Source organism: Pseudofrankia coriaricola, assembly GCF_032027725.1.
Classification (GTDB): domain Bacteria; phylum Actinomycetota; class Actinomycetes; order Frankiales; family Frankiaceae; genus Pseudofrankia.
In genome coordinates, this window is the sequence record NZ_JASNFO010000039.1 from 1 (window position 1) to 115,343 (window position 115,343).

At 73.9% G+C, this 115,343-nt stretch carries 88 protein-coding genes (1 of these 88 running past the window's edge); 52 read left to right on the forward strand and 36 right to left on the reverse strand.

Annotation, left to right across the window (positions count from 1 at the left end):
- The first annotated feature begins 224 nt into the window (after positions 1 to 224).
- Together QOZ89_RS20815 and QOZ89_RS20820 are read left to right on the forward strand one after the other, a co-directional pair.
- Complete coding sequence (locus QOZ89_RS20815; protein WP_071046909.1) at positions 225 to 1,169, forward strand: alpha-E domain-containing protein; 945 nt, start codon at positions 225 to 227, stop codon at positions 1,167 to 1,169.
- Positions 1,170 to 1,385: 216 nt separating this feature from the next.
- The gene (locus QOZ89_RS20820) at positions 1,386 to 2,231 is read left to right on the forward strand and encodes a transglutaminase family protein (RefSeq protein WP_071046908.1); all 846 of its coding nucleotides are present in this window, start codon (positions 1,386 to 1,388) and stop codon (positions 2,229 to 2,231) included.
- Here QOZ89_RS20820 and QOZ89_RS20825 read toward each other — a convergent pair.
- Positions 2,228 to 2,467 carry a hypothetical protein gene (locus tag QOZ89_RS20825; protein ID WP_071046907.1) on the reverse strand — a complete coding sequence of 80 codons (240 nt, stop codon included), beginning with the start codon at positions 2,465 to 2,467 and terminating at the stop codon, positions 2,228 to 2,230. The two genes, QOZ89_RS20820 and QOZ89_RS20825, sit on opposite strands and share 4 nt — an antisense overlap.
- A gap of 349 nt (positions 2,468 to 2,816) precedes the next feature.
- Here QOZ89_RS20825 and QOZ89_RS20830 point away from each other — a divergent pair, with 349 nt between their 5' ends.
- Both QOZ89_RS20830 and QOZ89_RS20835 read left to right on the forward strand, forming a co-directional pair.
- Positions 2,817 to 4,430 (forward strand): ABC-F family ATP-binding cassette domain-containing protein, encoded by a 1,614-nt coding sequence (locus QOZ89_RS20830; protein WP_071046906.1) that lies wholly within the window; start codon positions 2,817 to 2,819, stop codon positions 4,428 to 4,430.
- Between the two features lie 159 nt (positions 4,431 to 4,589).
- Positions 4,590 to 5,522: a cation diffusion facilitator family transporter gene (locus QOZ89_RS20835; RefSeq protein WP_071046905.1), complete on the forward strand. Its 933-nt coding sequence runs from the start codon at positions 4,590 to 4,592 to the stop codon at positions 5,520 to 5,522.
- A 54-nt stretch (positions 5,523 to 5,576) separates the two neighbouring features.
- Here QOZ89_RS20835 and QOZ89_RS20840 read toward each other — a convergent pair whose 3' ends face one another.
- Positions 5,577 to 7,055, reverse strand: a complete 1,479-nt coding sequence (locus QOZ89_RS20840; RefSeq protein ID WP_312624685.1) for a hypothetical protein — start codon at positions 7,053 to 7,055, stop codon at positions 5,577 to 5,579.
- Between the two features lie 481 nt (positions 7,056 to 7,536).
- On the opposite strand from QOZ89_RS20840, the gene QOZ89_RS20845 reads away from it, so the two are divergent.
- From QOZ89_RS20845 to QOZ89_RS20870, 6 genes are all read left to right on the forward strand, one after another.
- The gene (locus tag QOZ89_RS20845) at positions 7,537 to 7,797 is read left to right on the forward strand and encodes a helix-turn-helix domain-containing protein (RefSeq protein WP_491723666.1); all 261 of its coding nucleotides are present in this window, start codon (positions 7,537 to 7,539) and stop codon (positions 7,795 to 7,797) included.
- A gap of 8 nt (positions 7,798 to 7,805) precedes the next feature.
- Positions 7,806 to 8,645, forward strand: a complete 840-nt coding sequence (locus tag QOZ89_RS20850) for an enoyl-CoA hydratase/isomerase family protein (RefSeq protein WP_312624815.1) — start codon at positions 7,806 to 7,808, stop codon at positions 8,643 to 8,645.
- 356 nt (positions 8,646 to 9,001) lie between these two features.
- A complete protein-coding gene (locus QOZ89_RS20855) occupies positions 9,002 to 10,975 on the forward strand; it encodes an ABC transporter ATP-binding protein (RefSeq protein WP_083418156.1) in 1,974 nt (657 codons plus the stop codon).
- An 833-nt stretch (positions 10,976 to 11,808) separates the two neighbouring features.
- Entirely contained in the window at positions 11,809 to 13,224 is a 1,416-nt protein-coding gene (pyk, locus tag QOZ89_RS20860) for a pyruvate kinase (protein WP_071046902.1), read from the forward strand.
- 1,500 nt (positions 13,225 to 14,724) lie between these two features.
- Positions 14,725 to 16,236, forward strand: coding sequence for a hypothetical protein (locus QOZ89_RS20865; protein ID WP_312624689.1), 1,512 nt, complete (start codon positions 14,725 to 14,727; stop codon positions 16,234 to 16,236).
- A gap of 247 nt (positions 16,237 to 16,483) precedes the next feature.
- On the forward strand, positions 16,484 to 17,560 hold the full coding sequence (locus QOZ89_RS20870; RefSeq protein ID WP_071046893.1) for a hypothetical protein: 1,077 nt from the start codon (positions 16,484 to 16,486) through the stop codon (positions 17,558 to 17,560).
- Positions 17,561 to 17,945: 385 nt separating this feature from the next.
- Here the strand turns inward: QOZ89_RS20870 and QOZ89_RS20875 are convergent, their stop codons facing one another.
- Positions 17,946 to 18,614, reverse strand: a complete 669-nt coding sequence (locus QOZ89_RS20875; RefSeq protein ID WP_116271416.1) for a response regulator transcription factor — start codon at positions 18,612 to 18,614, stop codon at positions 17,946 to 17,948.
- Between the two features lie 206 nt (positions 18,615 to 18,820).
- Complete coding sequence (locus tag QOZ89_RS20880; protein ID WP_312624693.1) at positions 18,821 to 20,206, reverse strand: DUF5685 family protein; 1,386 nt, start codon at positions 20,204 to 20,206, stop codon at positions 18,821 to 18,823.
- 240 nt (positions 20,207 to 20,446) lie between these two features.
- Between QOZ89_RS20880 and QOZ89_RS20885 the strand changes: the two genes are divergently transcribed.
- Positions 20,447 to 21,160, forward strand: coding sequence for an MBL fold metallo-hydrolase (locus tag QOZ89_RS20885; RefSeq protein WP_071046891.1), 714 nt, complete (start codon positions 20,447 to 20,449; stop codon positions 21,158 to 21,160).
- A 111-nt stretch (positions 21,161 to 21,271) separates the two neighbouring features.
- On the opposite strand, the gene QOZ89_RS20890 is transcribed toward QOZ89_RS20885, so the two are convergent.
- Positions 21,272 to 22,843: a M28 family peptidase gene (locus QOZ89_RS20890; RefSeq protein ID WP_083418155.1), complete on the reverse strand. Its 1,572-nt coding sequence runs from the start codon at positions 22,841 to 22,843 to the stop codon at positions 21,272 to 21,274.
- A gap of 301 nt (positions 22,844 to 23,144) precedes the next feature.
- Positions 23,145 to 24,428: an aminotransferase class V-fold PLP-dependent enzyme gene (locus QOZ89_RS20895; RefSeq protein ID WP_241841497.1), complete on the reverse strand. Its 1,284-nt coding sequence runs from the start codon at positions 24,426 to 24,428 to the stop codon at positions 23,145 to 23,147.
- A gap of 249 nt (positions 24,429 to 24,677) precedes the next feature.
- Between QOZ89_RS20895 and QOZ89_RS20900 the strand changes: the two genes are divergently transcribed.
- Together QOZ89_RS20900 and QOZ89_RS20905 are read left to right on the forward strand one after the other, a co-directional pair.
- The gene (locus QOZ89_RS20900) at positions 24,678 to 25,637 is read left to right on the forward strand and encodes a quinone oxidoreductase family protein (RefSeq protein ID WP_071046890.1); all 960 of its coding nucleotides are present in this window, start codon (positions 24,678 to 24,680) and stop codon (positions 25,635 to 25,637) included.
- Between the two features lie 314 nt (positions 25,638 to 25,951).
- On the forward strand, positions 25,952 to 26,977 hold the full coding sequence (locus QOZ89_RS20905) for a 2-dehydropantoate 2-reductase (RefSeq protein ID WP_198543072.1): 1,026 nt from the start codon (positions 25,952 to 25,954) through the stop codon (positions 26,975 to 26,977).
- Between the two features lie 126 nt (positions 26,978 to 27,103).
- Here QOZ89_RS20905 and QOZ89_RS20910 read toward each other — a convergent pair whose 3' ends face one another.
- Positions 27,104 to 28,414: an L-2-hydroxyglutarate oxidase gene (locus tag QOZ89_RS20910; protein ID WP_071046897.1), complete on the reverse strand. Its 1,311-nt coding sequence runs from the start codon at positions 28,412 to 28,414 to the stop codon at positions 27,104 to 27,106.
- A 195-nt stretch (positions 28,415 to 28,609) separates the two neighbouring features.
- Here QOZ89_RS20910 and QOZ89_RS20915 point away from each other — a divergent pair, with 195 nt between their 5' ends.
- On the forward strand, positions 28,610 to 29,839 hold the full coding sequence (locus QOZ89_RS20915) for a GNAT family N-acetyltransferase (protein WP_198543071.1): 1,230 nt from the start codon (positions 28,610 to 28,612) through the stop codon (positions 29,837 to 29,839).
- Positions 29,840 to 29,864: 25 nt separating this feature from the next.
- Here QOZ89_RS20915 and fabI read toward each other — a convergent pair whose 3' ends face one another.
- From fabI to QOZ89_RS20930, 3 genes are all read right to left on the reverse strand, one after another.
- Positions 29,865 to 30,638, reverse strand: a complete 774-nt coding sequence (gene fabI / locus QOZ89_RS20920; RefSeq protein ID WP_071046889.1) for an enoyl-ACP reductase FabI — start codon at positions 30,636 to 30,638, stop codon at positions 29,865 to 29,867.
- A gap of 671 nt (positions 30,639 to 31,309) precedes the next feature.
- Entirely contained in the window at positions 31,310 to 32,521 is a 1,212-nt protein-coding gene (locus QOZ89_RS20925) for a cation:proton antiporter (protein WP_071046888.1), read from the reverse strand.
- A 15-nt stretch (positions 32,522 to 32,536) separates the two neighbouring features.
- Entirely contained in the window at positions 32,537 to 33,019 is a 483-nt protein-coding gene (locus QOZ89_RS20930) for a cation:proton antiporter regulatory subunit (protein WP_071046887.1), read from the reverse strand.
- Between the two features lie 501 nt (positions 33,020 to 33,520).
- Here QOZ89_RS20930 and QOZ89_RS20935 point away from each other — a divergent pair.
- Positions 33,521 to 34,015, forward strand: a complete 495-nt coding sequence (locus QOZ89_RS20935) for a PGPGW domain-containing protein (RefSeq protein ID WP_071046886.1) — start codon at positions 33,521 to 33,523, stop codon at positions 34,013 to 34,015.
- A 160-nt stretch (positions 34,016 to 34,175) separates the two neighbouring features.
- Here the strand turns inward: QOZ89_RS20935 and QOZ89_RS20940 are convergent, their stop codons facing one another.
- Positions 34,176 to 34,547 carry a hypothetical protein gene (locus QOZ89_RS20940; RefSeq protein ID WP_071046895.1) on the reverse strand — a complete coding sequence of 124 codons (372 nt, stop codon included), beginning with the start codon at positions 34,545 to 34,547 and terminating at the stop codon, positions 34,176 to 34,178.
- 521 nt (positions 34,548 to 35,068) lie between these two features.
- Between QOZ89_RS20940 and QOZ89_RS20945 the strand changes: the two genes are divergently transcribed.
- From QOZ89_RS20945 to QOZ89_RS20955, 3 genes are all read left to right on the forward strand, one after another.
- Positions 35,069 to 36,901: a glycoside hydrolase family 15 protein gene (locus QOZ89_RS20945; protein WP_071046885.1), complete on the forward strand. Its 1,833-nt coding sequence runs from the start codon at positions 35,069 to 35,071 to the stop codon at positions 36,899 to 36,901.
- A 551-nt stretch (positions 36,902 to 37,452) separates the two neighbouring features.
- Positions 37,453 to 38,619, forward strand: coding sequence for a hypothetical protein (locus tag QOZ89_RS20950; protein WP_071046884.1), 1,167 nt, complete (start codon positions 37,453 to 37,455; stop codon positions 38,617 to 38,619).
- Positions 38,620 to 39,363: 744 nt separating this feature from the next.
- Positions 39,364 to 39,681, forward strand: coding sequence for a type 2 periplasmic-binding domain-containing protein (locus QOZ89_RS20955; RefSeq protein ID WP_131803768.1), 318 nt, complete (start codon positions 39,364 to 39,366; stop codon positions 39,679 to 39,681).
- Between the two features lie 55 nt (positions 39,682 to 39,736).
- Here the strand turns inward: QOZ89_RS20955 and QOZ89_RS20960 are convergent, their stop codons facing one another.
- Together QOZ89_RS20960 and QOZ89_RS20965 are read right to left on the reverse strand one after the other, a co-directional pair.
- Entirely contained in the window at positions 39,737 to 42,553 is a 2,817-nt protein-coding gene (locus QOZ89_RS20960) for a pyruvate dehydrogenase (RefSeq protein WP_312624705.1), read from the reverse strand.
- A 938-nt stretch (positions 42,554 to 43,491) separates the two neighbouring features.
- Complete coding sequence (locus QOZ89_RS20965; RefSeq protein ID WP_071052085.1) at positions 43,492 to 43,785, reverse strand: DUF167 domain-containing protein; 294 nt, start codon at positions 43,783 to 43,785, stop codon at positions 43,492 to 43,494.
- 449 nt (positions 43,786 to 44,234) lie between these two features.
- Between QOZ89_RS20965 and fabG the strand changes: the two genes are divergently transcribed.
- The 3 genes from fabG to QOZ89_RS20980 all read left to right on the forward strand — a co-directional run bounded on the left by fabG (position 44,235) and on the right by QOZ89_RS20980 (position 47,294).
- Positions 44,235 to 44,957 (forward strand): 3-oxoacyl-ACP reductase FabG, encoded by a 723-nt coding sequence (fabG, locus tag QOZ89_RS20970; RefSeq protein WP_071052084.1) that lies wholly within the window; start codon positions 44,235 to 44,237, stop codon positions 44,955 to 44,957.
- Between the two features lie 252 nt (positions 44,958 to 45,209).
- Positions 45,210 to 46,664: a ferrochelatase gene (locus tag QOZ89_RS20975; RefSeq protein WP_241842155.1), complete on the forward strand. Its 1,455-nt coding sequence runs from the start codon at positions 45,210 to 45,212 to the stop codon at positions 46,662 to 46,664.
- A gap of 114 nt (positions 46,665 to 46,778) precedes the next feature.
- Entirely contained in the window at positions 46,779 to 47,294 is a 516-nt protein-coding gene (locus QOZ89_RS20980; protein WP_071052082.1) for a DUF3090 family protein, read from the forward strand.
- Between the two features lie 220 nt (positions 47,295 to 47,514).
- Here the strand turns inward: QOZ89_RS20980 and QOZ89_RS20985 are convergent, their stop codons facing one another.
- Positions 47,515 to 47,946 carry a hypothetical protein gene (locus tag QOZ89_RS20985; protein ID WP_071052081.1) on the reverse strand — a complete coding sequence of 144 codons (432 nt, stop codon included), beginning with the start codon at positions 47,944 to 47,946 and terminating at the stop codon, positions 47,515 to 47,517.
- Here QOZ89_RS20985 and QOZ89_RS20990 point away from each other — a divergent pair.
- On the forward strand, positions 47,936 to 48,772 hold the full coding sequence (locus QOZ89_RS20990) for a hypothetical protein (RefSeq protein ID WP_071052080.1): 837 nt from the start codon (positions 47,936 to 47,938) through the stop codon (positions 48,770 to 48,772). The two genes, QOZ89_RS20985 and QOZ89_RS20990, sit on opposite strands and share 11 nt — an antisense overlap.
- Before the next feature lie 581 nt (positions 48,773 to 49,353).
- Here the strand turns inward: QOZ89_RS20990 and QOZ89_RS20995 are convergent.
- From QOZ89_RS20995 to QOZ89_RS21010, 4 genes are all read right to left on the reverse strand, one after another.
- Positions 49,354 to 50,142, reverse strand: coding sequence for an Rv1486c family protein (locus tag QOZ89_RS20995; protein WP_198543477.1), 789 nt, complete (start codon positions 50,140 to 50,142; stop codon positions 49,354 to 49,356).
- A 505-nt stretch (positions 50,143 to 50,647) separates the two neighbouring features.
- Positions 50,648 to 51,859: a glycosyltransferase gene (locus QOZ89_RS21000; RefSeq protein ID WP_071052079.1), complete on the reverse strand. Its 1,212-nt coding sequence runs from the start codon at positions 51,857 to 51,859 to the stop codon at positions 50,648 to 50,650.
- A 351-nt stretch (positions 51,860 to 52,210) separates the two neighbouring features.
- Positions 52,211 to 53,362, reverse strand: a complete 1,152-nt coding sequence (locus QOZ89_RS21005; protein WP_198543476.1) for a glycosyltransferase family 4 protein — start codon at positions 53,360 to 53,362, stop codon at positions 52,211 to 52,213.
- A gap of 155 nt (positions 53,363 to 53,517) precedes the next feature.
- Positions 53,518 to 54,129, reverse strand: a complete 612-nt coding sequence (locus QOZ89_RS21010; RefSeq protein ID WP_071052114.1) for a DUF3099 domain-containing protein — start codon at positions 54,127 to 54,129, stop codon at positions 53,518 to 53,520.
- A gap of 360 nt (positions 54,130 to 54,489) precedes the next feature.
- Between QOZ89_RS21010 and QOZ89_RS21015 the strand changes: the two genes are divergently transcribed.
- Together QOZ89_RS21015 and QOZ89_RS21020 are read left to right on the forward strand one after the other, a co-directional pair.
- Positions 54,490 to 55,671 (forward strand): CaiB/BaiF CoA transferase family protein, encoded by a 1,182-nt coding sequence (locus QOZ89_RS21015; RefSeq protein WP_198543475.1) that lies wholly within the window; start codon positions 54,490 to 54,492, stop codon positions 55,669 to 55,671.
- A gap of 508 nt (positions 55,672 to 56,179) precedes the next feature.
- The gene (locus tag QOZ89_RS21020; RefSeq protein WP_071052112.1) at positions 56,180 to 57,037 is read left to right on the forward strand and encodes an SAM hydrolase/SAM-dependent halogenase family protein; all 858 of its coding nucleotides are present in this window, start codon (positions 56,180 to 56,182) and stop codon (positions 57,035 to 57,037) included.
- 154 nt (positions 57,038 to 57,191) lie between these two features.
- Here the strand turns inward: QOZ89_RS21020 and pucL are convergent, their stop codons facing one another.
- Complete coding sequence (gene pucL, locus QOZ89_RS21025) at positions 57,192 to 58,082, reverse strand: factor-independent urate hydroxylase (protein WP_071052077.1); 891 nt, start codon at positions 58,080 to 58,082, stop codon at positions 57,192 to 57,194.
- A 1,206-nt stretch (positions 58,083 to 59,288) separates the two neighbouring features.
- Here pucL and QOZ89_RS21030 point away from each other — a divergent pair.
- The 8 genes from QOZ89_RS21030 (at position 59,289) to QOZ89_RS21065 (ending at position 70,390) form a co-directional block, all read left to right on the forward strand.
- On the forward strand, positions 59,289 to 60,617 hold the full coding sequence (locus tag QOZ89_RS21030) for a L,D-transpeptidase (RefSeq protein ID WP_071052076.1): 1,329 nt from the start codon (positions 59,289 to 59,291) through the stop codon (positions 60,615 to 60,617).
- A 190-nt stretch (positions 60,618 to 60,807) separates the two neighbouring features.
- A complete protein-coding gene (locus tag QOZ89_RS21035; protein WP_312624719.1) occupies positions 60,808 to 62,013 on the forward strand; it encodes a phosphatase PAP2 family protein in 1,206 nt (401 codons plus the stop codon).
- 453 nt (positions 62,014 to 62,466) lie between these two features.
- Positions 62,467 to 63,222 carry an OmpA family protein gene (locus QOZ89_RS21040; RefSeq protein WP_071052074.1) on the forward strand — a complete coding sequence of 252 codons (756 nt, stop codon included), beginning with the start codon at positions 62,467 to 62,469 and terminating at the stop codon, positions 63,220 to 63,222.
- Positions 63,223 to 63,354: 132 nt separating this feature from the next.
- Entirely contained in the window at positions 63,355 to 63,765 is a 411-nt protein-coding gene (locus QOZ89_RS21045) for an encapsulin-associated ferritin-like protein (protein ID WP_071052073.1), read from the forward strand.
- Positions 63,762 to 64,568 (forward strand): family 1 encapsulin nanocompartment shell protein, encoded by an 807-nt coding sequence (locus tag QOZ89_RS21050; protein WP_071052072.1) that lies wholly within the window; start codon positions 63,762 to 63,764, stop codon positions 64,566 to 64,568. The genes QOZ89_RS21045 and QOZ89_RS21050 overlap by 4 nt, the downstream gene beginning before the upstream one ends.
- 439 nt (positions 64,569 to 65,007) lie before the next feature.
- Positions 65,008 to 65,205: a (2Fe-2S)-binding protein gene (locus tag QOZ89_RS21055; RefSeq protein WP_071052071.1), complete on the forward strand. Its 198-nt coding sequence runs from the start codon at positions 65,008 to 65,010 to the stop codon at positions 65,203 to 65,205.
- 94 nt (positions 65,206 to 65,299) lie between these two features.
- On the forward strand, positions 65,300 to 65,785 hold the full coding sequence (gene bfr, locus QOZ89_RS21060; protein ID WP_071052070.1) for a bacterioferritin: 486 nt from the start codon (positions 65,300 to 65,302) through the stop codon (positions 65,783 to 65,785).
- A 324-nt stretch (positions 65,786 to 66,109) separates the two neighbouring features.
- Entirely contained in the window at positions 66,110 to 70,390 is a 4,281-nt protein-coding gene (locus QOZ89_RS21065) for a putative bifunctional diguanylate cyclase/phosphodiesterase (protein WP_312624731.1), read from the forward strand.
- Between the two features lie 147 nt (positions 70,391 to 70,537).
- Here QOZ89_RS21065 and QOZ89_RS21070 read toward each other — a convergent pair whose 3' ends face one another.
- On the reverse strand, positions 70,538 to 71,593 hold the full coding sequence (locus tag QOZ89_RS21070; RefSeq protein WP_071046595.1) for an IS630 family transposase: 1,056 nt from the start codon (positions 71,591 to 71,593) through the stop codon (positions 70,538 to 70,540).
- Positions 71,594 to 71,661: 68 nt separating this feature from the next.
- Here QOZ89_RS21070 and QOZ89_RS21075 point away from each other — a divergent pair, with 68 nt between their 5' ends.
- The 7 genes from QOZ89_RS21075 to QOZ89_RS21105 all read left to right on the forward strand — a co-directional run bounded on the left by QOZ89_RS21075 (position 71,662) and on the right by QOZ89_RS21105 (position 79,337).
- Positions 71,662 to 72,009: a hypothetical protein gene (locus tag QOZ89_RS21075; protein ID WP_071046596.1), complete on the forward strand. Its 348-nt coding sequence runs from the start codon at positions 71,662 to 71,664 to the stop codon at positions 72,007 to 72,009.
- Positions 72,010 to 72,606: 597 nt separating this feature from the next.
- Positions 72,607 to 73,836 carry an urea ABC transporter substrate-binding protein gene (urtA, locus tag QOZ89_RS21080; RefSeq protein WP_071052068.1) on the forward strand — a complete coding sequence of 410 codons (1,230 nt, stop codon included), beginning with the start codon at positions 72,607 to 72,609 and terminating at the stop codon, positions 73,834 to 73,836.
- A 97-nt stretch (positions 73,837 to 73,933) separates the two neighbouring features.
- A complete protein-coding gene (gene urtB, locus QOZ89_RS21085) occupies positions 73,934 to 74,812 on the forward strand; it encodes an urea ABC transporter permease subunit UrtB (RefSeq protein WP_071052067.1) in 879 nt (292 codons plus the stop codon).
- A 104-nt stretch (positions 74,813 to 74,916) separates the two neighbouring features.
- Positions 74,917 to 76,170 (forward strand): urea ABC transporter permease subunit UrtC, encoded by a 1,254-nt coding sequence (gene urtC, locus QOZ89_RS21090; RefSeq protein ID WP_312624735.1) that lies wholly within the window; start codon positions 74,917 to 74,919, stop codon positions 76,168 to 76,170.
- Entirely contained in the window at positions 76,170 to 77,027 is an 858-nt protein-coding gene (gene urtD / locus QOZ89_RS21095) for an urea ABC transporter ATP-binding protein UrtD (protein WP_312624737.1), read from the forward strand. The genes urtC and urtD overlap by 1 nt, the downstream gene beginning before the upstream one ends.
- Before the next feature lie 128 nt (positions 77,028 to 77,155).
- Positions 77,156 to 77,863: an urea ABC transporter ATP-binding subunit UrtE gene (gene urtE / locus QOZ89_RS21100; RefSeq protein WP_071052066.1), complete on the forward strand. Its 708-nt coding sequence runs from the start codon at positions 77,156 to 77,158 to the stop codon at positions 77,861 to 77,863.
- A 253-nt stretch (positions 77,864 to 78,116) separates the two neighbouring features.
- The gene (locus QOZ89_RS21105) at positions 78,117 to 79,337 is read left to right on the forward strand and encodes an alpha/beta hydrolase family protein (RefSeq protein WP_312624739.1); all 1,221 of its coding nucleotides are present in this window, start codon (positions 78,117 to 78,119) and stop codon (positions 79,335 to 79,337) included.
- 24 nt (positions 79,338 to 79,361) lie between these two features.
- Here the strand turns inward: QOZ89_RS21105 and QOZ89_RS21110 are convergent, their stop codons facing one another.
- The 6 genes from QOZ89_RS21110 to QOZ89_RS21135 form a co-directional block, all read right to left on the reverse strand.
- Complete coding sequence (locus QOZ89_RS21110) at positions 79,362 to 79,904, reverse strand: hypothetical protein (protein WP_312624741.1); 543 nt, start codon at positions 79,902 to 79,904, stop codon at positions 79,362 to 79,364.
- 298 nt (positions 79,905 to 80,202) lie between these two features.
- Positions 80,203 to 80,844, reverse strand: a complete 642-nt coding sequence (locus QOZ89_RS21115; protein ID WP_071052064.1) for a hypothetical protein — start codon at positions 80,842 to 80,844, stop codon at positions 80,203 to 80,205.
- Between the two features lie 327 nt (positions 80,845 to 81,171).
- Complete coding sequence (locus QOZ89_RS21120) at positions 81,172 to 82,158, reverse strand: FadR/GntR family transcriptional regulator (RefSeq protein WP_071052063.1); 987 nt, start codon at positions 82,156 to 82,158, stop codon at positions 81,172 to 81,174.
- Positions 82,159 to 82,406: 248 nt separating this feature from the next.
- On the reverse strand, positions 82,407 to 83,957 hold the full coding sequence (locus QOZ89_RS21125; RefSeq protein ID WP_071052062.1) for a hotdog domain-containing protein: 1,551 nt from the start codon (positions 83,955 to 83,957) through the stop codon (positions 82,407 to 82,409).
- Positions 83,958 to 84,239: 282 nt separating this feature from the next.
- Complete coding sequence (gene ahpD / locus QOZ89_RS21130) at positions 84,240 to 84,779, reverse strand: alkylhydroperoxidase, AhpD family (RefSeq protein WP_071052061.1); 540 nt, start codon at positions 84,777 to 84,779, stop codon at positions 84,240 to 84,242.
- Positions 84,779 to 85,357: a peroxiredoxin gene (locus QOZ89_RS21135; protein WP_071052060.1), complete on the reverse strand. Its 579-nt coding sequence runs from the start codon at positions 85,355 to 85,357 to the stop codon at positions 84,779 to 84,781. Before QOZ89_RS21135 ends, ahpD begins: the two co-directional genes overlap by 1 nt.
- Before the next feature lie 391 nt (positions 85,358 to 85,748).
- On the opposite strand from QOZ89_RS21135, the gene QOZ89_RS21140 reads away from it, so the two are divergent.
- Entirely contained in the window at positions 85,749 to 86,690 is a 942-nt protein-coding gene (locus tag QOZ89_RS21140; protein WP_071052059.1) for a hydrogen peroxide-inducible genes activator, read from the forward strand.
- Here the strand turns inward: QOZ89_RS21140 and QOZ89_RS21145 are convergent.
- Positions 86,649 to 88,040, reverse strand: a complete 1,392-nt coding sequence (locus QOZ89_RS21145; RefSeq protein ID WP_083419491.1) for a cation diffusion facilitator family transporter — start codon at positions 88,038 to 88,040, stop codon at positions 86,649 to 86,651. The genes QOZ89_RS21140 and QOZ89_RS21145 overlap by 42 nt on opposite strands.
- Positions 88,041 to 88,457: 417 nt before the next feature.
- Between QOZ89_RS21145 and QOZ89_RS21150 the strand changes: the two genes are divergently transcribed.
- The 6 genes from QOZ89_RS21150 (at position 88,458) to QOZ89_RS21175 (ending at position 98,298) form a co-directional block, all read left to right on the forward strand.
- Positions 88,458 to 91,238, forward strand: coding sequence for a carboxylate--amine ligase/circularly permuted type 2 ATP-grasp protein (locus QOZ89_RS21150; RefSeq protein WP_071052058.1), 2,781 nt, complete (start codon positions 88,458 to 88,460; stop codon positions 91,236 to 91,238).
- A 154-nt stretch (positions 91,239 to 91,392) separates the two neighbouring features.
- A complete protein-coding gene (locus QOZ89_RS21155; RefSeq protein ID WP_312624748.1) occupies positions 91,393 to 93,174 on the forward strand; it encodes an N-acetylglutaminylglutamine amidotransferase in 1,782 nt (593 codons plus the stop codon).
- A gap of 324 nt (positions 93,175 to 93,498) precedes the next feature.
- Positions 93,499 to 93,924 carry a GNAT family N-acetyltransferase gene (locus tag QOZ89_RS21160; protein ID WP_071052056.1) on the forward strand — a complete coding sequence of 142 codons (426 nt, stop codon included), beginning with the start codon at positions 93,499 to 93,501 and terminating at the stop codon, positions 93,922 to 93,924.
- A 257-nt stretch (positions 93,925 to 94,181) separates the two neighbouring features.
- Positions 94,182 to 95,636, forward strand: a complete 1,455-nt coding sequence (locus QOZ89_RS21165; RefSeq protein WP_071052109.1) for a hypothetical protein — start codon at positions 94,182 to 94,184, stop codon at positions 95,634 to 95,636.
- A gap of 104 nt (positions 95,637 to 95,740) precedes the next feature.
- On the forward strand, positions 95,741 to 97,048 hold the full coding sequence (locus tag QOZ89_RS21170; protein WP_241842152.1) for an AAA family ATPase: 1,308 nt from the start codon (positions 95,741 to 95,743) through the stop codon (positions 97,046 to 97,048).
- An 8-nt stretch (positions 97,049 to 97,056) separates the two neighbouring features.
- A complete protein-coding gene (locus tag QOZ89_RS21175; protein ID WP_241842151.1) occupies positions 97,057 to 98,298 on the forward strand; it encodes a vWA domain-containing protein in 1,242 nt (413 codons plus the stop codon).
- 54 nt (positions 98,299 to 98,352) lie between these two features.
- Here QOZ89_RS21175 and QOZ89_RS21180 read toward each other — a convergent pair whose 3' ends face one another.
- The 3 genes from QOZ89_RS21180 to QOZ89_RS21190 form a co-directional block, all read right to left on the reverse strand.
- Positions 98,353 to 99,537: an amidohydrolase family protein gene (locus QOZ89_RS21180; protein ID WP_071052053.1), complete on the reverse strand. Its 1,185-nt coding sequence runs from the start codon at positions 99,535 to 99,537 to the stop codon at positions 98,353 to 98,355.
- Positions 99,538 to 99,653: 116 nt separating this feature from the next.
- On the reverse strand, positions 99,654 to 100,166 hold the full coding sequence (locus tag QOZ89_RS21185) for a hypothetical protein (RefSeq protein ID WP_071052052.1): 513 nt from the start codon (positions 100,164 to 100,166) through the stop codon (positions 99,654 to 99,656).
- A 168-nt stretch (positions 100,167 to 100,334) separates the two neighbouring features.
- Positions 100,335 to 101,174, reverse strand: coding sequence for a crotonase/enoyl-CoA hydratase family protein (locus QOZ89_RS21190; protein WP_071052051.1), 840 nt, complete (start codon positions 101,172 to 101,174; stop codon positions 100,335 to 100,337).
- 260 nt (positions 101,175 to 101,434) lie between these two features.
- Between QOZ89_RS21190 and QOZ89_RS21195 the strand changes: the two genes are divergently transcribed.
- Positions 101,435 to 102,445, forward strand: coding sequence for an aldo/keto reductase (locus QOZ89_RS21195; protein ID WP_071052050.1), 1,011 nt, complete (start codon positions 101,435 to 101,437; stop codon positions 102,443 to 102,445).
- A 26-nt stretch (positions 102,446 to 102,471) separates the two neighbouring features.
- On the opposite strand, the gene QOZ89_RS21200 is transcribed toward QOZ89_RS21195, so the two are convergent.
- Positions 102,472 to 103,026, reverse strand: a complete 555-nt coding sequence (locus tag QOZ89_RS21200) for an Ntn hydrolase family protein (protein WP_071052049.1) — start codon at positions 103,024 to 103,026, stop codon at positions 102,472 to 102,474.
- Between the two features lie 11 nt (positions 103,027 to 103,037).
- Positions 103,038 to 104,009, reverse strand: a complete 972-nt coding sequence (fdhD, locus tag QOZ89_RS21205) for a formate dehydrogenase accessory sulfurtransferase FdhD (protein WP_071052048.1) — start codon at positions 104,007 to 104,009, stop codon at positions 103,038 to 103,040.
- Between the two features lie 273 nt (positions 104,010 to 104,282).
- Between fdhD and QOZ89_RS21210 the strand changes: the two genes are divergently transcribed.
- The gene (locus QOZ89_RS21210) at positions 104,283 to 105,938 is read left to right on the forward strand and encodes a hypothetical protein (RefSeq protein ID WP_241842150.1); all 1,656 of its coding nucleotides are present in this window, start codon (positions 104,283 to 104,285) and stop codon (positions 105,936 to 105,938) included.
- Between the two features lie 356 nt (positions 105,939 to 106,294).
- Entirely contained in the window at positions 106,295 to 107,074 is a 780-nt protein-coding gene (locus QOZ89_RS21215) for a sporulation protein (RefSeq protein ID WP_071052046.1), read from the forward strand.
- Positions 107,075 to 107,183: 109 nt separating this feature from the next.
- Here the strand turns inward: QOZ89_RS21215 and QOZ89_RS21220 are convergent, their stop codons facing one another.
- From QOZ89_RS21220 to QOZ89_RS21230, 3 genes are all read right to left on the reverse strand, one after another.
- Positions 107,184 to 107,900, reverse strand: coding sequence for a hypothetical protein (locus tag QOZ89_RS21220; RefSeq protein WP_241842149.1), 717 nt, complete (start codon positions 107,898 to 107,900; stop codon positions 107,184 to 107,186).
- A 447-nt stretch (positions 107,901 to 108,347) separates the two neighbouring features.
- A complete protein-coding gene (locus QOZ89_RS21225) occupies positions 108,348 to 109,421 on the reverse strand; it encodes a DUF4097 family beta strand repeat-containing protein (protein ID WP_312624754.1) in 1,074 nt (357 codons plus the stop codon).
- Positions 109,409 to 110,749, reverse strand: coding sequence for a sensor histidine kinase (locus tag QOZ89_RS21230; RefSeq protein ID WP_071052107.1), 1,341 nt, complete (start codon positions 110,747 to 110,749; stop codon positions 109,409 to 109,411). Before QOZ89_RS21230 ends, QOZ89_RS21225 begins: the two co-directional genes overlap by 13 nt.
- Before the next feature lie 413 nt (positions 110,750 to 111,162).
- On the opposite strand from QOZ89_RS21230, the gene QOZ89_RS21235 reads away from it, so the two are divergent.
- Together QOZ89_RS21235 and QOZ89_RS21240 are read left to right on the forward strand one after the other, a co-directional pair.
- Positions 111,163 to 111,660: a protein-tyrosine phosphatase family protein gene (locus QOZ89_RS21235; RefSeq protein WP_071052044.1), complete on the forward strand. Its 498-nt coding sequence runs from the start codon at positions 111,163 to 111,165 to the stop codon at positions 111,658 to 111,660.
- A gap of 194 nt (positions 111,661 to 111,854) precedes the next feature.
- The gene (locus tag QOZ89_RS21240; RefSeq protein ID WP_071052043.1) at positions 111,855 to 114,416 is read left to right on the forward strand and encodes a CoA transferase; all 2,562 of its coding nucleotides are present in this window, start codon (positions 111,855 to 111,857) and stop codon (positions 114,414 to 114,416) included.
- A 205-nt stretch (positions 114,417 to 114,621) separates the two neighbouring features.
- Here QOZ89_RS21240 and QOZ89_RS21245 read toward each other — a convergent pair whose 3' ends face one another.
- Positions 114,622 to 115,038 (reverse strand): VOC family protein, encoded by a 417-nt coding sequence (locus QOZ89_RS21245; RefSeq protein WP_071052042.1) that lies wholly within the window; start codon positions 115,036 to 115,038, stop codon positions 114,622 to 114,624.
- Positions 115,039 to 115,223: 185 nt separating this feature from the next.
- On the opposite strand from QOZ89_RS21245, the gene QOZ89_RS21250 reads away from it, so the two are divergent.
- On the forward strand, positions 115,224 to 115,343 hold the 5' end (the start) of the coding sequence (locus QOZ89_RS21250; protein WP_071052041.1) for an isopenicillin N synthase family dioxygenase. Its footprint extends 924 nt past the window's final position; only the first 120 of its 1,044 coding nucleotides appear in the window; the start codon lies at positions 115,224 to 115,226; its stop codon lies beyond the right edge, outside the window.

Below are 115,343 nucleotides of genomic sequence, written 5' to 3' on the forward strand. Positions count from 1 at the left end.
CGCTGGCGGATTGGTGACGTTCAGCGGTAGGTGACCGTGCGGCGCGGAGGCGCGCCTCCGCGGAGGCCCGGCCACGAGCGAAGCGAAGTGGTTGGGCCGCAGCGGAGGTCGCCGCAGCGCACGTGAGCGGAGGAGGACGCGGCGCGGAGGTCCCTTGGGAGCGAAGCGAGTAAGGGGCCGGAGCGCCGCGCCCGGACGGAGCGAACCAGAGACAAGGAGACACCTTGCTGAGCCGGATCGCGGAGTCGCTGTTCTGGATCGGCCGCTACGCCGAGCGGGCGGAGAGTACATCGCGGATCCTCGACGTGCACGTCCACCGCGTCCTGGAGGACCCGTGGCTGGACGAGTCGTCCGCCGGACGCGAGCTGCTCGCCGTGATGGGGACCCCGCCCGTCGCCGGATCCGTCAACTCGTCCCTGGTCGTCGAGCTGCTCGGCTACGACCGGAACAACTCGTCGAGCATCGTCGGCGCGATCTCCGCGGCGCGGGAGAACGCGCGCAGTGCCCGGGTGGTCGTGTCCAGCGAGGCATGGGAATGCCTGAACGTGACCTGGAACGAGCTCGACCACACCGAGCAGCTCGCCCGTCGCCTCGGCCCCCACATCTTCTTCCGCTACATCCGCGAGCGCACCGCGATGCTCGCCGGCCTGGTGGACGCCACCCTGGCCCGAGACGACGGCTGGCGGTTCCTGGCGCTCGGCCGCAGCCTGGAGCGGGTCGACATGACAGCCCGGCTGCTGTCGTCGAGCATCGGCGACGACCCGAACTCGCAGAGCTGGGTGAGCCTGCTGCGTTCCTGCGGTGCGCACGAGTCCTACCTGCGCACGTACCGGCGCGCGGTCGACGCCTCCCGGGTCGCCGAGTTCCTCCTGCTGGACCGGCTGTTCCCGCGCTCGGTCTACTGGTCGCTAGCGCTCGCCGAGCAGATCCTCGCCGAGCTCGACAGCGGCCGCCGCGGCGGGCGGACCACGGTGCACGACGCGGCCCGCCGGGGGGTCGGCCTGGCCCGCACGGAGCTGGAGTTCCGCGGCGTCGACGACCTGGTCGAGGACATGCCCGAGCTGCTGCGCGGCATGGAGCGGACCTGCTCGGAGGTCAGCGCCGCCATCACGGCTCGCTACTTCGCCCGGGAGGCGCCGCGTGCCTGGGCCACCGAGGTACCGGCGTAGCCCTGCCCCGAGAGGACCGACATGAGCTGGCAGATCCGGGTTGAGCGTTGCTACCCCGCGCTCCAAGTACAGGCAGAAAGCCTGTGGTCAGGCTGGTGAGCACATGAGCTGGCAGATACGCGTCGAGCGTAGCTACCCCACAGATCGCTGGCGCGATCCGCGGGGACCCCGCGCCTCGGGTACGGGCAGAAAGCCCGTGGTCAGGCTGGTCACCATATGAGCTGGCAGATACGTGTCGAGCACTCGACGGGCTACCGGTACTCCAGCCCGGTTCTGTCCTCCTACAACGAGGCGCGGATCGTTCCGCAGACCGGCAGCGGGCAGCTGACGCTGGAGGCGACCGTGCGCACCGAGCCGGCGGTCACCACCTACCGGTACTGGGACTATTGGGGCACCCAGGTGACCGCGTTCGACATCCACGCCCCGCACACGGAGCTGGTGGTCACCGGGCGCTCGCTGGTGCGTACCGCGCCCGAGCAGCGGCTGCCCGCCGACGTCGCGAGCTGGGCGACGCTGCGCTCCGACGAGAGCGCCGACCGGCACGTCGAGTTCCTCCGCCCCGCCCGTTACACCCCCGACCACCCCGAGCTCGTCGAGGCGGGCCGGGAGCTGGCCGCGGCGCACGACCCGGCCGACTTCATGCTCGCCGTCGGCGACTGGGTGCGCGACCGGCTGACCTACCGCCCGGGTACCACCGGCGTGCACACGTCCGCCGTCGAGGCCTGGCGGCAGTGCGAGGGCGTCTGCCAGGACTTCGCGCACCTCGCACTGGTGCTGATGCGCGCGGCCGGCATGCCGGGCCGTTACGTGTCCGGCTACCTGCACCCGCTCGTGGACGCCGAGCCGGGGGAGACGGTCGAGGGCCAGAGCCACGCCTGGGTGGAGGGCTGGTTCGGCGACTGGTGGGGCTTCGACCCGACGAACGCCGTGCGCGCGGGCGAGCGGCACGTCGTCGTCGCCCGCGGCCGCGACTACGACGACGTCCCGCCCATGCGCGGCGTCTACTCGGGCGGCACATCCTCGTCGCTCGGTGTCACGGTGAACGTCACCCGCCTGGGCTAGCCCCCGCCGACCCGCACCCAGAACAGGACGAAGCCGACCAGCCCGAGGATCAGCCCCCAGTTGGCCGCGCGGTTGCGCCGCACGCTGCGGCGGGACCGCAGCGACAGGCAGACCGCGAGCGGGCCGAGAACGATGCCCAGGTAGAGCACGGTCAGGATGAGCGGGCGCGGATGGCGACGCAGGCGCTCGGACGCGTCAAACGGGCGAGAGGCCGCCCCGTGACGCCGGTTTAACACCGTCGGCGAGGATCTCGCCGCCTCGGCGCACGTACGCTGGATGCGTTGCCTCCGCCGTGACGCGGGACAGTGCGCCCATCGGCCGCACGGAGGCGGCAGGGCCCGCCCGTCGTTCCCCGCGGGCAGGCCTCGTCGATGTTTGTGCCCGTTGCCCCGGGGCCGAGTCCCGGACCGATCGGAAGCGGCCTCAGGAACCGATGGAGCGTCTCGTCCAGCTGGAGTGAGTGAGCGAGCCGGCTCAGCCCACGGGCTGAGCGCCGGCCGCCTTTCCCTGCCTGCCCTGACGAGCGGCCGCCGCGCGCGGCCGTGGCTGTACTCCCACGTTCACGTCCGAGAGGCCACATACTTCATGATCATCGCGACCGACCTGGAGCTGCGGGCCGGAGCCAGGATCCTCGTCGAGCCGGTGTCGTTCCGGGTGCAGCCGGCGGACCGGATCGGTCTCGTCGGACGCAACGGCGCGGGCAAGACGACCCTCCTCAAGACGCTGGCGCGGGAGACCCTGCCGTTCGCCGGCAAGATCGACGTGCGCGGCGACGTCGGCTACCTGCCGCAGGACCCGCGCAGCGGCGACCTGACCGAGTCCGCCCGCGACCGGGTGCTGTCCGCCCGTGGCCTCGACGAGCTCCTGCGCGAGATGGACAAGCTGCAGGTCGAGATGGCCGAGCTCGCCGACGACACCGCCCGCGACCGGGCCATACGCCGCTACGGCCGGCTCGAGGAGCGATTCGGCGTGCTGGGCGGCTACGCGGCCGAGGCGGAGGCCGCACGGATCTGCTCGTCGCTCGGCCTGCCCGACCGCGTGCTCGCCCAGGCGATCGGCACCCTGTCCGGCGGCCAGCGCCGCCGGGTGGAACTCGCCCGGATCCTGTTCGCCGGCGCGGGCAACGCCGACGCGACGCTGCTGCTCGACGAGCCGACCAACCACCTCGACGCCGACTCGATCGTCTGGTTGCGGGACTTCCTGCGGGCCCACACCGGCGGCCTGATCGTCATCAGCCACGACGTCGACCTGCTCGACAAGTCCGTCAACAAGGTCTTTCACCTGGACGCGAACCGCACCGCGCTCGACGTCTACAACGTCGGCTGGAAGACCTACCTGACCCAGCGCGAGCAGGACGAGAAGCGGCGCAAGCGCGAGCGCGCGAACGCCGAGAAGAAGATCGACTCGTTGAAGGCCCAGGCCGACAAGATGCGCGCCAAGGCGACCAAGGCGCGCGCCGCGCACCAGATGGACCGCCGCGCCGATCGGCTGGCCGCCGGCCTCGCCGAGACCCGGGTCGCGGACAAGGTCGCGAAGCTGCGCTTCCCGACCCCGGCGCCGTGCGGGCGCACCCCACTGACCGCCGAGGGGCTGTCGAAGTCCTACGGGTCGCTGGAGGTCTTCACCGACGTCGACCTGGCGATCGACCGGGGAACCAGGGTCGTCGTCCTCGGCCTCAACGGCGCTGGCAAGACGACGCTGCTGCGGATCCTCGCCGGGGTCGAGTCGGCGGACACCGGACAGGTCAACCCGGGCCACGGGCTGCGGATGGGCTACTACGCGCAGGAGCACGAGACGCTCGACCACGACCGCTCGCTGCTGGACAACATGCGCTCCGCCGCCCCGGACACCTCCGAGGTGGAGCTGCGCCGCATCCTCGGCGCGTTCCTGTTCAGCGGCGAGACGGTCGACCAGCTCGCGGGGACGCTGTCCGGCGGCGAGAAGACGCGCCTCGCGCTGGCCGGGCTGGTCTGCTCGGCGGCGAACGTGCTGCTGCTCGACGAGCCGACGAACAACCTCGACCCGGCGTCGCGCACGGAGATCCTCTCGGCACTGGCGACCTACCAGGGCTCCGTCGTGCTCGTCACCCACGACCCAGGCGCCGTGGAGGCGCTCAACCCCGACAAGGTGCTCATGCTGCCCGACGGCGTCGAGGACAACTGGTCCCCGGACCTTCTCGAACTCATCGCCCTGGCGTGAGCCGGGCGAGGAACGTGGCCGGCGGAGGATCCGTGCCGGACCGACCTGCTACCTGCGTGTAGAAGCACCCGAAGGCGCGTCCGTCTAGGCGGGTTGGCAGACTTGCCGGCAGGTCGCGGGCCGGAAGGCCCGGGTTTCTGGTGAGGGAGACGGTTTCGGGTGAGCGCGGGCGGCGGTACGAAGGCGGTTCTGGCGGCATTGGCCGCCAACCTGGGGATCGCGGTGGCGAAGTTCGTCGCGTTCCTGTTCACCGGGTCGTCCTCGATGCTCGCCGAGTCGATCCACTCGGTCGCCGACTCCGGCAACCAGGGCCTGTTGCTGCTCGGCCAGCGCCAGTCGGTCCGGCCGGCCGACGAGGACCATCCATTTGGGTTCGGCCGCTCCCGCTACATCGCCGGCTTCCTGGTCGGCATCGTGCTGTTCAGCGTCGGCGGCCTGTTCTCCGTCTACGAAGGCGTCGAGAAGCTCCGGCACCCGCACCACCTGGAGTCCGGCCTCGTCGCCGTCGTGGTCCTGCTGGTCGCGATCGTGCTGGAAGGGTTCTCGTTCCGGACCGCGATCCGCGAGTCGCGCCACCACAAGGGCGACGCTTCCTGGTGGCGCTTCATCCGGGACTCGCGGGCGCCCGAGCTGCCGGTGGTGCTGCTCGAGGACTTCGCGGCCCTCATCGGCCTCGTCTTCGCGCTCGCCGGCGTCGGGCTCACGCTGCTGACCGACGACCCGATCTGGGACGCCGCCGGCACGCTCGCCATCGGCATCCTGCTGCTGGTCGTCGCCATCGTGGTGGCCGTCGAGAGCTACGGCATGCTCGTCGGCGAGGCCGCGACGCCCGCTGTGGTCGCCGCGATCCGGGCGGCGCTGGTGTCCGCGCCGGCGGTCACGGCCGTGATCCACATGCGGACCCTGCACCTCGGGCCGGACGAGCTGCTCGTCGCCGCGAAGATCGGCCTGGACGAGGGGCTGACCGTCGCCGAGGTCGCCGCGGCGATCGACGAGGCCGAGCGCCGCCTGCGCGCCGCGACTCCCACGGCCTGCCGCGTCTACCTCGAACCCGACATCCCCCGCGCCCCCGCCGAGCTGAGCGCCAGCTGACCTCTCGCCGGCCGCGGCCAGCGGCCGGCCCTGGCCACACGGCCGGGGACCGCTTCAGCCTGGGGGGAGGAGGGCGGCCAGAGCGGTGGCGAGCGCGGCGCCGGCGCAGACCAGCCCGTACGGCAGCCTGCCGGCGCTGCTGGTGTCCCCGGGGAGCGCCGGGCGTGGGCGGGGGGCGAGGGCGGGCACCACCAGCCACGGGAACAGCGGCAGCCAGCTCGCCTCCACGCCGCCGGCCGCCAGTCCCATCAGCAGGGCGAACAGCGCCGCCGCGGCGGCGCCGACGAGGAACGGCCAGCCCGGCGTCATCGAGACCCGCCGCGCGGCCCGCGCCAGCGCCGGGCCGCAGCACAGCGACACGGCCAGCAGGTCGGGCACCAGCCAGGTCAGCGCGGCGTGGTCGAACAGGTCGGCGCCAGCCCGCGCCAAGCCCTCCGGCCAGGAGTACCCGGCCAGCCGCAGGGCGAACAACGGGGCGAGCGCCCCGGCGCCGGTGATCACGTTGAGCATGGGGCGGCGACGCACGAAGTACGCCGCGGCCACCGCCACCCCCAGCCAGATCGCCGGGTAGGCGAACAGCCCGGACACGCCGAGCAGCAGCCCGGCCCCGAGCGCCCACCAGGCGCTCCGACCCCGCTCGGAGCCGACGACGCCGACGGCGACCGCCGCCGCCGCGACCGCCGCGGTGACCGCGTCCGGCCCGGCGACGGCGAACGGCGCCCAGGGCGCGAACACGAGCACCGGCAACAGCCGGCGGGCCGCCGGCGTGTGGCACAACGAGCGCACGGCGAGCCCCACCAGCGGCACGACCAGCGCCCCGATCAGGGTGAACGCTACCCCGACCGCGGTCGCGCCGCGAATCCCCAGCTGGCCGAGCCCCCAGACCAGCAGCTCCGGCCCCGGTGGCCGGCCGCTCGCCGCGTCCAGCAGGTCGGACGGGTGCCTGTCGGCGGCGGCCAGGAGGCTCGCCGGAGCTCCGAGCCCCCGCCGGGAGGCCACTCCCAGCGCGAGCCACCAGCCGGCGCTCGCCACATATGACAGGCCCAGCAGCGGGCCGAACGGGGGCGCCGGCAGGCCCTTCCTGCGCCGGGCGGTCAACGCGACCGCGCCCAGCGCCACGGCGGCCGCCACCGGCGGGAGCAGCGTCGAGGGCCCCAGCCGCGGCGGCCAGCCGAGCGGCAACGTGCCCCAGGCGATCCCCCTGCCCGCGGCCAGCCCGCTGGCCGAGTACGCGACGCCGGACGCGGCCAGCAGCGCCGTGACACCGGCCAGCACCGCCGTGACCAGGACCCACGACGCGGCCTCTCCGGCCTGACCGCCCAGCCAGGCGCGTGGGACGGCCCCGGGCCGGCCCGAGGGCTCCCCAGCCGGCCCGGCCCGGGCGGCCGCCGACGAGGGTGAACCCGCGTCCGCGTCCGCGTCGCCGGCCTCGCCGGCCGAGGTGCCGGTGGCCGAAGTGTCGGTACCAGGCGTATCGGCGCGCGGGGGGTCGGCGCCCGACTCGGGCCTGGACGCGGTATCGGCGGCGTTCATGCCCTGAGGTCCGGTACCGCGATCACACCATGACGGTAACCATCGGCGGCGCGATCTGCCCGGCCGGCTCCCCGGCACCACCCGTTCCCGGCGATTGGCCGTAGCACCGGGAGTGTTCGCTGGACAGCGCGGGGAAGGCACCCGGCCAACTCGGGCTCCGCGGGCGATCGCCGACGGCGGCGGCCGGCGGCGGCAGGCGGCCTGTGCGGGCTCGTGTGGGCTCGTGTGGGCTCGTGTCACCCGCGACGCGCCGCGTTCCCTGTTAGGAACGGCGGCGGTGATTGGGGAGACTGACGCCGTGGCGTTGATCCGATCCCGGCGCGCGGGTCACGGCTTGTCGCCGGAACCGCTCGGGCGTCGGGACTTGCGCCCGCGTGCGGGCCGAGCAGGAGCAACGTCGGGTTCCACGGGCGCGGCAGGGGGCCACTGATCGCGTGTGATGGATCACATGTGCTTCGAGTGGCGCGTTTCCCGAAGCTGAGTGAAGATCGGTTCGCAGATCATCTACACGGAGGGGGCCACATTGGCCGAGCTTAGGAAAGGGACCCGGATCACCGGCGCCGAGCGTGACAAGCTGGCCGCCGAACTTCGCAAGAAGTACGAGTCCGGGCAGAGCATCCGACTCCTCGCCGAGTCGTCGGGCCGGTCGTACGGCTTCGTGCACCGGATCCTGTCCGAATCCGGAACGACCCTGCGGGGCCGTGGTGGGGCGACTCGGGGCAGCAAGAAGAAGACCGCCTGATCGTGCCCATGCCGGCCGCCGCCACGATGGCGGCGGCCGGTCTTGGACTGGCCGTCGCGGGTTCGTGCGCGACGGTCACGTTCAGCCCACCGGCCGGGAGGCGACCGGCCGGTGACCAGCCGGCCGGCGGCCTGCCGGCCACGCACGACCTGATCACGGACAGTCCGATCACGGACGACCCGGACGCGGCGGTCCAGCTGCCCTCGGTGGCGGCGGCGCTCGCGGCCGTTGGCCGGGCCCTGCCCGGCGACATCCGGGTGGTCGTCCTGCGCGGCGACATCTGGTCCGCGTTGCGCACCCCCGACCGCGCCGCCCTGAACGGCGCGGACCTGGCGCCGGACGCCGTGGAGCGCCGCGTCGCCGAGTGGCAGGCCGGGTTCACCTGGCTGTCCGCCAGGGCTGACCTGGTCAGCGTCGCGGTGGCCGCCGGCCCGGTGAGCGGCGCTGGCCTACAGCTGGCGCTGTCCTGCGACCTGCGCGTCCTGACCGAGGACGCGGTCCTCTCGCTGCCCGAGGCCTCGCTGGGGCTGGTGCCCGGCCTCGGCGTCACCGCCATGCTCGTCACACTCGTCGGCTACCCGACCGCGCTCGACCTGTGCCTGACCGGGCGCCGGCTCACCGCGGCCGAGGCACGGGCCGCCGGCCTCGCACAGCGGGTCGTGCCCAGGGCCGGCCTCGACGCCGCCGTCGACGACCTCGTCGCGGCCCTGCTCGCCGCCCCGCGCGAGGCTGCCGCCGAGGCGAAGGCGCTGCTACGCGCCGCCGCCACCGGGCGCGGCCGCGATGGCGCGCTCGCCGCGGAGCGCGCCGCCCTCGCCCGCTGCCTCGCGGGCTATCCCGCCGGCTGACCATCGGCGCCGCCCACCGGCCCGGCGCCGTGCGCCTCCCCGAGTGGTCCCTGTCGGTCCTTGTCGGTCCGCGCGCCGATCCGGCGCTGGGACGGGGGACCCACCGCGCGGCCGGCGGCGCGCCGCCTCCTTGACCTCAACCTCGGTTGAGGTTTTAGCGTGATTGGTCGGAGCTGGAACATCACCGCATGGTGGCCGCGCCATGGCCAGGGCGCGGCGGGAATGGCGGCTGTAGTGCTGGTTCTTGCATCTGGGTAACAGTGCCGGTTCGCGCGGTCGCGCGGCGGCATCAGCCAGCCCGGCGACGGGCCGGGCGATATGGCGAGAACATGACCGGAAAGGTGACGAGACGGCGGATGGCGGGACCGGCAGGGGGACAGACGGGCGCGTGGACGACCATGCGCGGCTTCCAGCGCGACAGGTCGGTCGCCCGGCAGAGGCTGCGGCCGGGGACGGCCCGGCGGATCGTCGCCTTCGCCCGGCCCTACCGGCGGCTGCTGATCGGGTTCCTGCTGGTCGTGGTCCTCGACGCGGGCCTGGGCACCGTCCTGCCCCTGATCTTCAAGGCGATCATCGATGACGGGATTATTCCCGGCCGGGTCGGCGTCGTCGAGGCGCTCGCGGGCGTGGTGGCCGCGATCGCCCTCGTCGACGCGGGGATGTCGCTGCTGCAGCGCTGGCTGTCGGTGCGCGTCGGCGAGGGCCTGATCTTCGACATGCGCGCCCAGGTGTTCGACCACGTGCAGCGCCAGCCGCTGGCGTTCTTCAGCCGCACCCAGACCGGTGCGCTGATCACCCGGCTCAACAACGACGTGCTCGGCGCCCAGTCGGCGTTCACGAACACCCTGTCCGCGGTTTTCTCCAACGTGCTGACCGTCAGCTTCACGCTGGCCGCGATGTTCACCCTGTCCTGGCAGGTCACGCTGATCGCGCTGGTCCTGCTGCCGGTGTTCGTCCTCCCGGCGCGGGCGCTCGCGCCCCGGCTCGCCGCGCTCACCCGGGAGAGCTACGGCCTGAACGCCGAGATGAACACGACGATGACCGAGCGGTTCAACGTCGCCGGCGCGCTGCTGGCCAAGCTCTACGGCGACCCGGCGCGCGAGGTCGGCGTCTTTCGCCGCCAGGCCGGGCGGGTCCGCGACATCGGGATCACCCAGGCGATGTACGGGCGCATATTCTTCGCGTCGCTGACGTTGGTCGCCTCGCTCGCGACGGCCGTCGTCTACGGCCTCGGCGGGCGCTACGCCGCGCAGGGCCACATCGCGGTCGGCACGATCGTCGCTCTGACCGCCTACCTCGGCCGGCTGTACATGCCGCTCACCCAGCTGTCGAACGTGCAGGTCGACGTGATGACCGCGCTGGTGTCCTTCGAGCGGGTCTTCGAGGTTCTCGACCTCGAGCCGGCCATCGCCGACCGGCCGGGAGCGACGCGGCTGACGGTGCGTGCCGGCGGCGCCAGCATCGAGTTCGACGACGTGTCGTTCCGCTACCCGGCGGCGAGCGAGGTGTCGCTGGCCTCGCTGGAGTCGGTCGCCGTGCTCGACCCGCGCGTCCCCGCGCCGGTGCTGCACGGCGTGACGTTCCGGGCCCAGCCGGGTGAGCTGGTCGCGCTGGTCGGCCCGTCGGGTGCCGGTAAGACGACGATCAGCCAGCTGGTGCCGAGGATCTACGACGCGGTCGAGGGCAGTGTCCGGGTCGGCGGCGTCGACGTCCGGGACGTCACGCTCGCCTCGCTGCGCGCCGCCGTCGGCGTCGTCACCCAGGACGCCCACATGTTCCACGACTCGATCCGGGCCAACCTGGCCTACGCGCGCCCAGAGGTCACCGACGACCAGATGTGGGCGGCGCTGGACGCCGCGCAGATCGGCGCGTTGGTGCGGTCGCTGCCCGACGGGCTGGACACCGTCGTGGGGGACCGCGGCTACCGGCTCTCCGGCGGCGAGAAGCAGCGGCTCGCGATCGCTCGGCTGCTGGTGAAGGAGCCGAGCGTGGTCGTGCTGGACGAGGCCACCGCGCACCTGGACAGCGAGTCCGAGGCAGCGGTGCAGCGGGCGCTGGGGGCGGCGCTCACCGGGCGGACCGCACTGGTGATCGCGCACCGGCTGTCGACCATCCGGGACGCGGACCGCATCCTGGTGATCTCCGAGGGCCGGGTGGCCGAGGAGGGCCGGCATGCCGACCTGCTGGCACGCGACGGCCTGTACGCCGAGCTCTACCGCACCCAGTTCGCCACCGACATCCCGGCCCCAGGCCGCGAGGAGGGGACGTCGGGCCCCTCCCGGGCCGGCGATCTGGACGGCCCGGCGGTCGGGCGCCTCACGCCCGCCTGAGGCGGACGCCGGGCGCCCGCGGGCCAGGCACAGGGCCGCTGATACCTCCCGCCGGCAGGTTGCCCGGTTGGGGGCTCAGCGTCTTACACCGAGATACCCGCCGTATACGGCCATACCCGGCCGCGGCGACATTTCAGGACGGGGGCGTCTCGTTATTCCTCTGTCGTTGGTGACACCGTAAATCCACCGTCACTCGAGATGTTGTTGGAACCGCGAGCCGGCACATCCCGGGACGGCTCCGGCTCGTCGAGGGGAAGGGCGATGTCCACATCGCCCGACGGCCTGCGGTGAATGGCCGGATTGACACTCATGCCCACGCTCCGGAAGTCCTTGAGCCGCTGTACCATCGCTACCTCCGCACACGTCCGTGAGCGCATCAGGAGAGGTGGTCGGCCTCCCGACATTTCGGGCGTCCGGAGGTCATCCCCCGGGTGGGCCGGCGAGCGTCGGGCCCGACGTCCCAGCGGCCGCACCAGCGTCACTACCTCTTTGCCCTCTTTCCCGCGGCCATGCCTGTCACGGCCACAGCACATCCGGGCGCGGGCGCGCAGACGCTGTCGCCGATCCGAGGGCGGCGGTGCGGGTGTACCCCGGTCGGAGGTCGCGCGGCGATGCGTTACCTTGAACGGCCGTGGGCGCCGAGATGCACAGTGAAGCGCCGGCAGATGCCGGTGACTTGACGGTACGCCGTCGCGCGCCACGCTGCACTGGTTACGGCATGTACGGTTACTGCGGGACTGTCCGCCGAAGGTGGCGGGTGAAGCACGACGCGCCGGCACAACATGGTGGGCCGGCGTCCACATCAATGACGATCATTTTCTAGGCTGGAACCCGTGTCACGAAGAGCCAAGATTGTCTGTACGTTGGGACCGGCCACCAACTCCCCAGAGCGGGTGCGCGCCCTCGTCGATGCCGGAATGGACATCGCCAGGCTTAACTTCTCCCACGGCAGCCACGAGCAACATGCGGCTGTCTACCGGCGGGTCCGTGAGGCCAGCGACGAGGCCGGGCGTGCCGTCGGCATCCTCGCCGACCTGCAGGGCCCGAAGATCCGGCTGGGGAAGTTCGCCACCGGCGGCGTCACCCTCGTCCCCGGCGAGCAGTTCACGATCACCGTCCGCGACGTCGAGGGTGACCAGCACCAGGTCGGCACGACGTACTCGGGCCTGCCCGGCGACGTCAAGGCGGGCGACCGCATCCTGGTCGACGACGGCCGACTGGCGCTGGCGATCGACGGCGTCACGGACACCGACGTCCACACCACCGTCGTCATCGGCGGTCCGGTCAGCAACAACAAGGGGATGAACATCCCGAGCGCGGCGCTCACCGTCCCCGCGCTGACCGAGAAGGACGAGGAAGACCTGCGCTTCGCACTCGAGCTGGGTGTCGACATGATCGCGCTGTCGTTCGTCCGCTCGGCGGCGGATGCCAGCAAGGTTCGCGCGATCATGGACGAGGCCGGGATCCGGATCCCGGTCATCGCGAAGATCGAGAAGCCGCAGGCCGTCGCCGAGCTGGACGGCATCATCGAGGCGTTCGACGCCCTGATGGTCGCCCGCGGCGACCTGGGCGTCGAGCTGCCGCTCGAGGACGTGCCGCTGGTCCAGAAACGAGCGGTCAGCGCCGCCCGCGAGCGGGCCAAGCCGGTGATCGTGGCGACCCAGGTGCTCGAGTCGATGATCAGCGCGCCCAGGCCGACCAGGGCGGAGGCCAGCGACTGCGCGAACGCCGTGCTGGACGGCGCCGACGCGATCATGCTCTCCGCGGAGACGAGCGTGGGCGCGTACCCGATCGAGTCCGTCGCGACGATGGCCCGCATCATCGAGACCGCCGAGAACGACCTGTCCCGGATCCCAGCGCTGCGGACCGCGCCGCGCACGCTCGGAGGCGCGATCGCTCAGGCGGCCGCCGAGGTCGGGGCCGCGGTCGGGGCGCGCTACCTGGTCGCGCACACGCTGTCCGGGGACACCGCCCGCCGTCTCGCCCGCTACCGGTCGCACGTCCCGGTGCTCGGCTTCACGCCGATCCCGGCGGTGCGCAGCCAGATGGCGCTGCTGTGGGGGGTGGAGACGTTCGTCGTCCCGTTCGCCAACAGCACCGACGAGATGGTCCGCCAGGTCGACGAGGCGCTGCTCAAGATCGGCCGGTGCAGCCCCGGGGAGCTTGTCGTCGTCGTCGCGGGCACGCCGCCGGGCGTCGCCGGCATGACCAACACGATGCGCGTCCACCGGATCGGCGAGGCGATCTGAGCCACCCGGACGTTCCGGGCCTCCCGAACCGCGGCGGTGGAGGAAGGGCCGGCCGCGGGGCCGCGGCGGCGGCACGCATAGGCGTCGCGGCGATCGCTCGGTAAGGTCCCCGCCTGTCGGCGTTTTCGTGGCCCTGGGGTGGGCCACCGCGGGCGTGAGCTGTCAGGTCGTCGCGGTCGCGGCGGTCGAGCGAAGGCTCCGGACGGCGTGGAACCAGGCGGCGGGAGCGGGTGGATGGTCGAGAAAGGCAACGAGGAGGGGCCGGACGGAACCGGGCCTCCAGGCTCCGGATCCGCCGCGCCGCCGGGTAACCGGCCCGGCGCCGTGCCCGGCCAGAGCCGCGCCCCCGGCACGCCCGGCAAATCCAGCACACCCGGCAAATCCAGCACACCCGGCGGAGCGGGGGCGCCCGGCGGCCCGGGTGCGCCGGCCAAACCTGGCCGGCCCGAGACCGGGGGAGCTCCTCGGGCCTCGGCCGGTGCCCCCGTGAGCCGGCCGGCCGCGCCTCCCAGTGCGTCCCGGCCGGCCGCCACGCCCGGGTCCTCTCGTCCGGCGGGCTTCCCGCCTGCCAGCTCGTCCTCCGGGAACGCGCCGAAGCCGGCCACCGGTGCCTCACCCGCCGGTTCCTCGCCGGTGGCCGGCGGCGGGGGCGCCGGGCGCTCCCAGCCCGCGGCGCCCGGCCAGCAACGACACCCGGCCGCGCCGCCCGCGCCCGGGCGAGGCCCCACGTCGCTCACCCGCGCGGGCGGGCCGACGCCGTCGGCTTCGACGTCCTCGGCGCCGCAGACCCGGTCGGGAGCAGTCGGGCCATCCTCGCCGGCGCCGGGGCAGGGAGGGGCATCCTCGCCCAGCCAGCCGTCCTCGGCCTCCCGGCCGTCGCCGGCAGGGCCCTCCGCGTCTTCCGCATCCCCCGCTGCCTCGCCGGCACCGTCCTCCAGCCGGCCGCCGGCTGGCGGTGCGGCGGCCAGGCGCTCCCCACAGGCGCCGTCGCCGGCCACGCGCCCGGCCTCGTCGCCTTCCGGTCCGCCCGCGCGCCCGGGTGCGCCGACGCCCACCGCGGCCCCGTCGGGCTCATCTACCCGCCTGGGACCGTCGCCGTCGGCGGCGCCGCCGAGAGCACCGGGCGCGGGCGCGGGTTCCAGCGTCGGCGGTTCCACCGCGGCCGGGTCCACGGCGGGTGGTTCCGCGTCGGCGCGGCGGCCGCCGGTGGCCAGGCAGGAGCCGACCGCGCGCTCGTCGACCTCCTCGAACCCTCCGTCGCGTCCCGCCGCCGGAACCAGTCCCGCCGGTACCGGCGGGACTGGCGGTCCGAGTGGCCCGGGCGCGCAGGGCGGGACTGGCGGGCCCGGCGGCGGGGCTGGCCCGGCGGGCACGGGCCGCGCGCCGGCGGGCCGTTCCGGGCCCGAGCCGGCGTCGGGGCCGGGGACAGCCGGCGCGCCGAAGACGTCGAGCGCCCCATCGGCACCCGCGGGTCGTGGGCCCGCGGGTGCCGGGCCCGCGATGTCCCCGGCCGATGCCAGCGGGAGCTGGTTCGGGCGGACTGGCAAGGACGGCGAGGCCGCTCCCGGCGCGCCGGGCCGGCCCGCCTCGCCGGCCGCACGGGCCTTGCCGGGAACCGCGCCCGCGGCGCCCACAGCGGCCGCGGCGCCGACTCCGCCCGCGCCAGCGAAACCCTCGTCCGCGCCACGTGACTCCGCGGCGGCGCCGCTGGCTCGCGCCGACGGCCAGGAGCCGGCCGCCAAGCCCAGGGCCGCCGCCGGGCCGCGGACGCCACCGGCCGAGGCGTCGACGATGTGGGTGTCGCTGCGGCGAACCTCACCCCGGCCATCGCGGCGGTCTGGCGCCACCGAGGTGGCAAGGGCCCAGTCCCCCAGGGCCGAGCCGGAGACGCCCAGGACGGTACCGAGACGGGCGCAGACCGCGCCGTCCGAGCCTGCTCGACCGGAGCTGGCGGGGCGGGTCGGCGAGGCGGCCCGGCCACCTGACGCCCGCCGCTCCGGGAGCCAGCACCAGGCCGACCCGGCGGGCCTGAACCCGGAGAACACCGCGGCCCTGCCTCGCGTCGGGTCCCGAGCCGGGGTGCGGCCGGCGGATGCCAGGACCGCCGAGGCCGGACCGGCATTCCAGGCCTCCCCGCCGGCCTCCAGGCAGGCGCCGACCCATCTCGGCCACGCCGATCAGGGAGGCTCGCCGGCGGGAAGCCCGGCGCGCCGCCCCGAGACCCGGCGGGACGTGGCGCCGGCCGGGCGCGGAGCCGCGTCAGGCGACGATGCGGACGAGATACCGGCCGAGGGTGCTCACGGTTTTGACGAAGACGAATACGAGGACGAATACGAGGGCGGCGCCGAGGCCGACGGCGACTGGGGCGCGCCGGGCGCGGATCATGCCGCCGGAGGCCCGGAACGTGGGTGGTCGTCGGATCCGGCTGGCGCGCCGCCGGCCCGGCCGGCCCGCGGGCGGATGGCCTCCCTGATGCTGGTCGTCGCCGGGCTGGCGGCGGCGGGCGCGGCGCTCGCGCCCTGGAGCACGCTCGCGACCAGCGACGAGGAGCGCACGTTCACCGGGCTCACCGTGGGGGACGGGCGGTTCACGGTGGTTCTGGGGCTCGCGCTGGCCGTGCTCGGCGGGGCGGGGCTCGCCCGGCGACGGCTGTCGGGTGACGGGGCTCTCGGCCCGCTGCTCGCGAGCCTGCTCATCGTCATAGCCGGCAGCGACCTGCTGATCGGCCCGCCCACACTGGCGAGTTTCCGTGGGATCTCCGCCGACCAGATCGTGGTGGAGCCGGAAGCCGGGCTCTACGCCTCGCTCGCGGCCGGCGTGCTCGCCCTGATGGCGGCGCTGGTGCCCCGCCGCGGTGCCCAGGTGGACGGTGCCCGGGTGGACGGTGCCCGGGTGGACGGATCCGCGGACCTTCCGGCGCCACCGTCGCCCCGCCGGGCCGACGCGCGCCACCGCCCGGAGACACCGGCGTTCAGGCAGTCCGGCGACCACCGCGCGAACCGCGCGCGTTAGCCAGAACCCGCGCACGAGGCCGTCGGACGGCGACCTGACGACATCTGCGACGGACCGGGGCCCCTGGCCCTGGGCCCGCCGGCGTTGGTCTCGCCGCCTTGTGACCCGGACGGGCGACGCGGAGCCTGGCTGATCGTCGGTCACGGTTCGGGTGCGGCGGCCGGTACCGGGGGCGGTTTGGGCGTCGGTGTCGGTTGCTCACGGTGGTCGATGGGCGTCGCATGGTTACGCGTGGTACCACCGACGCGTGGCCGAGCAACTGGTTCCGTCGCGCGCGGACGTGCCTGACTTCCAGGCCGATCCCGACACGCACACCGTTCCTGGCACGCCTGACGTCGCCGGGTCGCGGGGCGTCGCCGGTCCGCGGCGGACGGAGCCCCGGCGGACGGAGCCCCGCTGGACGGGGCCCGCGCGCGGCCGGACGGGTCCGGGAACGCCGCGCGGCGGCGACGCCGAAGGCGGTGGGCCGGGAGGGGATCCTGACCGCCGCGTTCAGGCGGCCAGGGCGGCATGGCGCGCCGCGGCGGCCGCCACCGCCGACCCCCGGTGGGCCCGGCCGGGCACGGCCGCCGCCTGGCCGGGCTGGGATGCCGTCTACCCGGAGCCGGGGGCGTATGGCCAGGCCGCGGCGAGCGGCCCGGCGGGCGCCGACGCCCGGCCGCGTCACCGCGGCGCGCCGCCCGGCGAGCCAGCCGGCGCGCCTGGCGGCCGAGGGGCCACCGCGGTACCTAGGGCGGCCGGGGCGGCGACGGGCTGGTTGGCCGCCACCGCGCCGATGCGGTCAGGCTGGTGGCCGCGGGGCCGGGTGGCGCTGGTCCTGCCGGCCGCGCTCGCGGCGGCTGGGGCACTGCTCACGGTGATCTCGTCGACGATGACCTGGGCGACGGTGCGTGCGTTCGGGCTGGTGGAGTACTCGGTCGCCGGGCTGGACGCGGACCAGCACGGCCGGCTCACCCTGGGCCTGGGGATCATCACGGGCCTCGCCGCGGCGGGCCTCGCCGTCCGGCCGCGCGGGCACACCGGCCGGCTGGTCGCGGGCCTCTCGGGCGTCATGGGCCTCACGACGACGCTCGTCGCACTGATCGACATCGGCTATCTGCGCGGTGGCGGACTGCTGGCCGGGCCGGGCGTCCAGGCCACCACCGTGATCGGGCCTGGGCTGTGGCTGGTGCTCGTCGGCGGCCTGCTGGCCATCGCCGCCGCGCTGCTCGCGCTGCCAGGACCCGGGTGGGCGGGCATCCAGCGGGGGGACGGCGGGAACGACAGCCGCGCCGACGGCCGCCGCCGCTCGTCGCGGCGGTGGCCGCCGGGCCGATCCGGGTGACCCCCTGATAGGGGACGAAAGAGCAGGACTATTGGGGTCGTGACCGAACTGTCCGGCTCCGGCAGACTCGGTATCGCACCAGCCGGGTTCGGGGGGATCGGGACCGCCTTGGGGGAGGATGTCCACGGTCACCGGCTGGCTGGCGCCGGGCCGTACGCGGGGTACGGTCAGGCGCCGCCATGGCGGGTGCCGGCAGCCCGCGAGCCTGCCGGCACCCGTGCCGGCGGCCCCTCAGGGGACCGCCGCACGGGCCGCCAACTCCGGCTTCGCCGGAGTTGGCGACGCCGCGGCGACGCGGTGGGGTGACCCCCGGACGTTGACTAGGAGCAGCGTCCACCTGGTGGTCTCCCACCCCGGCCTGGCGGGCGTGGCTCGCCCGAGGGTGTCAGGCCGGCGGGCCCAGACCGGTGGGGCCGGGCGGGTCGAGGTAGCCGTCCTCCACGGCGCGGTGCAGAAGATCGATCTTGGTGGTGGCCTCGCGGCCGGTCTCGCGGTACTTCCTGCGGACCCGGTCGATGTACTGCTTAGCCGTCTCCACCGCGATGCCCATCCGGCTCGCGACCTTCTTCATCGACATGCCGGCCGCATAGAGCTGCAGCGCCTGTCTTTCCTGCGCGGACAGCCGGGGCCGGTCGGGGGCGTCGTCGGTGAGCAGCAGGAACGCCAGCGGCGGCGAGATCCAGCCGGAACCATCCGCGGTGGCGTGGACCGCCTTGGCGAGGTCCTCCAGCTGGTCGGTCTTGGCCACGAACGCGGCGGCGCCCGCGCGGATCGCCAGGCGCACCGTCGCGGGGTCGGCGGTGGCGCTGTAGACGGCGACACCCATACCGCGTTCGATCAGCTGGCGGATGGTGTCCGGCGGGTTCGACCCGTCGCCGAGGCTGAGGTCCAGCAGCACGACGTCGGCATGACGGCCGTCGCCGGACATCAGCTCCTCGGTCGACCTGGCCGTGGCGATCAGCTCGATGCCGGGCAGCTGGCGCAACGCCATGCTCAGGCCCTGCAGCACTATTGGATGATCATCCACCGCCGCGACGGTTACGGGTGACCACATGCCATCGTCAGGCCGGTGCAGACCGGCATCGCCGGGGCCGTCTTCATCATCATCGTCGCGGGCGGGGAACGGGATTTCTGACGGATCGTCCGGGGGGCGGGCGTCGGGGGGGAGCGGGGGGGCAGGGGGAGGCACGGCACCATTTCAGCAGACGGTGACGAGACCTAACGTCTCGGCATAGGAGCGCAGGAAACGAATCTCGGTCGTCAGCAGTTGCAGTCGCAGCCGTCACAGCCATCGCAGCAGCTGCAGCACCCGTCAGCGCAGTCGCAGCAGTCGCAGCAGTCACCGCAGTTGCCCGAGCAGATGCCCTGCTTCTGCTGGCCGTCGAAGGGCGACGTGTAGTTGCCGCAGCACATCTGGCAGGTGCAGAACATCCCGGTCGCGGCGAGGCAGGTGGGGAAGGTGAGGCCGGGGCCCGGCCGCCCAGGGCCAGGTCCGCCAGGCCCACCCGGCCCGCCGGGGCCGGGATGGGGCGGCATGCCGGGCCCGGGACGGCCGGGCCCCGGCTGGGCGCCGCGGAACGCGTTGTCGACCGCCAGCTCCAGCTCGTGGACGAGCAGCAGGTGCGCCAGGCGGGCATGCCGGTTGCGTGGCCGCGGCCGCGGCCCGCCGCCGGACGACCGGGCGGACGCCCCATGCCTGGTCGAGCAGGCGGCGCCGTGCCCGGCCGCCTGGCCGTGGCGCGGGCAGCTCTCGTGCCCGCGATCCCCGGCGGCCCGCAGGGAACGGCTGGAACGGCTGGAGAGGCGAGAGAGGCGGGTGGCGGTGCGCGCGGAGCCGTCCGGGGCGGAGCCGTCGGCCGCGGGAGCGAACTTGACGTCGCGCAGGGCGAGCTCGATCCCGAGCAGCGCGTCGTCGCACAGCGCCCGTGCCTGGGCTTGGGTCGTTCCGGTGGCGGTCAGCGGGTTCCAGGCGCCTCTGGCGTCGTCGGCGGCCTGGTCGGCGACCGTGTCCAGCAGGTGCGCGAGCCGGCCGAACAGCCGGCCGGCCTCGGCGAGCGGCTCGGCGTTGCCCGGCCGGCCCGCGAGCACCGCCGTGTGCGCGAACGCCGCCTCGGCGGCCTCCTCGGCCGGCGCGGTCACCACGGTGAGCGCCGTGCCCGGTCCGGCCGCGGCCTCCACCGCCTGCTGCCGGCTGGCCGCGCGCTCCAGCACGTTCACGTCGAAGCCCAGCTCGGCGCCGAGGCTCGCGCCGCCGCGGGCCGCCGCGCCGGCGAACCGGCCGGCGAGCGCGGCGACCGGCCGGCGGGCGAACGGCCCGTCGCCGTCGGCGACGTGGTCGTCGACGTTCGTCGCGGCGGCGGTCAGCGAGACCGCGGCGGCGAGCATCGCGCCCCGGTCGTCCCGCGTCGCCACCTCGGCGGTGCGCAGCCCGCGCAGGGCACACGGCCCGGCTGTCCTCGTCGCCGCCTCACCGGTCTGTGCGGCTACCAGCACCGACAGCACCAGTCCGTCGACGTTCGTCGCTGCCCGCGCCCAGTGGCCCTGGCGGTCGCGCAGCGTCAGGCACATCCCGCAGAGGTGGGACATCCAGGTCGCCGTCAGCTCATCGCCCATTCGGTGCCGACACGGACGAAGGATGCCAAACATGGTCGTATGATTTCAGACTGCAGCAGCCGGGATGCGCATTTCGGGCTGATCCAAGCGTGTCGGCGCAGGTCAGCCTTGTCCCCACCGCCTGTGGGGTGGTCCGCCCATGATGCTTCCGTCGACGTGGTCGGGTTGGTGGTCCCCGCTTCTCGCGGGGTGGTCGACGCCCCTGGCTGCTGCCTCTGAAGCCAGTGCGTCAGGCGGGTCCCGGACACGCCCCACTTGGCTAGCCTGGCGAGTATGACCGATCGTCTGTATTTCCGTCAGCTGCTGTCGGGGCGGGACTTTGCCGTCGACGACCCCATCGCGCAGCAGATGGTCAACTTCTGCTACGTCATCGGGGACCGGGAGACCGGCGAGGCCGTCATCGTCGATCCGGCCTATGCGGCGGACGACCTGCTCGGCATCCTCGAGGCCGACGGGATGCGGCTGGTCGGCATGTTGGCCACCCACCATCACCCGGACCACGTCGGTGGCACGATGATGAACTTCTCGCTCGCCGGAATCGTGGACGTGCTGGCCAGGGCGCCGGCGCCGGTGCACGTCCACAAGAACGAGGCCGAGTTCGTCCGCCGGGTCACCGGCGTCTCCGAGACCGACCTCGTCTCCCACGACCACGACGACACGGTTGAGGTCGGCGCGATCCCGATCCGGCTGCTGCACACCCCCGGCCACACCCCGGGCAGCCAGTGCTTCCTCGTCGCGGACCGGCTGGTCGCCGGCGACACGCTGTTCCTCGACGGCTGCGGCCGCACCGATTTCCCCGGTGGCAGCCCGGCCGAGATGTACGAGAGCCTGCAGCGGCTCGCCGCCCTCCCGGACAACCCGGTGGTCTACCCCGGCCACTTCTACTCGCCGCCGCGCGGCAGCGCCCCGATGGCCGACGTCACCGCTACCAACATCGTCTACCGCCTCCGCGACCAGGCCCAGTGGCTGCGCGCCTTCGGCGGCTGACCCGGGCGTACGCGGCGCGGAGACCTGCGCGGTGCTGCCACCCTAGAGGGCCAAAGGGCGTGCGAAAATGATCTTCCTTCGCACGCCCGGCGGCCGTTGTCCCAAGGATCACTAACGGGTGACGAGCCCGGCGCGTAGTTTCGCCGCCGTGGTGCCCCGCGTCGACTGGATGACGCGGATCACGGCGCGGGCGATGGGCAGCAGGCTGTCACGGTCGACCTTGTCGAGGGTGTCGGCCTCGTCGAACAGGTACCAGGGCGCGGAGAGGAACTGGACGATCGGGACACCGGCCGTGTGGTAGAAGGCACCGTCGGACAGCGGGGCCGGGCCGAACGCGTCCGGCGCCAGCAGCATCGAGCGGCCCAGCCGCTCGGCGACGAGCGCGTCGTAGACCGTCTTCTCCAGCGAGGGAATCCCGCTGGTGAAGAACCAGCGGGGCACGCACCGGCCGGTGGGCCCGAGGCGGCCGTCGTGCTCGGCGAAGTCGCGGGCGGCGTGCTCCAGATGCACCTCGAGGACGACCTTCTCCAGCTCGGCGCCGTGCTTCGCCACGTAGTCGACCAGCCCGGCGCCGCCGTAGAAGTGCCCGCCGTGCAGCAGGAAGCGCATCCGATGGGGCCGGTCGGCCGCGGGAACACGGGCCCAGTAGGCGGCCTGGGCGAGCACCATCGCGATCCCGGTGCCGTCCTCGACCGCCGACGCCCACGGTCCGTCGTGGTGCGAGCCGACCAGCACCAGCTCGTCATCGCCCGCGGGCCCCGGGAGGTCGCCGACGATGTTGTCGCTACGGGCCGGCGCGGTGCTGGCCGCGACGTCGAGGCGGATCCGCACCTTCCCGCGGGCGAGCTGGTCACGCAGCCACCGGCCGTCACTCCCGTTGATCCACACTCCGGGGATCGCGGTCGTCTTGCCGTTGTACGGGAAGTAGTAGCGACAGTCGTCGCCGGGGTAGTCGAGCAGCGTCCCGACGAACGCGACGGCGCCCGCCTCGACCACCTGCTGGGCGATGCCGTCGGAGCCCGCGGGGAGCGGCAGGACCTGCGTCTCGCCCGCGAACGTGGCCTCCGGGTCGTACACCCGCTGGGCGGAGTCCTTCGGGACGCTCCCGAAGGTGGCTGGCAGCGCAGGCGGCAGCGCGGCGACCTTGGCGTCGACCAGCGCCGCCCGTCCGGCCGCGGCGCCCGGGGCCGCCTCGTCGAAATGCGCGAGCTCGACGTCGAGCCCCTCGGCCGGGGCGGCGAGCGGTACCGGGAAGCACCGCAGCTCGCGCGGCGCCGCGCCCGCCGGGGTCGCCATCAGCGAGTAGTGCGTCGGCTCCCACCTGGTGACCGCGACCGGTTCTGTGTGTACGTCGACCAGGCCGATCTCGCGGAACTTCGCGGCGACGAACCCCTCGACCCAGCTGTCCGCCGGGTAGCCGGGCCGGCGTACGCCCCGCGCCACGATCTGCTCGATCCAGCCCACCATCTCCTCGACCCCGGGCGGGGCCGCCGGCCCCGTCGTGGCTGTCGCCGTCGCCGGGCCGGCGCTCCCCGACTGGCACCCGGCCACACCCGTGACCGTCACCGCCGCGGCGGCGAGCGTCCCGCCGAGGAACTCGCGCCGCCCGAGCGGCACGGCGGCCCATCTGTCGGCGCCCGGGCGCGCCGCGCCCTCCTCGGCGGCCTTCCGCGACCTGGCCATCGCCTGCCTCCCGCCTGAGATCGCCCAGGAGCCTCGTCCGGATCGGCGGACGGACGGGACGACGGTGCCCGGTGTCCTGCCCACGAGGACGCCGTCGACCATGCCCCGTGCCCGCCGCCGTCCGGCTCGGCCCTCGACCGCCGGGCGGACATCCAGGTTGGCGCTCCGTGCCCAACCTTATCCACTTCGTGCATACGCTTCTAGATCGGCATCGTCGCCCGCGTCCCGGCGAGGCTGAGGATCGCCAGCTGAGGGAGAGGGTCCGCGGTCGCATGCGGTCGGAGCGGATCCAGGCGAGCCGTCAGGGCGCGGGCCGCGTGGTGACGCGTTCGAGGGCCTCTGCGAGGTGGTCGAGGTCGGCGGGGGTGCTGTGAACGTGGGGGCTGACGCGCAGCGCCGGGACCGCGTCGCGGGCTCTGGTCTCGTCGATCGCGGTCGTGAGGATGCGCTCCTCGCGCTGGAGGCGGGCGCGTATCGCCGCCGGGTCGATGCCGCGGGGAGGGCGGAGGGTGACGATCCCGGACGGGGAGGCGGCGTCCTCGCCGAGACGCCAGCCCGCGACCCCGCCGAGCCGCCTCCGCGCCGCCGTGCCCAGGGCCTGGATGCGGGCACGCACCCGCTCCGGCCCCGCCTCGACGTGCTCGGCCAGCGCCGCCGCCAGCCCCACCCGCGCCGCGACCGGAGCCTCCCCGATGTCGAACCTGCCGACGCCCCCGAACGCGACGAGCCGCCCACCGCCTGGCGCCACCGGGTCGGGCTCCCAGCGGGCCGTGTACCCCGTCGGGGCGGGTACGCCGAGCCGGTCGACAAAGTCGGGCCGCACGGCGAGGAATCCGACGCCGCGCGGTCCGCACAGCCATTTGCGTGACGTTCCGACGTAGGCCGCGACGCCGCCGGTCGCGCCGGCGGCCGTCGCGTCGACGTGGCCGAGCGACTGGGCGACGTCGAGCAGCACGGGTACCCCGGCGTCCCGGCACAGCGCGGCCACCGCCACGGTCGGCTGGACGATGCCCCGTTGGCTCGGCACCTCGGGGAACGTCACCAGGTCCAGGCGGTCCAGCACCGCGGGGCCGTCACCCCGGCGGAGGCGGTCGACGTCGATCCGGCCGTCGGGGAGCACCGGCAGGTCGACGAGCTCCAGGCCGTCGCGCAGCGCGCGGGCCCGCAGGGCGAGCAGGTTCGAGGAGAAGTCGCTCGGCACGATGCCGACCCGCCCGCCGCGCGGCAGCGGCCAGGCGTCGAGCAGCGCGGTGAACGCCGAGGTCGCGCAGTGGTGGAAGGCCACGTCGGCCTCGGCCAGCGCCGGGTCGAGCAGCCCGGCGAGGGCGGCCCGCGCCGCGTCGAGGCGTTCGGCCGCCCGCTCCTGGGCACCGTACGAGCCGAGCGTCGCCTCCGCGGCCAGGTGCGACGTCTGCGCGTCGACGACGGCCTGGCTGGCCGGGCCCGCCGCGGCCGCGTCCAGGTGGACCACCGCCAGCCCCTCGCGCGCCGCCAGCCACCGCCGGCCCAGATCCGGGAAGGGCACCGCCTCCTCGCCACCCGCGCTCGCCTCGCCGCTGGTTCCCGCCTCGCCGGCGGCTGCCACCCTGTCGCCACGCACTCCCGTCACGGTGCCAGGCCGAGGAGAGCGCGACAATGGCGAAGCCTCGCGCGCCGGAAGCCTCACGCGCCGGAGCACCGGTCCAGCTGCCAGAGTGGCATCCGACGGCCGGTCCCAGCAGGAAACGACCAGGGGTTCTCGTCGCCCGGAACCGCGATGTGCCCCTCGTCTCACAGGTGCGGCCGGGTGGGGGCGCGATGGCGGCCCGCCCGGCCGGGAGAGAGGCGCGCGGCGATGAGCGACGGGGTGACGACGAGGGCGGTCCGGCTGGTGGCGGTCGGGGAGCCGCTACAGGTGGTGGAGAACGCCCGGCTGCTGGCACCGGGGGCGGGCGAGGTGCTCGTCCGCGTCGACTACGCGGGCGTCAACCCGATCGACACGTACGCCGCTGTCGGGATCGTCGGCGACACCGCCCGGCTGCCGCGGACCATCGGCGTCGAGGGCACCGGGATCGTCGACGGCGCCCGCGTCGTCGTCACCGGCTCCGGCCTCGGGCTCTTCCGTGACGGCACCTGGGCGGGCGCGCTCGTCGCGCCGCGCGACGCCGTCGTCGAGGTGCCCAGGGAACTGGACCCGACCCAGGCGGGCGCGATCGGCACGGTGGCGGTGACCGCGTACGAGGCGCTGCACGTGCTCGGCCGGGTCACCGCGGACGACCGGGTGCTGGTGCTCGGCGCCGGCGGCGGGGTCGGGGTCGTCGCGGTTCAGCTGGCGAAGATCGTCGGGGCGAGCGTCGTCGGGCAGGTCGGGTCGGCGGCCAAGGCGGACGCGGTCGCGGCGCTCGGCGCGGACCGGGTGGTGGTGACGGGCGCGAGCGGCCTGGTCGCCGAGGTCGGTGACTTCCGCCCGACGCTGGTCATCGACCCGCTCGGCGGCGGCTTCACCCCGGGCGCGGTGGAGCTCGCGGCGATCAGTGGGAGGATCGTGATTCTCGGCGTCTCCGCCGGCCAGGACATCCCGTTCCCCGGCCGCACCTTCTACCGCAAGGGGCTGAGCCTGCTCGGCTACGCCGGCCTGGTCTCGACCCCCGAACGGCGCGTCGCCGCCGTGCGTGCCATCGCCGCCGACATCGTCGCCGGCAGGCTGCGGATCCCCATCGACGAGGTGGTCCCCCTTGACCGCTTCGACGACGCCATCGCCCGCCTGCGCGACCGCTCCGTGCTCGGCAAGGTCGTCCTCGCCACCCAGCGGTAACCCGCGCACCGTGAAGACCCCGCCTGCCGGGCACCGCGAGTTGCCGGGCATCGCGAAGACCTCGCGCACCGCGGACGCACAGCCGGAGTGCGTTCGCTGTGCGGGTAGGCCGGCGAAGGGTACGGCCTGAATGGGCCGGAGCGGGCAGGACGGCGCGGAAGGGGCTGAACTGGGCGTATGCCGGCGCAGTGGGGCAGAACACCGCGGGCGGTGAGCCGGTCCGGTGGCCGGTGCGGGCCGGGTTCCGGCAGTCTCGTGGTATGGCCGAATCCGGGGCGGCCTCGGCGCTGCCCGCCCATCACGGGGTTCCGGGCATGGCCGAGCCGGGCGAGCGGCCCTCGCGTGCCAGGGTGGGGACCGCGGCACCGCCGGGGCCGGAGATGGACTTCGTCACCGGCCGGCTCGCGCGGCCGGCGCCGCCGCGCGCTGGCATGCCCTCCGCGAGGGTCGCCGTCATCGGGGCCGGCGCGGTCGGTGGTTACTTCGCGGCCCGCGCCGCCGCGGGCGGGGCTGAGGTGTGGCTGTGCGTCCGCCGCCCGTTCGACCAGTTGGTCGTCGTCTCGACCGGGGCGGACGGCGGCGACGTCGAGGCCGAGGTGCCCGCCGAGGTGGTCACCGACCCGGCGAAGCTGCCCCCGTACGGGTTCGACTGGGTGCTGCTCGCCACCAAGGCCCATCAGATCCCGGCCGTGGCGCCGTGGCTCACCGCGACCGTCGGGCCGGGAACCAGCGTCGCCGTGCTGCAGAACGGCGTGCGCCACGCCGAGCGGGTCGCCGCGTTCGCCCACCCCGACCAGGTGCTGCCCGCCGTCGTCTACATCAACGCCGAGGCCGAGCGGCCCGGCGTGGTCCGCCACCGCGCCGGCGGCGTGCTGCAGGTGCCTGACGTCCTGCTGGCCGAGCGGCTGGCCGAACGGGTCCTCACGGCCGGCGAGGTCCGCCTCACCGAGGACTTCGCCACCGCCGCCTGGACGAAGCTGTGCGTCAACAGCGCCGCGAACACCCTGACGACCCTGACCGGGCGCCGCCTGGAGGTGCTCCGTCGCGACGACGTCGCCCAGCTCGCGCTCGCGATCATGGCGGAGGCGGTCGCGGTCGCCCGCGCCGACGGCGCCGAGGTGCCCGAAGGGCTGCCGGAGTTCACCGTGCGCCGGCTGCGCGGCCAGCCGCCGGGCGCGGGCACGTCGATGCTCTACGACCGGCTAGCCGGCCGCCGCCTCGAGCACGAGGCGCTGATCGGCGCCGTCGTCCGCATCGGCGCCGAGTACGGCGTGCCCACCCCGACCTGCGTGACCGTGCTCCCCCTGCTCGCCGCCATCAGCGACGGCGCCGAGACCTGACCTGCGTTCATATCGCCGATTCAGGGACGTTGATCGGGCGAGCTGTCTCTCATGCCGGGTTGCCCGCGGGGTCCCCGCCGATTGGCCGAAAGCGGCCCGCAAGCCGGGCCGCCACAGTGATGGCGGTCAATCGGTGGGGCGGGTGGAGTCGGTCTGGGGCTCGGGGACGAGCTTGGCGACGATGTACTCGGCGATCGCCAGGGACGCCGTCGCGCCGGGGGATGGGGCGTTGCGGACGTGTAGGACGCGGCCGTGCTGGGCGAGCACGAAGTCGTCAACGAGGCCGCCGTCACGGTCCACGGCCTGGGCGCGCACACCCGCGGGGCCGCGCATGACGTCCGCGGCGGACAGTTCCGGCACGTAGCGGCGGGCCTCGGCGACGAACGCCCGCTTGCTGGCGGTGCGCAGCATCTCCTTGGCGCCGGTCTTCCAGTGCGTCCTGGCCAGCTTGCGCATGCCGGGCCAGGCGAGCGTCTCCCGCAGGTCGGCGCCCTTGACGGTGCCGACGGTGTAGCCCTCGCGGGCGGTGGCGAGCACCGCGTTCGGGCCGACGAGCACCTCGCCGTCGACCCGCTTGGTCAGGTGGATCCCGAGGAACGGGTACCGCGGGTCTGGCACCGGGTAGATCAGGCCGCGTACCAGATCGCGCCGCTCGGGCCGCAGCAGCCAGTAGTCGCCGCGGAACGGGATGATCCGGGGCGACGGGTCCTCGCCGGTGAGCCGCGCGACCTGGTCGGACTGCAGCCCGGCGCAGGAGACCAGCAGGTCGAACGGGCCGATCTGCTCCGTCACCTCGCGCAGCTCGGCCTTCGCGGCGGCGCTGTCACCGTCCGGGTGGTGCCCGTTCGGCGCCACCGGCGCGGTCCCGCGCACGCGCACCCGCAGCCACACGCCGTCGGTCTTCTCCTCGATCCCGACGACCTCGGCGCCGGTGCGCACCGTGCCGCCGGCGTCGAGAACGTCCGCGCGCAGCGCCCGGCAGACCGCCGGGTAGTCGACGATCGCCGTCGTGGGGGAGTGCAGCGCGGCGACGCCGCGCGCGTGCGGCTCGATCCCGCGCAGCCCGTCGCCGTCGAGCCATTCGCAGCGCGGCACACCGTTCGCCTCGGCTCGGCGGGCGATCTCCTTGAGCCGGTCGATCTCGGTGTCGTCGACCGCCACGACGACCTTGCCGCACTCGTCGTAGCGGATGTTGTGCTTGGCGACGTACTCACGCAGCAGGCCGACGCCGCGCCGGCACAGCGTCGCCTTCAGCGAGCCGGGCGTGTAGTACAGGCCGGCGTGCACCACCCCGCTGTTGCGACCGGTCTGGTGGCGGGCGATGTCCTGTTCCTTCTCGAAGACGGTCACCGCGGCCGACGGGTCGACCTGCCCGAGACGCCTGGCCACCGCCAGTCCCAGGATCCCGCCGCCGACCACCGCGATACGTCCCGCCACCTTGCCGCCGCCTCCCGTTTCGCGAGCCTCACCCAACCCCCGCCGTCGTCCAGTATCCAAGCCCGGCCGTCCGGCCCGTCCGCAGGTCCCGCGCTTGCCCGGCTGTTCCCGGAATCTCCCGTGACGGGTGGCGCCGGACAGGCGAGGATGCCTGGGCCGGGCGGGGCCGGCTGGCGGCGTGTGGAGGGAGAGTCAGTGGGCGGGCACGAGGTGCGGGTCGTCAGTCCGGCGGAGCGGCCCGCGGGGATGCGGGTGTTCCGCACGGCGCTGGTCGCGTTCCCCGATCCCGGCTTGTTCACCGCCGAGGACCCACACGGCGACGCGTACTTCGAGAAGGACCGGATGTTCGGCGCCTTCGTCGACGGCGAGATGGTCGGCACCACCGACTCGCTCGCGAGCTGGCTCGCCGTCCCGGGCGGGCGGCGGCTGCCGCACACCGCCGTCACCGGGGTGGGTGTGCTGCCGACGCACACCCGCCGCGGCCTGCTCACCGCGCTCATGCGCGCGCAGCTGGACGACGCCGTCGCCCGCGGCGACGTCGTCGCCACGCTGCGGGCCAGCGAGGCGGTGATCTACGAGCGGTTCGGGTACGGCATGGCGACGCAGACCGGGCAGGCCGTGGTGACGACGTCCAAGGCTCGTTTTCGGCCGACCGCGCCGCGCGGCGGACCGGTGCGCCTCGTGGACTCGGCCGACTGCCAGGACCTGCTTGCCGCCGTCCACGAGAACCTGTCGGCGCACCAGCCGGGCGCCATGGGACGTTCCGCGCCGTGGTGGCGGCTGCGGACGCGGCCGAAGCCGGGAAGAATCGCCTACGTCGCGGTGCACGGCGAGCCCGGCGCCGAGGACGGGTTCGCGCGCTACCACCCGGCTGAGGCCGTCGACTGGCACATGGACGGCGAACGGACGATCGTCGTCGACGACCTGGTCGCCGGCACGCCCGCGGCCAGGGCGGCCCTGCTGCGCTTCCTGCTGGGCCTCGACCTCGTCGACAGGATCGTGATCGACGACCTGCCGCTCGACGACCCGCTGCCCGCGGCGCTGACCGACCACCGCGCCGTGCGGTTCCGCGAGATCGAGGACGAGACGTGGCTGCGGCTGCTGGACGTGCCGGTGGCACTGGCGGCCAGGGCCTACCAGGGCGCCGGGAGCGTCGTCATCGATGTCGTCGACGACCTGCTGCCTGCGAACTCGGGCGTCTACGAGATCAGCCAGGCCGGCGCCACCCGGCTGGCGCTGTCCGCACAGGCGCCGGCCGGCCTGAGGGCCGGCGTGGCCGCCCTCGGCGCGGTCTACCTGGGCGGAACACGCTGGTGGCAGCTCGCCGCCGCCGGCCGGGTCGACGTACTCGACCCGGCCGCCCTCACCACCGCCGACACACTGTTCGCCACCAACGCTCAGCCCTACAGCGGCACCCGCTTCTGACCGGCCGAGTCTCGATCGCCCTTCTCTAAGCGCCGATGGCGTGGAAGCCGCCGTCGACGTGGATGATCTCGCCGGTGGTGGCGGGGAACCACTCGGACATGAGGGCGACGCAGGCGCGGGCGGCGGGCTCGGTGTCCTGAACCTCCCAGCCGAGCGGCGCCTTGTCATCCCAGACCGCCTCGAACTTCTGGAAGCCGGGGATGCTCTTGGCGGCCATGGTGCGCAGCGGACCGGCGGAGACCAGGTTCACCCGTACGCCGCGGGGGCCGAGGTCACGGGCGAGGTAGCGGGCGGCGGAGGCGAGGCCGGCCTTGGCGACCCCCATCCAGTCGTAGCTCGGCCAGGCGACCGAGGCGTCGAAGTCCAGGCCGACGACGCTCGCGTGCTCGCCGAACAGCGGCAGCGTCGCCCGGGTGAGCGCGGCCAGCGACCAGGTCGACACCTGCAGCGCGGTGCCCACCTCCGGCCAGGCGGCGTCGACGAACGGCTTGCCGCCGAGCACCGACTCGGGCGCGAAGCCGATCGCGTGCAGCACCCCGTCCAGGCCGTCGACGTGTTCGAGCACCTTGTCGGCGAGCCCGCCGAGGTGCTCCTCGTCGGTGACGTCCAGCTCGATGACCGGGGCCTCCGTCGGCAGGCGGCGCGAGATCCGGCGGGTGAGCGACAGCCCGCGGCCGAAGCCGGTGAGCACGACGTTGGCGCCCTGCTCCTGGGCGATCCGGGCGACCGCGAACGCGATCGACGCGTCGGTCAGCACGCCGGTGACGAGAACCCGCTTGCCTTCGAGAAGTCCGCTCATGGTTGGCATCCTGCCAAAGCCGCCACCTAGGGCGACACATCCGGTGGGTGTGTCTGTGTCTCTGGTTCGCTCCGTGCGGACACGGCCCTCCGGCAGCCCGCTCGCCTGGCGGCTCGCGGGCTACCTCCGGGCCGTGTCCTCCTGCGCTCACGTGCGCTGCGGCGACCTCCGCTGCGGCCCGACCACGTCGCTTCGCTCGTAGCCGGGCCTCCGCGGAGGTGCGCCTCCGCGCCAGCTCGGTTGCGTGCCGCTTGAGCGGCACGAATCGGGGTCCTGGTCTGAGCCGGATCTTGATCGTTTTGTGGGAGCCGCCGGTCAGGCAGGAAGGCGACCCCACGAGCGAAGCGACGTGGCCCCCGGGCGGGTGTGTTGTGGTGTCGTGACGTTCAAGCGGGTGGTGACCGTGCGGCGCGGAGGCGCACCTCCGCGGAGGCACGCCTACGAGCGCAGCGAAGTAGGCGAGCCGCAGCGGAGGTCGCCGTAGCGCACGTTCGCGGAGGAGGACGGCGCGCGGAGGTCCCTTGGGAGCGAAGCGAGTAAGGGGCCGTAGCGTGCCGCCCGGACGGAGCGAACCATCAACAACCTTTAGCCCCGACCCGGTTCGACCCTGGCGGCCGGGAGCGAAGCGAGTAAGGGGCCGGAGCGCGCCGCCCGCACGGAGCGAACCAATGTCACAGCGGCCCGCTGGAAGCGGCCGTGGCGGGCTTCCGGTTCATGCGGCGCAGGCCTGCCCTGGTGACCGGCTCGACGAACCGGGCGGCGAGCGGGCCTAGCACCGCCATCAGCAGCACATAGCTGGCGGCGAGTGGCCCGAGCCGCGGGCTGACCCCGGCCGAGACCGCGAGCCCGGCGATGACGATCGAGAACTCGCCTCGCGCGACCAGCGCCGTGCCGGCGCGGAACCGGCCGAGCGTCCCGATCCCGGCCCTTCTCGCCGCCCACCAGCCCGTCGCCACCTTCGTCGCCACCCCGGCGACGGCGAGCACCGACGCCACGGCCAGCACCGGCGGGATCTCCGCCGGGTCGGTGTGCAGGCCGAAGAACACGAAGAACACGGCGGCGAACAGGTCACGCAGCGGGGTCAGCACCTCGCGCGCCCCCTCCGCCACCGGCCCGGACAGGGCGATGCCGACGAGGAACGCACCCACCGCCGCCGACACCTGCAGCCGCTGGGCGACGCCCGCGACCAGCAGGGCCAGCCCGAGCGCCCGTAGCAGGATGATCTCGTCGTTGCGCTCCGACTTCGGGTTGAACACGAGCCGGGTGACCTTGGAGCTGTGGCGCAGCGCGACGAACAGCACCGCGACCAGCGCGCCGAGCGCGATGGCGAGCGTCAGCGAGCCGCGCGCGACCGTCTGGTGGGCGAGCAGCGCGGTGACGATCGGCAGGTAGACGGCCATCGCCAGGTCCTCGATCACCAGGACCGACAGCACCACCGGGGTCTCCCGGTTACCGAGCCGCCCGAGGTCGCCGAGGACCTTCGCGATGATCCCGGACGACGAGATCGCGGTGACGCCGCCCATGACGACCGCGGCGGTCCCGCCCCAGCCGAGCAGGAACGCGGCGGCGACGCCGGGCACGGCGTTGAGCAGGAGGTCGACGGCGCCCGCCGGGGCCTGTCTGCGCAGGCCGTGGATCAGCTCGTCGGCGGTGTACTCCAGGCCGAGAGTGAGCAGAAGCAGGACCACGCCGATCTCGGCGCCGGTCTTGATGAACTCCTCGCTGGCGACCAGCGGCAGCAGCCCGCCCTTGCCGAAGGCGAGCCCGGCGACGAGGTAGAAGGGGATCGGGGAGATCCCGACCATGCTGGCGAGGTGCCCGATGACGCCGAGGCAGAACAGGACCCCGCCGAGCTCGATGAAAATCGAAGCAGTGTGTTCCATGCCGTCGTCCCGCCGTCAACCGGTGCGGAACAGCTCGGCGACCGCGGCGGTGTTGTCCGGCGTCCCGACGACCACGACGACGTCGTCCGCCTCGAACCGGAAGTCCGGCCGGGGCGAGGCGAGCACCTCGTGGTCGCGCACGACGGCCACGATCGAGGCGCCGGTGCGGGTTCGGGCCTGGGTGTCGCCGAGCAGCCCGCCGGCGTACGGCGACTCCGGCGCGATCTTGATCTGTTCGCCGACCAGGCCCGCGAACACCTTGCTCAGGTCGGCGAGCTTCTCCACGATGTGCGGCGCGCCGAGCAGCTCCGACAGCGCGTCGCTCTCCTCGCCGGTGAGCGTGAGCGACTCGGCGACCGAGTCCGGGTCGCCGGCGTCGTAGATCACGAGGTCGCGCCGCCCCTTGTGCCGCGACACGACGCCGACCCGCCGGCCGGCGCGGGTGTTGAACTCGTGCCGCAGCCCGATCCCGGGAAGCGCGGTCTCCTCGATGTCCACGATGGGGCCTTTCGTCGCCTGTCGTCGGTCAGGGTCGCTAGATCGACGGCTTCCGGCTCGTCGTCCGCCGACAACCTCCGGCGGCGCGAGACGTGCCAGCTTCGCCGTCGGAGTCCCCGAGGGGTCCTGCCGGGACGGCGAAGCCACGAGGCGTCCGTCGGAAGGCCGGGCTCGTGCCACCGGGATCGCCGGCGAGCGCCACGCCGGGTGAGCGCACGGCGCCGAGCGGTCCAGCCTCCCCGTCCGCCCCAGCCGAGGCCGGTAGCCAGGCGGCCGAGTTATTGGGTCGCCCAGGGTCACATTAACCGCTCCCAGGGGTACTCAACCGGTCCGGGCCGGGAGCGATCCCCCGCTCCGGCCGACCGCCATCCGGACTGGGCGAGTCGGGAAGCCGACGGCGACCGCGGTCACGAATGCTCCGCGGGCCAACTTCTACCAGGCAGTATGAAGTCAGGGCGCCGGGGGAAAGACGCGCCAACGAGCAGAGGGAGCCCGCCAGCCATGCTCAGGTCGCCAGCCCGCCTGCTACGGCGGATCGCGCTGACGGTGCTAGGTCTCGCCGTCCTCGGCCTTGGCGCGGCGATGCTCGTGCTGCCGGGGCCGGGGTTCCTCGTCGTCGCGCTCGGCTTCTTCATCCTCGGCCTGGAGTACGACTGGGCGCGGACCCGCTTCGAGGCCGCCCGTCAGAAGGCCGCTGACCTCGCCGACCTCGCGGCGTCGCGCGCCTGGTCGACGGCCGGCTCGATCCTCTTCGGGATCGGGATGGTGGCCGCCGGGATCCTCTGGATCATCTACGACGACCTGCCTGGCTCGTCAGCCTGGAGCGGCGGCAGCGTGATCTTCGGTGGCGTGGCCGTGCTGGCCACGATCATCGTCAGCCTCTGGCAGGCGCGGCAGGCCCGCGAGGCGGGCCAGCCCACACCGGCCGAGGTCCTGGAAGCCCGCCGCCATGATTCCGAGGACACCCCCGCCGATGGCGCTATGCCGTTGAGGTGAGCAAGGCACGCAATCCGGCCGCCGCTGGTGACGGCGCATCAGCGCAGTGCCCGGGGTCCCTGCCGGATCGGCGACAGGGTTCCTGCCGGATCGCGAAGCGATCTGGGACGTAAGCGATCTGGGAGGTCTGGGGCGCGGAGCGTCCGGCCGCGGGACCGCCTTATTGGCCCTGGGTTTCGTTGGTGATGCCGGTGACACCGGCCTGGGCCTGAACGCACTCGAACAGCTTGGCCCGATCGTAGGTGGATGCCGCGGTCAGGTTGTAGCGGAGCGGATAGGCGCGGGTGGACGCGAGGTTGTTGTTGTCCCGCGGCTCCTGGATGGCGCCACCGACGGTCGGGCAGGCGGCGCGGACCGCCTCCTTCTGCGCGTCGGTCGTCTCCGCCTTGAAGACGACGACCGCCTCGACGGTCGGCGGGGGCCCGTCGACGACGGCGTACACCCCGAACACCACGATCCCGACCAGCGCGATCAGCCCGAGCACGACCGCGGGCCGCCGGCGCCGGTCGAGCAGGTAACGCCGCGTGCTCACCCACGCCGACGGCTTCGGCGGCCGAGGCCGCGGCGCCGGCGCGGCGCCAGTGCCGGCGCCCGCGGACGCGGACGCGGCGTTCGCCGGACCGGGCACGGCGGCCGTCGAGGGCCCCGTGCTGTCGGGTTGCGGACCAGGCCTGGCCAGCGGGCCCATTGATGGTGCAGTCTGTATGGCCGTTGGGGCTTCGGAAGCCGGCGAGGGGGCCGTTCCGGGAACCGGCTCCGGTGTCGGGGGGCTTGCGGTCACGTCGAGGAATCCCTGTCGGGTTGGGACATCAAATCTGGTCCGGCCCACACGAGGACCACTCGCTTGGGTCGCACCCCCAACCTAGCCCGCCGGCCGGGTCGTAATCTGTACCGCCTTGTGGGGCCTATTGGGCCTCCTGACGCCGCCCATCGCCGCGCGGCACCGAACTTCCCGCACACCCCGGCGGAGCCCGCCCGCCCGGCCGAAGCGCGCGCTCGTCCTCCGCGCTTCGCCAGGCCCGGGCGACGCCGCACATCGCGCTAGGAGCAGTAGTGGCATCCCTCATCGAGGACTATGCGCTGATCGGCGACACCCACTCGGCGGCCCTCGTCTCCCGGGACGGCTCGATCGACTGGCTGTCCCTGCCCCGCTTCGACTCGCCGGCGCTCTTTGCCGCGCTGCTCGGGGACGAGAACGCGGGGCACTGGAAGATCGCGCCGGTCGAGCCGGTCGTCGGCGTCAGCCGTCGCTACCGCGGCGACACACTCGTCCTCGAGACGGATCTCACGACCGCCTCCGGAACCGTCCGGATCACGGACGCGATGCTCCCGCGGGCCGGCGCACACGCCGTGCTGCGGCTGGTGGAGGGGCTGTCCGGCAGGGTGCGGATGCGCAGCGAGACCCGGATCCGGTTCGACTACGGCTCCATCGTGCCGTGGGTGCGCCGGCGCGACGAGCACACGATGACCGCGACCGCCGGGCCGGACGCTGTCACGCTGCGCACCACCGCGCCGATGGAGGGCCACGATCTCGCGACCTTCGCCGAGTTCGAGGTGTCGGCCGGCCAGTCCGTCCCGTTCTCGCTGAGCTGGTACCCGTCGCACCAGCCGACGCCGCCGGCGCTCGCCGTCCGCCAGATGATCGCCCAGACCGAGGCCTGGTGGACCGACTGGATGGCCGGCTGCACCTACGACGGCCTCTACCAGTCCGCCGTGCGCCGCTCGCTGATCACCTTGAAGGCGCTCACGTTCGCCCCGACCGGCGGCATCGTCGCCGCCGTCACCACCTCGCTGCCCGAGCACATCGGCGGCGTCCGCAACTGGGACTACCGCTACTGCTGGCTGCGCGACGCGACGATCACGCTGCTGGCCCTGCTCGACGCCGGGTTCACCAGCGAGGCGCTGGCCTGGCGGGAGTGGCTGCTGCGCGCCGTCGCCGGCGACCCGTCCCGCGTCCAGATCATGTACGGGGTGGCGGGGGAGCGCCGGCTGCCCGAGTACGAGGTCTCCTGGCTTTCCGGCTACGAGAACTCCGCGCCGGTGCGGGTCGGCAACGCCGCCGTCGACCAGTTCCAGCTCGACGTCTACGGCGAGGTGCTCGACGCCCTGCACGTCGCCAGGATGGCCACCGAGGTCGACGGGCGGGACGACTCCTGGCCGCTGCAGGCCAAGCTGATGGACTTCCTCGAGACCGGCTGGCGCAAGGCGGACGAGGGCATCTGGGAGGTCCGCGGCCCGCGCCGGCACTTCACCCATTCCAAGGTCATGGCCTGGGTCGCCGCCGACCGCGCCGTGAAAGGCATCGTCGAGTCGGGGCTGCCCGGGCCGGTGGAGCGCTGGACGGCGCTGCGCGACGAGATCCACCGCGAGGTCTGCGACCGTGGCTTCGACGCCGAGCGCACCACCTTCACCCAGTTCTACGGCTCCAAGGAGCTCGACGCCGCGCTGCTCTACATGCCGCTGGTCGGCTTCCTGCCGGCCACGGACCCGCGCGTCGTCGGCACGGTCGCCGCGATCGAGCGCGAGCTGCTGGAGGACGGCTTCGTCAACCGCTACCCGACCGCCGAGGACGGCGCCGTCGACGGCCTGCCGGCCGGCGAGGGTGCGTTCCTGGCCTGCACGTTCTGGCTGGCGGACAACTACGCGCTGTCCGGGCGGGTCCGCGAGGCGCGGGAAGTGTTCGAGCGGCTGCTGGCGCTGCGCAACGACGTGGGGCTGCTCGCGGAGGAGTACGACCCGCGCCTGGGCCGGATGACGGGCAACTTCCCGCAGGCGTTCAGCCACGTCCCGCTGGTCAACACGGCCCGCACACTCACCGACGCGCTGCGCGGCACGCCCCGCTCCCGCACCGACCGCGCCTACCCGCCCGGCCACTTCTTCGGCTAGGGCGCCGCTGGCGGGGAAGGTCGCTTGCGCGACCGCCCCGCCGCGGCGCCCGGGGTTCCTGCCGGATCGACGGAGCTTGCGGAGTCGATCTGGGAGGTCCGCGGGCGCCTAGGGCGCCCTCCCGGCCTGGTTCCGGGGCTGGCGTGTATCGCCGGGGCCGGTCGGGGTCGAGGTCGGGGTGGTGGGTGCGTTGGCGGTGCGCCAAGGCGCTGTCGCCGTTGGTGGCTGGGTTGTGCGCGTCGCTCGCCAGGGGCCTTGTACCCGGGCGCGGGTCGGCGTGGCGGGTGCGTTGGTAGTGCGCCAATGCGCTGTCGCGATTGGTGGCTGGGTTGTGCGCGTTGCTCGGCGGCGACCTCGTACCCGGGCGCGGGGTGACGTCAAAGGTCTAGTGACGTGGTCGATGAATGGTGGCCGGGCTGATACGGGTGTGTACGTGGGGGGTGACGTCCTGCGACAAAGGTGTCGCGGGACGTCATTGCGTCCGCAACTCGTCAGAACCGGACCCGCAAGCGCCAGTGTGATCGATCCCGGCTACCACTACTCTTCCGGATATGGACGACCACGCAGGTCAGGTCGCGGCCACCGGACAGCAGCTGACCCCGCAGAACCTCGAACGGCTGGCGAAGCTGGCCAGAGAGCGCGGTGACCTGGACACCCTGCTCACTGCGCTCGACGCGTTGGTGTCGGTCAGCAGGGAGCGGGTCGCCTCGGCTACCAGCGGAGTCGCCGACCTCGCGCACCTGGCGGCCGTGCTCATCGAGCACGGCGACGCGCTGCTCGACCACGGGCGGGCGGCACCCGCCCAGGAGAACTACGAGGAAGCTCTGCGGATCAACCGGCACCTGGCCACGGCCGACCGCAGCCCCGAGTCCGAGCACCGCCTCGGGGTCAGCCTGGAACGGGCCGGCGCCGCGAGGGCCGCGCTCGGTGACCTGGTCGGCGCGCTGGACATCCAGACCGAGTGCCTGGCGCTGGCTCACCGGCTGCTCGCCGACGGCGGGGCCCCGGCGCCGCAGGCCCGCCAACGGCTCGCGAACACCCTCGAGAAGATCGGCGACCTGCGCCAGCAGCAGGGCGACATGAAGTCCGCCCTGGACGCGTACACCGAGGCACTCGAGGTGCGCCGCGGGCTGATCACCGTCTACGGCGACGTCGCCCCGCTGCTGCGGGACATCTCCCGCGGCCTGCTCGACGTCGGCGACATGCTGCGGCTGCGCGGTGACGCCGCGGGCGCGCTCGCCCGCTACGCCGAGGGCGTGACGACGGCCCGCCGGGCGCTCGCGGTCGCCGGCGGCACCGACATCGACCCGACCGTGCCGCGGGCCCTGTTCCACTCGCTGAGCCTGGTCGGCAACATGCGCTACGACCACGGCGACGTCGCCGGCGCGCTGGAGTCCTACACCGAGTCGCTGGCGTTGGTGCGCTGGCTGCGCACGGAGTACGGCGAGCACCCGACCGTGCTGCGCGACCTGTCGGTCGGGCTGGACAAGGTCGCCGGCGCCAAGGAAGCCCTCGGCGACCTGGACGCGGCGATCGAGGGCTTCGAGGAGGCGCTGGGCGTCGAGCGCCGCCGTCACCAGATCGTCGGTGACCGCCCCGAGATCCTGCGCGACCTGGTGTGGGCGCTCGAGCAGGTCGCCCGCATCCGCGCCGCCGGCGGCGACACGGCCGGCGCCCAGACCGCCGGCCGTGAGGCCCTCTCCCTGCGCGACCGCTAGGGCGGGCGGACGCTGGACGCGCCGCCCGCCTCGGGCGCCAGGGCGCCCTCCCCGCCTGGTTCCTGGTACAGGCGTATGGCGGTAGTAGACCTGGTTCCGGGCTCAGGACGTGGCTGAGTTGGCACTGCGCTGAAGGCGCCGTCACTTTCTGTCGCTGGGCGCGCCGCCCGCCTCGGGCGCCAGGGCGCCCTCCTGGCCTAGTTCGAGGCACAGGCATATGGCGGTGGTTAGCGTGGGCCCGGGCTGAGGACGTGGCTGAGTTGGCACTGCGCTGAAGGCGCTGTCACTTTCTGTGGCACAGTCACACGGACCGGTCGCCCGCCGGGCGGGCGGTTACCAGGGCAGTGGGACCGGAGGCTGCGGAATCAGGCCGCCGCTGGCCTCGATGGCCGCGAACAGGTGGCCGTGGGACATCCCTGGCCCGGCAGGTGGTCCAATACCGGTTCCGCCGCGATTGATAGATGATGCGCGCGATATCCGGAGCTCACTCGGGAGTACCGCGCGCGGGCGTCCAATACGCGTTAACGCCATATTTCCCAAAGGCAACTACCGCCTGGCTCGCCCGCCGGATACTGGCCTGGTGGACCTGAACCTGCGGCAGGTGCGCTATTTCGTCACGGTCGCGGAGGAGAGACATTTCGGGCGGGCGGCGGCGCGGCGCGCTGGGTCTTCGGCAACACCGAACACACCCCGGACTGGATCGAGTTCGCACTGGCCTTTCTCCCCGGCGCCGGGGTGCGGCTCATGCTGTCCCCATCCGCGCAGACTCCGCTGTCCGCGATGCTCGACGAGGTGCTCGAGCGAGACGGCGTCGCGGCCTGGCCGCGGTCCTGCCCGCGGTCGGGCGACGGCCTGGTCGTGCGCCCGCTGGTCGACCCGTCGCCCGTCTACCCGTGGTCGCTGGTGTGGCGGCGCCGTGGCGTGACGGAGCGGCTGCGCCTGTTCCTCGCCGCCGCGGCGGCGACCGCCGCCGAGCGGCGCTGGCTGCCCGTCGTGGGAGCGCCGCCCGCTCTCGCTGGGACCGTCGCGTCAGCCGAGCCAGCGGAGCGGTACGCGGGCTGACCCTCCCGTGACTTCCGCGGCCGCGCGGTGCCCTCCCGGCCGGCGTCCGGCCCGGTCAGCCGGCCGCGCCGCCGGCGGCCGTGAGCAGCCGACGGGCCGCCCCGACGATGGCGGCGACCTCGACGGGCCCCCCGGGCGAGGCCTGGTCGGCGGCCGCGGTCGGCCCGTCCGTGGCCGCGGTCGGCCCGACGGCGGCCAGGCGATCGCCGCGGACTCCGGCCAGGAAGCCGAGCTGGCTGGGGTCCCCGTTGACGACAGTGACCAGTGGGGCTCGTGCCCACGCCGGGAACATCTCCTCCAGCACCCAGGAACGGTTGGTTCCCGTCTCCTGCGGACCCGTCTCCGCTGGGCCCGAGTCCCGCGGGCCCGAGTCCCGCGGGCCCGAGTCCCGCGGGCCCGCGCCGTCCGCGACGACGCCGTGGAGCCCGCCGGCGACCGCGTGGCCGACCTCGCCGGCGCGGCGGAGGTGGGCGTCTCGGGCGCGCAGGGCGGCGAACAGCAGGTCCGCCGACGTCGCGACGGCCACGCCGACACCCGCGCCGAGCTCGGCCTCCAGCTCGTCCGCCGCGGCCAGCACCTCGGGCAGGACGGGGCCCATCGCGACCAGGGTGAGCGCCGGCGCCGGGCCGCCGTCGCGCAGCCGGTAGCCGCCGGCGAGGACGGCCGCCTGCCTACGGGCTCGCGCGGGGCCGGCGGCGGGGACGGCGGCGAGCCGCTGGTCGACGGTCCGCGCCGACAGGCGCAGCAGGCTCGACGAACCGTCCGCCCGGCCAAGCCGGGCGAGCGCGGCCAGTAGACACCAGGCCAGGTCCTGGGCGAACGCCGGCTCGTATCGGGTCACCCCGGGCAGGCCGGTCACGCCGGTCGCGGCCAGCGCGAGCGCGAGCGTGGGGCCGGCGAAGCGCCCGCCCGCCCCGGTGTCGGCGACCGCCAGCACCGAACGCCCGTCGACGGCGCAGCCCGCCGCCCAGGCCGGGACGACCCGGCCGGCGGCGAGCTCGTCGGTCACCCCGATCGGCAGCAGCGGCAGGCCCTGTCGGTTCCACGCCACCGCGAGGTTGCCCAGCACCCCGGTGAACGCGCCCGCCGGGAAGGCCCCGGCCACGTGGCGCCGCCCGCCCGACGAGACCAGCGGCGCCCCGGCAGGGCCGGCCGCCGCCCCGTCGGCGTCGCGCGGCTGCCCCGGACCGTCCGGACCGTCCGGACCGGTCGCCTTTGTCGGCTCGTCCGGGCCGCGTGGGCCGCGTAGCTCGTGGTTGGCCGTGTCCCGGGACGTCGTCGGGTCGAGCCAGCCGGCGACGACGGTGTCGGCGTCCCTCGTCGAGATCGTGACGACGGCGCCGGCCGCCCGCGGCGCGAGTCCGGCGAGGCCACGCAGCAGGGCACCGAAGGACGCCTGGGTGGACGAGAGCACCGCCCCCGGCTCGCCCGGCCGCGCCTCCGACTCGCCGGCCCAGGTACCGCCGTCGATCGGGTCCAGGTCGACGGGCAGGGCCGGCGGGTCTGGCGCCGGCGGCGGAGCCTGGTCCAGGTACGAGGCGACATGGGTGGCCAGCCGGGCGCCGCGCGAGCCGGCCGGCGGCGCGAGCTGGCCCGAGCCCGCCGTGCCCGCGTTCCTGGCCGCAGGCACGACCACCGCGCCCGCGCTCATCGGGTGGATGGACCTGACGCCGGCCGCGGGAGCCTCGGCGCGCGGGGCGCGGGCGGGCACCTCGTGGACGTCGGGGTCGCGGGTCCAGGCGTCGTGGGTGTGCGCGAACAGCACGGTGGGCCGGTCGGTGGCCACGTCGTCGACGGCGTCGATCAGCAGCGCGAGGTCGTGGCCGCCGAGGTCGCGCAGCGCGGCGTGGATCTCGTCGTCCGTGAGCGTGTCGACCAGCCCGGCGATGCCGGCCCCGGCCGCGCCGGGCCCCGCCAGCCGCCGGCGCAGCTCCGGGCCGCGCGTGACGAGCAGCTCGCGGTACTCGTCCTGGCTCATCCGGGCGAGCCGGCCGCGGAACGCCTGCCCGCCCGGGCGGCGGAACAGCCCCGCCAGCCGCCGTCCGTACCGCAGAGTGAGCACCTGCCAGCCGGCGGCCTCGAACATCCGCGCCGCGCGGTCCGGCCCGGCCGGGCCGGACAGGCCCGCGCGCTCGACGCCCTCGGCCTCGGCGCCGACGGCCGCGCCGGTGACGAGCACGACCCAGAGCAGCTCCCCGAGGTAGGGCGTGCGCTCGTCGGTGACGGCCTCCCAGACGGCGGCGTCGCGTAGCTCCGGATACCGCAGGATGCAGACCGCCCGGCCGCCGGGAGCGTGGTCGAAGCGGGCACCGGCGAGCCGGCGCGCGAGCGCGCCCCAGACCGTCCCGCTCGGCCCGACCGTGCCGGCGCCGGTCGCCCGCAGCGCCCGCGCCGACGGTCCTGTGGGCAGCGGCAGCCGCGTCCCCCAGGGCTCCCGCCGAACCGGTGAGGCCGGCTCGGGAGGTCCGCCGGCGTCCTGGGCGAGCGAGTCGGTGACGAGCTCCGCGGCGGCAGCGTCCGCGTCCGCGTCGGCGTCGGCCGGGCGGGAGGCCTCGAGGACCTGGTGGACGGCAGCCAGCAGCGGCGCGGCGTGCGGGGTGACGCTGACCCGGTCCTCAGTGCGCAGCGAGTCGAACCAGAGCACGGTGGCGACGGACGACGCGGCGGACGTCAGCGAGCGGCGCTGGTCGGCCACCTGCCGGCCCACCTCGCCGCGGCGCGTCGCCGACTCGATGCTCTCGGTGGCGATCACGCGCAGCCGGTCCTCGATCTCGGCGAGCGCGGCGAGGTCGAGCACGCCTCCGGGTGGCCCGGGCACGATCGCGCCCGGCACCAGCGGCCGCGCCGCCGGTTGCGGGGGCGGGGCCGGCACCCGCGGCCCCAGAGCCGCGTCGGCGTCCGCCGAGCCGCCCGGGCGCCGTGGTTGTCCTCCGCCAGGCCCGGGCTGGCCGGAGCCGAGCGACGGCCGTGCCGGGCTGTCCGACGGTCCGCGCCCGTGCGTCGGCTGGCCGGGCAAGGGCACCGGCGAACCGGCCTCCCGCGGCGCCTGGGGCGTTCGTGGCGGTTGGGGCGCTTGTGACGGTTCTGGCGCCCGCGACGGCCGCGGACCGGTGGGCGGCCACTCCGGTCGGACTGGGCGGCGCATGGCAGCCGCCGGGCTGTCCTGGGCGTCGGCGGCACGCGTCTCGTGCGGCCGGGGTGGCCGTGGTGGCGGGCGTCGCGGCCGGGCTGGCATCGGCACCTGGGCCGGCGGGTATGCCTCCGCAACCCCGCCGTCCGCCGAGGATGCGCCCCAGGCCATCGGCTCGTCGCCCGGCTGGCCCGCGACAGCGGCCTCGTCCGCCGGCAGTCTGGTGGCCGCCGGCCCCTGAGCCGGGCCGGCTGAGCCGCTCGGCCGCCCGGGCGGCTCATAGGAACGCTCTCGCGGCCGGTACTCCGCGTGACGTATCCCCGGCCTGTGCACCACCGGCCCCCAACCGATTCGCGATCTACAACTGGTCGTCGGAGTGCTGTCGGAACGGCGGTCGGGCGAGCGGACCATGGATCTTCCGCCGCGAGCCTCGGAATTCGCCGATCCGCGGAGACCCCGGGATTCCGGGACCCCGCCCACCCAGTCCGGACGCGCGACGCCGGTGCCGCGTTGTCCCGGTGGGCCGTTCCCGCCGGATGCGGCCCGCGCCCACCGTCCATCTCACCACCGCGTGCCGGTTCGGCGCGCGCCGCCCGCTTTGGGCACCAGGATGACGGTATCCGCTGGTCGGCGGGCCACCCGCGCCACCTCACCGGCCGGCCCCGAACCGCCGTCACGGGTCAACGGGACTGGCGCAGGGCGGTGAGGCGGGCGCGCAGCGCCGGCTCGTCGGCTGGTGGGGCGTCGATCTCGACGACCTTGGTCCGGCTGGTCACGCCGTGGACGAGGGCGAGGTCGCGGCGGCGCAGCCCGAGCGCGTCCGCGAGCGCCCGCAGCGCCGCCTCCGTGGCCTTCCCGTCGACGGCCCTGGCCGCGACCCGCACCACCAGGTTCGCCTCCCCGTCCGGTGCGGCGACCTCCCCGCCCACCGCCGTCCGCCCTGCCCCCGGCCGCACCCTGATCGTCACCCGCACGCCCCCATCGTCCCCACCCGTCCCCACCGCCGCCCGCACAGGGCTGCCCCGCGGGAGCGGCGAGTTGAGATGTGACGTCCCTTCTTGGGGACATCCGCGCAACCCAGCCACAACTAGTGACGGCGCATCAGCGCAGCATCACCTCAACCACCTGGTCAGCCCGGACCCAGTCCTGCCCCAGGCATACGCCAGAACCCGGAACCCGGAACCACACAGGAGCAGGGTCCCTGCCGGATCGCGAAGCCGGGGTCCTGCCGGATCGCGGAGCCGGGGTCCCTGCCGGATCGCGGAGCGATCTGGGAGGTCTGCTGGAAGGTCTGCTGGCAGGTCGGGCTCCGCGCCCCGGACCTCCCAGATCGACTCCGCAAGCTCCGTCGATCCGGCAGGAACCCCGAGGCGCCGGACGCCGCTGGCGCCGGCCAGGCCGGTGGGCGGTTACGATCCGCCCCATGGTCGAGAACGAGGGTCAGGGCCGGGTCGCGCTGGTCACCGGCGGTAACCGGGGGATCGGCGCCGCCTGCGCGGCGGCCCTGGTGGCGGACGGGCAGCGGGTCGCGGTCGCCAGCCGCGGCGGGGAGGCGCCGGAAGGCATGTTCGGCGTCCGGCTCGACGTCACCAGCGTGGAGTCGGTCGAGAAGGCGTTCGCCGAGGTTGAGGCGGAGCTCGGGCCCGTCGACATCGTCGTGTCCAACGCCGGCATCGTGAAGGACACGCTGCTGCTCACGATGTCCGAGGACGCGTTCCGCGACGTCGTCGACACGAACCTGCTCGGCGCGTACCGGGTGGCCAAGCGCGCCGCCCGTGGCATGCTACGGCGCCGCTATGGCCGGCTGGTGTTCATCTCCTCGGTCGTGGGCCTGTCCGGCCAGCCGGGCCAGTCGAACTACGCCGCCTCGAAGGCGGGCCTCGTCGGCTTCGCGCGCTCGCTTGCCCGCGAGCTCGCGCCCCGCAACATCACTGCCAACATCGTCGCCCCCGGCCCGATCCGCACCGACATGACCGACTCCCTCACCGACGCCCAGCGCGAGCTGCTCGTCGCCAGCGTCCCCGGCAAGCGGATGGGTGAGCCGGAGGAGGTCGCGGCCGCGGTGGCCTTCCTCGCCTCGGAGCGCGCCGGCTACATCACCGGCGCCGTCCTGCCGGTCGACGGCGGCGTCGGCATGGGCCACTGACCGGCTGACGCGGGGCGGGCCTCGCTCGCCGCACGTCGGGCGGCTTCGCCGGTGGCCGGCCGGGGTGGCCTTCCAGGGGACGCCTCCCGCGCCTCCCGGCTGATGAGGGCCCACGGCCCCCCGTTTCTCTCGTGCCGGGAGGGGGAGAATAGGCCGATGCGCCAGACTTCAGCCGGAAGCCGGGCCACGGCCGGGTGGCCGGGGCGCCGGCCGTCCACCTTTCCGGTGAGTCCGGCCGGCCAGGCGCCGGCCGTGGCCGGGACGCCGGACGAGTCGTCAGCGCCGGGGACGGCGGCCGTCGGCGTGGATGTGGACGCGCTGCTGCTGGTCACCTTCGGCGGGCCGGAGGGGCCGGAGGACGTCGTCCCGTTCCTGCGCAACGTGACCCGCGGGCGGGAGGTGCCCGAGGAGCGGATCGCCGAGGTCGCCGAGCACTACCAGCGTCTCGGCGGACGCAGCCCGATCAACGACCAGAGCCGCGAGCTGCTGGCGGCGCTGCGCGCCGAGCTCGCGCCGCTGCCCGTGTACTGGGGCAACCGCAACTGGCGCCCGTACCTGCGCGACGCGCTCGCCGAGATGCGCGCGGACGGGGTGCGGCGGGCCGCCTGCTTCGTCCCGTCGGTCTTCGCGACCTACTCCGGTTGCCGCCAGTACCGGGAGGATCTCGCCGGCGCGCTCGCCGAGCCGCCCGCCGGCGGCCACCGCGTCAGCGTCAGCGTCAGCGTCAGCGACGGTGACGGTGACGGTGACGGTGACAGCGATGGCGGCGATGCGGGCCTGGCGAGCCTCGAGCCGGACCGCGGCCTCGAGCTGGTCAAGCTTCGGGTGTTCTTCGACCACCCCGGCTTTGTCGGCCCGATGGTCGACCGGGTCGCGGCCGCCGTCGACGCGCTGCCGGCCGGCCGCCGCGGCGGCGCTCACCTCGTGTTCGTCGCGCACTCCGTGCCGCGCTGGCAGGCGGTCGAGAGCGGGCCGGCCGGTGGTGCCTATGAGCGCCAGCTGACCGCGGCGAGCGAGCTCGTCGTTCGTGGCCTCGCCGAGCGGTGCGGCCAGGAGCACCCCTGGAGCATCGCCTACTGCAGCCGTAGCGGCTCCCCTCGGGTGCCCTGGCTGGAGCCGGACGTCGGTGCCCGGTTGGCGGCTCTCGCGGCCGACGGTGTGGGAACGGTCGTGATCGTGCCGGTCGGCTTCGTCAGCGACCACATGGAGGTCATCCAGGACCTCGACCGCGAGGCGCTGGCCCGCGCCGAGAAGCTCGGGCTCACCGCCGTGCGGGCCGGTACTGTCGGGGCGGACCCGCGGTTCGTCCGGATGATCGCCGAGCTGGTCGAGGAACGGCGTGACCCGGGCGCACCCCGGCGGGCGCTGAGCGCCTTCGGGCCGTTCCCCGACGTCTGCCCGACGGACTGCTGCTCCTCCCCGGCCGCCGAGGACCGTCGGCCGGCGGTGGCCGGGACGTCCGAGGACGCCCTCGGCAGGGGCCGGTTCCGGCGCGGCGCCGGCAAGACCGCCGTCCCTGGCGGAACGGCCGTGCCGGCCGGGCTTGGCGCGATCGGCGGTGCTGGCCGGCCCGGTCGGGCTCGCGGGCCCGGCACGGACGGTGGCCGTCGGCACCTCGACGATGGCCGGGGTGCCCGGCGCGCGGGGATACTGGATGAAGACCCGCCGGCCATCCGCCCCGCGCGGCCGGACCGGCACGCCACCTGACCGGATCCTCTGCCCCGGATCGCTGGTCCAGCTTCGTCCGGCTTTGGGCGGGTATCCCGGGTCGGGTGTTCCAGATCGTCTGACCCAGATCTTCTGACGGAGAGTGCGCAAGGCATGCAGCGACACGTGTTCGACCCGCCGGAGCGGTTCGTGGTCGGAACCGTAGGGCAGCCTGGCGAACGCGCGTTTTACCTCCAGGCCGCGTCCGCCGGGCAGCTGATCACCATCGGGCTGGAGAAGGCCGAGGTCACCGCGCTGACCGAGGGCCTGTCGGCACTGCTCGGACAGGTTGGCCAGCAGCAGGGCGTCGCCGTGCCGGCCGCCGCCGACATCGAGGTGGACCTCGCGCCGCTGGAGGCGCCGTTCGAGGAGGACTTCCACCTCGGTCAGCTGACCGTCTCCTGGGACGGCCGCCGGGTGTTCGTCGAGGCCGCGGGGCTCTCGCCCGGTCAGCTCGGGACGCCCATCAGCGAGGAGGATCTCGACTCGCTCCGGGTCGGCCTGTCGATCCCGCAGACCAGGGCCTTCATCGAACGTGCCCGCAGCATCATCGCCGCGGGCCGTCCGTCTTGCGTCCTGTGCGGCCGCCCCGACGGTCCCGGCGGCCACTTCTGCCCTCGCCTCAACTGACCCACGGCTGACCACAGCTGATCTACGGCCGCGAGCCGGTCGCGGTCGCGCTCGTGTGTCGCTCGGAGCCGTCCCGCCAGGCTCCCGTGCCGCGTTCGGCGGAACGCGAAGATCCCCGACAGTGGTCGCCCGCTCGTGCGCAGCCCAGGGCCGTCCCACCAGGCACCGTCCCATGCCGCCTTCCGCGGAACGCGAAGATCCGCCGAGCAGCGGTCGCCGGTCAGGTGGACGGCGGCGTCGGGGTGGGCGACGGGGTGGGTGGGGCTGGGGCGACGGGGACGGCGATGCCGACGACGACGATGGTGACCAGGGTGACCGGCGAGCATCCGGCGGGGGTGGTCGTCAGGGTCAGCGCGAGGGTGCTCGGCGTCGGTGTGGGGAGCCGGCCGATGTCGATGCTGGCCAGCGTCGCCGGGGCCGTGGCCGGCTGGGTCGGGACGGTGACGTCCGACTGGGTGAGCACGGTGCCATTGGTCGCCGAGGTGCTGGCGACGGTGTGGATCGTGGTCTGGCCGGTCGCGGAGGCGCCGGGCGCGGTATAGGCGCCGGTGATGTCGAGGCTCGCCCCGCTCGTGGTCCTGGTGATCGTCGCGGTGAAGCTGGACGTCACCAGCGCGATGGCCGGGCAGTTCGGGTTGGCCGTGAGGGTCACGATCGGGAACGGCGTGCCGGTCCCACTCGGGCTCGGGCTGGTCGACGGGCTGGCGCTGGTCGATGGGCTGGCGCTCGTGGTCGGGCTGGCGGACGAACTGCCCGAAGGACTGACGGTGACGGTCGGCAGGACGCCGGGGCTGGCGCTGATCGTCACGGTCGAAGTCGCGCTCGCCGTCGGCGCCGGCGCGCTGGCCGTGAGCGTCGGGGCGCGGCTGGCCGTCGGGCTCGTGGACGGAGGACGGCTGGTCGACGGTGGTCGGCTGGTAGCCGGTGTTGTCCTGGCGGGCGTGGTACCGGCTCGGGAGGAGCGTGCCGGGCTCGTGGTGATCCCGGACGGCGGGGCGAAGGATGGAGTGGTGCCCGCGACGGTGAAGGGGATGGGGTCGGTGTCCCCGTTCCATGGGCTCGCCGTCAGCGTGACAATGCCATTTGTGCCGCTCCGCTGGCCGCCGGGGATTCCCGTGGAGGCGTCGTCGTCTCCCGAGCCGTCGTGTCCGCCGCCGAGGAGAAGTAGTAGCCCGATGGCCGGGACGGCGAGCAGTTGCGTCAGGCCGAATGTCCTGCCGCGTTTCCCGACTCGCCGATGCCGGGCCTTGCGCCGCGGACCCGCCGATGTGGCCGCCGCCGACGATATGGACTCGGCGGGCGGCGGGACTGGCGAGCCCGGGTCGGCCGCGGCACCGTTCTGCCCGGTCCCGGCGCTCTCGGGACCCGCTGGATCTGGGCTGCTCTGCCGGCTCACCTCTGAGCGGGTTCCTTCCCAGGACGAACGACGCGCCGTGCACACCGACTACTCGTTCTGTCACAGTACCGGCAATCCATAAGCACCCACGCCCCATTACCCGAACGGTGTCAGAACGTTGGCCCGGCCGCCGTTGGCAACCGCCCACAGGTGGGTGTTCGCCTTGTCAGCCGGCCGTCGCGGATCCTGTGCGGCCTCACGCGAGCGCGCGCCACGGCCGAGTGACCGCCTGCCATGCCCAGACCGGGCGCCCGCGTGGGCCGAGCCGGTCGGCGAGGCGGGCCGGCCTGTGACGAGACGACGGGATACAGGCCGTCGCCAGCGGCATCCGGTGACCGCCCGCCGGGAGAGGAGGCCTTGATGACGCGGGCAGACCTGTACGTGCGGCGGTTCCAGGAAGAAGCCACACGGCGAGGGTTCGGCTTCTTGGTCCCGGACTACCAGTACAGCGGCCCGTTTGGTGAAGAAACTGTCATCCGGTACGAGAATCCGGAAAGTATGGCCGTCCTTTCTCTCTTCCGCTGCAGAATGAAGGGCACACTGCCGTCGGATTCCCGAGGACGTCGCCGCCGAGGCGGTCGATACTGGTGCGCCCAGATTCGCCGCGTGCCCGCGTGCCCGTGTGCCCGCGGACGGCCTCGGCCGGGTGTCTCGAGAGGCTCGTCAGCGAGAGGGCGGAGAGGTGGCGTGGGCGGGGTCGAAGGCGTCGTAGGCCGCTTCGTAGGCGCGGCGGACGGCGGCGGACAGGCCGCGCAGCGCCTCGGAGCGGCGGGTGATCTCGCCGGCGGTGACGGCGGCGCCGTCGTCGAGGGCGGCGAGGTCGAGCAGGGCGCGCAGCCGCTCGGCGCGCGCGAGCAGGGCATGCGCGACGGAAGGGTAGCCGGGGCCGAGGCCGGGACCGGGGTCCTCCTCCGCGCGGTCGCGCAGCAGGGCGAGCACCTCCGGGCGGGCGCTGGCGACGTCCAGGTCCAGCAGCGCCGACGTGGTCGCCGCGATCGCCTGAGCCAGCTCACGTTCCGCGGCACGCACCGGGGTCGGCGGCGGAGGGACCCGGGCGGCGGGCAGCGCCTTCCAGTGGACCGACTCCAGCGCCCCCTCCACCGCCGGGCCGTGCACCTCCACCGTCGGGACCAGCAGCAGCGGCGGGGCCGGGCCGATGACCAGCACCGCCTCGCTGGCGGCCAGCGCGTCGGCGTTCACCGCTGGCGGCCCCGGCAGGCCCGAGATGTCACCGGGGACCGGCAGGATCAGCCGGAACCGCTCGGCGCGTGCCGCGCGCAGCGCGCCCAGGCCGAGCAGCAGCGGCTCGCCGCCGAGCGTGTGCCGGCAGGAGCCGAGCACCCGTTGGACGTGCGTCAGGACGTCGTCGGCGCCGACGAGCCCGGCGAGCCAGGCATTCGCCCAGCCGGCGAGCACGCCGGACCGCGGCGCGGGCAGAAGAGCAGGGCACACGGGCCTACGGTAGGCACTTCCTCGCCGACATGTGACCCCGACGGGAGCAGAACTGCCCCGCCAGGCCGTGGTTCTTGCAGGTAGGGCCGTCCCGCCGGGGGGGGGGGGCCCGCCCCGGCGGCGACGGGGGGGGGCCCCCCCCCGGCGGGGGGGGCGGGGGCCCCCCCCCCCCCGGCCGGGCGCGGCCTGTCGGGCGCTGAGCGCCCTCCCTGCCTGGTTCCGGGTCAGGGTTTGTGACAGTGGCGGGGCTGGTTGCGGGCTGGTGAGGTGGGTGAGTTGGCGTCAGCGCTGAGGCGCGGTCACCAGACGTGGACAGGTTGCGCTTTCGACTCGCCAGAAGGACCCGGCACCCGCCGTGTGACTCGACGTCGCAACCTGTGGGATGTCCGGAAGACTGCTGAACAACTCAGGACTGCGTCGAACTCGCCCCAGTTTGCCCCGATCGACATATGCGATGGACTCGGGCGAGTCGGGCCACCGGAGCTGCTTTTTCGGCGGTCTCCTACTAGGCCGCCCGCGGCAGGTCGGTTCCGCCACCTGACCCGGCGGTGGCGGCGGGGTCGGTGGGCAGGGGGAGTGGGGGGGCCGGGCGTGGTACGGCCGGCAGGCCGTGGACGGACAGGAAGCCGTCGACGGTGGCCGACCAGGGGAACATCTCCGCGCGGGCGCGGGCGGCCAGCCGCCGGTCCGCCGGATCCAGCGAGAGGACCTCCTCGACGGCGTCGGCGAAGCCATAGCCGCAGCCGGCGGCGATCCGGCCGCAGCGCGGGTCGACCAGCTCGGCGAGCGCGCTGCCGTGGTGGACGACCACCGGCGTCGCGCTCGCCATCGCCTCCAGCGCCGCGAGGCCGAACGTCTCGACCGGCCCGGGCGCGAGAGCGACGTCGGCGCTGGCGAGCAGGCCCGACAGGCGCGCCCGGTCGGCGACGAAGCCGAGGAACACCACCGGCAGGCCGGCGGCCCGGCGTTCCAGCTCCTTGCGGCCGTTGCCGTCGCCGGCCAGCACCAGCCGCGCCGGGATCTTGCGGCGGACCAGCTCGGCGAGCGCGTCGATGGCGATGTCGACCCGCTTCTCCGGGTCCATCCGGCTGATCGCGACGAGCAGGACGTCCGAGTCGCGGGCGAACGCCCGGCGCAGCGACCAGTCGGCCGTCTGGGCGCCGAACCGGTCCAGGTCGACGCCGAGCGGCACCTGTCGCAGGTTGTCGGCCCCGATACGCCGGAACTCGGCCGCCGCCCAGTACGTCGTCGTGACCACCGTGTCGTAGCTGGCGGCCAGCCCGCGGTTGGTGAGGTCGGCGGCGGCGCGCACCGGCAGCACCCCACGCAGCGAGCACGGCGTCTTCGCGCCGAGCAGCCGGTCGACGCGCTCGTGGGAGACGACCAGCGAGTGCACTCCGCGCTTGCGGGCCCACCGGCCGAGCCGGCGCAGCGTGGTGCGGTCGTGCACCTCGAGATGGGTCGGCTCCGCCTCGTCGAGCAGCGCGGCCACCCGCCACGGCTCGGTGATCATGCGGTAGCTGGTGCCCAAGACCAGCGGCGAGCGCACCATCAGCGTGGTGACGCCGTCGGCGTGGCGTACGCCGTCGCGGCGCGCGGGCAGCACCCGGACCACCTCGTGGCCGGCGGCGACATAGCCCGCGGCCAGGTGGCGCAGCGTCGTGCGGATACCCCCGGACGTCGGCGCCACGAAGTTGGCGACCTGCGCGATCCTCATGCTGCCCACTCTCGATCGGCTCGCGGCGGCGGCTCTCCCGGCTGCGCGCGGGCTGGTGCTCAGGGTTGGTGCGGCCGGTCCACCGGCCACGGCGTCCGTGGCGGTCCGACGGTCCGGCCGGCCGTCGGTGGCCGAAGGGCACGCGCCGAGGCGAAGCCCCGCGCGCCCGGAGGCCGGGTCAGTCGTCGGGCCGAAGGGTGCGCGGAGAGCGAGTCCTCGCGCGCCCGGCGGCGGGTCTTGGTGTCGGGACGGGCGGCTCGCGGGGTCAGGACGGCCAGGGCGGTCGGAGCGGTCAGGGCGTGGTGCATGCCCGGCCGGCGGCGGTGCCTGGCCGGGGCGGTAGCGGGGTGCTCAGCGCCAGGCGTCGTCCCGGTTCGCGCTGATGTTGGCGCCGAGCACGTCGTGGTAGTGGCCGAGCAGCTCGTCCCCGATCGCCCGCCAGCCGCAGTCGGCCACCGAGGCGCGGGCTTCGTGTCCCATCGCTGCCCGGCCGGGGCTGTCGATCACCAGCGTGGCGACCTGGGCGCGCAGCGCCGCGGGGTCACCCGGCCGGTAGTGCAGCCCCGTCCTGCCGTGCTCGACGACGTCGAGCAGTCCGCCTGCCGCGGGCCCGACCACCGGCACGCCGCTGGCCTTCGCCTCCTGCGCCGCCTGGCAGAACGTCTCGTACTGGCCGGTGTGGACGAACACATCGAGGCTCGCGAGCGCCGACGACAGCCCATGGCCGGACTGGAAGCCCAGGAACGCGGCACCGGGCAGCAGCCGCTCCAGGCGGGTCCGCTCCGGCCCGTCGCCGACGACCACCAGCCGGGTGCCGGGCAGGCCGCTCACCGCGCCGAGCAGCTCGACGCCCTTCTCCCTGGCGAGCCGGCCGACGTAGCCGACGAGGACCTCGCCGTCGGGCGCGAGCAGGGTGCGCAGCTCGTCGTCGCGATGGTCCGGGTTGAACCGGTCCAGGTCGACGCCCCGGCGCCAGCGGGCGACCCGCTGCACGCCGGCGCCGACCAGCGCGTCGACGGCGTCCCACGACGGCGCGAGGGTGCGGGCGGCAAGCCGGTGTACGGTCGCGAGCCACCGCCAGATCGTGCGGTCCAGGGATGCGAGGCCGTAACGGCGGGCGAAGCCGGCGAGGTCGGTCTGGTAGACGGCGACGCTGGGCACCCCGAGCCGATGGGCCGCGTAGGCCGCCTGCGCGCCGAGGCCGGCCGGTGCCGCCAGATGGACGACGTCGGGGGCGAACCGGCGCAGCGCCGGGGTGAGGCTCGGCCATGGCGTCGCGAACCGGAACTGCGGGTAGCCGGGCAGCGGCGCGGACGGCGCCCACAGCACAGGGGCGCCCGCGTAGACCCGGGGCGCATTGCCGGCCGCGCGCGCACCGGGGGACGGTGCCACGACGAGCGCCTGGTGCCCTTCGGCCTCCAGGTGCTCCAGCACGCGGCAGACCGTGTTCGTGACCCCGTCCACGTGGGGGAGGAAGGACTCGGTGACCACCGCAACGCGCACAGGGCCACGGTGACAGGGCTGGGAACGCGGACGTATACCACCAGTCGGCTACAACATGAACGTTGCCCCACAGATCAGGAGTGATCGTCCTGTGGGCCGCGCTTGTTCGTCCGGCTGGCTGCCGCGCGCCGTGGTGGGCTTAGTGCCGTGGTGGCTTAGTGCCGTGGTGGGCGGCGTGGGCCGAAGAAGCCGACGTCGGCCCGTTCGGCCGGCCGGGGCGGCGGTGCCGCCGGGGCGCCGTGGCGCGGTTTGTAACAGGCGTCGACGGTGGGCTGGTCCGGCGAGGACGGCGTTGATCCGGCGGGGCTGGCCCCGCGTGCCGGGTACGGTCCCGAACCGGGCTCGGGCCCGGTCGACGGTGCCGGGCCGGAACGCGGGCCCGCGGGAGCCGGGCCCGGGCCAGCACCCCCGGGTCCGTGGCGGTTCTCGCGGTCTTGGCCGTCGCCCTCGACGACGGGGTGCTCGGCGGACTCCAGGGTCGCCGGCCCCCCGCCGACAGAGTGGCTGGCTGGCCGGAAACCGGCCGGGCGCCCGCGTGACGGCGCCGGCCCGCCATTGGCGACCACGACCGCCACCCAGGGGATGATCAGCGCGGCCACGATGGCCAGGAATCGGATCCACCCGTGGAAGAGGACCACCGCGAGCACGAAGCAGAGCACGCGGAAGCCCATCCAGAACAGGTACTGACTCTGCCGGCGGCGGATGTCGACGTGACGTGGGTCAGCGGCCGAGGTGATGAGCACCGGCTGCTGGCGACGCAGCCTCATCCGCACGTCCACTCCCTGGGTTGTCCGGTTCGGTTCGCCCCGTCGTACAGCGGGACCCGGTCGGCGCCCCCATCCTGCCCAGCCGGGTCGTCCCGGGACAAACAGTCGGCCAGGGGCGCTGGCCGCGGGCGCCAGCCCGGCGACATGGGCGGCCCGACCCTCATCCCGGCAACTCCCAGTCTCCGCCTGTTCGCCCCGATCCACCAACCTCCACCGCCATCCGGGTCGGAGATCGTGAGCCAGGTGGCGCGGGTGGCGCCGCGGGCGTGGATCGGCGGTTCGGATGGTTGGCAGGTCAGCGGGTCGGTTCCGGACGTGAACGGCCGCCGCGGGGCATGGCGGCGCCATAGGGTGGCCGGCGTGCTGCCGCTGCAGGGAATGACCGTTGTCAGCCTCGAACACGCGGTCGCGCTGCCGTTCGCGACCCGTCACCTCGCCGAGTACGGCGCCCGTGTCATCAAGATCGAACGGCTGGGATCGGGCGACTTCGCCCGTGCCTACGACGACGCGGTCCGAGGGGAGATGTCCGCGCACTTCTCCTGGCTGAACCGGTCGAAGGAGTCGTTCGCCCTCGACGTCAAGGTCCCATCCGGCCTGGCGGCGCTGGAGCGGCTGGTCGCGGGCGCGGATGTCGTCGCGCAGAACCTCTCGCCCGGCGCCGCCGCCCGGCTCGGCCTCGACGCCGCCACTCTGACCGCCCGCTACCCGCGGATGGTCGCCGTCGACCTCTCTGGCTACGGCCCCACCGGCCCCTACGCCGGCCGGCGGGCCTACGACATGCTGATCCAGGCCGAGTCGGGCCTGGTCTCGGTGACCGGTACGCCGGAACACATGGCGAAGGCGGGGTTCGCCGCCGCCGACGTCGCCGCCGGGACCTACGCCGCCCAGGCGATTCTGGCGGCGCTGCTGCGCCGGGAACGGACCGGCGAGGGTGCGGCGCTCGCGCTCACCATGCTGGACGCGATCACGGAGTGGAACGGCTACGCGGTCCAGTTCGCCGAGCACACCGGCCGCCCGCCGGCCAGGGCCGGCGTCGGTCACGCGTCGATCGCACCTTACGAGGCGTTCACCACCGCCGACGGTGACAGCGTCCTGATCGGGGTGCAGAACGACCGGGAATGGGCTCGGCTGGCCGCCGGCCTGCTCGGCCGCCCCGACCTCGCGACCGACCCCGAGTTCGCGACCAACCGCGCGCGGGTGCGCAACCGGACGCGAACCGACGCGATCGTCGCCGAGGTCGTCGACGCTCTGCCCACCACGGCGGTGACGGCGGGCCTCGACGCGGCCGGGATCGCCTACGGCCGGGTCAACGAGATGGCCGACGTGCTCGCCCACCCGCAGCTGGCCGCCCGCGACCGGTGGATCGAGGTCGACTCGCCCGTCGGCCCGGTGCGCCAGCTGCGCCCGGTCGTCGAGTTCCCGGACACCCCGCCCCGGATAGAGCCGGTCCCCGCGCTCGGCGAGCACACCGAGAAGATCCTCACCGAGCTCGGCTACACCCCTGATCAGCTAGCCGTCCTGCGCGCCGACGGCGCCATCTGAGCCTTTGCCGTGGATCTCGCCAGGTTGGCGGTCAAGCGGTAGCCGGGTGCAGTTCACCTACTCAGCTGGCGATCACCCGGCACTCGGCTGGCGAGGCTCGGATCATGATCGTCGAGCGGGTATGCCGGCCGGCGCCATGCGACCCGTTCTGTCTGATGTGCGCATGCCCGGTCCGCGATCTACGTGGCTCGCCAGTCCTGGGAGCGTCGAAGATCGCCGGCTGGGAACGCGGACCGGGCCTCGGCGCCCGGTCGGCGATGGTCAGAGAGAAATGGCCCGGTGAGCTCCGGGGCCGCCCCGCGTCGAGGCCGCGCCGGTGGCCGCCCCGGCCCTCGTTCGTCACGGGCGCGTAACCCGTTTTGTCGGATTTATACATACACTTGTGATCAAGGTTCCGCGAGTGTGGAGACCCCGTCGAGGCAGCGTGCGGGCCAGTGTCGCACTGTGATGGTGACAGCGGTCGCCGGAAGTGGGCGGTCGCGGCGGTGGCTGCCGGCGGGGAGGGAGCATAGGTCCTGTGCCGCATGTGAGCTTCCTGACCGACTACGGGCTCGCCGACGGGTTCGTCGCCGCCTGCCACGGCGTGCTGCTGCGCCGCGGCGTGAGCGCGCTCGACATCACCCATCTGATCGACCCCGGCGACGTTCGGCGGGGCGCGGCCGTGCTCGCGCAGACGGTGCGCTACCTGCCGGTCAGCGTCCACCTGGCGGTCGTCGACCCAGGCGTCGGCACCAGCAGGAGAGGGGTCGTGCTGGTCACGCCCGGGGGGATGCTCGTCGGCCCCGACAACGGGCTGCTGACGCCGGCCGCGGCGGTGCTCGGCGGCGTCACCGAGTCGGTGGCGCTGGCGGCCCGGCCGGGTGTGCCGGCGACCTTCCACGGGCGGGACGTGTTCGCGCCGGCGGCGGCCGAGCTCGCCATCGGCACACCCCCGGCGGCGCTGGGACGGCCGGTCGACCCGGCGGCGATCGTCCGGCTGCCGCCGGTGCTGGCGCGAGTGAGCCAGACCGAGACGCGGGCGGACCGGGCCGAGGCGGAGCTAGCGGCCGAGGTCGTCCTCGTCGACCGGTTCGGCAACGTGCAGCTCGCCGCGACCGGCGACCTGCTGGCCGACGTCGGCCTGGTGCCCGGCCAGCGGGCCGAGGTCCGCGGCGTGACGGCGCAGGAGGGGGCGCCGCTCGTGCTGCCGGTCGGGGTCACGTTCGGCTCGGTGGAGCCGGGCGAGCTGGTGCTTTACGTCGACTCGGCGGGGATGGCCGCGTTCGCGGTCCGTGACGGCGACGCGGCCTCCCGCCTGGGCCTCGCCCCCGGCGACGTGGTCACCCTGTGTCCTCGCCGGGCTCGGCCGGACCGCGCGACCGTATAGACGCGGTCATCAACCGCGGTGCTTCTCGCGGGAGGAGACCGTGGTCTATGGCGGCGTGTGTGGACACGGCCGTCGGCCACAGTTCCGGCACGCGGGAGGGCGCGAGCGCGTCGGGATGACCGCGCCGCGTAGTCGCGTGCGGGGTGCCGTCCGGTCAGCGGAAGCCCGGGACGGTCTGCCAGGCGGGGCCGGCGTCGGGGGCGTCGTCGCGCAGGACGGTGCCTTCGATCTTCCCGTATGGCCGGTCGGCGGCGTAGAAGACCGTGTTCGGGTTGTCGAGGCCGTAGGGCGCCAGGTCGACGAGGAAATGGTGCTTGTTCGGCATCGACATCCGGATCTCGGCGACCTCCGGATAGGCGGTCAGCACCTCCTCGCCCATTTTGTACAGCGTCTGCTGCAGCGCCAGGCTGTGCACGGACGCGAACGTCTCGAGCAGGATCGTCCGGATGCTGGCGAACAGCTTCCCGTAGTCGTGCTCGACTCCGATGAGGCGCCAGTGGGCGGTGACCTCGGTGGCGAGGATCCGGTCGTCGGTCTCGGCGAGCGTCGTGTAGCGGTCCTGGGCGAAGCCCCAGAACTCCGAGCCGGTCGACTTCAGCACCACGAGCCCGGCGAGGCCCGACACGACGTAGGCGTCGTCGCCGTCGACGGTGACGACCGTCGTGCGCCGTTCGGAGCCGGCGCGGCTGAACGCGTGGTCGTGGCCGGCGCCGTCGACCTGAATGCGGTCCCAGCCGTACTGCTCGATCTCGACCCGGGCGCCTGTCACCCAGTCGAACGAGCCGGTGAAGTGCCGGCCGAGGCGCAGCGCGAACTCCTCGATCTCGCCGACCCCCTCTCGGGCGAACGCGTAGGCCGTGTTCTTCTGCGCGTCCGTGGTCAGGATGTGCGCGTTGTCGCCGGTCAGGTGCGCGTCGGCGAAGTCCCCGCGCAGCGCCGACGACACGTTGAGGTCGGTGATCCTGTGGACCGGGGTGGACCGGTCCACGTGCACCAGCCGGACCTCGGCCTTCCCGAACTGGTTCGGTCCGAGCACGATCGCCATGGCTCCTCCTGAGGTCGGTCTGGTCCGGGCGGCCGGCCCGGCTTGGCGGGCCTGGTGCGACGCCTGAGCTGGCTGCCCGGGTGGTTGTTCCGTCGATGGCCGGTTGGTCAGTCGGTCGGTTAGCCGGTTCGTCGGGTGGTTGGCCGGGTCGGGTCGGTGGCCCGGCCGGGGGTGTGGCCGCCTGGGGGCCGGTCGCCATCCTCGCCCCGTCAGGTGCAGGCCCTGGTGACGGCGACGTTCGGCGGATGTTTCCCCGATCTTCCCGGCCCGTCCGAGGCCGGAGGCCGACAGACATCCCATGGGCTCGGATGTCCAGTCACAGCTGGTGACGGCGCCTCAGGCGCAGTGCCAACCCGGCCACCTCGTCAGCCCGGTCCCAGCCCTACCACCGCCATGTGCCAGGGCCCGGCGCCACGCGGGGAGGGCGCTCAGCGCCCGACACGGGGCGAGCGCGCCCAGCGCCTCGCCCCGGCATGTATGCGCGGAGAGCGGGCGGGACTACGCCGCGCATTTATTTGGGGCCAATTCCGTGACAATGGCGGGCCGTCGGCGCGCGGACCGTGACGCGCGCCGCCGATGGCAGGCGGATGTTGTTCTCTCGCCCGGTGGACGGTGGGAATTCGGCTATGCCCCCGGTGGTTCTCGTGAGGCAGTCTGGTGGCGGTTCGGGCATCCGTCCGAGTAGCCGGGCGGCACCGTGGGGGAGTCGTTCGGGCGCACATCGTGGCTGGCATTGATCCGGGTCGGGAAACGTTCACGGAAGTGGCATTCCTCCGGCCGAGGTTCTGCCGCCGCGAGCGGGGACGGCCTGGCGGGCGTGTCCGGTGGTCGGCCGTGGGGACGGCGATCATGGTGCGGCGACGGGTGTTTGGTCCCGCCCGGTGGCGTGGGGACGCCGGCGGGTGGGCTCGCGGACCTCCGGGGGTGCGGCTGGGGGCCGGCCGAAGGGCGCGCTCATGGCGAATGCGCGCGCGCCCGGAGACGGCCGACAGAGATGGCCACGCGGCATGGGAGGGCTTCGTGAGCATTGCCGGGAGAGGGCGACTCTCTGTATTAGCTCCATCGACAAATAGTGATGGTCGCCTGAGTGACAACGGTATTTCGCTTGCTCGGGGCGACGGATGCCACGCCGCTGGGTACCGTCCGACCGAGAGTTTTCGCGCGGACGCGCTAGTGGCCGTCCTGAAGATCGGAAGAAGGCGGGTAATGGTCTTCTCCGCGGGCGAACGCGGCGGGCAGGCGGGCCAATCCACCCGGCCGCGGGGCTGGCGGATCCGCCCGGTGTTGTTCGGGCTGGTCGCCGCCCTGCTCGCCGTCGTGCTGGCGGCCTGCTCCGGGTCCGGGGGCGGGGGCGAGCCCCCCGCGGCGGCGGCGTCGCGGACGCCGCCGGCCGCGAGCATCAAGATCACTCCAGCGGACGGCGCGTCCGGCATCGCGGTCACCGACAAGGTCGTCGTGACCGCGAACGCGCCCCTCGGCGACGTCACCATCGCGCGTGCCGCGAGCGATTCGCAGAAGACGGACGCTGGCACCCTGCCCGGCGAGTACTCGCCGGACCGGCGTACCTGGACCTCCGCCTCGGGCCTGTACGCCGACAGCCAGTACCAGGTGACCGCGTCGACCACGGCCACCAGCGGCGTCACCGGTACCGTGACCAGCCACGCCGCCTTCACCACCGGCATCCCGGCCAAGCCGTTCAAGGTGTCCTGGGAGCCGGTCGACGGCCAGACCGTCGGCGTCGGCACGCCGATCGTGCTGACGTTCAGCGGGCCGACCGCCGACCGGGCCGCGGTGCAACGGCACCTGTCCGTCGTCACCAGTCCCCCGCTGGAGGGCTCGTGGAGCTGGGCCTCCGACCGGGTGGTCCGCTGGCGGCCGAAGGAGTACTACCCGTCCGGGACCAAGGTGCATGTCGAGGCGAACCTCGCCGGGTTCGAGGCCGGCAACGGGCTGGTCGGCGTGAAGGACCGGGTGATGGACTTCACCATCGGAGCCCAGCAGATCAGTCACGTCGACATCGCCGCGCACACCATGAAGGTCTACAAGGACGGTCAGCTGGTGCGCACGATGCCGATCAGCGGCGGCAAGGGCGGCAAGCGGACGCTGCTGACGATGGACGGCCCGCACAACGTCCTCGGCAAGACCCAGAACCTGATCATGGACTCGGCCACGGTCGGGATTCCCCTTGGCGACCCCGACTACTACCGCGAGGAGGTCCAGTGGAACGTCCAGATCACCAGCGGCGGCCAGTACGTCCACTCGGCGCCCTGGTCGGTCGGTGATCAGGGGCGGGTCAACGTCTCGCACGGCTGCGTGAACGCCGCCCCCGAGGACGCTCAGTGGTTCTACGACTTCAGCCAGGTCGGTGACATCGTCGACGTCGTCAACAGCGGCCGGGCACCGGAGGCCGACCAGCTGGGCAACGACTGGTCGATCCCGTGGGCGACGTGGGCGGCCGGCAGCGCGCTGCCGGCGGGCGACGCCGGCGCGGTCGCCGCGCCCGCGGGCGTCGGCACGGGCCACCCCGGAGCCTGACCAGGAGCATCCAGTCAGCCACACTCGGGTACAGGCCATACGGGGGCCGGGCCCCCCCCCCCCCGCCGGCGCCGGGCGGGCCGGCCCCCTGCCACGTCCCGCCCCGCCCGGCGTGTGAGGTTCGGCCCGTCTGGGTCGCGAGGGCGGGCCCGGTGGCACATGTGTCGGAGGCGTCGGGTTGAGTAGAGAGATGTCAACGGGCCAAGACGGGGCAGGTGTCCCGGCGGGACGGGCGGAGGAGGCGCCGCCCAGCGCCGCGCGGGCGGACAGCGACCGGGCACCCACCAGGCCGGCCATCGCGCCGGCTTCCGCGCTGCCCGAGACGGCGCCCGCCGGTCGGGGCGAGCCGACCGGCGGGACCGTGGAGGGCCGCGCCCAGGCCCGCGCGGACACATGGCGGCGGCGGCTGCGTGACCCCGAGACCGGCCGGCCGGTGTGGTGGGTCGAGATCGTGATCCTGGTCGCGCTGTACTACTGCTACACCGGGACCCGCGGCTTCGCCGAGGGCTCCGTCGACCAGGCGACGAGGACCGGCGAGATGCTGGTGCGCTGGCAGGCCGCCATCGGGCTGGACATCGAGCTGGGGCTGAACCACTGGCTGCAGACCGTGCCGCCCATCGCGATCGCCTGCTGCTTCTACTACGCGACGTTCCATTTCATCGTCACGCCGACCGTCATCCTCTGGATGCACCGGCGGCATCCTCGCAGCTACTCGCGTGCTCGCTGGACCCTGGCCTTTACCACCATCCTCTGCCTGATCGGGTTCTTCCTGTTCCCGACGGCCCCGCCCCGACTGCTGCCAGGCGCCGGCTACATCGACACCATGGCCTACTACAGCAACTGGGGCTGGTGGAGCGCCTCCGCGAGCGCGGCCCCGCACGGCCTCGACAAGGTCGCCAACCTGTACGCGGCGATGCCGTCGCTGCACTGCGCCTGGGCGTTGTGGTGCGGGGTCCTGATCGCCCGCAACGCCCGCTGGAAGTGGCTGCGAGTGCTCGGCGCGCTCTACCCGGCGGCCACCGCCTTCGTCGTCATGGCGACCGCGAACCACTACATCCTCGACGCCTTCGCCGGCTGGGCCGTGCTGGGCATCGGCGCCCTCGCCGCCACAGCGCTCACCCGCCGCTCGACGCGCCGGTTCGCCGCGCGGCGCCCGGCGGCGCCGCCCGCCGAAGCCACCCCGAGCCCGACGATCGTGGAGCCGTCGCCCGCCGGTGATGCGGAGGTCGCCGTCGATGCCGAGGTCGCCGGCGATGCCGAGGTCGCCGTCGACCCGGCGCCGGGCGTGTCAGCCGCCACGGCCGCTCCCGGCCAGCGTCCGGGCGGTGAGCCCGCCGAGGGCGTTCCCGCCGGCCAGGCGCGCCCGGCCGGCGGCGGCCTCGCGACCCTCATCTGAGGCCGCGCTGGCCTGGACGCAGACCTGCCGGATCGCTTACCTCCCAGCAGACCTCCCAGATCGCTTCGCGATCCGGCAGGAACCCCGGCTTCGCGATCCGGCAGGAACCCTGTCGCCGATCCGGCAGGGACGCCGGCGCCGACCTGAACCCCCAAGGCCGTGGGTCGGCGTGTCGACCCGGGGCTGGCGCTTGTGCGGCTCGGTGTGGTGGCTGCGTTGCGACAGCGGCCTGAGCGGCCGCGGTTCGGCAGCCGCGCCCCGAAGACCGGATTCCTGCCCACAGGTGGCGGTTGTGGCGATGCGCCGGAGTGGCGTGTGCCGGGCCTTGGGGCCGATGTGCCACAGTTGGCGCTGTCGTGGTTGATATCCGGCATCCCGGTGATGCCGGACAGGGTCGCGTCGACGCGTGCCTGGCAACCGCGTCCGCCTGCGTCCCCAGCTCGGAGTCCGTTCATGTTCCTGCCCGCCGTGACGCGCCCGCGCCGTCCTCGGCCGGTCGCGTTCGCCGTCTCGCTGCTGCTCGTCTCGCTGCTGCTCGCGCTGCTGGCGATCGCGGCGCGCCGCGGACCGATCGAGAAGGACCTGGCGCGGCGGGCGAGCGAGGCGGTTCACCGGGTCGGCGTGACGCAGGTCGCGGTGACGGTCGCCGGGACGTCGGTCACCCTGCACGGCGACTTCCCGAGCCCCGCCGCCGCCCAGGCGGCGCTGCGGGCCGCCCGCGTCGACGGCGTCAGCTCGGCCCAGCTGGGCACGGACGCCCGCGTCGCCACCGCGCCCGTCAGCGGGCCGAGCGGGGACGCGGATGCCGATGTGTCCGGGTCCGGCGACGCCCGTGAAGCGGACGAGGCGACCAGGGCCGCGCTGGCGGCCGCGGCCAGCGGGCATCCGGTCACGTTCGCGCGGGACAGCGCCGCGTTGTCGGCCGCGGACCTGGCGGCGCTCGACGGGGTCGCCGCGGCCCTGCGCGTCGGCACGCTGCCGGTGGTGGTCGCCGGGCATGCCGACAGCACCGGCCCAGAGCCGTACAACCAGGCACTGTCGGCCCGCCGCGCCGAGGCCGCCGTCGCCTACCTGGTCGGCACCGGCGTGCCGGCGGCCCGGCTGCGCGTCGTCGGCCTCGGTGAGACCCGCCCGGTCGCCGACAATGCCACCCCGGCCGGGCGCGCCGCCAACCGCCGCGTCGAGATCATGCCCGACCCGAGCTCCTGACGGCCTCGACCGCACCGCTCCCGCCCTGAGCTGGACGATTGCCTGATGGTGGTTCTGTCGTAGTTCTTGCATTGGGCGAATGCTGCCGCCCGTGGTCATTGGACCGGGCGTGCGCATGGTAGGCAGAGGTCCATGGCGGACTCGAGCATGGGGCTGCACGAACAGCCCGACAAGCTCACACCGGAACTTGTTGACCGGCACCGGGCGATCGTGTCGTTGATGGAGGAACTGGAGGCGGTCGACTGGTACGACCAGCGGGTCTCGGCGGCGACCGATCCCGAGCTCGCCGACATCCTCGCCCACAACAGGGACGAGGAGAAGGAACACGCGGCGATGACGCTCGAGTGGCTGCGCCGCCAGGACGCGGCGCTCGACCAGCAGCTGCGCACCTACCTCTTCTCGGAGGGCCCGGTGCTGGAGGCCGAGGCGCGCGCCATGAACGGGGACGGCGCCGCCGAGGCGCCGGCGGAGCCGGGCGTGGCGTCGCCGGCGGGGGCCGACCACTCACTTGGCATCGGCGGTCTGAAGGGAAAGTCCGAATGAACCACCTGCTCCGCGGGCACGCGCCGCTGACCGACGCGGCCTGGAAGGTCGTCGACGACGAGGCCCGGACCAGGCTCACCGTCAACCTCGCCGGCCGCAAACTGGTCGACTTCTCAGGCCCACACGGCTGGGACTACTCGGCGACGTCGCTCGGGCGCGCCACCCCGGTCGGGGCGCCCCCGTCGGACGGGGTGCGGGCCCGGCTGCGCCGGGTGCAGCCGCTGGTGGAGCTGCGCGTCCCGTTCACCCTGGACCGCCGCGAGCTCGAGGACGTCGACCGGGGCGCCGACGACGTGGACCTGTCGGCGCTCGAGGACGCCGCCCGGGCGATGGCGACGACCGAGAACTCGATCATCTTCCACGGCTACCAGGAGACCGGGATCGTCGGCATCGTCGAGGCGAGCTCGCACCCGCCGCTGTCCCTGCCGGACGACACCAACGGCTACCCGCGCACCGTCGCCAAGGCGGTCGCGATGCTGCGCCACGCCGGGATCGGCGGCTCCTACGGTCTCGCGATCGAGCCGGACGGTTTCACTGCCATCGTCGAGACCGCCGAGCACGGCGGCTACCTGCTGCTCGACCACCTGCGCCACATCCTGGACGGGCCGGTGGTGCGCGCGCCGGGCATCCGCGGCGCGGTGGTGCTCAGCCAGCGCGGCGGGGACTTCGTCGTCGAGTCCGGCATGGACCTCTCGGCCGGCTACGCCGGGCACACCGGAGACAACGTCGAGCTCTACCTGGAGCAGAGCCTGAGCTTCCGGGTGAACGAGCCCGACGCAGCCGTGGCGTTGAGCCCGGCCTGAGGCGCTGCTGGCTCGAAGGTCGCTTGCGCGACCGCTCGCCGCGGCGCCTGTCGGGCGCTGAGCGCCCTCCCGGCCTGGTTCCGGGGCTGAGGGCTGTCGGGGCCGGCGTGGTGGGACGAGGCGGGAACGGGCGGACGATCTTCGGGTTGTCCGCCCTTTGCGTGCCGGAGTAGTCACTTTCTGTCGCGAGGGTGGCGCCGGATGGTGGCCGGGGGGTTGGGAGGGGGTCGCCGGGCGCAAAGGGGGTGGGATGTGACGAGGTGCGCAGCGGGAGATTGATGGTTAGGTGGCCTTGCGTTAGGTGAGCCTAACTGGCACTCTGTATTCGTTAGGGAAGCCTTAGCTAAGCGTTGATGCTAATGCGAGGAACCCGGACAACGAACCCGAAGTGCCTGGTCGGCGGTGGAACACGCCGGCCCGTCCCGCGTGGTGAGGTGCGGTGCTGGTCTGCTCGTGCTTTGCTGTGTCCGACCGGACGCTACGCAGCGTAATCGCCGCGGGTGCCCGCGATGCCGACGAGATCGGCGAGCGCTGTGACGCCGGCACCGGCTGCGGCGGCTGCCTCGAAGAGATCTCGGAACTCCTGCTGTGTCATCGCGGCGGCGAGCCGGTCGCTGGCACGGCGCGGGCCGCCTGACGCCCGCGCCGGCTGGGCCGTTCGACGACAACGCCCTCGCGGTGTTGTCGCGGCGGCCGCGGTCCAACGGCGCGGTGACGAGTGGAGGCCTTGCGTGGTCAGTGGCGACGACGAGGTGATCGAGATCCTGAACGCGGTGCTTACTAACGAGCTCACCGCGATCAACCAGTACTGGCTGCACTACCGGATCCAGGAACACTGGGGCTACCACGGGCTAGCGCACCATTACCGTGACGAGTCCATCGACGAGATGAAGCACGCCGACAAGGTCATCCATCGCGTGCTCTACCTCGACGGCCACCCCAACCTGCAACGGCTGCACACCTTGCGCACTGGCGAGACGGTGCCCGAGATGCTTGAGCTCGACCACGCCCGCGAGCTGGAGAACGTCGAGACGCTACGTAAGGGTGTGACGCTGTCTCGCGGCAAGTCCGACTTCGGCACCGCCGTCCTTTTCGAGGATCTCATCCACGAGGAGGAGGAGCACATCGACTGGCTGGAGGCTCAGCTCGAGCTGATCCGCCAGATCGGCGCGCCCGAGTACCTCTCCGAGCAGATCCACAAGCACAGCTCGGACTGACGCTCCGCGATCGGCGAGAGATCGAGTGGGCTGGACGCACGGAGGTGCGTCCAGCCTTCGTCTGTCGGTCGGCGGGGGAAGGGTCCTTGCTGCGCTGGGTGATGCGTTTGTGCGCGCCAGGTCTCCGGCTGGCGGGGAACGGATACCGGGCGGTGCGTGAGGAGGCCTGAAGCGGCTACGCTGCGTCGCCGTTTCGCGCCGCCAAGCGGACCTAACGGAATGTACTCGGACGACTGCCGCTAGACTGCCCAGCGGAGGGCCTGGCCAGCGCAGATGGTCGCGCGGCCAGGTAGACGCTGCGCGGGAGGTGCGTTGGTCGCCGCGGTGACTGGGCTGGTGGCCGACGCGGTCTCGGCTGGGCTGCTGGTGGTGAACACCGAGGGCCGGGTTGTCTGGGTCAACGCCGCACTGGCGGCGGTCGTAGGCGTCGCGCCAGGGGGCCGGGACGCGGGCGGCGGCTCCAGCGCCGGGGCCGCGGACGTGGCCGGTGAGGTCGGCGGTGACGACGCCGACGGCCGCTCCGACGAGCGGCTCATGGTGGATCTGCCGACAGACCTCCCAGCAGACCCCGCGGACCTGGTGGACCGGCTTCGCCGGCCCGGCGGGGAAACCGGGCCTGGGGACCGGCCGCTCGGGCGCGCTCAGGCGCGTCACGCGGTCGCGGAGGCGCGGCTGCCCCTGTCGGGCCTCGTGCCCGGCGCCGCTCCGGTCGACGTCCGCTGGACCGCGCCGGACGGGTCCGCCCGCTGGCTGCGGCTGCGCTGCCAGCTGCTCACGCTGCCCGGCGTCGGCTGGGCGGACGGCCTCACGCTCTATGAGCTCTTCGACGTCACCGCCGGCTACCAGTCGGACACCCTCGTGGGTGGCGACGACACCTGGCGGGGCACCTCCGAGTGGGACAGGGCTGCCTGGGGCCCGACCGCCGACGCGGCGACCGTCGCGATGGTCCGCCCCGCGGGCAGCCTGTCCTCGTCCTCGTCCTCGTCCTCGTCCGCCGGCGCCGGCGCCGTGTGGCCCGTCCTCCCGGACCAGCGCTCCTCGCCGGCTCCGCCGGCGGTCGCGACGTCGGAACGGCTCGACCGCATCGAGGTGCTCACCCGCACCGGAACCTGGGAGTGGGACCTGGAGACGGGCCAGGTGGCCCTGTCCCGCAACCTGCTCGCTCTGCTTGGTTTCGACCTGGCCGAGAAGGTCGACTTCCACCAGATCCAGTCCCAGCTGCCAGCCGTCGACAGGCGCGCGATCCGCCGCAAGATCGGCGACGCGATCAAGAACCCCGGCACGTTCACCTTCGTCCACCGGCTCCTCGGTCGCGGCGGCCAGGGCGAACGGGTCTTCGACTGCCACGGCGAGGCCGTCCCCGACGAGTCCGGGCGCGCGGCGCGCATCCTCGGTACCGCGCATGACATCACTGACCTGCACCGCGTCCAGCAGGAGCTGGCACACCTGGCGGAGCGGGACGCGCTGACCGGCCTGTTCAACCGGCGGGCCATCACCAGGGCGCTGCGCGAGCACCTCGCCGCGTCCCCCGCCGGCCGCGCCGGCACGCTGCTGATCATCGATGTCGACCATTTCAAGGACATCAACGACCTGCGCGGCCACGCTGTGGGCGACACGGTCATGCGCGGCCTGACGCAGATCCTGCGCGACGAGCTGCCGGAGGCGGTGCTCGGCCGGCTCGGCGGCGACGAGTTCGCCGTGGTGCTGCCGGACGGCGACGGCGCCGACGGCCTGGCCATCGCCGACCAGCTGTGCCAGGCCGTCGCGCGCTCGCCGATCCCGGTCGACGACCTCGCGCTGCGGGTGACGGTCAGCATCGGTGTGGTTCCGCTGGCCGCCGTCGAGGACGACACGGCCGCGCTCGCCCAGGCCGACCTCGCGCTCTACGACTCCAAGGGCGCCGGGCGCGACCGCGCCCGGCTGTTCAGCGACGAGCAGTACGAGCAGGCGGCGCGGCGGGTGTCCGTCACCCAGCGGGTGCGCGCCGCGCTGGAGGCCGGCACGCTCGCCGTCGACGCGCTGCCGCTGGTCGACCTCGCCGCCCGCCGGGTCATCGGCTACGAGCTGCTGGTGCGGCTGCGCGACGGGCTCACACCGGAGCTGTCGCCGCGGGAGTTCCTCGAGCCGGTCGAGCGGACCGAGCTGGTGCTTCGGCTGGACCGGTGGGTGGTCAGCCAGGCCGTCGCCGCGCTGATCGCCGACGGCCCGGACGGGTCGCTCTACCTCCACGTCAACATCTCGGCCCGGTCTGTCGAGGACCGGGGCTTCGGCGACTTCGTCCTGGACGCGCTGCGCATCGGCGAGGTGAACCCCGCCAGGCTGGGGCTGGAGATCGCGGAGCGGTCCACGCTGGTGACCATCGAGCCGGCCCGCCGGCTGGCGGCGAAGCTCACCGCGGCCGGCTGCCGGTTCATCCTCGACGACTTCGGCGTCGGCATGGGCTCCGTCGTCCACCTGCGCACGCTGCCGTTCAGCGGTATCAAGATCGATGGGGAGTTCGTCCAGCAGGCGGACGTCAACGCGCAGGACATCGCCCTCGTCGACGCGGTCGTGCGGATCGCCCGCACGCTCGGGATGTACACGATCGCGGAGAACGTCGACCGGGAGTCGCTGGCCAGTGCCCTGGGCGACATCGGCGTCGACTACGCGCAGGGTTTCCACGTCGGGCCGCCGCGCCCGCTCGCCGAGCTCCTCGCGGAGCGGTCCACCGCGGGCGACCCCGTGGAGCCCGACCACGCCGACGTCGAGCGGGCCGAGTTCGCGCACGCGGATGCGGGACGGGCCGAGTCCGAGCACGCGGCGCGCGAGCGGGCCGAGCTGGAGCGGGTGGAGTTCGAGCGGGTGGAGTTCGAGCGGGTGGAGTTCGAGCGGGCCGAGCTGGAGCGGGTGGAGTTCGAGCGGGCCGAGTTGGAGCGGGCCGAGCTGGAGCGGGTGGAGTTCGAGCGGGCCGAGCTGGAGCGGGCCGAGCGGGAACGTGCGGAGCGTGAGCGGGCCGAGTTCGAGCGAGCCGAACTGGAGCGTATGGAGCGGGAACGTGCGGAGCGTGAGCGGGCCGAGTTCGAGCGAGCCGAACTGGAGCACGTGGAGCGCGAGCGGGCTGAGCTGGAGCGCGCCCGGCGTGAGCGGGCCGAATTCGAGCGGGCCGAGCGCGAGCGGGCCCTGCGGCTGGAACGGGAGCGCGCGGAGCGGGACCGGGCCGAGCGCGAGCGGGAGCGGATCCGTCGGGAACGGCTCGAGGCGGAGCGCCGGCGCGCGGAGAACCGCGGCTCGGTGTCGTGGGAGCGGCCTGGGCTCGGCGACCTCCCGCCCGGTGCACCGCCTCCGACGGGGCCGACGTCCCTGACGTACCCGGCGTTCCCGGAGACGGTGCCGCCGCCGGACGGTGCGGGGGGAGCACCCACCTGGTCCTATGGGCCGGCGACGCCGGCGTACCCGCCGCCATATCCGTCCGTGGCGCCGCCGTCCGGTGACCAGGTGCCCGACTATCCGCCGACGGACGGGTTCCCGCTCGGTGGGCCGCCGAGCGCGCCGTTGCCCATCGGCGGCCTCGCCGGACCCGGCTTCCCCGACCCGGGCCGCACGGGCGGCGGGTTCTCCCGGGGTGCCTTCCGCCCCGGCGACCTGTCGGGCGAGGGCTACCAGGGCGGCGGGTACGGCGGCTACGACGCGTCCCGGCCTGACCCGCTCGGGCTCGACCGCGTCGGCTACCTCGGGCGTGACCCGCTGTTCGGCGCCCGGGTCTCCCCGCCCGACCCGGACGGCGACCGACCAGGCGGCGGCCCGGCGTCCGGCCGCCAGGACGGCCCACCTGGCGGCTGGGACGCGGCTGGCGCCTGGGGCACGCCCGGCGGCGTCGGACCGGCGCCGTGGGACATCGTGTCAGTGAGCGGAGTCGTCGCGGCCGGGCCTGGCCCCGACGCCGAGAAGGACACCGGCGGTTCCCGAACCGGGCTGGACATCGGCGGAGGGGCTGGTGGCCCGCTCGGCGCCGGCGGTCGGGACATGCGCGGCACCGCCGCCGACGCTGGCTCGGGCGCCGCGAGTGACGGGGGCCCTGGCGCCGCGGGCGATGGCGTCGACGGGCCGGCGTGGCCCGCCGGCAATGCCGGCAATGCCGGCAATGCCGGCAATGCCGGTGACGCCGGCCCGGTGGCCAGGGAACGTCCCGACCACGGTCCCGTGGGCTTCCAGAGCAACGAGGACGCCGGGAAGGCCGGTCCGGGCGCCGTCGCCGACGAGCCGGCCGGTGATGACCCAGGCCGCCCGCCGAGCGGCCGGTCCGCGCGCCGCCGGCCGGCCGGCGAGGACGGGGCCGCCGGGCGGCGGCGGGCCGGAGGCCTGCAATGGGTCCGGCGGCACACCCCCGACCCGCGCTCGGTGGCTGATGGCGCCGCCGGTGCCGACAGCCCGCCGCGGCAGGATGAGGCCTCGACGGGCGAAGGCGTGACCGACCCGGGCGGGGCGCGGCCGCAGGCCGGGGGACCGGACACGGACGACGACGCGCCGCCGCCAGCCCAGGACTCGGCCGACACCCAGGTCGTGACGATCAACAAGCTCGGCCAGCACCCCGGTGGCACCGTCAACGGCCTGTACCGCTGGCCGTAGCCCTTATGGGTCGCTGACTCTCCATCGCCGCGACCGCCGGTTCCGCATGGAGGCTGTGACCCGCGTTCGCGGCGGGGTGTCGTCTGGCGCCTGCCGCGGCTAGTGCAGCCCCGCGTAAGTCCTGCGGGGGTCGTGACTGCGTCGGTTTCAGGTGGCTTTGAGGAGTTCGCCAGTGTAGGTCCAGCGGTAGGGCTTCGCGTCGCGGTCGCGGACCTCGATGAAGTTGAGGATCTTGCCGGCGAGGTCCTCGCGGGAGGTGAAGCTCCCGCGCCGCAGGAGGCGGCGGGTCAGGGTGGAGAAGAACATCTCGACCATATTCAGCCAGCTGGCGTGCTTCGGGGTGAAGGTGACCGTGAAGCGCGGGTGTGCCGCGAGCCAGGCCCGGGTCTGGCGGGAGGTGTGCGCCGACCCGTTGTCGAGGATCAGGTGGATCTTCAGTGCCGGGTCGATGGCCTGGTCGAGCTGGGTGAGGAACCAGCAGAAGTTCGTCGAGTCGTTCCGGCCGGGGATGATCTCGCCGAGGACCTGGCCGGTCGTCACGTCCATCGCGGCGTAGAGGCTCACGGTGCCGTGCCGGACGTACTCGAACTCGCGGCGTGTCCGCAGGCCGGGCCGTTCGGGCCGGTCGGGGTGGCGCCGCGCGACCGCCTGGACCTGGGTCTTCTCGTCGACCGAGAGCAGCACCGCCCCCGCGGGCGGGTTCAGGTAGAGATCACAGACTGCGCGGGCCCTCACCGCGAAGTCGGGGTCGGCCGGCCGGTTGAGCCAGCCCCGGACCCGGTGCGGCCGCAGGTCCAGGTCCTTGAGGATCCGGCCGATCTGCGCCTCGGAGATCCCGACCGTGTCGGCCAGGTGCTCGGCCAGCAGGCGGTGCGACCAGTGGCTGTCGGCCTCCGGCGACGCCTCGGTCACCGCCGAGACGATCGCGAGCCTGGCGTCGGGGCCGTAACGCGGCGGCCGGCCCGACCGCGGCCGGTCGCCGAGGGCGGCCTCGCCCTCGGCGCGGAACCGGGCACACAGCCGGCGGACGGTGTCGACGTGCACCCGGTTGCGCCGGGCGGTGTCCGGGTGGCGCCGGCCGTGGGCGGCGTCCAGCAGGATCCGGGCCCGGCTCACCCGCCGCCACTCGGCGCGGGCGCAGCGGGCGAGCTTCTTCAGCCGCGCCCGCTGCGACGCGGTCAGTGTTATGTGAGGATCAGCCACCCACCACGATCTGCACCATCAGGCACCGGCCCGACCCGGCGGCGCGCCGCCGGGTCGACCATGGTGCCATGGCGACGATCCCCGACAGTGCCCGCGAGGCCCTCGAGACCGAGCTGGCCGCGCGCCGCGCCGAACGCTGGCCGACGCTGCGAGCGCTCGCGGTCCGCTACCACGGCGCCCACGCCTACATCGACGTCACCCTCCCCGACGACCCACCCGACGCCGAGCCCTACCCGCTGTTCCGGCTGACCCTCACCAGCCAGCCCGGCGCCTGGGAGTACGCCCTCTACAACGACAACCGCAGGCGCTACCAGCCCGCCTGGATGACCGGCGGCGAGCCCACCGGCACCCCCGCCCAAGCCCTCGACGACGCCTGCGAGCTCTACCACGCAGACCTCACCTACACCACCGACTGAACCCCCGCAGGACTTACGCGGGGCCGCACTAGCGCCCGCCGCGGCAGGCAGCGCGGCATTCCTCCGCTGTCCCGCGGCCGCGTCCCAACCGCGCCCGTGTCCTGACCTCGGTGTTTGCCGACCTCCGACGTGTTCCGACCGCGGCCGCGCCGTGGCCCGCCGGGGTAAGCCCGCCCTTCGCGGCGGCGGCATTCTGCCGCGAAGACGGGCTCTCTGGGGTTCCGGCGAGCCCGTAACCGGTTCACGACGTCGTGACAGGCGTAACACGGGCGTGCGCCGATGGGCCGGTGAACAGTAAGCGCGCACGTCGGTGAACGGTTGTCCGGAGTTCACCCGATAGTGGGGTCGCAATTCGCGAAACGACCTGGAAACACGTGTGTCCTGACGTAACGATCTGGTGACGGTGGCCCGCGGCGGTGGCGCCTGGATGATAATTGCCCTAACGTCAGGAGGTTTTTGGCCCGTACGTTTTCGCGGCTCCACTGGCCGCAAAAATGACGGGTCGCGCGGATTAACGTCCGGGTAACTCCGGAGTCCCATGCCGGTAACCGCTTTCCCTACACTGATCGATATCAGCGTCCTAGGGAGGGCAAGGAATTGTTCGGAAAGTCCTGGCGTAGGCTCGCACCGCTCGCGGTGCTGCCCGCTCTCCTGCTCGCGGCCTGTGGGGGGTCGGGGGATTCATCGTCTGACGGCGGCTCGTCGGACACGATCAAGGTCGGTCTGCTGCATTCGCTCAGCGGGACCATGGCCATCTCGGAAGTGACGGTCCGGGACTCCGAGCTGCTCGCTATCGAGCAGATCAACGCCAAGGGCGGCGTGCTCGGAAAGAAGCTCGTGCCGGTGGTCGAGGACGGTGCCTCCGACTGGCCGACCTTCGCCGAGAAGGCCCAGAAGCTCATCTCGCAGGACAAGGTCGCCACCGTCTTCGGTGGTTGGACGTCCGCGAGCCGCAAGGCGATGCTGCCGGTCTTCGAGCGCAACAAGGCGCTGTTGTGGTACCCGGTGCAGTACGAGGGCCTGGAGCAGAGCCCGTACATCTTCTACACGGGCGCCACCACCAACCAGCAGATCGTCCCCGGTCTGGACTACCTGAAGGAGCAGGGCAAGAAGAAGATCTTCCTGGTCGGTAGCGACTACGTCTTCCCGCGTACCGCCAACAAGATCATCAAGGCCTACGCCGCGGCGAACGGGATGGACATCCTCGGTGAGGAGTACCTCCCGCTGGGCTCCACCGAGGTCTCGACGATCGTCAACAAGGTCCAGCAGGCCAAGCCCGACTTCGTGTTCAACACCCTCAACGGCGACTCCAACGTGGCGTTCTTCAAGCAGCTGAAGTCCGCCGGCATCGGTCCGGACCAGATCCCGACCATGTCCGTGTCCATCGCCGAGGAGGAGGTCAAGGCGATCGGCACCGAGTACCTGGCGGGCCAGTACGTCGCCTGGAACTACTACCAGACGACGGACACCCCGGCGAACACCGAGTTCGTCAAGGCATTCAAGGCCAAGTACGGCTCCGACAAGGTGACCTCCGACCCGATGGAGGCCGGCTACAACGCGGTCAACCTGTGGGCGGCGGCGGTCGAGAAGGCCGGCACCACCGACGTCGAGGCGGTCAAGAAGGCGGCCGGCGGAATCTCGCTCGACCTGCCCGAGGGCAAGGTCACGATCGACGGCCCGACCCAGCACGTCTACAAGACCGCCCGGATTGGCCTTATCGGCGCCGACGGCCAGATCAAGTCGATCTGGGACTCGGGGGAGCCGATCAAGCCCGATCCCTACCTGAAGGGCGCGGAGTACCCATGGGCCAAGGGGCTGTCCTCGTAACCATCTGGAGGTAGCGGCCAAGGGCGCGCGAAAATGATCTTCTTTCGCGCGCCCTTTGGCTCTGGGCGCGTCGAGAAGATAACGGAGAACGGTTGAAGTGAACGGGTTCCTGAACCAGTTGCCGATCGGGCTGAGTATCGGGGCGGTGCTGCTGCTGGCGGCGCTGGGCCTGACATTCACGTTCGGCCAGATGGGCGTCATCAACATGGCGCACGGCGAGTTCATCATGGTGGGCGCCTACACGACGTACATGCTGCAGAGCTGGGCCGGGCACGAGGCGGTTATCGCGGCCCTGCCGGTGGCGTTCGTCGTGGCGGGTCTGTTCGGGGTGATTCTCGAACGGACGCTGATCCGCAGATTCTACGGGCGGCCACTGGACACGCTGTTGCTCACCTGGGGCGTCAGCCTCATCCTGCAGCAGCTGGTTCGGGACCTGATCGACAACCGCGGCGTCCAGGTCGTCGCCCCCGACTGGCTCATCGGGGGCGCGGATCTGGGCGGTATCCGGATTCCCTACAACCGGGTCTACATCTTCTGCCTCGCGGCGGTGTGCCTGGTGGGGATCTGGTTCTACATGAGCAGGACCCCGGCCGGCCGGCGGATGCGGGCCGTGATGCAGAACCGCGAGCTCGCGGCCTGCAGCGCGGTCCGCACCGACCGGGTCGACCAGATCACGTTCTTCATCGGCTCGGGGCTCGCCGGCGTCGCCGGGGTCGCGCTGACCCTGGTCGGCACGGTCAGCCCCACCCTCGGCACCAAGTACATCGTCGACGCGTTCCTCGTGGTCGTCGTCGGCGGTCTCGGCCAGCTGCGCGGCGCGCTGATCGCGGCGTTCGCGCTCGGCCTGCTCAACAGCTACGTCGAGTTCTGGTCGAACGCGAGCCTCGCGAAGGTGATCGTGTTCGTCGCGATCGTGGCCTTCCTGCAGGCCCGGCCCCAGGGCATGTTCGTCCTTCGCAGCCGGGCGCTCACGTGAGCCGGACCTGCCGGATCGGCTCCGCAGGCTCCGCAGGCTCCGCCGATCCGGCAGGGACCCCGGAGGACGAGGCCGCAGGGAGCGAGCGACGGAGTGAACCGGAGATGCAGAGCGCCCCGGTGACGGCCACCGAGGAGCCGACCGCGGCGCCGGAGAGCGGGACGGCCGCGGCGAGGAGCGGGTGGCGCGCCCGGCTGGTGACGCCCCAGCTACCGTGGCGGATCGTCTTCGTCGTGGTCATCGCGGTCGGCGTGATCGCTCCGTACGTGCTGGACCCGGCGTTCCGCCTGCCGCTGTTCACGAAGTACCTGTGCTACGCCATCGTCGGGATCGGCATCGGCCTCGCCTGGGGCCACGGCGGCATGCTCACCCTCGGGCAGGGCCTGTTCGTCGGCCTCGGCGGCTACTCGATGGGCATGTACCTCAAACTGCACGACGCCGGCCCCGGCCACGTCCCCGACTTCATGGACTGGAGCGGCGTCGAGAAGCTGCCCGCGTTCTGGGAGCCTTTCCGAAGCCCGGTCGTCGCGATCGCCGCGGTGATCATCCTGCCGATCGTGGTGGCGACGCTGCTCGGTCTGCTGGTGTTCCGCCAGCGGGTGCGCGGCGCCTACTTCGCGATCCTCACGCAGGCGCTCGCCGCCGCCTTCGTGATCCTGCTGATCGGCCAGCAGGGCTACACGGGCGGCACGAACGGCCTGACGAACTTCAGCGGGTTCTTCGGCATCGACACCTATGCCGACCAGGGCCACCGGACGCTGTACTTCATCACCGCCGGCGTGCTGCTGGTCATCTTCCTGCTGCTGCGCCTGGTGGTCGCGAGCCGGTTCGGCCGGCTGCTGCTGGCGATCCGGGACGGGGAGGACAGGGTACGTTTCCTCGGCTACGACCCGACCGTCATCAAGACGATCGCGTTCGCGATCTCGGCGGTGACCGCGTCGGTCGGCGGCGCGCTGATCGTGCCGGTGGTCGGCATCGTCAACCCCGGCATGCTCGACATCGTCCCGTCGATCGAGCTGGTGATCGCCGTTGCCGTCGGCGGCCGTTACTCGCTCGCCGGCGCCGTCATCGGCGCGGTCGTCGTGAACTGGGCGCGGTCGACGTTCTCCGAGGACTACCCGTCGGCCTGGACCTACTTCCAGGGCGCCCTGTTCATCGGCGTCATCGCCTTCCTGCCCAGGGGCCTCGCCGGGCTCCTCAAGCAGCTGCGTGACGGCGGGCCGGCGCTGATGAAGAAGCTGGGAATCATGCCCCCGTCCCGGCCCGCCCCACCCACCGCGCCACCGGCCGTCGCGCTGGCCGGCGACCAGACCGTGGTCGTGCCCGGGCAGGGCGCGTCCAGGCAGGAGGCGGTGTGATGCCGACGTCCGACGAGACCAGCACGGAGACCACCACCATCCCGGCCCAGCGCACCGCCGAGACCGGCGAGACGCTGCTGGAGGTGCGTGGGCTGCGGGTCGTGTTCGACGGGTTCGTCGCCATCGGCGGCATCGACTTCACCGTGAGCCGCGGCGAGCTGCGCTTCCTCATCGGCCCCAACGGTGCCGGCAAGACCACCCTCGTCGACGTCATCACCGGGATGACGAAGCCCGCCGCCGGCTCGGTGCGGTTCGCCGGGACGGAGCTGGTCGGCCGGCGCGAGTACCGGATCGTGAAGCTCGGGATCGGCCGGACATTCCAGACCGCGACGGTGTTCGAGGACCTCACGGTCCTGGAGAACCTCGACCTGGCGGCGAGCTTCCGCATGCCCGTCCCGAAGCTGTTCCTGCGGCGCAGGGGCGTCAGCGACCCGGTCGCGCAGGTCCTGGAGACGACGCAGCTCGCCGAGCTGGCCGACCGGAAGGCGGGGATCCTCTCGCACGGCCAGCGGCAGTGGCTGGAGATCGGCATGCTGCTCGCCCAGGACCCCCAGCTGCTGCTCCTCGACGAGCCCGTCGCCGGCATGACGAAGGACGAGCGGGAGCGTACCGGCGTCCTGCTCCAGCAGATCGCCGAGGAACGCACGGTCGTCGTCATCGAGCACGACATGGAGTTCCTGCGCCGGTTCGCCAGCGTCGTCACCGTCCTGCACGAGGGCAAGGTCCTCACGGAGGGCACGGTCGCCGAGGTCCAGGCGGACCCGCGCGTCCAGGAGGTCTACCTGGGCCGCAAGAAGGAAGACGACGAGTCTGGTGGGGCGGCCGCGGCCGCGCTTGGGCTGGAGGCCACCCCGTGAGCGCAGGAGCAAGCGAGCGGAGGTCTCGTCCGACGAAGGAGGACGAGGCCGAGCAGGGGTCCCCGTTCGGCGCGGATGCGACGAACGGGGGGGCGATGAGTGCGGCGACGGAGCGAACTCGAGGCACCATGAGCGACGAGCTGATGCTGAAGGTCACCTCGCTGGACGTCGGCTACGGCCGGGCGCAGGTCCTCTTCGGCGTGAACCTGGAGGTGCCCGCCGGGTCTCTGGTCTGCGTCATGGGCCGCAACGGCGTCGGCAAGACAACCCTGCTCAACGCCATCATGGGCATCCTGCCCCCCTCCGCAGGCACCATCGAGTTCCAGGGCCAGAACATCACCCGGATCGCGACCTACGACCGGGTAAGGCGGGGGATGGGCTACTGCCCGCAGGGCCATGAGACCTTCCCGCAGCTGACCGTCTTCGAGAACCTCCAGGTCACCTGGGAGGCGGCCAAGGGCAAGAAGGGCGCGATCGACGAGGCGCTGGACGTGTTCCCACGCCTGCGGCCGTTCCTGAAGCGCCGCGCCGGCTTCCTCTCCGGCGGCCAGCAGCAGATGCTCGCCATGGCCAGGGCAATGGTGACCGGGCCGAAGATGCTGATCCTCGACGAGCCGACGGAGGGCATCCAGCCGTCCATCGTCGCCGAGATCGAGGAGGTCATCGAGCGCCTGCACACCGAGGTCGGTCTCGCGGTCCTGCTCGTCGAGCAGTATGTCGACACCGCGATCAAGCTCGCTGACAGCTTCATCGTCCTCGACGCCGGCCTCGTTGCCCATGCCGGCACCGCCGCCGACCTCCACGACGCCGACCTGGTCCGCCTTCTCGCGGTTTGAGGCGGAAGCTGGGCGCCTCCGCCAGCGGGCGGAGGCGCCCAGCTTCCGCTGACTCCACAGCCGGGTGCCCCCGCGCGGGGCTCCGCGGGGGCGTCGGACCACATCGGCGTGGCTACGTGAACCGTTCCACTCGGTTACCGTCCGTAGCATGGGTGCGTCGTCGGGTCGTCGCGGCGTGGGTGCTCGGGGGATTCGCGTCGCACCGCTTCATCGGCGTGCCGCGCGGCCGGCCGGCCTGCTGATCGCCGCGCTGATGGTGACAGCCGGAGGTCAGCCGGCGGCCGTGCCGACGCCCCGGGCGGCGGACGCGGCGGCGGACGCGGCGGCGGGCCTGGCGACGCCGCCGCCCACCGCGGCGGACCCCCTGACCGCGCCGGACAAGCCCGGCAGCCATGGCGTCGGCTTCCGCGCGGTGACCATCGTCGACGCCGGCCGCCACCGCACCCTGATCACCTCCGTCTGGTACCCGACGCGGTCGCGGCTGCCCGCTCCGAGGGCCGCCGGCACCACCGGTCCCGCGAACGCCGCCGCCGGTGCCGCCGGCCGCTCCGGCACCGTCGACGGCCCACCGGCGGCCGGCGGGGCTGTCCCGGCGCGGTACGAGATAGCGCCGGAGGTGAGCTATCCGTCGCGGATGGCGGTTGTGGACGCGCCACCCGAGCGGGGGCCATTTCCCCTGGTGGTGTTCTCGCACGGCAGCGCGGGCAGCCGGGTGCAGTTCGCCTCGCTCGCCGAGGCCCTGGCCAGCCGCGGGTACGTCGTCGCCGCGCCCGACCACCCGGGCGACACGATGGCCGACGTCGCCGCGGGGCCCAGCGAGTCGCTGATCGACCTGGCGAGTGACCGCCCCATGGACGTCAGCGCGGTCCTCGACTGGATGCTCGGCCCCGGGCGTCCCTTCGCGTCGATCCTGTCGGCGGACAAGGTCGCGGTCGTCGGCTTCTCCTTCGGCGGCCTGACGGCGATCGCCTCGTCCGTGGGGCTGCTGCGTGCGCCCGCCGACCCCCGGGTCCGGGTGTCGGTGGGGATCTCGCCGGCGAGCGCCGCACTGCCCGCGAGCCTGCTGGCGCGGGTGCGGATCCCGACCCTGCTGATCGCCGGCACCGCCGACGGCGTCACACCTCCCGGGCCGGGCGCCGACCGGACGTTCCGTGAGCTCACCGGGTCACCCGGCCGGGCGGAGGTGGTTGTCACCGGTGCCACGCACAACTCGTTCGGCGACCTGTGTGACCAGGTGTACCTGACGGCGGACGGGCGGGTGCCCGCCGGGATCCGGCTGCGCATGCAGCTGGGGGCGCTGCTCACCTGCCTGCCGCCGCTGGCCGACGCGGCGCTCGCCCAGCAGATGGCCCGCTGGTACACCGTCGCCTACCTGGAGCGCCACCTGCGCGGCGACACCCGCTACGACCGGTACCTCACCCCCGCCGCCGCGACCGCGCAGCCGCTCCCGGTAACGCTCCGCGCGGCGCCCTGAGGGGAGATCCAGGCGAACGGGCCGTCAGGGCGAGCGGGTCGGCGGGCGAAGGACGTGGCTCACGGAGCGGACGGCGGGCTGGTGGGCGGCGGCGCGCGGGGCGCCGCGGGCGGTGGCGCGGGTCGTCGAGCGCACCGGTTCCTCGTCCGGATCGGCGGCGGCCTCGTCGGCGTCCTCGGCCTCGGGCGCTTCGCCGCCGGCCACCTGACCGTGGGAACCGTTGGGGTGGCCGCCCGGTTGACTGCCGTTGGGATGGTCGCCGTTCGTGCTGAGGGCGTCCAACCGGTGGCTGGCCTCGCCGCCGCCCCCGTCGCCGTTCGACCCGGTGGCGCCGTCCCAGATCTCCGGGTCGATGTAGATAGCCCGGGTCATCCCGCCATGACCGTGGATGGCGAGCAGGGTCTCCATGTTCGGGTAGATGGTGGTCGACTCCAGTCCGGAGGCCCACCAGAGCACACAGGTACCGTCCGGCGCCTGGGCGCCAAACGCGACGGCGCCAGTCCCGGACACCCCGGACACGTCCACGTCCCGCTCGAGCTGGAACCTGCGCACCTGTCGCGCGGACATCGCCTGGGATGACCTCCTCGTGGAGCACCAGCGTCCCCGCGCCGCCCGACCGGCCGCAGTGACTGTAGAACTGGCACGGTACCGACCTCGAGGCCGGACCGACGACCGGGCACTGGCCAGTCCCAGACCGGTCGGCACACGGTAGCGGTTGGAGCCCGCCCAGGTCATCCCTTTCCGTCTTACGGCCACTACTATTCCTGACCGCCATCGACCACCCGCAGGTCAGCACGACCCGCCGGCCAGTCCGGGACCACAGCCGGCTCGGCCCTCGGGATCACGGCCGGCGATCCCGCCGACGTCAGGTGAGCGGGCGGAAGGAGCCGGTGGGGCGGTCGAAGGCGTCGTGGGTGTAGACGGCAAGCGTCGCGGCGAGGTCGAGGGGCTCCACGCCGTGGGCGGCGAGGGTGAGCCAGAGGCCGGACATGAGCACGAGGCCGTGGTGCAGCAGGCACTCGGGATAGCCGGCGACGCGGGTGGCCGCGGCGGAGTGGAATGCCTGCGCGGCCGAGGCGTCGTCGGTCAGGGCCGCGAGCGCGCCCGCGCGTACCTGGGCGGTGAGGAACTCCCAGACCTGTTCCGTCTCCGGGGCCTGGGGACCCCGCCAGACGCCGCCGAACGTGAGCTGGCGCAGCACCTCCGTCGGGGCGTAGCCGGTGCGCAGGTGCAGCACCACCGCCCAGGAGGCGGTCAGCCAGCAGACCGCGCGCAGCGTGGGCATCGGGTCGCCGGTGAGCCTGTCGGCGAGGGCGCCCTCGGCGTCGGCCCGGCTCGCCGGGTCGAGCCAGCGCAGGACCTCGCGCTCGACGGCGACGATCTCCGCGATGGGCAGGTCGGCGGGATGCGGACGGGCAAGAGCCGCGGCCCGTCGGGAGACGGTGTCCACGAGTGCCAACGCGCCTGGCTCAGGAAGCGTCTGCCAGGCAAGACCCGCTGGCGCCATGCCGACACGCTAGCCCCCGTCGCCCCCGCTCCACCAAATGGCCACATGATTCGGTGCGCCGATGCCGGTTTTCCCACTGCGCGTGACGAACCATGACCCACCCGGCGCCGGGCGCCGGGGCCCCGGGTGGCCGCCCGGGGCGGATCCGGTGCGTGCCATGCCACAAGGGCCCTCGGTGACCCGCGTCAGCGGGTCACCGAGGGCCCTGTCCGTGGCAGCGCGGCGAGACCCCGCGGGTCGGAGCCCTCCCGCTGTGGCGGGGCCGGTGGCTCGGACACCTTCGGCGTCACCCAGGACCGGCGCGGGGCCGGGTGGCCTGGGCGCCGGTCAGCCGCCCAGGAGGTCGAGGACGGCCGACGAGGGGAGCTCGTCGGCCGCCTCGGCCAGGTGGCGGCGCCAGAGCGCCTCGGCGGCGTCCGATTCGCCTCGCTCGATCAGTTCGACGAGGCGGTTGTGGACCTCCTGGTGCTCGGCCAGCGAGCCATGCGTGTCCGCGGTGACGGTGGATCCGGCGACATCCGAGTGGTCGCCCGGCTGGTGGCTGGTCGCCGCGTGCAGGATGTGCCGGAGCATGTTGTCGATCACCGTGAGTGTCTGGTTCCCCGCCAGCTCGACGAGCAGGTGATGGAACCTGTTCAGGGACACCCATGGGTCGGGAGTGACGGTGTCCAGGCCCGCGCCGGCGGCGCCGAGCTGGCCCGCGCCGTGCCCGCCGGGAGCGCCGTGGCTCCCCTGGCCGTCCCGTCGGCCGCCGTCGATCGCCGCCGCGGACTCGGACAGCGCCGCGCGCAGCCGGCCCAGCGCCGGCTGCGCCGGTGCCTCGGCGAGCATCCGCACCGCCGGTGTCTCCAGCGACGCGCGCGCGTGCTGGACGTCGGAGACGGTGGTGCGGCGGTGCTCGAGGACCAGGCCCGCGTAGCGCGCGGCCACGTGGCCGTCCGGCCGGTGGACCCGGGCGCCGCCGTGAGCGCCCCTGCGAACCGAGATGAGCGCCTCGGACTCCAGCACCCGGAAGGCCTCGCGCAGCGTCGGCCGGGAGACGCCGAACTGCTCCATCAGTACGGCTTCGGGCGGCAGAGCGTCGCCTTCGACCAGCTCGCTGCGCACGATCTGGCGGCGCAGGTGCGCCGCCACGAGTTCGGCGGTTTTGGGTACCCGCACGTGCCGTCCGACGCGCCCGTCGTCGAGCACGGTGGTCGGGGTCGGGCGCGCGACGCCGGCCGAGCCGAGGCCGCCGGCAACCCGGGTCACGCGGACCGGGTGCACGGACCGTCGCGTCGCGTCCAGATTCGTGGCCGGTTGCAGTAACGCCATGACGTCGTCCCCCTGTAGGTGGCGGCGGCCTGCCGCCAGGCCGCGTGGATCGCTGTCGCGATGTCGCCGCGAGTCTTACAGGGGGTGCTGTAGTCGTACGGTTACGGGTAAGGTAATACCACGGTGTGATACGAATAATGTAACACACTGTGAAGATTGTTGATTACTGTCTGTATATATAGATGGAGTGCTGACCATCGGTGACCCCCGGGTCGGGCGCACCCATCAACGGCTGGCGACCTGCGATTTTACGGTTGCGGACGGCGATATGCGCTCAGGGCCACCATGGTCCTGGCGAGCACGCTCGGTGGCGCATCCGCGGGGCCGAGTTCCACGTCGACCACGGCCAGTCGCCGCCCGACATGTCGGACCGTGGCCACGGCCGCCACGTCGTCCTCCATCGGCAGTGGGCGGATCACCGTCAGGTCCAACGACAGGACATGGATGGCCGACCCGGTCGGCAGCCGGCGGGCGAGCACGGTGCTGACCGCCGCGTCGGCGAGCGCGCAGCAGGCGGCGGCGTGGACCCGGCCGAGCCGGTTCGCGAGCCAGCCGGCCGGCGGCAGGCGCAGCAGCAGCCGGTCGCCCTCGCCGCGGACGTCCGCGCCGAGCGCACCGAGCAGCGGGTGCGGCGGCGGTAGGTGACTGACGGGCCCGCTCGCCGTCTCGTCCCTGGTGGCGACGCCCGCCTCGTCCGCCTCGCGCTCCGGGCCGACCGGGCGGGGCCGGTCGCTCGCCGCGGGCTCGTCCAGGCGTGGGGCCGCGGCGGCGGCGGTGCCCTTCGCCGGTACGACCGGTGACGAGGCGGCCGGGTGGACCACCGCGCAGATCGCGGACGCCTCGGCCAGCGGGCGGCCGTCGGGCGTGCTGACCGTCGCGGTCGCCCGCCGTAGCCGGGCATCCGGCTCGTCGCCGTCGAGGGTGGCCACCGACGCCTCGGCGCGCAGCCGGACCGGTCGTTCACGCGGGCGGTCGGCCGCCGGGTCGGGGATGAACATCGACGCGGGTGGGCGTGGCCCGTCGGCGTCGTCCGGGTCGGACCAGCCGGCGGCCGGCCCGTGGGTGCGCAGCTGCAGCGCGGTGGTCACGGTCAGATCGCCGGGACTCAGGCAGGTCCCGGCGGCGGAGGCGACCGCCATCTCGGCGAGGGCCGCGACGGCGGTGGTACTGAGCCGGGGGCCGGGCGCCGGGCCGGTCAGCCAGGTCGGCACCGTCATCATGAGGCTGGCGAGCCCCTCGGCGGCCGTCAGCACCCGGGTGCCGGCCGCATCCCCAAACGGGTCGCCCGGCGATACGCCCGCGTCGTCGGCCAGCTCGCCGCCTGCCGCGTCGGGGACCGTCGCGCCCGCGACCGGAGCTTCGGCGCCCATGGGCCGCGCCTGGCGGAGATCCTGGGGGCCGTCGGCGCCGGAGACCGCCGGGCGGGGCGGCGGGAGCGGGGCGGCGGGGCCGGCGACGGCACGGGACCAGGCACTCAGCCGCCGCAGGCTCTCCAGCCGCGCGGCGCCGCCGACCACCGCGAGGTCGCCGCCGGCCATGGTGTGGCCGCCCTCGGCCTGGGCAAGGTTGTCGGCCTGGGCGAGGTTGTCGCGGAGCGCCGGGGCGCCGGTCGACGGCCCGGCGTCAGGGCGGGCAGCGGCGCCTGCCGGCGTGGTGTCCGCCAGGGCGGCGCGGGGCGGGCGGTCGCCCGGCCCACCGCCACGCCTTGCCAGGGGCCGCGGCGGTGACGCGACGTTGGTGCCCGCCGACGGCGTGGGTGCGCCGTCGGTGGCCAGGATGTCCGCCTCGTCCCCGATCACGGGGTTCTGTCTAGCAGGATCGGGCCGCCTCCAGAACGACCGCCCCTGCTCGGGTGACGGGGATCACGTTTGAATTTCTACATAGAACATGACGCATTGCGAATGTCGTGGTTATTTCACATCTATGTCGGAATAGCCGGGATTATCCGTCCCGTCATCCCGCCTCGGCGCGGACAGGCCGTGGAACATGTTGTGTGGATCGATGTGGGTCGGTGTGAATCAGCAGGGGCGCCCGGTCCCCGCCGGTTCCGTCTCTCAGGTGGAACCGGCGGGGAAGCGGGGTCACGCCGCGACGGGCGTGAACTCCTCGGCCTCGAGGGTCACGGCGACGGCATGGACCACGGAGGCGATCCGGAGCGCGTCCTGGACGGCCTCGCGGGCCACGCCCCGGCCGCGCAGCTCGTGCTCATGCGCCTGCAGGCAGCGGCCGCAGCCGTTGACCGCGGAGGCCGCGAGCGACCACAGCTCGAAGTCGACCTTGTCGACGCCCGGGTTGGCGATCGCATTCATCCGCAGTCCGGCCCGCAGCCGGTCGTACTCCTCGTCCTCGAGGAGGTGTAGCGACCGGTAGTAGACGTTGTTCATCGCCATCAGCGCCGCGGCCGTCCTCGCCGCGCGGTAGGCCTCCGGCGACAGGTGCCCGCGTACCTCGGCGTCGAGCTCGGCGATGACGGTGCGGCCCCGGCTGGCGAGCGCGGCGGTCAGCACCGTGCCCCACAGCTGCTGCTCGGTGAGCTGGGTCTGGCTGGTGACCGAGCCCAGGTTGAGCCGCAGGTCCTTGGCATACTCGGGCAGCGCGGCGCGCAGGGTATCGACGCCCATCAGGCCGGCACCTCCACCTTGCCCTGCTCGGGGACGAGCTTGCCGCCGACCGACAGCGTGTTCTGGCCCTTCTGCCAGTTGCAGGGGCACAGCTCGTCGGTCTGCAGGGCGTCGAGCACCCGCAGGACCTCGTTCGGGTTACGGCCGACGCTGCCGGCGGTGACCATGGTGAACTGGATCACGCTGTCCGGGTCGATGACGAAGGTCGCCCGCTGGGCGACTCCGTCCGCACCGAGGACACCGCAGGCCGCCGTGAGCTCCTTCTTGATGTCGGCGAGCATCGGGAACGGCAGGTCGCGCAGGTCCTCGTGGTTCTGCCGCCACGCCAGGTGGACGAACTCGCTGTCGGTGGAGACGCCGAGCACCTGGGCGTCCCGGTCGGCGAACTCCTCCTTGAGACGGCCGAACGCGGCGATCTCGGTCGGACAGACGAAGGTGAAGTCCTTCGGCCAGAAGAAGACGACGCGCCACTGGCCGGGACGGCTGACGGAGGTCTCCTGGATGAACGCGGTGTCGGCGTCGTTGGAGACGACGGCGGTCAGGTCGTATGTGGGGAAAGCGTCACCGACGGTAAGCATGGTAGCGCGTGTCCTCTCTCTTGGATGATCCGCGTGGGGCGGTGTCCGGGTGGTGCCGGGGCGCCGCTCGCCCGTCTCGCCGGGCGCCGGCCTCCGCCGGGCGGCGCGCGGGTGGGGCGGCTGGCCTGCTCGTGGTGCGCGGTCTCGTGGTGCGCGGTGCTGGTCTCGGTACGGGCGCGGAGGACCGGTACGGGGTGCCCTGATGGACGGGCGGGCCGGCCGGTCTGCCCGTCCCCACCTGAGACTGGCTGCGCTTGAGGGTCCTGTCCCTGGTCGCTGGGCAGATCGAAGGGGTGTCGGGATCCGGTCCGTCAGGGCCGTGTGTCCACTGTGGATCGGCCCGACTCAGAAGAGAAATCGAAAGATTCCGAAGAATTGATAGCGTTTCCCTATGGCCAAGCCCCAGCCCACGCTGGCTCAGCTGCGCGCGCTCGTCGCCGTGGCCGAGCACCGCCACTTCGGCCGGGCCGCCGCCGCGCTGCACGTCAGCCAGCCGACGCTCTCGAGCGCCGTCGCCGCGCTCGAGAAGACGATGGGCGTCCAGCTCGTGGAGCGGACCACCCGCAGCGTGCTGCTGACCCCCGTCGGCGACGAGGTCGTCCGCCGCGCCGGCGACGTGCTCACCGCCGTCGACGACATCGTGACGGTGGCACTGCGCGCCCAGGCCCCACTCACCGGCGACATCACGCTCGGTGTCATCCCGACGGTCGCGCCGTACCTGCTGCCGCGGCTCATGCCGATGCTGCGTGACATCCGGCCGGAGGCCCGGTTCGCGCTGCGGGAGGAGCAGACCGCCCCGCTGCTGGCCAGCCTGCGTGCCGGCGCGACCGACGTCGCGCTGCTGGCCCTGCCGATCGAGGAGCGAGGGATCGCCGAGATCCCCATCTACGACGAGGACTTCGTGCTCGTCACCCCCGACGGCCACCCGCTGGCCGGCGGCGCCGCGGTTCCGGTCGCCGCGCTCGGCGGCCAGGACCTGCTGCTGCTCGAGGACGGCCACTGCTTCCGGGCGCAGGCGCTCGAGGTCTGCCACGAGGCCGGCGCGCGCGAGCGCTCCTCGCTGCGGGCGGCGAGCCTGTCGACGGTCGTGCAGATGGTCGCCGGCAACCTAGGCGTCACCCTGCTGCCCGCCTCCGCTGTCACCGTCGAGGTCGGCGAGGGCCGGGGCAGGGGGCTCGCCGTGGCCACCTTCCGCACCCCGCCGCCGCGGCGGCGGATCGGCCTCGCCTACCGCGAGACCTCGGCCCGCGCCCGCGACTGGTCCCTGCTCGCCGCCGATATCCGGGGCTCCCTACCCGGGACCGCCCTGCCGCTCGTCCCCGTGGCCGACTGACGCCGGCGCCGCCGGTGCGGCTGGCGATGCCGGTGCGGCTGGCGCCGCCGGTGCGGCTGGCGATGCCGGCGAGGTCGGCCGCGGCGACGCCTGCCGTACGGACGCTGGCGCCGGGGCGACCGGCGTGACGGAGCACTGCCAGCGAGGGCCGAGCGTGATGGTGAGAACGGCTGGCTCGGCGTGGTCGACCTGCAGTGTCACGTGGTCGATGTGCCAGCGCTCCCGCAGCAGCAGCCGCGCCGTGTTCTGGACCCGGTGGCAGTCGCCGCCCTCGTCCACCAGCAGGTGCGCGGACAGCGCCGGCAGGCCCGAGGTGACCTCCCAGACGTGCAGGTCGTGGACGTCCGCCACCTCGTCGATCGAGGCGAGCGCCTGGCCGATCTCGGCCGGGTCGACGCCGACCGGCGCCGCCTCCATGAACACCCGGCCGGTGTCGCGGATCAGCCCGGCACCGGCGCGAACCATCAGGCCGGCGACGACCAGCGCCGCCAGCGGGTCCGCCCGGGTGAAGCCGGTGACTATGATCACCAGCCCGGCGGCGGCCGTCGCGATGAACGCGAACAGGTCGGTGAGCACGTGCTGGAAGGCGCCCTCGACGTTCAGGCTGCGCCGGTCGGCGCGGGCCAGCAGCGCCGTCGCGGCGAGGTTGACCACGACGCCCACCAGCGCCGTGACGAGCACCGGGACGCCAGCCACGTCGTTCGGGTGGGCCAGGCGCTGGCCGGCCTGGACGGCGAGCACCGCGGCGAGCGCCAGCAGCGCGAAGCCGTTCGCCTGCGCCGAGAGGATCTCCACCCGCCGCCAGCCGTAGGTGAGCCGCCCACCCGCCGGCCGGGCCGCCAGCCGCATCGCGACCAGCGCCAGCACCAGCGCCCCGGCGTCGGTGAGCATGTGCGCCGCGTCGGAGAGCAGCGCGACCGAGCCGGCGATGATGCCGACGACGACCTCCACCAACAGGAAGCCGCCGATCAGCGCGAGCGCCGCCCACAGCAGACGCGCGTCCGCCGTCGCCGACGGCCGATGCACATGCCCGCCGTGCCCGCCCCGGTGCCCGCGGCCGTCGCCGTGCCCTTCGTCGTGGCCTTGCTCGTCGCCGGCGTGCCTGCCGTCGTGATGCTCGTCGTTCACGTGGCCGTGGTCGTCCTGGTGCTCGTACCGGTCGCGGTCCGGGCGCCCGTCGCGGGGCGGATGGCCAGCATGGGCGCCGGCCAGGGGCTCCCCGGCTCCTCGGCTGCCCGCCGGGTCCGCGGCCGGATCGTCCTTGCGGAGACGGCCGGCGTGCGGAGTGCCGCCTGGCTGGGGCGCGAGCCCGCGGGCGCCGTCGACGCCCGCGCCGTCCTGGATGCTCACGGGTGCGCGGACCCCGTGAGAACGCGCCGGCCGGCCGTGCGCGCCGTGATTTCCCGGACCCCCGTCGAAATGCGCGCCGATTCGGTTTCCGAAACCATTTTCACTGCATTCGGACCGGTATTCGCGGGCATGCTCGCAACCCTACGCCGCGAGCCCTGGAGCCGACGCCGCTCGTGCTGGCTATCGCTCGGCGTGACCGGGGCGCCTGGCGTCCCGCGGGCCTTGCCGGGCCCGCGGAGAGGCCCGCTCGTCACCTCCGGGGGCCGGCCCGCGGCGCCGGGCCACCGGACAAAACGGTAAACTGTTGGCATTGTCACCGATTGTGACGCCTGGAATGTAGGTTTCACAGCGGAACATCGGGAAGATCCCGATCAGTGGACATGCCGTTGTAACGGCCCCGACGTAGCGTGGGAGAACATGAGCGGCGCGCCCATTCCAGCCGTCGGCGTCGAGGAGGAGTTTCACATCCTCGATCTGGCCACCCGGCAGCTCGTGCCCCGCGCCGGCGAGATCCTGGAACAGTTGCCCGCCGGCCCTTTCGCCCCCGAGCTGCTGAACTCCGTCGTCGAGACGAACAGCGCTCCCACGCGGGATCTGGCCGCGCTTCGCGCCGACCTCGTCGACCTGCGCCAACGCCTCGCCGCCGCTGCCGAGCCGCTCGGCCTCGGCCCCGCGGCGGCCGGCACCGTCCCGATCGTCGACCCGACGATCCTGGAGATCAACAGCGACCCGCGCTACCTGCAGATGACCGAGGAGTACCAGATCCTCGCCCGCGAGCAGGTGATCTGCGGCGCCCACGTGCACGTCGACGTCCCCGACCGGGAGACCGCGATGGCGGTGATCGCCCGCGTCGCCCCGTGGCTGCCGCTGCTGCTCGCCGTCTCGGCCAGCTCACCGTTCTGGCAGGGCGCCGACAGCGGCTACGCGAGCATGCGCACCATGGTCTGGGGGCGCTGGCCGACCGCCGGCGTAGCCGGGACGTTCCAGACGGCCGCCGAGTACGAGCACCTGGTCGCGGACCTGGTGAAGTCGGGCGTGATCAGCGACCCGGGCATGGTCTACTTCGACGTCCGCCCGTCGGCCCACCTGCCCACGCTCGAGATGCGCGTCTGCGACGCCTGCCCGGACGTCGACACCGTGGTGCTCGTCGCCGGCCTGTTCCGCGGCCTGGTCAGCCATGCCATCGAGACGATCGAGACCGGCGCGCCGTTCGGTGCCCCCCGCCCCGAGCTCCTGCGCGCCGCCATGTGGCGCGCCGCCCGCTCCGGGCTGGAGGGCGACCTGATCGAGCTGTCCGGCGTCGGTGCCGGGCCGGTGCCGGCCGAGGACCTGCTGGCCCGGCTGCTGCAGCAGATTCGCCCGCAGCTCGCGGCCGCGGGGGACTGGGAGCTGGTCGGCGGCCTCGCGGAGCAGGCCGTCGACCGGGGCAGCGCGGCGGCCGCGGCCAGGCGTGCGTTCCATCGGCGCGGCCTGCTCACCGACGTCGCGGACCTCGTGCTGGCGCGGACCCGTCAGACCGGACCCGCCACCACCGCCTCGGGCACGCCCGCCGGCGTCCCCGTCGCCGCCCGCGTTCCCGCCGGCGCCGGCGCGGGTGCCGACCAGGCCCCGGCGGCGGCCGAGGGCTCCACGGGGCTCGTGCGCGCCGAGCGGGTGGCGCCGACGCTGCTCGCCGGCTACCTGGCCCATCCCGGTTTCCACGCCGGCGGCGTCGACGAGGCGGTCGACGCCCGGGGCCCGGTCCGCTCGCCGTACCGGGGGGTGCTGCGCGCCCTGGAACGGCTCGGCCCTGACGTCCTGACCGCGCGCTGCGCCGCCCTGGTCGCCGAGCAGGAGTCCCGGGGGATGGTGTTCCGGGTCGCAGGCGAGGCCGAGGGCCGCCCGCTGCCGTTCGACCTCGTCCCGCGCATCGTCGAAGCCGACGACTGGGCGACGATCAGCGCCGGCCTCGTCCAGCGCGTCCGGGCGCTGGAGGCGTTCCTCCGCGACGTCTACTCCGACCGGTTCGCCGTCGCCGACGGGATCGTCCCCGACTGGATCGTCACCGCCTCGCCCGGCCTGCGCCACTGGGGCCACGCCGTCCCAGCGGGGACGATCCGCGCGACCGTCAGCGGCATCGACCTGGTCCACGACCAGGACGGCCGGTGGCTGGTGCTCGAGGACAACCTGCGGGTCCCGTCCGGCGCCGGCTATGCGGTCGCGGTCCGCCGGCTGACCCGCGCGACGCTGCCGGAGCTGTCCTCGCCGTCGGGCATCCTCGGCCTCGAAGGGGTGCCGGCGCTGCTGCGCACCGCGCTCGTGGCCGCCGCCCCCGCCGGCGCCGGCGGCCGGGACGGGCTGGGCGAGCCGGCGCTCGCGGTGCTCACCTCCGGCCCGCACGACTCGGCCTACTTCGAGCACGCCTTCCTCGCGGACCGCATGGGCGTTCCGCTGGTACAGCCGGCGGACCTCATGGTGGAGGACGACGTCGTCAGCCATCGGGTGCCGGGCGGCAGGCGCCGGCGGGTCGACGTGCTCTACCGCCGGATCGACGAGGACGAGTTGTTCGCCGCCCTCGGCGCGGATGGCGCGCCGCTGGGTCCCGCGCTCATCAGCGCGCTCACCGCCGGCACGCTTTCCCTCGCAAATGCCCCCGGCAACGGCGTCGCCGACGACAAGGTCGTCTATGCGTACGTCCCCCGGATGATCAACTACTACCTCGGTGAACGCCCCCTGCTCGACGACGTCCAGACCTACCTCTGCGGCGACCCCGACCAGCTCGACCACGTGCTGCGCCATCTCGACGAGCTGGTCGTCAAGCCGACCGACGGCTACGGCGGCGCCGGCGTGCTGATCGGCCCCGCGGCTGAGCCGCACGAGCTGACGGCCGCCCGCGAGCGCCTGCTGGCCGAACCGCGCCACTGGATCGCGCAGGAGGTCGTCTCCCTGTCCACTCATCCGACCTGGCCCGGCATCGACCCGTCGGACGGCGATGGTGCGGCACCCGTCAGCGCCACGGCCACGGACGTCGGCAACCGGACCAACGGGAGCGCGAGCCGGCTCGAGCCGCGCGCGGTCGATCTGCGGGCGTTCGTCTATGAGGGCGAGCAGACCGTGGTGGCACCAGCGGCGCTCAGCCGGGTCGCCCCCTCCGGCAGTCTCGTCGTCAACTCCTCACGCGGCGGCGGCTGCAAGGACACCTGGCTCCTGCGCGCCTGACGGCGGCGCCCGCGTCGGCGCCGTTCGGTGATCAGCCATGAACGACGGGAGGCGGTCGGCGGCCGAGGGCAGTCCCTTCCAGGCGTGAGCACGAGTACGTAACGCGGCGCGGCGTGCGCCTTGAAGGCCGATTCGGGAGATCCAGGGAGCGGACATGTGCGGGCTGAGCGGTGAACTACGACTCGACGGACGGCCGGCCGACGTCGCGGCGGTCGCACGGATGACCGCCGCGATGCAGCGGCGCGGACCGGACGGCGTCGGGGTCCATGCGGCGGGGCCGGTCGCTCTCGGCCACCGGCGGCTGAAGATCATCGACCTCTCGGAACGCGGCGCCCAGCCGATGAGCGACGCCGAACTGGGCCTCACCGTCGTCTTCAACGGCTGCATCTACAACTACCGCGAGCTGCGCGACGAGCTGGCGGCCGCCGGCTACCGGTTCTTCTCGACGTCGGACACCGAGGTCGTGCTCAAGGCCTACCACCGCTGGGGAACGCGCTGCGTCGACCGCTTCGCGGGCATGTTCGCCTTCGCCGTGCACGAGCGTGACTCCGGCCGGGTGGTGCTCGCCCGCGACCGGCTCGGCATCAAGCCGCTCTATGTCACCGCGGACGCGCACCGGATCCGGTTCGCCTCCACGCTGCCGGCGCTGCTCGCCGGCGGCGGGGTGGACACCGACATCGACCTCGTCGCCCTGCACCACTACCTGTCGTTCCATGCCGTCGTGCCCCCGCCGCGCACGATCCTCACCGGCGTGCGCAAGCTGCCGCAGGCGACCATCCGGGTCATCGAGCCCGACGGCACCAGCACCGACGAGGTCTACTGGCGGCCCGACTTCACCCGCCAGGCCGAGCAGGCCAGCTGGACGCCGGCCGACTGGCGCGACGCCGTCGGCGAGCGGCTGCGCACAGCGGTGCGCCGCCGGATGGTCGCCGACGTCCCGGTCGGCGTGCTGCTGTCCGGCGGGCTCGACTCCAGCATGATCGTCGCGCTGCTCGCCGAGGCCGGGCAGGCGGACCTGGCGACCTTCAGCGTCGGCTTCGAGGCGGCTGCCGGCGAGTCGGGCGACGAGTTTCACTACTCGGACATCGTGGCCAAGCACTTCGGCACCGACCATCACCAGATCATGGTCCCCGGCGAGGCGCTCCTGCCGGCCGTCGACGCGGCGGTCGAGGCGATGAGCGAGCCGATGGTCAGCCACGACTGCGTCGCGTTCTACCTGCTCTCCCAGGAGGTCAGCCGGCACGTCACCGTGGTGCAGTCGGGCCAGGGCGCCGACGAGGTGTTCGCCGGCTACTCCTGGTACCCGCCGCTGGCGGGCGTTGCGCGCGGCCAGGCCGTCGACGCCTACCTGGGGGTGTTCTCCGACCGTTCGCACGCCGACATCGCCGCGGTCGTCGCGCCGGGCTACGCGCTCGAGACCGACGCCAGTCGCGGTTTCGTCCAGGGACACTTCGCCGCCCCCGGCGCCGAGACCGTCGTCGACGCGGCACTGCGGATCGACTCCACGATCATGCTCGTCGACGACCCGGTGAAGCGGGTCGACAACATGACGATGGCCGCGGGCCTGGAGGCGCGGACGCCGTTCCTCGACCACGAGCTGGTCGAGCTCGCCGCCGCCTGCCCGCCGGAGCGCAAGCTCGCCGCCGGGGGCAAGGGTGTGCTCAAGGACATCAGCCGCGCGCTGCTGCCCGCCGAGGTCATCGACCGTCCGAAGGGCTACTTCCCGGTGCCGGCGATCCGCCACCTGTCCGGCCCGTTCCTCGACCGGGTCACCTCCGCGCTCTCCGACCCGGCCGCCCAGCGCCGCGGCCTGTTCCGCCCCGACTGGGTGAAGACCATGCTCGCGGCCCCCAACGACAACCGCACTCGGCTCGGCGCCAACGCCCTCTGGCAGGCCGCCCTCCTGGAGATGTGGCTTCAGACCCACGGCATCTAAGGCGGTCCCGCGCCAGACGCTCCGCGCCCGGCGCCGGGCGCCGCCCTCGGGCGCTGGGCGCCCTCGCCACCTGGGTCTGCCACAGGCGTATGGCGTGGCCGGCCTGGTTACGGGCTGGCGAGGTGGATGCGTTGGCGCCAGCGCTGATGCGCGGTCACCTGCTGCGGCTGGGTTGTTCGTATTGGTCGCCTGGACGAGACGGTGTCCACTGCGGCTTCATTCCGCGCGAGGTTCTCCTCTGGGTGACTGTCTGGCAACAGGTGTTGACGGTCCCGTGTGGCCGGATGCCCGGTATCACGTCCCGCAACTGACAAAATACCAACTGTGAAGATCGAGGAGCTGGGTGCGGACGGGACCGAGCAGGCGTACGACGCCATGCGTCAGCTGCGCCCGCACCTGACCTCGGCCGGCTTCGTCCGGCTCGTCAACGAGGTGCAGCGCCCGCAGGGCTACCGGCTGGTCGGCTCCTGGGAGCCGACGTCCGGCAAGGTCGTCGCCGCCGCGGGCTTCCGCGTCCTGCACATGCTGGCGCATGGCCGCGTCCTCGTCGTCGACGACCTGTCGACCATCCCGGCGGCCCGCGGCCAGGGCCACGCCTCCCGCCTGCTCGCCTGGCTCGAACGCGAGGCCCGCAACCAGTACTGCGCCCAGGTCCACCTCGACGCCGGCACCCACCGCTACGACGCCCACCGCCTCTACCTGCGCCACGGCTTCGCCATCAAGTCCTTCCGCCTGATGCGCCAGTTGTGAGCCGCCGGCGAAACAGGGCCGGGGAGCGGGGCCTCGTCGATTCCGCCTGCCCGGTCCTCGGCGCGGCACTGCCCAGATCGACGAGGACGTCATCGACGGCCGCACCGTCCTGCCGAGCGCGGCCGTTCTGACTCGAATGTCGCTCGAAGGGTTCGGACGACTGGGTACTGGGAGCGTTGGTCGGGACGCTGTACGCTATGCCCGATGAGTAACTTCTCTGGTGGAATGGGGGCTTGGTTCATCGAAGGTGAGTGCTGATGCACTCGTCGGAAATGACCGAGGATTCCCGTCTTTCCTGTTGGCGGCGGGTGCGCGCGTTCGCGGTGCCGCCGCCCATGATCGATCAGGCGGCCGCCCGTCGAGCGGTCGGTGACTGGGCCGGGGCCTGCGCCGCCGCCCACGTCGATGTCGATCTACATCCGCGATCCACGGCACGTACCCACGGCCGGGAGATCGCGGCCCGGCTCCGGGACGACCTACGTCATCTCGCGCCCGACCTGCTCCGATGGCACCTCCCGCGGGCCACACCCCAGGGGCTGATCCTCCCGGGTCTGACCATCTCCCTGGCCCGGTACGCGACGGGCGACGGCAGACCGCTGCACCTCGTCGCCCGGACTCCTCCAGCCTCGGCCGCCGGCGGTCAACGGTTCAGCCTCGGGGTGTGGGACGGGTCTTCGGCGAGCGCGGGCCGGCATCCTCGTCCTCGCCCGCATCGACGGTTCCGCCTCGACCTGCACCGGCACCTCTGGGACGCCAGCCATGCCGGTGAGCTGCGGACCAGGGCCGGAGTCCACCGGGCGCTCGACCGGGCGTGGGATGAGCCGCGGCCGGACCGCGCCGTTCCCGCGGGCTGGGCTGTGTCGCCGGGCTGTGCTGTGTCGCCGGCCTGGGCAGTGCCGGAGGACCGGACGTCGCCACCCGGCCGCGCCGGACCACCGGGCTGGGCAGCCCCAGCGGGCTGCGCCGTGGACCACTGGGCGGCGGAGGCCGAGATCCTGCTGCGCGCCGACGGCCGGGCCGAGGACGCCGTGGCGGTCCGGCTCGGTGCCCGGCGGCTGCTGGCGCTGCGGCTCGCCGGCCCGGGGCCGGAACTCGCCGGCGTCCCGCGCGTCGCGTCGCGGCTGGCCGCCCTGCCGGTACTGCCGGACGCCGCGACATGGCTGCCGCCCGACCTGTTGTTGCTGCGCGCCGGGCTGATCGACCCCGGCCAGCTCCACCCGCTGGTGGCCGAGGCGCTGGTGCCCGGCAGCCCGCGGCCCGGCCCGGCGCCCGACGGCGGCGTCTCGCCGTGGCTCGTCGACTGCGGTGGCGTACGGCACCGGATCGGCCTGGTGGACGGGGTGCTCGTCCCGCTGGACCACGACCCGGCCGAGATCCGCCGCGAGGAGCTGCTCACCGCGCTGAGTGGCACCCCGCTGCCGTGCCTACGCGTGATCGACGAGGCCTACCGCCATCCGGAACACCTCGACGACATCCGCGCCCGGCTGGACCACGGCGACTTCGCTGGTGCCCTGGCGGTCGTGGAGGCGCTCCTCGGCCCGGAGGCCGTGCTCCGGGACGGAGCCCTGCGCGACGAACTGATGGCGGCGGCACGCGGCCGGATCGCCCACGGGCTGTTCCGGTCGGGTCTGGCCGACCGCAGGGGGCCGCACGCCTCGCGGCGTCGCGACCATGACCGCCGCCGCCGCCCTCGGCAGGCGCACTACCGCTGACGGCCGGCCTCGGTCGCCGTTCCCTGACGCCGTCCTCTGACGCCGTTCCCTGACGAGCTCTCCCGCCGCGCGACTCCCGCGCCCGCCCCCACAGGTGATCACACATGCCCACACGCACGTCCACGCTGCCCACGTCCATGCCGTTCGAGCCCGTACCACCTATGACCGCCCCACCCATGGCCGCATCGCCCGCGCCGACCCCGGCCGCCGCCTCGTCCTGGGATGCGACCGGCCAGCTCACCGTCGCCGACGACCTGCTGGCCCTGCTGACGAGCACCGTGAGCGAGCCGCGCCAGGACCCACAGCTGGAGGCCCTGATGCTCGCGGTGGCCGCCGACCTACCTGTGTTGCTGTGGGGTGAGCCGGGGATCGGCAAGACGGCGGCGTTGACCCAGCTCGCCGCCTCTCTCGACCTGCCGCTCACGACCGTGATCGCGAGCGTGCACGAGCCGTCCGACTTCGCCGGCCTGCCTGTCGTCGGAGACGACCCGGCCGCGCAGGGCATCCCGATGGCACCGCCGGACTGGGCGGTGCGACTGGTCCGGGCCGGCCGCGGGCTGCTCTTCCTCGACGAGCTGTCGACGGCGCCGCCGGCCGTGCAGGCGGCCCTGCTGCGCCTGGTCCTCGAACGGCGCATCGGCGCTCTGCGGCTGCCGGCCGGAGTACGGATCGTCGCCGCAGCCAACCCCCGGTCGTCGGCGGCCGACGGCTGGGAGCTCAGCCCGCCGCTCGCCAACCGGTTCGTCCACCTCCCCTGGACGCACGACCCGGACGTCGTCGTGCGCGGCCTGGGCGGGACGTGGCCGGCGGTGACGCTGCCGCGGCTCGACCGGGCCAGGCTGCCCGAGGCGGTGGTGTTCGCCCGCCGCGCCGTGTGCGGCCTGCTCGCCGCCCGCCCCGGGCTCGTGCACCGGCTGCCGGACGGGAACGCCCGCCGGGGCGGCGCCTGGCCGTCACCCCGCAGCTGGGAGATGACGCTGCGGCTGGTCGCCTTCGCGACGGCCGCCGGCACCTCGCGGGAGGTGCTGTCGATGCTGGCCCGGGGCACGGTCGGGGACGGCCCGGGACTGGAGCTGCTGGCCAGCCTCGACCGGCTGGACTTGCCCGATCCCGAGACCCTGCTCGCCGATCCGGCGGCGGCCGACCTGCCCGAGCGGGGCGACCTTCGGCAGGCCGTCCTGGACGGTGTCGTCGACGCGGTCCGCCGCCGCCCTGGCAAGGACCGCTGGAACGCGGCCTGGACACTGCTTGTCCGGGCCCTGGAAACCGGCGCGCCGGACCTGGTGGTCGTCCCGGCGAACACCCTCGCCGCGCTGCGCGACTCCGACTGGGAGGTCCCCGAGGCGATCGAGCGGCTCGCCGGCGCGGTGTCCCTGGCCCGGCGCGCGGCCGGGGCCGGGGCCGCCCGATGACGACGGGCGTGCCGGTCACACCGGGCGCGCGGATCACCCTGGACACGGAGAAGCTGTTCGCCGCCCGGCTGCTTGCCGCCCGGGTGCGCCCCTACCTGGCGACCGCCCTGTTCGCGCTGCGCCCGGTGGAGTCGCGGCGGGTGCCGACGATGGCCGTCGACCGCCACTGGCGCTGCTACGTCTCGCCGGCGTTCGTGGATCGGACACCGTTGGAGGAGCTCGCCGGGGTGTGGGTGCACGAGGTTTCGCACCTGCTGCGGGACCATCCCGGCCGTGGCGACCGGTACGCGCGTGAACACGGCGTCGACGGGCCGGGGGAGCGGCTGCGGATGAACATCGCCGCCGACTGCGAGATCAACGACGACATCTACGGCGACGGCCTCGCCCGCCCAGACGGTGCCGTCGAGCCCGATCTTCTCCGATTGCCCCCGGGGAGGCTCATGGAGGACTACCTGGGCATGTTCCGGCTGGGCCCGTACACGCAGGGCCTCGCCTGGCTGGACTGCGGCAGCGGTGCCGACGGCCTGGAACGGGGATGGGATCTCGGTCCCCTCGGCGCGCACGCGCTGACCGCCCAGGAACGCGACGCGATTCGTTTCCGGGTCGCCCGGGGCATCACCGGCAGCCCTGGCAGTGCCCCCGCCGGCTGGCGGCGGTGGGCGGAGGAGGTGTTCCACCCGCCCCAGCCGTGGCGGGACCTGCTCGGCGCGGCCGTGCGGTCCGCGGTCTCCGCTCCCGGCGTCGGTGACGACTACACCTACGGCCGCCCGGCGCGCAGAGGCGTCGCCATTCACGGCGCCGTCCTGCCGAGCCTGCGGCGCAGGCCGCCCCGTGTCGGCGTCGTCATCGACACATCCGGGTCCGTGAGCGACGCCGAGCTGGGAAGCGCCCTGCTCGAGGTCACCGCGATCGGCCGGGCCGTCGGCGGCCGCGGTGACCTGGTCACCGTCGTGCCGTGCGACGCGGCCGCCCAGGCGGTCCGCTCGCTGTGCGACGCCGAGGGCATCCCCCTGCTCGGCGGCGGGGGGACAAATCTGCGTGCCGGTCTCGACGCGGCGCTGCGGGCCCGGCCCCGCCCGGACGTTCTCGTCGTCCTGACCGACGGGCAGACTCCCTGGCCCCAGCGGAGCCCGTCGTGTCGCACCGTCGTCGGGCTGTTCGACCGGCGGCCGTCGCCGGGGCAGGAGTCCTTCGGGTCAGAGCCGCCGCCCGCCTGGGCGACGGTGGTCACCATCGGCGCCGGGTCGTGAGCGGTTCCCGCGCGATGTTTCCCCACCGGGCGCCTGGGGCGCCCCGCCTCGCGGTCAGGCGGGGCGGGGCGTCGCCAGGTCGAGGGCGTTGCCGTGGAGGACCAGGCGGCGGTCGGCGGGGGAGAGGGGCTTGGTCTCGGGGAGGTAGTCGAGGGGGCGCGGGAGCGCCTCGATGTGCGGCCAGTCGGAGCCGAAGACGACGCGGTCGGCACCCATCCACCGCACGACGGACTCCAGGTCGTCCTCCCAGAACGGGTTGATCCAGACGTGCCGCCGGAAGATCTCGACCGGGTCCTCCCGGAACCAGCCTGGCAGCTTCCTCGCCTGTGAGCGTGCCTTGCGGAACAGGTCGGGGAGGAACTCGGCGCCGTTCTCGACCGAGGCGACCCGCAAGTTCGGGTACTTCGCGAAATGGTTGGCGAGCAGCATCGAGAGCAGGTAGTCGTGCACCGCCTTCTCGATGGCGAAGCTCGCGATCGTCGGCCCGTAGCTGTTGCCGGAGAAGCTGAAGCTGTGCCCGCCGCCGGCATACCCGTCAGTCGAGACGCCGCTGTCGCCGGCGTGGACCACCAGGGTCAGCCCGCTCTCGTTGAGCCGCGCCCAGAAGGGCGCGAACGTCTCGTCGAACGGGCTGTGCTGGCCGGTCGCGGTCGTCGGCGCGGCGGCGCGCATCACGACCATCCGGGCGCCCTGGCCGATCGCCCATTCCAGTTCCTCGACGGCCCAGCCGACGTCGGCGAGCGAGAGGTAGGGCGCGGCGATGATCCGGCCCTGGTAGTCGAAGGTCCAGTCCTCGGCCAACCACCGGTTGAACGCGCGGAAGGTCTTCGTGACCGCGACCGGGTCGTGCCGGAGCGGTTCCTCGTAGATCATCCCGAGGGTCGGGAAGAGGAAACAGCCCGCCAGGCCCTGCTCGTCGAGAACCCGCAGCCGCGCGGCCGGGTCGCGGTACTCCGCGCGGACCGGCTCGCTGTCGCGGATCAGTTCCAGCGGGTTCGCCTTGTTCGGGTTGCCTCGGAAGTACTCGTTGAGGCAGCCGGGCCTGGAGACGGGGTCGAACGTCGCGTTGGACACCGCCCGGCTGACCCGGCCGCCCAGCACGTGGTACTGCCGGCCGTTGATGGTCGCCCACTGCACGCACCGCGGCCCGTCTCGCGGGTCGAGATGGCGGGTGAAGGCGTCGACGGCCTCGTAGTAGTGGTTGTCCGCGTCCCACACCGGGTGCCCGAGCTGGTCCACAGCCGAATCTTAGAACGCGTTCTATTTGATGTGCCCGCACTTCGCGGCGGAAATTCCGCCTTACGCCCGCGCCGCGCGGCGGGCCGTCTCGGAACGTCCGGCCGCCGGAGCGTCGTTCAGGTGCCGCGCGTCCGGGTGAGGGCCAGCTCGCCCGCGCGAACCTTCTCGAGACTCGCCGCGACGGCGTCGACGACGTCGGGCAGGGAGGCGACCAGTTCGTCGGCGGACTCCTCGTACTCGGCCGGGTTCTCGACGCCGGCCGCGGCGAGCAACGCCATCGGGTCGGCGAGGCGCTGTCGCAGCCAGGCGACCGGGTCGGTGGTGAGGCCGCGGTCGAAGACACGCGCGCCGGGCTCGTTGTCGGTCATCGTCGGGTGGTGGTGCACCCGGTCACGGCTGCCTGGCCCGCGCTCGACGGACTCGAGCAGATCCACGCGCAGCAGCGACGTGTCGACGACGATCCGCTGCGACGCGTAGATCGACCCGCGCCACGGCTGCGGCTCGACGAGCCGCAGCTCGACACGCACTCCCCGCTCCGGGCCTTCCTGCCCCGGGGCCGGGTCCGGGTCGACGAAGTACATGTCCCGGACGGTCACCGCCAGCCGGTCGAAACAGAACACGCTGAGCATCTCCGACCCCCTTTTCGTCCCGCCAGCGTCGCGCGCCGCCGCGTGGATGTCGACCCCGCGCGGCGCGGCCGGCGCCCAATCGCGGCCGGGCGCCGGAGAGCGGGTGGGCCACCGCCTCGGCCGCCTTCGGTGCCACGCCGACCGGGGCAAGGCCGGGCGGTCCTGGTGTCAGGAGCCGGTGAAGACGGGGTCGCGCTTCTCGAGGAAGGCCACCGGCCCCTCGACGGCGTCCTTGGAACGCATCACGGCGTTTCCGTGGCGCTCCTCGATGGGGAATGCCTCGGCCTCGGGCAGGCATTCGGTCTCGCGCAGGGTGGCGAGGATCGCCTTCACCGCGAGCGGGCCGTTGCGGGCGATCCGGCCGGCGATCTCGCGCGCCTTCGCCAGTGCCTGCCCGTCTGGCACGACATGGTTGACGAGGCCGAGCTCGTACGCGCGCCGGGCGGGCAGGTCCTCGCCGGTGAGCAGCATCTCCGCCGCGACCGCGTAGCCCGTCTGCCGGCGCAGCCGGACCGCCGACCCGGCCATCGGGAAAAGCCCCCGCTGCACCTCCGTCACCCCGAACACGGCGCTCTCGCCGGCGACGCGGATGTCGGTTCCCTGCAGGATCTCGGTGCCGCCGGCGCGGGCGTGCCCCTCGGCGGCCAGGATGATCGGCTTGGTGGGCCGGTATCTCTTCAAATAGGCCGCGAGGGGGATGCCCGGGTCGTCCTGCAGCCGGATGATCCACTCGTTGTCCCGCACCCCGGCGCGCAGCCGGCCGATCTCGGCCAGGTCCATGCCCGCGCAGAACGTGCCGCCCCGGCCGGTCAGGATCGCCACCCGCAGGGTGTCGTCCTCGTCGAGCCGCCGCCAGGCGTCGTACAGGCGGCAGAGCACCTCCGCGTTCGTCGCGTTGCGCTTCTCGGGCCGGTTCAGCGTCACCGTCAGCACCGGCCCGTCCGCCTCGGCCAGCACCAGCGGTCTCGCTCCGGACTCGGGCACACCGACCTCCCAGACTGTCGTCACCGAGGGCCTCGGCTCTCCTCACCGACGGCCTCCGGCCAGGTGGCCGCGACGGGACCGCGAGGCCAGACTAGAACACGTTCCACCAAGCCGCCCCGGACGATATGCGACCCCCGTCCCACCCACAAGCGGACCGCGGCCAGCCGGGGTGCCTGCGCATACCCGGCCAGCGCGGTTCGCGCCTGGGCGGGTATGGGCGATTGGGCCGGGAATGGTTTGGGGGTCGGAGGACGGCCGGCCGGTTCTTGGCGTTGACTTGGGGCATGCGCTATGTCACGGGGCTCGGGGACGCGGTCAAGAGCGGGAAGAAGCTCTCGAAGATCGGGCTGGGGACCTGGCAGTTCGGGTCGCGGGAATGGGGCTACGGCACCGACTACGCGGCCCGGGAGGCCCACCTGATCCTGCGCCGGGCGCTCGAGCTGGGGATCACCGTGATCGACACGGCCGAGATCTACGCGTTCGGCCGCAGCGAGCGCATCGTCGGCGAGGCGCTGCGGGAGGCCGGCGAGGAGGCCACCGAGGGCGTCTTCGTCGCGACGAAGCTCCTCCCGCTCGTGCCGGCGCCCGCGATCGTCGAGCAGCGCGGCGTCGCGAGCGCCCGCCGCCTGGGCGTCCGCACGATCGACCTGTACCAGGTGCACCAGCCGAACCCGATCGTCGCCGACACCGTGACGATGAGAGGCATGCGCCGCCTGCTCGACGTCGGGCTGGTCGGCGAGGTCGGCGTCTCGAACTACTCGCTCGCCCGCTGGCAGGCCGCCGAGGCGGCGCTCGGCTCGCCGGTGCTGTCCAACCAGGTCCCGTACAGCCTCGTCCACCGGGCGGCCGACGACGCGCTGATCCCGTACGCCGAGCGCGCCGGCCGGCTGGTCATCGCCTACAGCCCGCTCGCGCAGGGCCTGCTGTCCGGCCGCTACGACGTCACCAACCGCCCGTCCGGCGGCATCCGGGCGACCAACTCGCTCTTCCTTACCGAGAACCTTGCCCGGCTCGCCCCGCTGCTCGACGTGCTGCGCGAGGTCGCCGCGGCGCATGACGCGACCTGCGCCCAGGTCGCGCTGGCCTGGGCGATCCACCAGCCGTGCGTGATCGCCATCCCCGGCGCCTCCAGCGTCGCCCAGGTGGAGGCGAACGCGGCCGCCGCCGACCTTGAGCTCACCGACGACCAGTACGCCGCCCTCACCGACGCCGCCGCCAGGTTCACCCCGATCGCCGGCCCGTCCGCGTGGGCCGCCCTGGCCGCCGAACGCCTCGGCCGTGGCGGGCGCCAGTAGCCGGGCCGGGTGCGTCGGTCGCGCCGTCAGCCTGGGTTCGGAGGCTCCTCAGGGTCCCAGATCAGGTGGAACGGGCCGCGGACGTCGGTGGAGTGGTGGACGGCCGCCGCCAGTGCCTTGCGGACCCGCTCGTCGGGCGGGAGGTCGGCGCTGCTGTGCAGCGAGCCGCGGGCGAAGTCCTCGCCGGCGCCCACAGCGAAGTAGTCGTCGACGCTGCGGCCGATCTGGAAGTCCGAGTCGATCCGGTAGAGCCGGCCCTGGATGCCGACCAGGAAGCAGCCGCCGCTCTCGTTGCCCGAGTCGTTGCGCGCGTAGCCGCCGTCGCGCAGGCAGTCACGCACCGCGGCGACGAAGTCGGTCGCCATGAAACGGTCGAGGTCCCAGGTGTGCGGCACCGGCGGGACCAGGCTGTAGCGCAGCAGCTGACCCATCCGGAACGAGTCGGTGAACCCCATGACGTAGGACCCGTTGCGGAAGACCTTGGTGTCGGCGCGGACGGTGACCGACCATCCGGCGATGCCCGCGCTGTCGCCGCCGATCACGACCCGCCCATTCTGCTCCACCCCGACGATGCAGGTCACGAAGGCGGACTCTATCGGGTTACGTCCAGGGATGTTTGCGGATTTTGCGCCACTACGGACGGTCCTTCCTCACTCGACCGGCCGGTCGGAGCTTCGGCGCTGAGTACCCGGTGGGCGCCGGCGTAGACGTTCATCGAGTCCCCGCGGAGGAACCCGACAAGGGTCATCCCGCTCTCGGCGGCGAGGTCGACGGCCAGCGCCGAGGGCGCCGAGACAGCGGCGAGCATCGGGATCCCGGCCAGCAGGGCCTTCTGCGTGAGCTCGAACGACGCCCGCCCGCTGACCAGCAGCACCCGGCCGCGCAGGGGCAGCGGGCCCGCCTTCGCCGCCGCGCCGACGACCTTGTCGACGGCGTTGTGTCGGCCGACGTCCTCGCGCACGATCTCGATCCGCCCGGCAGCGTCGGCGAGCGCCGCGGCGTGCAGCCCCCCGGTGGTCGCGAACAGCCGCTGCGCCCGCCGCAGCGCCCCCGGCAGGCCCGCGAGCGTCGCCGCCTCGATGCGCAGCGGGTCGTCGGCGACGCGGTGCCGGGCGCGCATCCGGATCGCGTCGATGCTCGCCTTGCCGCACAGCCCGCACGAGCTCGTCATGTAGAACGATCGGGCCGCGGCCGTGAGATCGGGCTGGGGAATCGACGGGTCGAGCGTGAGGTCGAGGACGTTGTATGTCTGCCGCCCGCGATGCCCGCTCCATGCCTCCGCCGACGCGAGGAGGGGCGGGGCCGCGTCTTCTTCGGCCGGCTCGGTACCAGCGCAGTAGCGCATCGACAGGACGTCGCCGCCGCCGCCGATCAGCCCTTCCCCGATGAGGAACCCCACCGCGAGGTCCATGTCGTCGCCTGGAGTGCGCATGGTCACCGCGAGCGGCTGGCCGTGGATCCGGATCTCCAGCGGCTCCTCGCCGACGACGGTGTCGGCACGGGCCGTCGCCGGGCCGCCCACCGTCACCCGCACCACCCGACGCCGCGCGCTCGCTCGTCCCATGCCTCCACTGTCCCCGTTGCGTCAGCGCCTGGATACGCCAGCCTTCACCGCGCGGCGGGGCGGCCGGCACGGCGATGGCCGTTGCGGCGGTTCTACGCCGCGGTGGGTTGGGAAAGCGTGCTGACGGCGTGGGACAGTGGCCCCGCGTTGCTCTGGTCGGGCGGATCGCGATCGTTTGGTGATCCAGGCTCTGTTGCATGGGACACTGCGCCCGTGGCGATGACCGGTTCCCGACGCCCCGAGCTCCCGGTGGACCCGCCGGCGGATCTCGGCGTGGAACCGGCCGCGGCCCATGCCTCGCCCCGCCACCGGCTCGTCGCCGGCGACCCGACCGCGCTCGCCGACGCCTACACCCGTCACGGTGACCGGCTGCTCGCGGTCGCCGCCGCGGCCGGGCAGCCTCCGGCGGAGGCCGCGGCGGTCGCGCGCGCCGTGCTCGTCGAGGTCTGGGAGCATCCCCTGCGCTTCCCCGCCGACGACGCCGCGCTCGCCGAGACGCTGGCCGCCGCCGCGGGCCGGCTCGCCGCCGAGCGCTCATCAGACGCCGACGAGCCGGCGCGCCGGGGCAGGCCCGAGCCGTCACCGGGGTTCCTGCCGGATTGGCGACAGGGTTCCTCCCGGATCGGCGGACGGGGTCCCTCCCGGATCGGCGACGGGGTCCCTGCCGGATCGGCGGAGCCGATCTGGGAGGTCAGCGATCTGGGAGGTCGTGATCTGGGAGGTCAGCGATCCGGTAGGTCCGGGCCCCGCTCCCGCCCGGCCCGGCCGTCGGCCGGCCCGGCGGGCGTCGACCAGGCCGACCCGCGGGCGGCGCTGCTGGCCGCGGCGCTCGCGCGCCGGCCCGCCGTCGCGGCCGCACCCCCGTTCGCCGCCCCGTTCGCGGCCTGGACCGCGGCCGTCGACCGGGTGCTCGCCGAGCTCTCCCCCCGGGACTGGGACCGTCCGACGGGCAGCGACGGCCGCACGCCCCGCGAGGTCGTCGCCCGCCTCGCGGGCCTGGACGCCGCGCTGGCCGGCGCGATCGGCATTCCGGTCGCCGGCACCCTCGCGCCCCCGGCCGTTGACACCCGGGCGCAGGGCATCCTGAGCGCAGGCCTCGCCGGCGCCACCGGGCCGGGCGCTGGAACGGTCCCAGACGCTGGAACGGTCTCTGACGGCGAAGCCGGGCCGGGTGACGCGGGCGGCGCGGCCGGCGCACCGCGCGCGGACGGCGCGACGGCCCGGCCGGGGCCGGGCCGGGCGACCTCCTACTGGCCGGCGGTGTTCTGGCCTCCGGTGTTCTGGCCGCCGGTGCTCCTCTGGCGGACCTGGCACGAGGGCGCACGCGGCCTGTGCGCCTGGCTGGCGGGGCGGGAGCCCGAGTCGGCGCACATCATGATCGACGCGCTTGGCTGGACGGCGCCTGTCGAGGACCACCTGACCTCCCGCGTGCTCGGCACCTGGCTTGACGGGGCCGCGCTCGCGGCGGCGGCCGGTGTCCAGCTCCCCGCGCTCGACGTGGCCGAGCTGAGCGCCGTGACCGAGCTCGCGCTGCACCGGGTCCGCTGGCGGACGGGTCCCGAGGCTGGCCTCGGCGACGGCCCGCTGGCGCTGACGCTGATCCCCGGCGACCTGGACGGAGGCGGCCCGAGCGCCGGGCCGGCCGGCGGCGACACCGGCGCGGGCGGCGTGGGCGGTGTGGGTGGCGACCGGGTGGCCGTCGGCCGCTGGCTCGTCGGCCCGGGTCGTCCGCCGCTGGCGGCGCCGGACCCGGCCGCCGGCCACCCGTCGCCCGCCGCCGAGCTTCGGCTCGGCGTCGTCGACTTCTGCCTGCTCGCGGCCGGTCGGCGCACCCCGGCGGAGACCGCCGCGGCCGCGACCGCCGTCGGCGGCGACCCCGCCGCCGGCCACGCACTGCTCGCCGGCGCCGCCGGCGTCCTGCCAGCCTGACGGGGCGAGGCGCTGGACGCGCTCCCCCCCCGTGTCGGGCGCTGGGGCGCCCTCCCCGCGCCGTTTCGGGGTGGGGCTTCATGGCGGTGGCTGGTCTGGCCGGGTGTGGGGTAGGTGGTCGCCAGACCACCCAGATCGCTTACCTCCCAGATCTGCTCCGCAGATCTGGGAGGGACCCTGTCGCCGATCCGGCGGGGACCCCGGGCGCTGCGCCGCTGCGCCGTCACCAGTCGTGGCTGGCCTGACCGCTGTCGCCTGACCGACCCCCGCTGGCGATGGTCACGGGCCGGCCGGTAAGAAACTAGTGCCGAATAGAAGCTCTGATGGGTATGCCACCCGGTCGGAAGGTTTGCGCGATGGGAATGAAGCGGTTCATGTCTCGGCTGGGCGTCGGGGCCGCCGAGGTGGAGACCGTGCTGGACCACGACCAGACGAGGCCGGGAGCGGTCGTCACCGGCACGACCACCGTCACGGGTGGCAAGGTCGACCAGCGGATCGAGAAGATCCTCGTCGCGCTCGAGGCGACCGTCGAGATCGAGCGCGACGACAGCACCTACTACGAGCAGGTCGCGTTCGGCACCCAGCAGATCGGCGGCAACCTGGTGATCGCGCCGGGCCAGCAGATCGGCGGCCGCTTCGAGCTGCCGGTGCCGTGGCAGACCCCGATCACCGACGTGGGCGGCTGGCACCTGAAGGGCATGAAGATCGGCGTACGCACCACCCTGTCCATCCCGGGCGCGCTCGACCCGGGTGACCTGGACCCGGTCTCCGTCCACCCGCTGCCGGTCCAGGAGGCGGTGCTCGCCGCGCTCGGCGACCTCGGGTTCCACTTCCACTCGGCGGATGTGGAGAAGGGGCACGTCGGCGGCTCGTCGCTGCCGTTCTACCAGGAGATCGAGCTCAAGCCGTCCGGCGAGTACGGCCGCCGGATCAAGGAGCTGGAGGTGACCTTCCTGGTCGACGACCACGGCATGGACGTCGTCCTGGAGGCCGACCGCCGCGGCGGGCTGCTGCGCTCCGGCGGCGATGCGCTCAGCCGCTTCCGGGTCGGCCACGGCGACCTCGACCGCGGCCGCCTCGCCCACCAGATCCACGAGCAGCTCCAGCAGCTCGGCGCCCGCCGCGGCTGGTTCTAGCCAGTCCGTGGGAGAGACGGCGTCAGACACATCCCATGGCTTGGGCGTCAAGCCGCGAGGTGCGGCGTAGGGAGGTCTGGGGCGCGGAGCGTCCGGTCACGGGAGCGCCTCAGGTCTCCTCGGCGCAGGAGGTGAGGGCGGCCGGGCTGAGCACGGGCCCGCCCAGCTCGCCGCCGTCGCCCGGGACCGCGACCGCCTGGACGACGTGGTCGGGCGGGCGCAGCCGGCGCTCCCGCTGGGAACGGTAGATCTCCGCGGGCACCATCGGCCGGGCGGCCGCCGCGTCGGCGAGCTCACGCCAGTCCGGCTCGGACGCCGAGTAGGCGAGCTCGGCCAGCCGGCACACCCGCAGCACGTTGCTCAGCGGCTCGACCTGGGCGACGGCCTCGGCGACGCCATGGTGCGCGGCGTAGAGGCCGTCCCAGGCCCGCTGGGCGTGCGCGAGCCGCTCGTCGTTGTCGCGTAGCCAGCCGAGGCGGCGCGCCTCCAGCTCGGCCCGGACCCGCCGGCCGGCCGTGCCCGCGTTCTCGGCCGGCGGGTCACCCGCCAACAGCTGCGCGATCCGGTCGTGCGGCGCCGCGACCTCGACCAGCGGACCAAGGTTCAGCCTGCGGTACCAGCGGGCGGCGGCGGCCGGGTCGGCCAGCTCGTCCGCGATCTCGGTCAGCCGGGTGCGCCCGGGCGCGGTCTGCGACCGCGGGTCGGCGAGGAAGAACCGCCGGCCCACGACGGACCGGGCCATGAGGCGCGCCCCGTCGCCCCGGCGGAGCGCGCCGTGCATATGGTCTGGGTCTTCCTGGTGATGCGGACCGCGGTCGTCAGGCATGCGACCACCCACGCAATCCTTAGGCCGTCGAGGGTGCGAAGAGAGTATTTTCGCGCTTCCACCGATCTGTGGCAGCGGTTCTGCATTTTTTGGCTCCGCGTCGGCGACTGCCGTGCGATACCGGGATCGTAGTGCTCCTGCTCGCCGGGCCGGTTCAACGCCGCTGTGTCCGCTGTACGACACCTCGGGCCGTTAGGCCCGATCCGCGTATCGGCGATCTTCCGGAGCGCCCGGACGTCGCGACGCGCAGGTCCCGTCCGCCCGCCCCGGCGCCGCCCTCTCGCCGCCCTCCCGCCGCTGCGCAACCTCGAGGCCGGTCCGTGTCGGACCAGCAAGCCCATAGGCCTGGCCCTGTGACACAGTCCGACCACCAGCCCCGCGAGTGTGGTGGACGGGCGTGTCTCCAGGCGTGCCCATCCACCACACTCCGGGCTGGCGTGCCGGCCGCTACGACGCCTCGCCGGCGTCCGCGTAGCGGATCGAGACGTCGCCCGAGCTGGATCTCGCCTCGATCCGGCGGGAGGACCGTGGGTCGGTGGCGACCCGGACCGAGTCGCTGCCGGACGAGGTGCGCGCGGTCGCGTCATAGGTCTCCGAACCGAGCGGCACGGTGACCCGGACGTCGCCGGACGACGTCGTCGCCTCCACGTCCGTCGCCGCGACGGTGAGGCCGACGTTGACGTCGCCCGACGACGAGTGCGCATACACCGTGGCCGCGCCGAGGCGGGTGGCGCGCACGTCGCCCGACGACGTGGAAAGTCTGGCGGTGCCCGAGCATCCGTCGGAGGACACGTCGCCCGACGACGTGTGCAGGTCGAACGACCCGGTCAGGCCAGCCGCCCGGATGTCGCCCGACGAGGAACGCGCCACGACCGTCACGCCCGCCGGGACCGCCAGGCGCAGCGTGGTCTCGCAGCTGAGCAGCATCTGCCAGGAGCAGTCCGCGTGCACCCGCGCCGTGTGCCCGTCGATGTCGACCTTCAGCGCGGGCGGGTGCACGGTACCGGAGAGCTTGGCGTCGACGACCGCCTCGTCGTCGGGCGTGCCGGTGAGCGTGAGGCTGCCGGACGACGCCCGCACCTCCAGCCGGTCGACCGACGCCGGCAGGGTGAGGTGCTCGTCGCGCCGTTCCTCACCGGTGGTCAGGTTGACGGCCTGTGTGCCGGCTCCGACCGCCAGCGCGGCGGCGAGCAGCACCCCGATGGCGAGCAGCACGCCGCGGGCGCGGCGCGGCCCGCCCGCTGGCGGCTGGTCGTCCAGGGACCGTCCGCCGGCCCCGCCTCCACCGGGCGGTGTGGTCGCCGTGGCGGCAGTGTGAGCTGGCTCTGGTGTCACGGTGCCAGACGTCGACGTTTGCGTGGGCTCGGGGACGGGCTGGGAGGCGGGTGCGGGCGTCGTGGCCGTGGCCGTCGATGCGGCCGTGGATGTCGGGTCGGCCGTCGCGGCCATCGTGCGGTCTCCCTCGGACGCGGGGCGGGCGGGTGGCGGTGGGGCCGGCTCGGGCTGGTTCAGTTCTGGCATGGCAGGTCCAGCCGCACGGTGGTGCCTTCGCCGGGGGCGCTGCGCACCGTGAAGGTGCCGTCGACGGCGACCGCCCGGTCGCGTAGCCCCGACAGGCCGGTGCCGCCGCGCTCGCTCGCCCCGCCGTGGCCGTCGTCGCTGACCTCGACCGCCAGCCGGCCGTCGGCGCGGCGCGCCACGATCCGCGCGGACGCGGCGTCCGCGTGGCGGGCGACGTTCGTGAGCGCCTCGGCGACGAAGAAGTAGGCGACCGCCTCCACCTCGGCCGAGGGCCGCGGTGTCACGTCGACGTCGAGCGTCACCGGAATCGGGCAGCGGGCGGCGAGACCGGCGAGCGCGGCGTCCAGCCCTCGGTCGGTGAGCACCGCCGGGTGCAGGCCGCGGGCGAGGTCACGCAGCTCGACGAGGGCGCGCTTGGTCTCGGCGTGCGCCTCGGTGACGAGCTCGTGCGCCCCCGCGGGGTCTTCGGCGAACCTTTCCTGCGCCCGGCCGAGTGTCATCGCGACGCCCACCAGTCGCTGCTGCGCGCCGTCGTGCAGGTCGCGCTCGATCCGGCGGCGCTCGGCGGCCGAGGCCGAGACGATGCCGGCGCGGCTGGACTCCAGGTCCGCCACCCGCTGGGTCAGCGCGGCGGTCTCGCTGGGCGAGAGCATCCTGCGTCCGATCGCCAGCTGCAGCCTGACGAGCCCGCGGGCGAGCCACGGCGCCGCGAGGAGCGCGATGACGCCGACCACGACGTGCGTGGCGACGGAGCCGCCATAGCCGAGGTCGAGCCCGACCAACCGGCCGCCGTTGCCGAGGACGTGCCCGTAGGCCGGGAACAGCAGGAACGCGAGCCCACCGCCCCACGCTGTGGCGACGACCCAGCCGCCGGCCCAGCCGAGCACCGGGAGCACGATCAGCGCCCACAGGAGCTCCAGCCAGCTGCCGCCGGCCGACATCCGGGCCCACATCCGCGACCAGGCCCGCCCGATCCTCCCGGACGGCGTCCCGGCGGGCACCGGCGTCGGCCGCAGGCGCAGCCGCTCGCCGAAGTAGGCCTCGTAGCGCCACGACTCGAACCGCGCGAACCGGTGGGCGGCCGCCAGGGCTACCCACAGCAACGGCAGCCCGATGACGATGAAGAACGACGAGGACACGCCGGCGATGCCGAACGCGAGCGTCACGGCGAACGTGATCGTCCCGAAGAGCAGCGTCTGCGCGGCGAATGCCGTCGCCAGCCAGTTGCGTCGCGAGTAGGTAGCGCGCAGCGCCGCGACGAGGGCGTGCGCTGGTCTCCCCAGCGGGCCTGGCCTGGCCGCGAGGCCGCCGCCCGCGGGCCCGGTCATCGGACCCACCCGCCGGGCCTCGCTCTGAGAGCCGCCGAGGGCGGTGTGTCCGTGCCCGCGCGGGCGTGAGCCCGCCGGGAGTCTGGTCGCGTCGTCATGTCCTTCGCGTCCCGCTGTCTGTCACCACCGGCGCGCTGTCCGCCCGCCGCCCGCCCCGCGATGCCGGGGCGTCGCCTCGACCGTAGATCGCCGTGACCCGGTCGCACGACCGCGCAGACCCACCAATCCGTACTGGGGAAAACCTCACCCAGCGGCCTCCGGGCCACCTCCGTCCCGACGCCGGCCCGGAGCCTGGAGGGGCACGACGCCTGCCTACGCGGGCGGAGCGGGGGGCGCGAGGGCGGGGGATGGGGGCACGAGTAGCCCGGTTAGCCCGCATACTGACAACCCGGCGAGAGCGGTGCGTGACGGGCATGCACACTACGGGTGTGACCTCGCGACTCAACGGAGCGATCCAGCTCCCGGATGGCACCCACATCCGAGGCCGCGGGCGCCGGGAGGGGCTGCCGGACGGGCCACTCCCGGAGTTCGGGCTGTATCTCGGACGGTCGCGGGGGCTGCCGCGGCGGGCGTCGGCGCGCCGGGCCGCCGAGCAGGAGCCGGCGTGGCCGGCGGTGTGGCTCGACTGGCCGGACTTCCGGACACCGCGTGACCCCAGGGCCGCGGCCGCGGTGATCAAGCAGGCGTACGGGCGGGCGCGCGCGGGGGAGCGGGTGGAGGTCGCCTGCGGCGGCGGCACCGGGCGGACCGGCACCGTGCTGGCCTGCATGGCGATCCTCGCCGGTCATCCGGCGGGCGACGCCGTGGCCTGGACCCGGCGTCACTACCGCGCCCGCGCCGTCGAGACCCCGGGCCAGCGTCGCTGGGTCGGCTGGTTCGCCGCCCTGGAGACCCTCGACGGCCCGTCCTGACCGCGGCCGGCATCGGCCCGCCGGGCTGCGTGCCGGCGCCCTGCCCGGCCGGAAGGCGGGCGGAGGCCGGCTTTTGATGCCGGTCAGACGGTTCGCTGATACGACAAGGGAGGGCGCCGGGACTCGGGTGGTGGTGCCTGGCGGGGCCGGATGCCGCGCCGGCCGGAGACGAGGCGCGAGGGCGGGTGGGGCGCATGGCGGCGGGACCTGAGGCGGCCGGCGAGGCGGGGGCGGGCGGCCGGCTTCCCGCGTTAGCCGGAGTTCGGGTTCTCGAGGCCTCGGTGACCCGGGCGGGCCGGGTCGCGGGGATGCTGCTCGCCGACCTGGGCGCGGACGTCGTGCGCGCGCGGTTCCCGGCTCGCACCGACGGTGCCACGGCCGGCTCGACGCTGGCCGACGAACAGGCGGAGTTCGACGCGCCTGTTGGGCCGGACGGGCGGGCTGGGCCGGACGGGCGGGCGGTGGCGGAGGGGGCGGCGAGGCTGGCGTCGCCCGCGGGGCTGCTGTGGGACCGGGGCAAGCGCGTCGTGCGGATGACCTCCGAGGACGTCGGCCGGCTGGCCGGCGGGGCGGACGTGCTGATCGTCGACCACACCCCCGGCCGGCTGGCCGAACTTGGACTGGACGCGGTGACCCTCGCCGAGCGTCACCCAGGGCTCAACCAGGTGCGGCTGCCGCCTTATGGCGAGCACGGCGAGTGGCGCGAGGTCGCCGAGGACCCGCTGCTGCTCGCCGGCCTCGGTGGGACCGCGGCGCGCAACCCGGCGACGCTCGACTGCCCGGTCGCGCCCGTCGCCACGACGATCGTCCAGCTGCACGGGGCGCTCGCCGCCGCCGCGGCCGTCGCCGCGCTGCATGGCCGGCGCCGCGACGGTGGGCGCGGGCATGCCGTCACCGTGAGCGGGCTGCACGCCGCCTCCGCCCAGCTCGGCATGATGACGCAGGTCGGCGTCGACCAGCCGGTCGTGAAGGGGAACCGCTCCGGCCGCGGCGTCCCGTTCTGGCGCATCTACCAGGCCGGCGACGGCCGCTGGCTCTACCTTGCCGCGCTCGTCCCGGAGATCTTCTTCCGTGCCCTGGACGCGATGGATCGGATGGACGTCCTCGTCCTCCCCGGCGTTGACGGCGACTGGAACAAGGTCGTCGTATACGACGAGGGCGGCCAGCTGGTCGCCGACGAACTGGAGAAGGAGTTCCGCAAGCGGCCGCTGCGGGAGTGGCTGGACCTGTTCGCCGCCGCGGACGTGCCCTGCGCGCCGATCGCGACCCGCGCCGAGTGGGCCGTCCGCGACATCGCCGAGGCGAACCGGAGCTTCGTCCAGCGTGCGCACCCCACCCTGGGCACCGTCAGGATGCCCGGCTTCCCGGTCGACCTGGCCGGCACCCCCGCGAGCCCCGGCCCCTTCGCGACCGCCGACCTGAATCTCGACCCGGAAGGCGAGCTCTGGCCGGCCACCGAGGCGCCCGCCGCGGAATCGCCCGCCGCCGCCCGTGCCAGTGACGGCGACGGGGTCGACCGGGGCCTGCCACTGCGCGGTGTCACGATCGTCGACCTGTCCTCCTACCTCGCGGGGCCGCTGATCGGGGAGATCCTGGCCGACTGGGGCGCGGACGTCGTCAAGGTCGAGCCACCGGACGGCGACCCGTTCCGCGCGTTCCCGATGTCGGTGTTCGTCGCGAGCCAGCACAAGCGCGACCTCGCGCTCGACATCGCCCGCCCCGGCGGCGCCGACCTGCTGCTGCGGCTGCTCGCCGGAGCGGACGTCCTCGTCGAGAACATGCGGCCCGGACGGCTGGAGAAGCTCGGGCTGCCATCCGAGCGGATCGCCGCGGCGCGACCCAACCTGGTGCGCTGCAGCGTCTCCGCCTACGGCCGAGCCAGCGCCTACGCCGGCGCGCCCGGCTTCGACCCGGTGTTCCAGGGCCTGTCCGGCCTCGCCGACGCACAGGGCGGCGACGGCGACCCGGTACTCACCCCGATCCCGCTCAACGACACGGGCACCGGCGTGCTCGGTGCCCTCGGGGTGCTCGCCGCGCTCTATGCCCGCGCCCGCGACGGCGCCGGCCAGCGGCTCAGCCTGAGCCTGGCGAACACGGCGACCTACCTGCAGGCGCCCGAGTTCACCGAGTTCGCCGGCCGCCCCGAGCCGGCCCGCGGCGCCACCAACTTCCCCGGCCCCACCGCCGGGCACCGCTACTACCGGTGCGCCGACGGCTGGATCGCCGTCGCCGCCGTCACGGCGGCGCAGACCCGCGACCTGCTCGGCGTTCTCGGCGTTCTCGGCGTCGGGACACCTGGGAAGGCCGCCCCCGCCCCTGACGCGGCCATCGCCCCTGACGAGGCCGTCGATGCCGCCGCGGCGGCGTTCGCGGCGCGGACGGTCCGTGCCGCGGCGGCCGAGCTGGCCGCCCGGGGGATCCCCGCCGTTCGCGCCGTCATGGGGGACAACCACGCCACCGACGAGCACCTGGCCGCCAACGGCTTCACGCACCTCGTCGACGACCCCCGGTTCGGCCGGTTCCACATCGTCCGCGGCTACGGCGCCTGGAGCCGCGACGCGGGCCGGCCCCCGGCGCGTTCGGTGCTCGTCGGCCACGACACCCGCGAGGTCCTCGCCGAGCTCGGCTGCCCGCCCGCCGAAATCGACGCCCTGTTCGCCGCGAACACGGTCGCCGACATCGACCTGCGTGACGTCCCCGAAGGCTCCCCCTACGGCCCCCCAGCACCGCCGTCCTCCCGCTCCGCCGACGGCTGACCGGCGGCGACCCGGCCGCGGCCCACAAGGGACCGCCGCCGTTCGCCGCCGGCTGGAATGAGGTGGCAGACCGGACCGGTACCGTCCGCGGCAGATGTCACCCAAATCCGAACTCCGGGCCCTCGCCAGTTCGGATCCGAGTACAGATCCGCCGATCAGGCTGGTGGCGCGGTGGCGCGGCCGGGCCAACCTGGCTGAAGCGGTGCTAGGCGGCGGGCTCGGGGGAGATGAACTCGATCCGGTTGCCGACCGGGTCGGGGCTGTAGAAGTGGCGGTGGCCTGGGAAGTCGTGCGACCAGGTCACCGCGACGGCCGCGGCGGCCAGGCGCTCGGCTAGCGCGTCGAGGTCGTCGACGAGGATCGCCGGGTGACCCTTGGTCGCCGGGGTGAAAGCCGGGTCGACGCCGACGTGCAGCTCGAAGCCCGCACCGCGGAACCAGGCGCCGCCGCGGGCCGCCATCGGCGGTGGCTTCGGCACCTCGGTGAGGCCGAGAAGCCCGACCCAGAACGCCCGGCAGGCATCCTCCGCGCCGGCGGGGATCGCCAGCTGCAGGTGATGAAGGCCGACGACGCCGGTGAACGGCTTGTCGACGGCGGTGGCTGTGCTGGCGCTGCTGGTCACGTGGCTTCCTCCGAACGCCTGGTCCCCTCGGCCGAGCGTAGATCCGCCGCCCTGTCCGCGCCCCGCCCTCGAACGGCCGTCACCGGCCGCGACGGCGGCCACTTCCCCGGGACGGCCGGTATCGCTCCTGCCTATATTCGCCCTTGTCGGCAGGTGACGCCGACCGGACGGAGGGACGCACGCTGATGGCCCGCCTCGTCCCGCTGGTCGACCTGTCCGGATGGAGTGGCGGCGGCGCCCGCCGCCGGGAGATCGCCGCCGCGGTCGACGACGGCTGCCGTCGGGTCGGCTTCCTCGAGATCGTC

Bases quoted from the DNA above. Each gene is read 5' to 3' on its own strand.
- QOZ89_RS21195 (WP_071052050.1), top strand. From the start codon at position 101,435: ATGCGCTATGTCACGGGGCTCGGGGACGCGGTCAAGAGCGGGAAGAAG.
- QOZ89_RS21115 (WP_071052064.1), bottom strand. From the start codon at position 80,844: ATGGCGCCAGCGGGTCTTGCCTGGCAGACGCTTCCTGAGCCAGGCGCG.
- QOZ89_RS21155 (WP_312624748.1), top strand. From the start codon at position 91,393: ATGTGCGGGCTGAGCGGTGAACTACGACTCGACGGACGGCCGGCCGAC.
- QOZ89_RS21110 (WP_312624741.1), bottom strand. From the start codon at position 79,904: ATGTCCGCGCGACAGGTGCGCAGGTTCCAGCTCGAGCGGGACGTGGAC.
- QOZ89_RS21010 (WP_071052114.1), bottom strand. From the start codon at position 54,129: ATGAGGCTGCGTCGCCAGCAGCCGGTGCTCATCACCTCGGCCGCTGAC.
- QOZ89_RS21105 (WP_312624739.1), top strand. From the start codon at position 78,117: ATGGTGACAGCCGGAGGTCAGCCGGCGGCCGTGCCGACGCCCCGGGCG.
- QOZ89_RS21185 (WP_071052052.1), bottom strand. From the start codon at position 100,166: ATGCTCAGCGTGTTCTGTTTCGACCGGCTGGCGGTGACCGTCCGGGAC.
- QOZ89_RS21075 (WP_071046596.1), top strand. From the start codon at position 71,662: ATGGCGACGATCCCCGACAGTGCCCGCGAGGCCCTCGAGACCGAGCTG.
- QOZ89_RS21050 (WP_071052072.1), top strand. From the start codon at position 63,762: ATGAACCACCTGCTCCGCGGGCACGCGCCGCTGACCGACGCGGCCTGG.
- QOZ89_RS21225 (WP_312624754.1), bottom strand. From the start codon at position 109,421: ATGCCAGAACTGAACCAGCCCGAGCCGGCCCCACCGCCACCCGCCCGC.
- QOZ89_RS20855 (WP_083418156.1), top strand. From the start codon at position 9,002: ATGGCGGGACCGGCAGGGGGACAGACGGGCGCGTGGACGACCATGCGC.
- QOZ89_RS20850 (WP_312624815.1), top strand. From the start codon at position 7,806: ATGCCGGCCGCCGCCACGATGGCGGCGGCCGGTCTTGGACTGGCCGTC.
- QOZ89_RS21150 (WP_071052058.1), top strand. From the start codon at position 88,458: ATGAGCGGCGCGCCCATTCCAGCCGTCGGCGTCGAGGAGGAGTTTCAC.
- QOZ89_RS21135 (WP_071052060.1), bottom strand. From the start codon at position 85,357: ATGCTTACCGTCGGTGACGCTTTCCCCACATACGACCTGACCGCCGTC.
- pucL (WP_071052077.1), bottom strand. From the start codon at position 58,082: ATGGCGATCGTGCTCGGACCGAACCAGTTCGGGAAGGCCGAGGTCCGG.
- QOZ89_RS20900 (WP_071046890.1), top strand. From the start codon at position 24,678: ATGAGCGACGGGGTGACGACGAGGGCGGTCCGGCTGGTGGCGGTCGGG.
- fabI (WP_071046889.1), bottom strand. From the start codon at position 30,638: ATGAGCGGACTTCTCGAAGGCAAGCGGGTTCTCGTCACCGGCGTGCTG.
- QOZ89_RS21120 (WP_071052063.1), bottom strand. From the start codon at position 82,158: ATGGCGTTACTGCAACCGGCCACGAATCTGGACGCGACGCGACGGTCC.
- QOZ89_RS21230 (WP_071052107.1), bottom strand. From the start codon at position 110,749: ATGACCGGGCCCGCGGGCGGCGGCCTCGCGGCCAGGCCAGGCCCGCTG.
- ahpD (WP_071052061.1), bottom strand. From the start codon at position 84,779: ATGGGCGTCGATACCCTGCGCGCCGCGCTGCCCGAGTATGCCAAGGAC.
- QOZ89_RS20950 (WP_071046884.1), top strand. From the start codon at position 37,453: ATGGACGACCACGCAGGTCAGGTCGCGGCCACCGGACAGCAGCTGACC.
- QOZ89_RS21030 (WP_071052076.1), top strand. From the start codon at position 59,289: ATGGTCTTCTCCGCGGGCGAACGCGGCGGGCAGGCGGGCCAATCCACC.
- QOZ89_RS20840 (WP_312624685.1), bottom strand. From the start codon at position 7,055: ATGAACGCCGCCGATACCGCGTCCAGGCCCGAGTCGGGCGCCGACCCC.
- urtE (WP_071052066.1), top strand. From the start codon at position 77,156: ATGAGCGACGAGCTGATGCTGAAGGTCACCTCGCTGGACGTCGGCTAC.
- fabG (WP_071052084.1), top strand. From the start codon at position 44,235: ATGGTCGAGAACGAGGGTCAGGGCCGGGTCGCGCTGGTCACCGGCGGT.
- QOZ89_RS21235 (WP_071052044.1), top strand. From the start codon at position 111,163: ATGCACACTACGGGTGTGACCTCGCGACTCAACGGAGCGATCCAGCTC.
- QOZ89_RS20890 (WP_083418155.1), bottom strand. From the start codon at position 22,843: ATGGCCAGGTCGCGGAAGGCCGCCGAGGAGGGCGCGGCGCGCCCGGGC.
- QOZ89_RS21240 (WP_071052043.1), top strand. From the start codon at position 111,855: ATGGCGGCGGGACCTGAGGCGGCCGGCGAGGCGGGGGCGGGCGGCCGG.
- QOZ89_RS20935 (WP_071046886.1), top strand. From the start codon at position 33,521: ATGCTCAGGTCGCCAGCCCGCCTGCTACGGCGGATCGCGCTGACGGTG.
- QOZ89_RS21035 (WP_312624719.1), top strand. From the start codon at position 60,808: ATGTCAACGGGCCAAGACGGGGCAGGTGTCCCGGCGGGACGGGCGGAG.
- QOZ89_RS21215 (WP_071052046.1), top strand. From the start codon at position 106,295: ATGGGAATGAAGCGGTTCATGTCTCGGCTGGGCGTCGGGGCCGCCGAG.
- urtC (WP_312624735.1), top strand. From the start codon at position 74,917: ATGCAGAGCGCCCCGGTGACGGCCACCGAGGAGCCGACCGCGGCGCCG.
- QOZ89_RS20885 (WP_071046891.1), top strand. From the start codon at position 20,447: ATGACCGATCGTCTGTATTTCCGTCAGCTGCTGTCGGGGCGGGACTTT.
- QOZ89_RS21220 (WP_241842149.1), bottom strand. From the start codon at position 107,900: ATGCCTGACGACCGCGGTCCGCATCACCAGGAAGACCCAGACCATATG.
- QOZ89_RS21000 (WP_071052079.1), bottom strand. From the start codon at position 51,859: ATGAGGATCGCGCAGGTCGCCAACTTCGTGGCGCCGACGTCCGGGGGT.
- QOZ89_RS20925 (WP_071046888.1), bottom strand. From the start codon at position 32,521: ATGGAACACACTGCTTCGATTTTCATCGAGCTCGGCGGGGTCCTGTTC.
- QOZ89_RS21045 (WP_071052073.1), top strand. From the start codon at position 63,355: ATGGCGGACTCGAGCATGGGGCTGCACGAACAGCCCGACAAGCTCACA.
- fdhD (WP_071052048.1), bottom strand. From the start codon at position 104,009: ATGGGACGAGCGAGCGCGCGGCGTCGGGTGGTGCGGGTGACGGTGGGC.
- QOZ89_RS20955 (WP_131803768.1), top strand. From the start codon at position 39,364: ATGCTGTCCCCATCCGCGCAGACTCCGCTGTCCGCGATGCTCGACGAG.
- urtD (WP_312624737.1), top strand. From the start codon at position 76,170: ATGCCGACGTCCGACGAGACCAGCACGGAGACCACCACCATCCCGGCC.
- QOZ89_RS20880 (WP_312624693.1), bottom strand. From the start codon at position 20,206: ATGTTTGGCATCCTTCGTCCGTGTCGGCACCGAATGGGCGATGAGCTG.
- QOZ89_RS21170 (WP_241842152.1), top strand. From the start codon at position 95,741: ATGCCCACACGCACGTCCACGCTGCCCACGTCCATGCCGTTCGAGCCC.
- QOZ89_RS20980 (WP_071052082.1), top strand. From the start codon at position 46,779: ATGCAGCGACACGTGTTCGACCCGCCGGAGCGGTTCGTGGTCGGAACC.
- QOZ89_RS21165 (WP_071052109.1), top strand. From the start codon at position 94,182: ATGCACTCGTCGGAAATGACCGAGGATTCCCGTCTTTCCTGTTGGCGG.
- QOZ89_RS20875 (WP_116271416.1), bottom strand. From the start codon at position 18,614: ATGTGGTCACCCGTAACCGTCGCGGCGGTGGATGATCATCCAATAGTG.
- QOZ89_RS20830 (WP_071046906.1), top strand. From the start codon at position 2,817: ATGATCATCGCGACCGACCTGGAGCTGCGGGCCGGAGCCAGGATCCTC.
- QOZ89_RS20905 (WP_198543072.1), top strand. From the start codon at position 25,952: ATGGCCGAGCCGGGCGAGCGGCCCTCGCGTGCCAGGGTGGGGACCGCG.
- QOZ89_RS20820 (WP_071046908.1), top strand. From the start codon at position 1,386: ATGAGCTGGCAGATACGTGTCGAGCACTCGACGGGCTACCGGTACTCC.
- QOZ89_RS21040 (WP_071052074.1), top strand. From the start codon at position 62,467: ATGTTCCTGCCCGCCGTGACGCGCCCGCGCCGTCCTCGGCCGGTCGCG.
- QOZ89_RS20865 (WP_312624689.1), top strand. From the start codon at position 14,725: ATGTCCCCGGCCGATGCCAGCGGGAGCTGGTTCGGGCGGACTGGCAAG.
- QOZ89_RS21140 (WP_071052059.1), top strand. From the start codon at position 85,749: ATGGCCAAGCCCCAGCCCACGCTGGCTCAGCTGCGCGCGCTCGTCGCC.